General features: G+C 55.7%; 106 protein-coding genes and 1 pseudogene (2 of these 107 running past the window's edge). 65 read left to right on the top strand and 42 right to left on the bottom strand.

Going from position 1 to position 114,386, the window contains the following annotated elements:
• The 4 genes in view from ACR0DH_RS07975 to ACR0DH_RS07990 are tightly spaced (at most 49 nt apart) and all read right to left on the bottom strand, a layout consistent with a single transcriptional unit that may run on beyond the window.
• Positions 1-565: the 5' portion of an ABC transporter ATP-binding protein gene (locus ACR0DH_RS07975; protein WP_480548179.1), read on the bottom strand. It extends 146 nt beyond the left edge of the window; only the first 565 of its 711 coding nucleotides appear in the window; its start codon is at positions 563-565; the stop codon falls past the left edge of the window.
• Positions 565-1,284: an ABC transporter ATP-binding protein gene (locus ACR0DH_RS07980; protein WP_480548181.1), complete on the bottom strand. Its 720-nt coding sequence runs from the start codon at positions 1,282-1,284 to the stop codon at positions 565-567. The genes ACR0DH_RS07975 and ACR0DH_RS07980 overlap by 1 nt, the downstream gene beginning before the upstream one ends.
• 49 nt (positions 1,285-1,333) lie before the next feature.
• Positions 1,334-2,608 (bottom strand): ABC transporter substrate-binding protein, encoded by a 1,275-nt coding sequence (locus ACR0DH_RS07985; RefSeq protein ID WP_480543866.1) that lies wholly within the window; start codon positions 2,606-2,608, stop codon positions 1,334-1,336.
• Between the two features lie 25 nt (positions 2,609-2,633).
• Positions 2,634-3,695 carry a maleylacetate reductase gene (locus tag ACR0DH_RS07990; RefSeq protein ID WP_480548183.1) on the bottom strand — a complete coding sequence of 354 codons (1,062 nt, stop codon included), beginning with the start codon at positions 3,693-3,695 and terminating at the stop codon, positions 2,634-2,636.
• Positions 3,696-3,800: 105 nt separating this feature from the next.
• Between ACR0DH_RS07990 and ACR0DH_RS07995 the strand changes: the two genes are divergently transcribed.
• Positions 3,801-4,730 carry a LysR family transcriptional regulator gene (locus tag ACR0DH_RS07995; protein WP_480543864.1) on the top strand — a complete coding sequence of 310 codons (930 nt, stop codon included), beginning with the start codon at positions 3,801-3,803 and terminating at the stop codon, positions 4,728-4,730.
• Positions 4,731-5,372: 642 nt separating this feature from the next.
• Here the strand turns inward: ACR0DH_RS07995 and xylB are convergent.
• From xylB to ACR0DH_RS08010, 3 genes are read right to left on the bottom strand one after another with little or no spacing between them, the layout of a single operon-like run.
• On the bottom strand, positions 5,373-6,836 hold the full coding sequence (gene xylB, locus ACR0DH_RS08000; RefSeq protein WP_480548185.1) for a xylulokinase: 1,464 nt from the start codon (positions 6,834-6,836) through the stop codon (positions 5,373-5,375).
• A 50-nt stretch (positions 6,837-6,886) separates the two neighbouring features.
• Positions 6,887-7,612: an HAD family hydrolase gene (locus ACR0DH_RS08005; protein ID WP_480548187.1), complete on the bottom strand. Its 726-nt coding sequence runs from the start codon at positions 7,610-7,612 to the stop codon at positions 6,887-6,889.
• A gap of 11 nt (positions 7,613-7,623) precedes the next feature.
• Complete coding sequence (locus tag ACR0DH_RS08010; RefSeq protein ID WP_480548189.1) at positions 7,624-8,640, bottom strand: ABC transporter ATP-binding protein; 1,017 nt, start codon at positions 8,638-8,640, stop codon at positions 7,624-7,626.
• A 147-nt stretch (positions 8,641-8,787) separates the two neighbouring features.
• On the opposite strand from ACR0DH_RS08010, the gene ACR0DH_RS08015 reads away from it, so the two are divergent.
• The 9 genes from ACR0DH_RS08015 to ACR0DH_RS08055 all read left to right on the top strand — a co-directional run bounded on the left by ACR0DH_RS08015 (position 8,788) and on the right by ACR0DH_RS08055 (position 17,777).
• Positions 8,788-10,131, top strand: coding sequence for an ABC transporter substrate-binding protein (locus ACR0DH_RS08015; protein WP_480548191.1), 1,344 nt, complete (start codon positions 8,788-8,790; stop codon positions 10,129-10,131).
• Positions 10,132-10,200: 69 nt separating this feature from the next.
• Positions 10,201-11,067: a carbohydrate ABC transporter permease gene (locus ACR0DH_RS08020; RefSeq protein WP_480543859.1), complete on the top strand. Its 867-nt coding sequence runs from the start codon at positions 10,201-10,203 to the stop codon at positions 11,065-11,067.
• 3 nt (positions 11,068-11,070) lie between these two features.
• Positions 11,071-11,889: a carbohydrate ABC transporter permease gene (locus ACR0DH_RS08025; RefSeq protein WP_152460809.1), complete on the top strand. Its 819-nt coding sequence runs from the start codon at positions 11,071-11,073 to the stop codon at positions 11,887-11,889.
• A 64-nt stretch (positions 11,890-11,953) separates the two neighbouring features.
• Positions 11,954-12,925 carry a sugar-binding transcriptional regulator gene (locus tag ACR0DH_RS08030; protein ID WP_480548193.1) on the top strand — a complete coding sequence of 324 codons (972 nt, stop codon included), beginning with the start codon at positions 11,954-11,956 and terminating at the stop codon, positions 12,923-12,925.
• Between the two features lie 12 nt (positions 12,926-12,937).
• Positions 12,938-13,981: an NAD(P)-dependent alcohol dehydrogenase gene (locus tag ACR0DH_RS08035; protein ID WP_480543857.1), complete on the top strand. Its 1,044-nt coding sequence runs from the start codon at positions 12,938-12,940 to the stop codon at positions 13,979-13,981.
• Positions 13,978-14,544, top strand: a complete 567-nt coding sequence (locus ACR0DH_RS08040; protein ID WP_480548195.1) for an SIS domain-containing protein — start codon at positions 13,978-13,980, stop codon at positions 14,542-14,544. Before ACR0DH_RS08035 ends, ACR0DH_RS08040 begins: the two co-directional genes overlap by 4 nt.
• A 3-nt stretch (positions 14,545-14,547) precedes the next feature.
• Entirely contained in the window at positions 14,548-15,315 is a 768-nt protein-coding gene (locus ACR0DH_RS08045) for an SDR family NAD(P)-dependent oxidoreductase (RefSeq protein ID WP_480548197.1), read from the top strand.
• A 120-nt stretch (positions 15,316-15,435) separates the two neighbouring features.
• Positions 15,436-16,161, top strand: a complete 726-nt coding sequence (locus ACR0DH_RS08050) for an SDR family oxidoreductase (protein ID WP_480543854.1) — start codon at positions 15,436-15,438, stop codon at positions 16,159-16,161.
• The gene (locus ACR0DH_RS08055) at positions 16,158-17,777 is read left to right on the top strand and encodes an FGGY-family carbohydrate kinase (protein ID WP_480548199.1); all 1,620 of its coding nucleotides are present in this window, start codon (positions 16,158-16,160) and stop codon (positions 17,775-17,777) included. Before ACR0DH_RS08050 ends, ACR0DH_RS08055 begins: the two co-directional genes overlap by 4 nt.
• Before the next feature lie 86 nt (positions 17,778-17,863).
• Here the strand turns inward: ACR0DH_RS08055 and ACR0DH_RS08060 are convergent, their stop codons facing one another.
• Positions 17,864-18,922, bottom strand: a complete 1,059-nt coding sequence (locus ACR0DH_RS08060; protein WP_480543852.1) for a LacI family DNA-binding transcriptional regulator — start codon at positions 18,920-18,922, stop codon at positions 17,864-17,866.
• Between the two features lie 139 nt (positions 18,923-19,061).
• On the opposite strand from ACR0DH_RS08060, the gene ACR0DH_RS08065 reads away from it, so the two are divergent.
• The 7 genes from ACR0DH_RS08065 (at position 19,062) to ACR0DH_RS08095 (ending at position 26,619) form a co-directional block, all read left to right on the top strand.
• Positions 19,062-20,048, top strand: a complete 987-nt coding sequence (locus ACR0DH_RS08065) for a substrate-binding domain-containing protein (RefSeq protein ID WP_480548201.1) — start codon at positions 19,062-19,064, stop codon at positions 20,046-20,048.
• Positions 20,049-20,111: 63 nt separating this feature from the next.
• Positions 20,112-21,617 carry a sugar ABC transporter ATP-binding protein gene (locus ACR0DH_RS08070; protein ID WP_480548203.1) on the top strand — a complete coding sequence of 502 codons (1,506 nt, stop codon included), beginning with the start codon at positions 20,112-20,114 and terminating at the stop codon, positions 21,615-21,617.
• On the top strand, positions 21,610-22,617 hold the full coding sequence (locus ACR0DH_RS08075) for an ABC transporter permease (RefSeq protein ID WP_480548205.1): 1,008 nt from the start codon (positions 21,610-21,612) through the stop codon (positions 22,615-22,617). Before ACR0DH_RS08070 ends, ACR0DH_RS08075 begins: the two co-directional genes overlap by 8 nt.
• Positions 22,614-23,606, top strand: coding sequence for an ABC transporter permease (locus ACR0DH_RS08080; RefSeq protein WP_480548207.1), 993 nt, complete (start codon positions 22,614-22,616; stop codon positions 23,604-23,606). The genes ACR0DH_RS08075 and ACR0DH_RS08080 overlap by 4 nt, the downstream gene beginning before the upstream one ends.
• A 2-nt stretch (positions 23,607-23,608) precedes the next feature.
• Positions 23,609-24,457, top strand: a complete 849-nt coding sequence (locus tag ACR0DH_RS08085; RefSeq protein ID WP_480548209.1) for a sugar phosphate isomerase/epimerase family protein — start codon at positions 23,609-23,611, stop codon at positions 24,455-24,457.
• A gap of 61 nt (positions 24,458-24,518) precedes the next feature.
• Positions 24,519-25,946, top strand: coding sequence for an FGGY family carbohydrate kinase (locus ACR0DH_RS08090; protein WP_480548211.1), 1,428 nt, complete (start codon positions 24,519-24,521; stop codon positions 25,944-25,946).
• Positions 25,939-26,619, top strand: coding sequence for a class II aldolase/adducin family protein (locus tag ACR0DH_RS08095; RefSeq protein ID WP_480548213.1), 681 nt, complete (start codon positions 25,939-25,941; stop codon positions 26,617-26,619). Before ACR0DH_RS08090 ends, ACR0DH_RS08095 begins: the two co-directional genes overlap by 8 nt.
• Positions 26,620-27,108: 489 nt before the next feature.
• Here the strand turns inward: ACR0DH_RS08095 and ACR0DH_RS08100 are convergent, their stop codons facing one another.
• Entirely contained in the window at positions 27,109-27,318 is a 210-nt protein-coding gene (locus ACR0DH_RS08100; protein WP_480548373.1) for a TRAP transporter large permease subunit, read from the bottom strand.
• 194 nt (positions 27,319-27,512) lie between these two features.
• On the opposite strand from ACR0DH_RS08100, the gene ACR0DH_RS08105 reads away from it, so the two are divergent.
• The 7 genes from ACR0DH_RS08105 (at position 27,513) to ACR0DH_RS08135 (ending at position 31,669) form a co-directional block, all read left to right on the top strand.
• Entirely contained in the window at positions 27,513-27,884 is a 372-nt protein-coding gene (locus ACR0DH_RS08105) for a YciI family protein (protein ID WP_480543843.1), read from the top strand.
• A gap of 3 nt (positions 27,885-27,887) precedes the next feature.
• Positions 27,888-29,123 carry an RNA polymerase sigma factor gene (locus ACR0DH_RS08110; RefSeq protein WP_480548215.1) on the top strand — a complete coding sequence of 412 codons (1,236 nt, stop codon included), beginning with the start codon at positions 27,888-27,890 and terminating at the stop codon, positions 29,121-29,123.
• Between the two features lie 68 nt (positions 29,124-29,191).
• The gene (locus tag ACR0DH_RS08115; protein WP_480543841.1) at positions 29,192-29,578 is read left to right on the top strand and encodes a VOC family protein; all 387 of its coding nucleotides are present in this window, start codon (positions 29,192-29,194) and stop codon (positions 29,576-29,578) included.
• Between the two features lie 24 nt (positions 29,579-29,602).
• Positions 29,603-30,001, top strand: a complete 399-nt coding sequence (locus ACR0DH_RS08120; protein ID WP_480548217.1) for an MAPEG family protein — start codon at positions 29,603-29,605, stop codon at positions 29,999-30,001.
• Positions 30,001-30,345 carry a TfoX/Sxy family protein gene (locus ACR0DH_RS08125; protein WP_480548219.1) on the top strand — a complete coding sequence of 115 codons (345 nt, stop codon included), beginning with the start codon at positions 30,001-30,003 and terminating at the stop codon, positions 30,343-30,345. Before ACR0DH_RS08120 ends, ACR0DH_RS08125 begins: the two co-directional genes overlap by 1 nt.
• A 12-nt stretch (positions 30,346-30,357) precedes the next feature.
• Positions 30,358-31,017, top strand: coding sequence for a DUF2461 domain-containing protein (locus ACR0DH_RS08130; protein ID WP_480548221.1), 660 nt, complete (start codon positions 30,358-30,360; stop codon positions 31,015-31,017).
• 274 nt (positions 31,018-31,291) lie between these two features.
• Positions 31,292-31,669: an AAC(3) family N-acetyltransferase gene (locus ACR0DH_RS08135; protein WP_480548223.1), complete on the top strand. Its 378-nt coding sequence runs from the start codon at positions 31,292-31,294 to the stop codon at positions 31,667-31,669.
• An 81-nt stretch (positions 31,670-31,750) separates the two neighbouring features.
• On the opposite strand, the gene ACR0DH_RS08140 is transcribed toward ACR0DH_RS08135, so the two are convergent.
• The gene (locus ACR0DH_RS08140; protein WP_480548225.1) at positions 31,751-32,737 is read right to left on the bottom strand and encodes an aldo/keto reductase; all 987 of its coding nucleotides are present in this window, start codon (positions 32,735-32,737) and stop codon (positions 31,751-31,753) included.
• Positions 32,738-32,818: 81 nt separating this feature from the next.
• Here ACR0DH_RS08140 and ACR0DH_RS08145 point away from each other — a divergent pair, with 81 nt between their 5' ends.
• Positions 32,819-33,646: a LysR family transcriptional regulator gene (locus tag ACR0DH_RS08145; RefSeq protein WP_480548227.1), complete on the top strand. Its 828-nt coding sequence runs from the start codon at positions 32,819-32,821 to the stop codon at positions 33,644-33,646.
• Between the two features lie 20 nt (positions 33,647-33,666).
• On the opposite strand, the gene ACR0DH_RS08150 is transcribed toward ACR0DH_RS08145, so the two are convergent.
• Positions 33,667-35,034, bottom strand: a complete 1,368-nt coding sequence (locus ACR0DH_RS08150) for a dipeptidase (RefSeq protein WP_480548229.1) — start codon at positions 35,032-35,034, stop codon at positions 33,667-33,669.
• A 385-nt stretch (positions 35,035-35,419) separates the two neighbouring features.
• Here ACR0DH_RS08150 and ACR0DH_RS08155 point away from each other — a divergent pair, with 385 nt between their 5' ends.
• Positions 35,420-35,752 carry a hypothetical protein gene (locus ACR0DH_RS08155; RefSeq protein ID WP_480543833.1) on the top strand — a complete coding sequence of 111 codons (333 nt, stop codon included), beginning with the start codon at positions 35,420-35,422 and terminating at the stop codon, positions 35,750-35,752.
• Between the two features lie 127 nt (positions 35,753-35,879).
• On the opposite strand, the gene ACR0DH_RS08160 is transcribed toward ACR0DH_RS08155, so the two are convergent.
• The 5 genes from ACR0DH_RS08160 to ACR0DH_RS08180 form a co-directional block, all read right to left on the bottom strand.
• Positions 35,880-36,245, bottom strand: coding sequence for a sulfotransferase (locus ACR0DH_RS08160; protein WP_480548231.1), 366 nt, complete (start codon positions 36,243-36,245; stop codon positions 35,880-35,882).
• Positions 36,246-36,274: 29 nt separating this feature from the next.
• Positions 36,275-37,477, bottom strand: coding sequence for a glycosyltransferase (locus ACR0DH_RS08165; RefSeq protein WP_480548233.1), 1,203 nt, complete (start codon positions 37,475-37,477; stop codon positions 36,275-36,277).
• Positions 37,478-37,510: 33 nt separating this feature from the next.
• Entirely contained in the window at positions 37,511-38,599 is a 1,089-nt protein-coding gene (locus ACR0DH_RS08170; RefSeq protein WP_480548235.1) for a glycosyltransferase, read from the bottom strand.
• Positions 38,600-38,657: 58 nt separating this feature from the next.
• A complete protein-coding gene (locus ACR0DH_RS08175) occupies positions 38,658-39,365 on the bottom strand; it encodes a sulfotransferase family protein (protein WP_480548237.1) in 708 nt (235 codons plus the stop codon).
• Between the two features lie 67 nt (positions 39,366-39,432).
• Positions 39,433-40,953 (bottom strand): lipopolysaccharide biosynthesis protein, encoded by a 1,521-nt coding sequence (locus tag ACR0DH_RS08180; RefSeq protein WP_480548239.1) that lies wholly within the window; start codon positions 40,951-40,953, stop codon positions 39,433-39,435.
• 359 nt (positions 40,954-41,312) lie between these two features.
• On the opposite strand from ACR0DH_RS08180, the gene ACR0DH_RS08185 reads away from it, so the two are divergent.
• The 3 genes from ACR0DH_RS08185 to ACR0DH_RS08195 all read left to right on the top strand — a co-directional run bounded on the left by ACR0DH_RS08185 (position 41,313) and on the right by ACR0DH_RS08195 (position 46,143).
• Positions 41,313-44,498 (top strand): glycosyltransferase, encoded by a 3,186-nt coding sequence (locus tag ACR0DH_RS08185; protein WP_480548241.1) that lies wholly within the window; start codon positions 41,313-41,315, stop codon positions 44,496-44,498.
• A gap of 208 nt (positions 44,499-44,706) precedes the next feature.
• Positions 44,707-44,955, top strand: a complete 249-nt coding sequence (locus tag ACR0DH_RS08190) for a hypothetical protein (protein WP_480548243.1) — start codon at positions 44,707-44,709, stop codon at positions 44,953-44,955.
• A gap of 180 nt (positions 44,956-45,135) precedes the next feature.
• Positions 45,136-46,143 carry a glycosyltransferase family 2 protein gene (locus ACR0DH_RS08195; protein WP_480548245.1) on the top strand — a complete coding sequence of 336 codons (1,008 nt, stop codon included), beginning with the start codon at positions 45,136-45,138 and terminating at the stop codon, positions 46,141-46,143.
• On the opposite strand, the gene ACR0DH_RS08200 is transcribed toward ACR0DH_RS08195, so the two are convergent.
• Both ACR0DH_RS08200 and ACR0DH_RS08205 read right to left on the bottom strand, forming a co-directional pair.
• Entirely contained in the window at positions 46,102-47,445 is a 1,344-nt protein-coding gene (locus ACR0DH_RS08200) for a glycosyltransferase family 2 protein (protein ID WP_480548247.1), read from the bottom strand. The two genes, ACR0DH_RS08195 and ACR0DH_RS08200, sit on opposite strands and share 42 nt — an antisense overlap.
• 70 nt (positions 47,446-47,515) lie before the next feature.
• Positions 47,516-48,232 carry a sugar transferase gene (locus ACR0DH_RS08205; protein ID WP_480548249.1) on the bottom strand — a complete coding sequence of 239 codons (717 nt, stop codon included), beginning with the start codon at positions 48,230-48,232 and terminating at the stop codon, positions 47,516-47,518.
• Between the two features lie 629 nt (positions 48,233-48,861).
• Here ACR0DH_RS08205 and ACR0DH_RS08210 point away from each other — a divergent pair.
• Positions 48,862-49,983 carry a glycosyltransferase gene (locus tag ACR0DH_RS08210; RefSeq protein ID WP_480548251.1) on the top strand — a complete coding sequence of 374 codons (1,122 nt, stop codon included), beginning with the start codon at positions 48,862-48,864 and terminating at the stop codon, positions 49,981-49,983.
• On the opposite strand, the gene ACR0DH_RS08215 is transcribed toward ACR0DH_RS08210, so the two are convergent.
• The 4 genes from ACR0DH_RS08215 to ACR0DH_RS08230 form a co-directional block, all read right to left on the bottom strand.
• Positions 49,938-51,311, bottom strand: coding sequence for a polysaccharide biosynthesis/export family protein (locus tag ACR0DH_RS08215; RefSeq protein ID WP_480548253.1), 1,374 nt, complete (start codon positions 51,309-51,311; stop codon positions 49,938-49,940). The two genes, ACR0DH_RS08210 and ACR0DH_RS08215, sit on opposite strands and share 46 nt — an antisense overlap.
• Positions 51,304-53,520, bottom strand: a complete 2,217-nt coding sequence (locus ACR0DH_RS08220; RefSeq protein WP_480548255.1) for a Wzz/FepE/Etk N-terminal domain-containing protein — start codon at positions 53,518-53,520, stop codon at positions 51,304-51,306. Before ACR0DH_RS08220 ends, ACR0DH_RS08215 begins: the two co-directional genes overlap by 8 nt.
• Complete coding sequence (locus ACR0DH_RS08225) at positions 53,517-54,797, bottom strand: O-antigen ligase family protein (RefSeq protein ID WP_480543819.1); 1,281 nt, start codon at positions 54,795-54,797, stop codon at positions 53,517-53,519. The genes ACR0DH_RS08220 and ACR0DH_RS08225 overlap by 4 nt, the downstream gene beginning before the upstream one ends.
• A 219-nt stretch (positions 54,798-55,016) precedes the next feature.
• The gene (locus ACR0DH_RS08230; protein WP_480548257.1) at positions 55,017-55,790 is read right to left on the bottom strand and encodes a family 16 glycosylhydrolase; all 774 of its coding nucleotides are present in this window, start codon (positions 55,788-55,790) and stop codon (positions 55,017-55,019) included.
• A gap of 291 nt (positions 55,791-56,081) precedes the next feature.
• Here ACR0DH_RS08230 and ACR0DH_RS08235 point away from each other — a divergent pair.
• A pseudogene (locus ACR0DH_RS08235) lies at positions 56,082-56,764 on the top strand (IS6 family transposase).
• A gap of 153 nt (positions 56,765-56,917) precedes the next feature.
• Here ACR0DH_RS08235 and ACR0DH_RS08240 read toward each other — a convergent pair.
• Positions 56,918-57,559, bottom strand: a complete 642-nt coding sequence (locus ACR0DH_RS08240) for a TetR/AcrR family transcriptional regulator (RefSeq protein WP_480548258.1) — start codon at positions 57,557-57,559, stop codon at positions 56,918-56,920.
• A gap of 87 nt (positions 57,560-57,646) precedes the next feature.
• Here ACR0DH_RS08240 and ACR0DH_RS08245 point away from each other — a divergent pair, with 87 nt between their 5' ends.
• The 16 genes from ACR0DH_RS08245 to ACR0DH_RS08320 all read left to right on the top strand — a co-directional run bounded on the left by ACR0DH_RS08245 (position 57,647) and on the right by ACR0DH_RS08320 (position 75,394).
• Positions 57,647-58,807, top strand: coding sequence for an efflux RND transporter periplasmic adaptor subunit (locus ACR0DH_RS08245; protein ID WP_480548260.1), 1,161 nt, complete (start codon positions 57,647-57,649; stop codon positions 58,805-58,807).
• A 12-nt stretch (positions 58,808-58,819) separates the two neighbouring features.
• On the top strand, positions 58,820-61,963 hold the full coding sequence (locus ACR0DH_RS08250) for an efflux RND transporter permease subunit (RefSeq protein WP_480548262.1): 3,144 nt from the start codon (positions 58,820-58,822) through the stop codon (positions 61,961-61,963).
• A 358-nt stretch (positions 61,964-62,321) separates the two neighbouring features.
• The gene (locus ACR0DH_RS08255; RefSeq protein WP_480548264.1) at positions 62,322-64,616 is read left to right on the top strand and encodes a bifunctional salicylyl-CoA 5-hydroxylase/oxidoreductase; all 2,295 of its coding nucleotides are present in this window, start codon (positions 62,322-62,324) and stop codon (positions 64,614-64,616) included.
• Complete coding sequence (locus tag ACR0DH_RS08260; protein ID WP_480548266.1) at positions 64,613-65,332, top strand: SDR family NAD(P)-dependent oxidoreductase; 720 nt, start codon at positions 64,613-64,615, stop codon at positions 65,330-65,332. Before ACR0DH_RS08255 ends, ACR0DH_RS08260 begins: the two co-directional genes overlap by 4 nt.
• Positions 65,329-65,793, top strand: a complete 465-nt coding sequence (locus ACR0DH_RS08265; RefSeq protein ID WP_480548268.1) for a MarR family winged helix-turn-helix transcriptional regulator — start codon at positions 65,329-65,331, stop codon at positions 65,791-65,793. The genes ACR0DH_RS08260 and ACR0DH_RS08265 overlap by 4 nt, the downstream gene beginning before the upstream one ends.
• Entirely contained in the window at positions 65,793-66,596 is an 804-nt protein-coding gene (locus ACR0DH_RS08270; protein ID WP_480548270.1) for an enoyl-CoA hydratase family protein, read from the top strand. Before ACR0DH_RS08265 ends, ACR0DH_RS08270 begins: the two co-directional genes overlap by 1 nt.
• Entirely contained in the window at positions 66,596-67,747 is a 1,152-nt protein-coding gene (locus ACR0DH_RS08275; protein WP_480548272.1) for an acyl-CoA dehydrogenase family protein, read from the top strand. The genes ACR0DH_RS08270 and ACR0DH_RS08275 overlap by 1 nt, the downstream gene beginning before the upstream one ends.
• Positions 67,747-69,381 (top strand): AMP-binding protein, encoded by a 1,635-nt coding sequence (locus tag ACR0DH_RS08280; RefSeq protein WP_480548274.1) that lies wholly within the window; start codon positions 67,747-67,749, stop codon positions 69,379-69,381. The genes ACR0DH_RS08275 and ACR0DH_RS08280 overlap by 1 nt, the downstream gene beginning before the upstream one ends.
• 111 nt (positions 69,382-69,492) lie before the next feature.
• Positions 69,493-70,623, top strand: coding sequence for an ABC transporter substrate-binding protein (locus tag ACR0DH_RS08285; RefSeq protein ID WP_170537402.1), 1,131 nt, complete (start codon positions 69,493-69,495; stop codon positions 70,621-70,623).
• A 64-nt stretch (positions 70,624-70,687) separates the two neighbouring features.
• Positions 70,688-71,608, top strand: a complete 921-nt coding sequence (locus ACR0DH_RS08290) for a branched-chain amino acid ABC transporter permease (RefSeq protein ID WP_480548276.1) — start codon at positions 70,688-70,690, stop codon at positions 71,606-71,608.
• A complete protein-coding gene (locus tag ACR0DH_RS08295; RefSeq protein ID WP_480548278.1) occupies positions 71,605-72,588 on the top strand; it encodes a branched-chain amino acid ABC transporter permease in 984 nt (327 codons plus the stop codon). The genes ACR0DH_RS08290 and ACR0DH_RS08295 overlap by 4 nt, the downstream gene beginning before the upstream one ends.
• Positions 72,581-73,330: an ABC transporter ATP-binding protein gene (locus ACR0DH_RS08300; RefSeq protein WP_480548280.1), complete on the top strand. Its 750-nt coding sequence runs from the start codon at positions 72,581-72,583 to the stop codon at positions 73,328-73,330. The genes ACR0DH_RS08295 and ACR0DH_RS08300 overlap by 8 nt, the downstream gene beginning before the upstream one ends.
• Positions 73,327-74,013 (top strand): ABC transporter ATP-binding protein, encoded by a 687-nt coding sequence (locus ACR0DH_RS08305; RefSeq protein ID WP_480548282.1) that lies wholly within the window; start codon positions 73,327-73,329, stop codon positions 74,011-74,013. The genes ACR0DH_RS08300 and ACR0DH_RS08305 overlap by 4 nt, the downstream gene beginning before the upstream one ends.
• Complete coding sequence (locus tag ACR0DH_RS08310) at positions 74,013-74,426, top strand: acyl-CoA thioesterase (protein ID WP_480548284.1); 414 nt, start codon at positions 74,013-74,015, stop codon at positions 74,424-74,426. Before ACR0DH_RS08305 ends, ACR0DH_RS08310 begins: the two co-directional genes overlap by 1 nt.
• Positions 74,416-74,808 (top strand): RidA family protein, encoded by a 393-nt coding sequence (locus ACR0DH_RS08315; RefSeq protein ID WP_170537414.1) that lies wholly within the window; start codon positions 74,416-74,418, stop codon positions 74,806-74,808. The genes ACR0DH_RS08310 and ACR0DH_RS08315 overlap by 11 nt, the downstream gene beginning before the upstream one ends.
• 295 nt (positions 74,809-75,103) lie before the next feature.
• The gene (locus ACR0DH_RS08320) at positions 75,104-75,394 is read left to right on the top strand and encodes a TFIIB-type zinc ribbon-containing protein (protein WP_480548286.1); all 291 of its coding nucleotides are present in this window, start codon (positions 75,104-75,106) and stop codon (positions 75,392-75,394) included.
• A 357-nt stretch (positions 75,395-75,751) separates the two neighbouring features.
• Here ACR0DH_RS08320 and ACR0DH_RS08325 read toward each other — a convergent pair whose 3' ends face one another.
• Positions 75,752-76,015: an ATP-binding protein gene (locus ACR0DH_RS08325; protein ID WP_480548288.1), complete on the bottom strand. Its 264-nt coding sequence runs from the start codon at positions 76,013-76,015 to the stop codon at positions 75,752-75,754.
• Positions 76,016-76,263: 248 nt separating this feature from the next.
• Here ACR0DH_RS08325 and ACR0DH_RS08330 point away from each other — a divergent pair, with 248 nt between their 5' ends.
• The 7 genes from ACR0DH_RS08330 (at position 76,264) to ACR0DH_RS08360 (ending at position 84,792) form a co-directional block, all read left to right on the top strand.
• A complete protein-coding gene (locus tag ACR0DH_RS08330) occupies positions 76,264-77,424 on the top strand; it encodes a LacI family DNA-binding transcriptional regulator (RefSeq protein ID WP_480548290.1) in 1,161 nt (386 codons plus the stop codon).
• Positions 77,421-78,776 carry an ABC transporter substrate-binding protein gene (locus ACR0DH_RS08335; protein WP_480548292.1) on the top strand — a complete coding sequence of 452 codons (1,356 nt, stop codon included), beginning with the start codon at positions 77,421-77,423 and terminating at the stop codon, positions 78,774-78,776. Before ACR0DH_RS08330 ends, ACR0DH_RS08335 begins: the two co-directional genes overlap by 4 nt.
• Before the next feature lie 65 nt (positions 78,777-78,841).
• A complete protein-coding gene (locus tag ACR0DH_RS08340) occupies positions 78,842-80,074 on the top strand; it encodes a carbohydrate ABC transporter permease (RefSeq protein ID WP_480543800.1) in 1,233 nt (410 codons plus the stop codon).
• The gene (locus tag ACR0DH_RS08345; protein ID WP_480543799.1) at positions 80,074-81,282 is read left to right on the top strand and encodes a carbohydrate ABC transporter permease; all 1,209 of its coding nucleotides are present in this window, start codon (positions 80,074-80,076) and stop codon (positions 81,280-81,282) included. The genes ACR0DH_RS08340 and ACR0DH_RS08345 overlap by 1 nt, the downstream gene beginning before the upstream one ends.
• Positions 81,283-81,287: 5 nt before the next feature.
• Positions 81,288-82,535 carry an MGH1-like glycoside hydrolase domain-containing protein gene (locus ACR0DH_RS08350; RefSeq protein WP_480548294.1) on the top strand — a complete coding sequence of 416 codons (1,248 nt, stop codon included), beginning with the start codon at positions 81,288-81,290 and terminating at the stop codon, positions 82,533-82,535.
• Positions 82,535-83,587, top strand: a complete 1,053-nt coding sequence (locus tag ACR0DH_RS08355) for an ABC transporter ATP-binding protein (protein ID WP_480548296.1) — start codon at positions 82,535-82,537, stop codon at positions 83,585-83,587. Before ACR0DH_RS08350 ends, ACR0DH_RS08355 begins: the two co-directional genes overlap by 1 nt.
• A gap of 158 nt (positions 83,588-83,745) precedes the next feature.
• Positions 83,746-84,792: a GlxA family transcriptional regulator gene (locus ACR0DH_RS08360; protein ID WP_480548298.1), complete on the top strand. Its 1,047-nt coding sequence runs from the start codon at positions 83,746-83,748 to the stop codon at positions 84,790-84,792.
• Here the strand turns inward: ACR0DH_RS08360 and ACR0DH_RS08365 are convergent.
• Genes ACR0DH_RS08365 through ACR0DH_RS08395 form a run of 7 tightly spaced genes read right to left on the bottom strand, consistent with a single transcriptional unit; the run spans position 84,752 to position 92,226 of the window.
• The gene (locus ACR0DH_RS08365; protein WP_480548299.1) at positions 84,752-85,684 is read right to left on the bottom strand and encodes a 3-hydroxyacyl-CoA dehydrogenase NAD-binding domain-containing protein; all 933 of its coding nucleotides are present in this window, start codon (positions 85,682-85,684) and stop codon (positions 84,752-84,754) included. The two genes, ACR0DH_RS08360 and ACR0DH_RS08365, sit on opposite strands and share 41 nt — an antisense overlap.
• On the bottom strand, positions 85,684-86,424 hold the full coding sequence (locus ACR0DH_RS08370; protein WP_480548301.1) for an SDR family NAD(P)-dependent oxidoreductase: 741 nt from the start codon (positions 86,422-86,424) through the stop codon (positions 85,684-85,686). The genes ACR0DH_RS08365 and ACR0DH_RS08370 overlap by 1 nt, the downstream gene beginning before the upstream one ends.
• Positions 86,424-87,842: an aminobutyraldehyde dehydrogenase gene (locus tag ACR0DH_RS08375; protein ID WP_480548303.1), complete on the bottom strand. Its 1,419-nt coding sequence runs from the start codon at positions 87,840-87,842 to the stop codon at positions 86,424-86,426. Before ACR0DH_RS08375 ends, ACR0DH_RS08370 begins: the two co-directional genes overlap by 1 nt.
• A 10-nt stretch (positions 87,843-87,852) precedes the next feature.
• Entirely contained in the window at positions 87,853-88,785 is a 933-nt protein-coding gene (gene kce, locus ACR0DH_RS08380) for a 3,5-dioxohexanoate:acetyl-CoA acetone transferase (protein WP_480548305.1), read from the bottom strand.
• Complete coding sequence (locus ACR0DH_RS08385; protein ID WP_480548307.1) at positions 88,785-89,579, bottom strand: SDR family NAD(P)-dependent oxidoreductase; 795 nt, start codon at positions 89,577-89,579, stop codon at positions 88,785-88,787. The genes kce and ACR0DH_RS08385 overlap by 1 nt, the downstream gene beginning before the upstream one ends.
• Complete coding sequence (gene betC, locus ACR0DH_RS08390) at positions 89,576-91,111, bottom strand: choline-sulfatase (RefSeq protein WP_480548309.1); 1,536 nt, start codon at positions 91,109-91,111, stop codon at positions 89,576-89,578. The genes ACR0DH_RS08385 and betC overlap by 4 nt, the downstream gene beginning before the upstream one ends.
• Positions 91,108-92,226, bottom strand: a complete 1,119-nt coding sequence (locus ACR0DH_RS08395) for an aromatic ring-hydroxylating oxygenase subunit alpha (protein WP_480548311.1) — start codon at positions 92,224-92,226, stop codon at positions 91,108-91,110. The genes betC and ACR0DH_RS08395 overlap by 4 nt, the downstream gene beginning before the upstream one ends.
• A gap of 282 nt (positions 92,227-92,508) precedes the next feature.
• On the opposite strand from ACR0DH_RS08395, the gene ACR0DH_RS08400 reads away from it, so the two are divergent.
• The 9 genes from ACR0DH_RS08400 (at position 92,509) to nadC (ending at position 102,473) form a co-directional block, all read left to right on the top strand.
• A complete protein-coding gene (locus tag ACR0DH_RS08400; protein ID WP_480548313.1) occupies positions 92,509-93,555 on the top strand; it encodes a helix-turn-helix domain-containing protein in 1,047 nt (348 codons plus the stop codon).
• Between the two features lie 369 nt (positions 93,556-93,924).
• Entirely contained in the window at positions 93,925-94,743 is an 819-nt protein-coding gene (locus ACR0DH_RS08405; protein WP_480548315.1) for an efflux RND transporter periplasmic adaptor subunit, read from the top strand.
• A complete protein-coding gene (locus tag ACR0DH_RS08410) occupies positions 94,740-95,453 on the top strand; it encodes an ABC transporter ATP-binding protein (RefSeq protein WP_480548317.1) in 714 nt (237 codons plus the stop codon). Before ACR0DH_RS08405 ends, ACR0DH_RS08410 begins: the two co-directional genes overlap by 4 nt.
• Complete coding sequence (locus tag ACR0DH_RS08415; protein ID WP_480548319.1) at positions 95,450-96,592, top strand: ABC transporter permease; 1,143 nt, start codon at positions 95,450-95,452, stop codon at positions 96,590-96,592. The genes ACR0DH_RS08410 and ACR0DH_RS08415 overlap by 4 nt, the downstream gene beginning before the upstream one ends.
• A 35-nt stretch (positions 96,593-96,627) precedes the next feature.
• A complete protein-coding gene (locus ACR0DH_RS08420; protein ID WP_480548321.1) occupies positions 96,628-97,800 on the top strand; it encodes an ABC transporter permease in 1,173 nt (390 codons plus the stop codon).
• Between the two features lie 376 nt (positions 97,801-98,176).
• Positions 98,177-98,989 (top strand): NUDIX hydrolase, encoded by an 813-nt coding sequence (locus tag ACR0DH_RS08425; protein ID WP_480548323.1) that lies wholly within the window; start codon positions 98,177-98,179, stop codon positions 98,987-98,989.
• 77 nt (positions 98,990-99,066) lie between these two features.
• On the top strand, positions 99,067-100,038 hold the full coding sequence (nadA, locus tag ACR0DH_RS08430; RefSeq protein ID WP_480548325.1) for a quinolinate synthase NadA: 972 nt from the start codon (positions 99,067-99,069) through the stop codon (positions 100,036-100,038).
• Positions 100,035-101,573, top strand: coding sequence for an L-aspartate oxidase (locus ACR0DH_RS08435; RefSeq protein WP_480548327.1), 1,539 nt, complete (start codon positions 100,035-100,037; stop codon positions 101,571-101,573). The genes nadA and ACR0DH_RS08435 overlap by 4 nt, the downstream gene beginning before the upstream one ends.
• 3 nt (positions 101,574-101,576) lie before the next feature.
• On the top strand, positions 101,577-102,473 hold the full coding sequence (nadC, locus tag ACR0DH_RS08440; protein WP_480548329.1) for a carboxylating nicotinate-nucleotide diphosphorylase: 897 nt from the start codon (positions 101,577-101,579) through the stop codon (positions 102,471-102,473).
• Positions 102,474-102,487: 14 nt separating this feature from the next.
• On the opposite strand, the gene ACR0DH_RS08445 is transcribed toward nadC, so the two are convergent.
• The 11 genes from ACR0DH_RS08445 to ACR0DH_RS08495 all read right to left on the bottom strand — a co-directional run bounded on the left by ACR0DH_RS08445 (position 102,488) and on the right by ACR0DH_RS08495 (position 113,349).
• Positions 102,488-104,221 (bottom strand): SulP family inorganic anion transporter, encoded by a 1,734-nt coding sequence (locus ACR0DH_RS08445; protein WP_480548331.1) that lies wholly within the window; start codon positions 104,219-104,221, stop codon positions 102,488-102,490.
• 105 nt (positions 104,222-104,326) lie between these two features.
• Positions 104,327-106,006, bottom strand: coding sequence for a bifunctional protein tyrosine phosphatase family protein/NAD(P)/FAD-dependent oxidoreductase (locus ACR0DH_RS08450; protein ID WP_480548333.1), 1,680 nt, complete (start codon positions 106,004-106,006; stop codon positions 104,327-104,329).
• 10 nt (positions 106,007-106,016) lie between these two features.
• Positions 106,017-106,898 carry an MBL fold metallo-hydrolase gene (locus ACR0DH_RS08455; protein ID WP_480548335.1) on the bottom strand — a complete coding sequence of 294 codons (882 nt, stop codon included), beginning with the start codon at positions 106,896-106,898 and terminating at the stop codon, positions 106,017-106,019.
• Positions 106,899-106,921: 23 nt separating this feature from the next.
• Entirely contained in the window at positions 106,922-107,350 is a 429-nt protein-coding gene (locus ACR0DH_RS08460) for a DUF6691 family protein (protein ID WP_480543776.1), read from the bottom strand.
• A 1-nt stretch (position 107,351) separates the two neighbouring features.
• The gene (locus ACR0DH_RS08465) at positions 107,352-107,783 is read right to left on the bottom strand and encodes a YeeE/YedE family protein (RefSeq protein ID WP_480548337.1); all 432 of its coding nucleotides are present in this window, start codon (positions 107,781-107,783) and stop codon (positions 107,352-107,354) included.
• Positions 107,784-107,787: 4 nt separating this feature from the next.
• Positions 107,788-108,000: a YgaP family membrane protein gene (locus ACR0DH_RS08470; RefSeq protein WP_480548339.1), complete on the bottom strand. Its 213-nt coding sequence runs from the start codon at positions 107,998-108,000 to the stop codon at positions 107,788-107,790.
• 90 nt (positions 108,001-108,090) lie between these two features.
• Positions 108,091-108,753, bottom strand: coding sequence for a Crp/Fnr family transcriptional regulator (locus ACR0DH_RS08475; protein WP_480548341.1), 663 nt, complete (start codon positions 108,751-108,753; stop codon positions 108,091-108,093).
• A 371-nt stretch (positions 108,754-109,124) separates the two neighbouring features.
• Entirely contained in the window at positions 109,125-109,907 is a 783-nt protein-coding gene (locus ACR0DH_RS08480) for an arginine deiminase family protein (protein WP_480543772.1), read from the bottom strand.
• Positions 109,908-109,910: 3 nt separating this feature from the next.
• The gene (locus ACR0DH_RS08485) at positions 109,911-111,515 is read right to left on the bottom strand and encodes a 5-guanidino-2-oxopentanoate decarboxylase (RefSeq protein WP_480548343.1); all 1,605 of its coding nucleotides are present in this window, start codon (positions 111,513-111,515) and stop codon (positions 109,911-109,913) included.
• Entirely contained in the window at positions 111,512-112,696 is a 1,185-nt protein-coding gene (locus ACR0DH_RS08490; RefSeq protein WP_480548345.1) for a pyridoxal phosphate-dependent aminotransferase, read from the bottom strand. Before ACR0DH_RS08490 ends, ACR0DH_RS08485 begins: the two co-directional genes overlap by 4 nt.
• Positions 112,693-113,349, bottom strand: a complete 657-nt coding sequence (locus ACR0DH_RS08495) for a TetR family transcriptional regulator C-terminal domain-containing protein (RefSeq protein WP_480543769.1) — start codon at positions 113,347-113,349, stop codon at positions 112,693-112,695. Before ACR0DH_RS08495 ends, ACR0DH_RS08490 begins: the two co-directional genes overlap by 4 nt.
• A gap of 77 nt (positions 113,350-113,426) precedes the next feature.
• On the opposite strand from ACR0DH_RS08495, the gene ACR0DH_RS08500 reads away from it, so the two are divergent.
• Both ACR0DH_RS08500 and ACR0DH_RS08505 read left to right on the top strand, forming a co-directional pair.
• Positions 113,427-114,224, top strand: coding sequence for an ABC transporter ATP-binding protein (locus tag ACR0DH_RS08500; protein WP_480548347.1), 798 nt, complete (start codon positions 113,427-113,429; stop codon positions 114,222-114,224).
• 41 nt (positions 114,225-114,265) lie between these two features.
• Positions 114,266-114,386, top strand: partial view of a transporter substrate-binding domain-containing protein gene (locus tag ACR0DH_RS08505; protein ID WP_480548349.1) — the beginning only. 644 nt of this gene lie beyond the right edge of the window; 121 of the gene's 765 nt are visible here — the first part of the coding sequence; the start codon lies at positions 114,266-114,268; its stop codon lies beyond the right edge, outside the window.

Consider the following 114,386-nt stretch of genomic DNA (forward strand, 5'->3'; position numbering starts at 1 on the left):
CGATCAGGCTGGCTCCTGCCTCCTGAATGCGGGGGACGGCATCGTAGATGTCTTTGATGACCACTGGCGCGAGACCAAGGCTGATCTCGTCACAGAGCAGAACACGGGGGTTGCTCATCAGCGCACGACCGATTGCAACCATCTGCTGTTGTCCGCCAGACAGGGCCGTGCCCGGGTGGTTGCGGCGCTCTTTCAGGATCGGGAACAGGTCGTAGATTGTTTGCAATGACCAATGGCCAGATACCTTGCGGCCATAGGTTCCGATCAGCAAGTTTTCCTCGACGCTTAGGGAAGGAAACAGTCGACGCCCCTCGGGCACCATGGCCACTCCGCGCGCCATAATTTCGTCGGCGGCCAGGCTTCCTATAGGTTGCCCATCAAAGCGCACTTGGTCGGACCCGTTGGTCAGAACGCCCGAGATTGAGCGCATGAGGGTCGATTTCCCGGCTCCGTTTGCCCCGATGATGGCAACCGTTTCGCCTTCCTCTAGCCGAATATCCACGCCGAACAGGGCTTGGAAATCGCCATAGTGGGCGGTCAGTGAATGGGTCTCTAACAGGCTCATCAGACTTCGATCCCCAGGTAGATTTCTTTGACTTCCCGGCTGTTCATGATCTCATCCGGATCACCGAGGCCGATGACCTTGCCGAAATCCAGAACCAGCAGCCGTTCGACGACCGAGGTGAGCGCATGCAGGACGTGTTCGATCCAGATGATCGTGACGCCGCTGCTATGCAGCCCTTTGATCGTGTCAATCAGCGCGGTGCATTCCGCGTCGGTCAGGCCTCCGGCGATCTCGTCCAGCAGCAACAGCTTTGGATTGGTTGCCATAGCGCGGGCCAACTCCAACCGCTTGCGTTGCAACAGCCGCAATCCACCGGCCGTGTCATTGGCCACGTCCAGCAATTCCGTTTGCTCAAGAATGCGGGCGCAGTCCTGTTCGACCTCATGTTCCGATTTGCTCTGCCCATGGGTCGCGGCCACAAGCAGGTTTTCGAACACCGTCAGATGATCAAACGGCTGAGGGATCTGGAACGAGCGCCCAATACCCGACAAGCAGCGCTGCATGGGCGGCACGCGCGTCACGTCAGCCCCGTCGAAATGGATCGACCCCGCGTCAGAGGTCAGATTGCCTGTTATCAGATTGAACAGCGTCGACTTGCCCGCCCCATTCGGACCAATGATCCCAAGGGCCTGCCCTTGCGCGACATCAAAACTGACATCGTCAGTGACGGTGAGCGCGCCGAAGCTTTTCGAGACGTTTTTGAGAGAAAGAATGGTCATACCGGTGTTCCTGCCCCGGACCGGGTCCGGGACGCTGGTTTCATTGCGATCAGGAGATTTCTTCCATCACACCTGCGGTCGGGATTTCGGGTGCTGAAGAGTTGTCGACGATCACGAGGTCATAGCTGCCATTGTCGAGCAGCCGCCACTGCCCTCCGACCAAGGGTGTTTTCGCAACGTTCTGCGCGGCGAAGGGTGGCAGGCCTGCTCCATCAAAGGCGATCCGGCCAACGATCGAGTCCAGCTGCGTCGCTGCGATAGCCTCGGCTACGGCATCGCCATCACCTGCGTCATCAACACGTCCCATGACGTTGGCGGCCATTTCAAACAGCGCGTGCACAAAGCCGATGGGCTGGGTCCATTGGCGGCTGGTGGCGGCCATGTAACCCTGAGCCAGTTCCGCTGAGCTCGCACCGGTGAGCGACGATGAGAACGGATGCGTCGGTGACCACCACACTTCGGAACTCAGGTTGTTGCCTGCGTTGCCCAAAGCTTCGACGGCCTGCGGGAATAGGATGGCTTTGCCGATGCTCGCCGCCTTAGGGGTGAAGCCTTGCTGCTTGGCTTGGCTCCAGAAGGTGGTGAAGTCAGGCGGGATCGGAACGCCGGTTACAATTTCGACATTTGCCTGGCGGAACGCATTGATCTGGGCCGAGAAATCGTCGGTCAGGTTCTGGTACCGTCCGGGATCTGTCAGGCTATATCCCAACTTGGATAGAACCGGCGGGAAACCTACATTCGGATCGCCCCAGGCATTGCCATCACCGTCATTCGGGAACAGAGCACCGACCTGCTTGTTGGTCTCCAACTGGCCCCACATCGCCGTGAAGACCGAGATCACATCCTCAAGGCCCCAGAAGAAGTGATAGGCGTAGTAGAACGGTTCCCAACTTGCTGGATCGCCGGGGTTGCCCTGCTGGCCGATGAACCACGGCTGCCATGGCGCAACAGTGGAAATACACGGTATTTCCTCCGCCTCACAGGTGGAGGCAACGGGGTTGGTCGTTTCTGGCGTCGAAGCGACCAGCATCAGGTCGATCTCATCGTCCACAATCAGCTCGCCCGCCACGTCTGCTGCACGGTTCGGGTTAGACTGGCTGTCTTTGACGATGACTTCAAAATTCGCACCGGCGTCGGACGCGGCGAAATTGTCGAGAATAAACTTGTCGGCCTCAGAGAACGCGGCCAGAGGACCTGATTGCGGGCTGACATAGCCCAGCTTGATCTTGGCGCCCTGAGCGATAGCGGGCGCAGCGAGCGTGCCGGCGGCTAGGCCGAGGCCGGTTGCAGCGCTGGATTGCAGCAATTTGCGTCGTGTGATCATGTGTCCCTCCCTTGACACGGTGAAGTCAAACGCTTGGGGCGTTGCCCGCCCACGCGTTTTGAAGAAGCGCCCGCAGCCCATCAGCAGTGACCGGTTGCGGGTTCCAATACGGGTTTCTAAGTGCGATTTCGGTGGCACGATCCAGATCGGTCTCCGAGAGGCCAAAGTCTCTAAGAGCCATTGGGGCGCCCATGTTTTTGGCAAAATCCCAAAGGGCTTGCCCGGGTCCAGAACCGCCGAGAACATCTGACACCGGGGCCAGCAGCTCCGGTACACCCGCCGCGTTGTAGGCAATGGCATGGGGCAGAACGACTGCGTGGGTTTCCGCGTGCGGCAGATTGAAGGATCCACCCAGCGTATGGCAGAGCTTGTGGTGCAGGGCCATTCCGACCAGACCAAGTACCGTGCCGCAGGCCCAAGCACCGCGCTGTGTTTCTTCTCTGGCTTTCAGATCGTCGGGGTTTGCCACAACGGTCGGCAGGCCTTCTGCAAACGCCTTCAGGCCGTCGATCGCCAATTCCGTGGTCTGATCCGTGCGATCCTTGGCATAAAGCGCCTCAGTTGCATGAGCCATTGCGTTCAAGGCGCTTGTTACGGTCATTGCAGGCGGCAATGACGCCACAAGTTCGGGATCGTACAGAATGACCTGCGGCAGAACCTTCGGGTCTGTCAGGGTAGTTTTGATGCCATCCTCAGTCTGGCCCAGGATCGGAGTAGCCTCGCTGCCGGCATATGTTGTCGGGATGGCGATTTGTGGCAAACCGGTCCGAAGGGCAATCGCCTTGCCTAAGCCAATCGTCGAACCTCCACCGATAGAAACAATGCTATCGGCATGGACTGACAAAGCGTGTTCAACCGCTTCTTCGGTCACGCCGACCGGAGTGTGCATTGTTGCCCGAGTGAACACGCCTGCAGCACGATCCCCAACGGTTGTCGCAAGCTCCATTGCCATATCGACTTGCTGAGGCGTCGATAGGATCAGCGCCTTATTCGATCCCAGCTCCGCCAACTCCGCGCAGATGTCGTTGCGCAAACCTGCGCCGAACCGGACTTTCTGACCATTGATGCTGGTGGTTCTAAGAGCCATTGGGCGCGTTCCTGACAAGCGATGGATTGCGGGTCTGGATGAAACGCTAGCAGGCAAAGACAGCCCTCTTGATCGAATTATCGACCATCAATATAACTTTGGGTTATGAAGCTTGATCCTAGACATCTCGAGATCCTCGCGGCCATTGTTGAGGCCGGAGGATTGACCGAAGGCGCTGCTTTACTTGGGAAATCTCAACCCAGTGTCTCCAGAAGCGTCTCTCTCTTGGAAGACAGGGTGGGTGAGCCCCTATTCCTGCCGACCCGAAGACCTTTGCAGCCTACTGAGCTTGGTCTTGCGCTTGCTCAGGAAGGTCAAAGAATCCTAAGCGCAGGTCGCCATGCAAGTCGTGTTGTGGACGAGCACCGTCAAGGCATTGCTGGTGCTGTGCGGGTTGCGGGTACGCCGATCTTCATGGACGGTGTCATCTCAAACGTGATTGCGGAGTTTCAGGCCGAGTACCCCAATATTCGGATCGACCAATCCTATGGGTACCCCACTGAACTTTTGTCCCAGTTGTCCGCTGAAACTCTGGACTTGGCCATTCTTCCTATGCGCCCGGCAGACGTGTCTGATGAGTACGAATTTCGTCAAATCCTGCCTGGCCGAAACGTCATTGCGTGCCGCATTGGTCACCCATTGGCGCGCAAAAAAGAGGTTAAGCTGGAAGATATCACCGAGTTTTCCTGGATCGCGCCACCTGCAAACAGCCCGCTGTTTCGTGACTTGCGAAACACGCTGGACGGTATCGGTATGCGAGATCTCAAAATCAGTTTCACAGGCGGGTCTTTGAGTGCGGTTGTGAACGTTCTAACGGGTTCAGATTCCCTTACCGTTTTGCCTTTTTCTGTGGTCTTTATGATGCAACGGCAAAAAACTCTGACAGCACTGCCGATAAAAATCGGTGATCCCGACCGGCACTTGGGTTGCGTTACACTAAGCGCCCGAAGCATGCCGGCTTCGTCAAACCGCGTGCTTGAGTTTATAAAGCAGAAGTTCGAAATGCTTGATCGGTTGATTTGTAGCGCGGGATGACTTCTCTGACCGGTCTAGCCTGTAAAAACACAAGAGATTGAATTGCTTTGTGAAGCCCGTACGAAGTTTGGGGCGGACGTTGTTCAATGCGTGCTGCCTCAGGGGACCTTTCGGTTTGTTGGTCATCTGTATGTTTCAATTGTTCTGGGTCAGAATTGCTTGACGTTTGGGTCAGAAATGAATGACGTAGTTGACCGATTTATCGAGGTTTTGATCGTCGATTGAGTCAACGATGTGTAACGTTCCACAGGGTTTTTATGTGGCGACAAATAGTTTTGCCGTTTGCGACAGAACTTTTCCTTTGCGCCGCATAGCTTGGCCTTCTGCCAAACGGTTACGTTGTGCACTTTTCCCCCTAAAAGCTGGATTTGAGTGAAGCCCTTCAGGGTGCCCGCCTCCAAAACCTGCTCCCGAAGAGAGTAGGGGGATAGCAAGTGCAACACAATTCGACAGGGTGGTGCGGCCCACAGGCGTTCGCCGAGGACACGGCCCTGTCTAGTTGTATTTCGGGTGGGGGACGACTTCCCCTAGTTCCGCTGCCTTTTCCGAGTGGCGCGAAGTATATGCGGCACATAGGAACGCACTATTGGCGTAATTGGAACTGGTCTGAGTTTGTCTTACAGAACTATTTGCCAAGCACGTCTATCGCCGCCTAGACGATATTTCCTGAAGATGTTCGTATGCCGCGCGGAAACGGATTTTTGCCGCGTTGAAAGCCTCTGTCATATTACTGTCCTGAAGCACCCGCTCACCGATTCTGGGAGGTTTGAGGATGTCCTCTGGCGACGCTCCGGAGCCAGCGATCATTGCAAGTCGGGCTGCCCCAAGTGCGGCACCGAACTCACTATCCTGCGGCAACTCTATGGGCACATCCAGAACGGTTGCGATCAGTTTTACCCAGTACCGCGATTGCGTTCCACCGCCGATGCCGATCAGACGGTCTATGCGGGCTCCAGTCTGCGCCAGTGCATCATACGAGTCGCTCAATCCGTAGGCGACGCCTTCGAGCACCGCACAGGTAAGGTCGCTCTGGTCGGTATCCTTTCCCAGCCCGGTAAAGCTGCCGCGAATGCTGGCGTCGTTATGGGGTGTGCGTTCTCCGGACAGGTAGGGGTAGAACTGCACGCGACCGGGCGTACACAAAGTGTCGCCCAGATTGCGCGTCAGGTCGGATGGAGTCTTGCCAGTGATCTGACCCAGCCAGTTTAGGCTGTCTGTTGCCGACAACATGACTCCCATCTGGTACCAGCGATCAGGAACTGCGTGGCAGAACGTGTGCAGTGCGGAATCAGGGGCAGGGTAGTAACCATCCCGCGCAGCCAAAAGAACGCCTGAGGTTCCGAGAGACAGAAAGCCATCAGCCTCATTCAAAGCCCCTAGGCCACAGGCAGCTGCCGCATTATCTCCCGCACCACCCGCAACAACGACGCTGCCACTGACGCCCCAGTTTGCCGCTAAATCGGGCCGTAAGGTGCCTGCTGGCTGGCATCCTTCGACAAGCCGCGGCATCTGTGTTTCGCTCATCTGCCCGGCGGTCAACAAGGTGTCGGACCACGCGCGGCCCGACACGTCCAGCCAGGATGTTCCGGCACTGTCCGACATATCGGCGACATAGTCGCCGGTCAGGTAGTAGTTCAAATAAGCCGCAGGAAGCAGGACCTTGGCCACGCGGGCGAAACTTTCAGGCTCATGAGCCTTGACCCAGAGCAGTTTGGGCGCCGTGAAACCGGGAAACACGATGTTGCCTGAAATCTCACGAACGCCGGGCATGGCATCCAGATGCTGTGCCTCAATATCCGAGCGCGTATCATTCCACAGAATGCAAGGCCGGATCACGTCGCCTGCAGAATCCAGCAGAGTTGCGCCATGCATATGTCCTGCGACGCTGACAGCGCGGAGGTCGGTAAACTCGGAGTGACTACCGCGCAATTCGCCAACCGCCATTTCAAGCGCCGTGATCCAATCCGCCGGGTTCTGTTCGCTCCAACCGGGGTGTTTGTGTTCGGATGAGTAAGACTGCTCGGCCGATCCGATCACGCTGCCATCTTCTGCCAGTAGCAGGGCGCGAAGCCCGGATGTTCCCAGATCAATGCCAAGGTAGCTCATGCCACGTTGCCCCCCATTGGTGCCTGTAAATCGTTTACTTTTTTTGCCCGCTACCTGAATAGGGCGGGCGCAAGTGATTCATAGGATGATATGATCAGATCAGCTCCTTGCTGACTAAGAAACTCGCCATGCTGGTCTTCAATACCACGTAGATGCGCCCCACCCACAAATCCGGCACAATACATGTTAGCCGTCTTGGCAGCGCGCACGCCATAAGGTGAGTCTTCGATCACAAGGCAGTTTCTGGGGGGAACACCGACCTGAGCAGCGGCGTATAGAAACAAGTCTGGTGCTGGTTTGCCGTGCTCAACCTGCTCGGCGCTGAAGACGTTATCAAACAACGCGGTCATCTGCATCGCCGTCAGGGCAACACTGATCCGTTCGAACGTCCCGCTGGAGGCGATGCAATACGGAAGGTTCAACGTCGTCAACACCCCCAAAAAATCTTTGACTTCAGCAATAGGTGAGAGTTCCCGCTTGAAACGTCGGAACAACTTGGCCTGCCATGTATGCGCAAAGCCTTTGGCAGAGGTTGTGCTGTGCTCAGCAACAAAAGTTTCAATTGTCGAGAGAGATTTGCCCAGAAATAGGCTTCGGACCTCTTGTGCCTGCAGGTCGATACCATACTCTGTCAGAGTTTCTTTTAATGTGGACAGCGAGATGATCTCGCTATCGGCAATAACTCCATCAAAATCAAAAATAATCAGATCGAACGCCTCAAGCGATATAGGAGGCTGCGCATCCGGCTTGGAACCCTTGGCGTTGTCGCCTGCCATCGCGCGCACCGTTACAATGCGCGCCCGTCGGCACTAAATTGATGCAGTCGATTTTCGGGGACTCGAACACCTACGGTTTGACCAACAGGTGTATCGTCGTCACCGCCGACGCGCGCTACGATCTCGCTATTGTCAGGGAGTGTGAGGTATAGCAAGCTCTCGCCTCCCAGCTGTTCCTTGACCCTGACCATGGCGTCGGTATTGCCCGCGTCTTGTTGCACCAGCTCAAGATGTTCGGGGCGGCAGCCGACGAAAGCCGCCTCCGGCTTGATGGTCAATCCGCTCACTGTGTTACTGGGCGCAAACACATTCATGGCCGGGGAACCGATAAACTCGGCAACAAAGCGTGACCGGGGTGAATGATACAATTCCATCGGAGTTCCAACCTGCTCGACGCGTCCGCCATTCAAAACAACGATTTTGTCGGCCATTGTCATGGCTTCAACCTGGTCATGGGTCACATAGATCATCGTTGCGGCGAGTTGTTTGTGCAGGCCTTCCAGCTCGACCCGCATCTGCACCCGCAGTTTTGCGTCCAGATTGGACAGCGGCTCGTCAAACAGGAAGACCTTTGGATTTTTGACGATGGCCCGACCAATGGCCACACGCTGGCGCTGACCACCCGACAGCTGTGAGGGCTTGCGATCAAGATAATCTTCCAGCTGTAGGATACGGGCTGCTTCGGCGATCCGTTCCTGCCGCAGGGCAGGCGCAAATCCGTTGACTTTCATGCCGAAATCCATGTTTTCGCGCACGCTCATATGCGGGTAGAGGGCATAGGACTGGAACACCATTGCTAGCTCGCGGTCGGCAGGTTCAGCATGCGTCACGTCCCGCCCGTCAATCTCGATATGCCCCGAGTCAGCACCCTCCAATCCGGCCAGTGTTCGCAAAAGGGTTGATTTGCCACAACCCGATGGCCCAACGAACACAACAAACTCTCCGTCCTTGATGTCCAGACCGACATCGAAGAGCGCTTGTGTTTCACCATAAAATTTGTTGAGTCCTTCAATCCTGATGCCAGCCAAGGCAACCCCTCCCCAACGGCGAACGCTGCGGTCCGCAAATTTTCTTTTGTTTATCAGTAGAAACAAATGTATTGACTTTCAAGTCGGAAAAATACTTTTGTATTAACTAATATGCAAAAGAATTTTGAACTGGGAGGAGACCTGAGAATGAAAACTCTTAGAAACTTGCTGAGTACCGCAGCCGTCGCCAGCATCATCGCGACCGGTGCGGCCGTTGCAGATGATGACTGGAGCCTGAAAAAGGCTGCCGAACCCTATGCGGGCACAACCATTGACGTCGTATTCCTGCTGCGCCCGGGCTATGAGGCGATCGAAGCCATGCTGCCCGAGTTTGAAGCGGAAACGGGAATTAAGGTAAACGTCATAAAGCATCCCTATGAGAACGCTCTGGGTGAACAGGTGCGGGATTTTGTGGCTGGCGGTGATCTGGATATCGCACTGATTGACCTTGTTTGGATAGGCAACTTTGCAGAGAACGATTGGATCATTCCGCTGGCGGATGTGCAGGCAAAGTTCCCTGACGCAGTTGATCCAGATCTGGACATCGATGACTTTTTTCCGCTGGTGCTGAACGCCTTTGGTGGATGGAATGACACGCTGTATGGCCTGCCGTTCGACAACTATTCCGGCCTGATGTTCTATAATCGCTGCATGCTGGAAGAAGCCGGGTTCGACGGCCCACCGGAAACTTGGCAAGAGCTGAAGGACACATATGGCCCGGCGCTGACAAAAGACGGAAAATACGCCTTTGCGCTGCAGTCCAAGCGGAATGAAACCCAGTCTGCCGACAGCTTTGCAAGGATGCTTTGGCCCTTTGGCGGTTCGTTCCTAGACGATGAATTCAAGTCCAATCTGATGAGTGACGAAAGCCAGGCAGGACTAAAGTTCCGTCAGGAACTGATGGAATACATGCCTGACGGTATCGTGGCTTATGACCATGCCGAAACCGTGAATGGGTTCAGTCAAGGCGACATCGCAATGATCACCGAATGGTCGGCCTTCTATTCGTCGGTCGTCTCGCCCGAGACATCGAAAGTGGCGGATTGCGTTGAAATCGCACCCGAGCCCACAGGCCCTGCGGGCCGTAAGCCAGCACTTGGTGGGTTCTCTCTGGCAGTAGCTTCGCAAGCAGACGAAGCCGAACAAGCGGCAGCCTATTTGTTCATCCAGTGGGCAACCTCGAAAGCCAACGCACGGGAATACCTTGAGCGCGGTGGTGTTCCGGCCCGACAGTCTGTTTATCAGGAAGACGGTCTGGAAGACTTCAAGTTTGTGCCCGCGCTGGTCGAGAGCTGGCAAGACGGCGTGCCGGAATTCCGCCCCCGTTTCGCGGAATGGCCCGAGATCACCGAGATCGTTCAGGAATGGGGCACAAAAATGATGCTGGGTGAGGTCTCGACCGAGGAAGGTGCGCAAGAAATCGGCACCCGGATGGAGGCTGTACTGGACGCAGCCGGATACTATTCTGGCGACAAGCCGCTGGCTCAGTAAAACATAGATTCAGGGGCGCATATTTTGCGCCCCTGTACCCGGTTCGAGAGGGTCAGCTGGAGGACGGATATGCGCGGCCAAGTACCCCGCAGAACAATATTTGCATTCATCGGTCCAGCGGTCATTGGTCTTGCCGCGGTGGGCATCGCGCCATTGCTTTACGCGGCTTGGACTTCAGCGCATTTCTACAACCTTACAAAGCTGAAACGGGTCGAGTTCATAGGTTTCGAAAATTATTGGACCGTACTGACGGATGAAGTGTTCTGGCAGGCGATGGGCCGCACGTTTTTCCTGCTGGGTACGGCCCTGCCGCTGCAAATCGCACTCGGTCTGGGCATTGCGTTGGTGTTGCATCAACCTGGTCTGACACTGGTAAAAACATTGGCGCGCCTAAGCCTCGTTCTGCCGATGGCCACGACCTACGCGGTTGTGGGTCTGCTGGGTCAGGTGATGTTCAACCAGAAATTTGGCGTAGTGAACCAGCTTTTGGGCGGGGCCGACATAAACTGGATCGGTGATCCCCAGAACGCTTTTGCCATGATAGTCTTCTGGGACGTCTGGCAATGGACACCGTTTGTAGCGCTGGTTCTTCTAGCAGGTCTGACCATGGTGCCGGGCGAAGTGGAAGAGGCCGCGCGCCTGGAAACCAAGTCCAAATGGATTGTTCTGCGCCATGTGCAACTGCCCTTTCTGGTGCCGGGTCTGGTTGCGGTGTTGATCCTGCGGACAGCGGACACGTTGAAGCTGTTCGACATGGTGTTCACGCTGACACGTGGCGGTCCGGGATCGTCGACCGAGTTCATTTCGCTGATGATCCAACGGGTCGGGTTTCGCGGCTTCGATCAGGGGCTGGCCTCGGCGCAGGCAATCATCCTGCTGATCATCACCATTATACTGGCGCAAATCTATATCCGCGTCTTCTACAAAGAGGTCTGAGCCATGATGACGACCCGCTCATACTGGTCTCAGATTGCCTTGCTGGCTTTGATCATTCTGGTCTGTGTCTTCCCGTTTTACTGGATGGTCACGACTTCCTTAAAAACGCAGGTGGTAGCGCTTGAATCGCCCCCCGTGTGGCTATTCGAACCGACACTGGCCAACTATCGTGAGGCCCTGTTCGAAGACGGGGTACTACGGACACTGATCAATTCGCTGATCATTGCAATCTCTACGACGCTGCTGGCGCTAGTTCTGGGCGTTCCTGCCGCCTTTGCGCTGGCCAGGTTCGAGTTTCGCGGAAAAAAAGACCTTTGGTTCTGGTTCATCACCAATCGGATGGTTTCCCCCATTGTTCTGGCTCTTCCATTCTTTCTGATCGCCCGTAACCTGTCGCTGCTGGATAAACACATCACGCTGATCCTGATATACCTGACCTTCAACTTGCCGATCGTCATCTGGATCGTGACAGATCAATTCAGAGGCATACCCTATGATCTGGACGAGGCCGCACGGCTGGAAGGGGCCTCGCAGTTTACCATCATGCGTAAAATCTGCCTGCCATTGGCCATGCCTGGTGTAGCCGTATCGGCGATCTTTTCTTTCATCTTTTCGTGGAACGAACTGATGTTCGGTCTGATCCTGACCAGGACCGAAGCCAAAACGGCCCCCGCAATGGCCGTGTCTTTCATGGAAGGCTACAACTTGCCGTATGGTAAGATCATGGCCACATCGACGCTGATCGTGATACCGGTTCTGATCTTCGCGCTCATCGCCTCCAAGCAATTGGTGCGTGGCCTGACGATGGGAGCCGTGAAATGAAGTCTTCGACCACTCCCTTTCCCGTTTCGTTGCGGTAGAACGGAACCAAAAGGAAAGGACATCCATGTCACGCTATATCAAACTCGACCAGATCGACCCGGAAGAACAGCTATTGGTGCGGCTGTGCTGGGCCTGTGAGGTCGAGGGCATGACACAGGCCGACGCGGCCGAGCGGTTTGGAACAACGCGGCTGCGTGTCAACAAAGCGCTCAGCGAGGCGCGGCGGCGTGGCATTTTGCGTGTCAGTGTGGATTCCGTTTTTGCGGCAGCGGCGCAATTTGAATGGGAGCTTGAGCGGCAGTTCAAACTGACCCGCGCAGTTGTGGTGCCTTCGCCTGAGGACCGTGTGTCAGTCACCCCGCTGGTTGCTGCGGGGCTAGGTGCGCATTTGGGCGAAGTCTTGTGCGACCCGAAACTGACTCATTTTGGCATGTCCTGGGGCAACACTTTGAACCTTGCGACGCGCCACATGCAGCCGCTCGACCGTCCTGATCTTGAGATCGTGTCGATCATGGGCGGTGTCTCGCGCGGATCAGACGTGAACGGGTACGAGATCACCACGCGGCTGGCTGATTTATGCAACGCCGAGCACAGCTTTTTCACCGCGCCGCTTTATGCGGGTAGCCCGGAGAGTCAGGCACTGTTCATGGATCAGGACGTGATCCGGGATATGCTGGAAAAGATCCGCTCTTGCGGTGCAATTGCGCTGGCTACGGGGGATCTGGAGAGTTCGCTGCTGGTGCGTGATGCCTTGCCCAACGGGGTCGATCCGGCCGATCTGGTCGCCAAAGGCGGCGTAGGCGATATCACCGGGCACATCTTGAATGCGGATGGTGAGCTGATTGATCATCCGTTGAACCAGTGCGTCATTGGCCTGTCGCTGGATGAGATGGCCGAAATAGACAATGTCATTCTGGCCGCTGGTGGCCTTCATAAAACGCCGATTATTACTGCGGCCCTGAAGCGCGGTTTTGTCGACACACTTGTTACGGATGAGAACACGGCAGCCGCTTTGCTTGAAACCAACAGAACATAAGGGAGGTGTAGGATGGCCAAAGCTCTGGTTCTGGAAAAAGCCCGCAGCCTTGCGCTGCGCGAGATTGAGCTGGCCAAGACATTGGGCCCTGAGGATGTCCGCGTCGCGATAGATACGGTTGGGGTGTGCGGCAGCGATGTTCACTACTACACCCATGGCAAGATTGGGCCCTTTGTCGTGAACGCGCCTATGGTGCTAGGACACGAGGCTGCAGGTGTGATCACCGAGGTTGGGTCAGACGTAACGGACCTGGGTGTCGGTGATCGGGTCTGTATGGAGCCAGGCATACCCAACACCCGGTCCAAGGCCGCAAAGCTTGGTGCCTACAATGTGGACCCATCTGTGCAGTTTTGGGCCACGCCTCCGGTGCATGGCTGCCTGACCTCCTCGGTCGTACATCCTGCGGCGTTCACCTATCGCTTGCCCGACCACATCAGCTTTGCCGAAGGGGCAATGGTCGAACCCTTTGCAATTGGCATGCAGGCAGCAACCAAAGCGCAGATCAAACCGGGTGATGTGGCGCTTGTCACCGGTGCAGGGCCAATTGGCATAATGGTGGCTCTGGCCGCGCTGGCCGGTGGTTGCGCCAAGGTCTATATCTCTGACCTGGTTGAGGAAAAGCTGTCGGTTGCTGCGCAATATGACAATATCGAACCTGTTCTGATCGGACGCGATGACCCCTCAGCCGTTGTGCGCGACGCGACCGAAGGATGGGGCGCGGATGTGGTTTTCGAATGCGCCGGCGCGGCCACCTCAATTCAAACCGCTCTCGATGCCGTAGCCCCTGCGGGCTGTGTAGTCTGGGTAGGCATGCCGGTCGATCCAGTGCCGGTCGACATTGTTCTGGCTCAGTCCAAGGAAATCAGGATGGAGACGGTGTTTCGCTATGCCAATATGTATGACCGGGCCATAGCATTGCTTGGGTCGGGTAAAGTGGATGTGAAACCTCTAATCTCTAAAACATTTGACTTTGAGAACAGCATCGAAGCGTTCGAGCGTGCAGTTGAGGCGCGACCAACAGATGTCAAAATCCAGATTCGGTTGGACCGAACATGACCGACGTTTTGGACAATTTGGCCGAACAGGTCCTGTCTGAACTACGACCGGGCTTGTCCGGTCACGTTTTGAAACAGATCGCGCCTTTATCTGAGGCTCTTGCCAATTCGCGGCAGATCCTTTGCTACGGTGTCGGTCGCGAGGGCCTGATGATGAAAGCGCTGGCGATGCGGCTGTTTCACTTGGGGTGTGACGCCCATGTGGTCGGCGACATGACGGCGCCACCGGTCGGGGCATCGGACATCCTGCTTGTCAGCGCAGGACCAGGGCATTTTTCGACTGTGGCGGCGTTGGTGGGCGTTGCGCGGGAGGCCGGTGCCAAAGTTGTCTGCATCACTGCAGAACCCGAGGGTGCCGTGCCACAGGCTGTGGATCTGACCGTTCACCTTCCCGCGCAAACCATGGCCGCAGACCAAGGTCCCGATGCCACGTCTGTGCTGCCGATGGGGTCGCTCTATGAGGTGCTCATGTTCCTGTTCTTCGAGCTTCTTGTGCTGGACCTGCGCGACAGGATGGCCGTCACGCCCGAGGATATGCGCGCCAATCACACGAATTTGGAATAGCTCATGCCCTGGGAAACCCGTTTCAGTTTGAAGGGAAAGAAAGCGCTGATCACCGGTGCATCTTCAGGGATTGGAACCTCAATTGCACAGGTTTTTGCGGATGCAGGAGCGGACATCGCGGCGCATGGCCGCGACAAGGACCGGCTTGCGCAATTGGGAACTGAGGTTCAAGCTTTGGGGCGAGATTTTGCAGCAATAACCGGAGACTTGGCTGATGCCGAAGAAACGGCCTTGGTCGCAGCCAGGGCATTGGAGGTTTTTGGGCGGGTCGATATTCTCGTTAACTCTGCCGGAATTGCCCTGACCGGGCCGGTTGTTGACTATGATCTGGCGGATTGGCAGCGCACTTTGGCGGTAAATCTAACAGCGCCCTTTATCCTATCCCGCGCGGTACTGCCTGGCATGATGGAACGCCGACAGGGCAAGATCATCAACATTTCATCGCAGACGGGCGTTATTGCCCTAGCCGATCACGCGGCCTACGCCACCTCCAAGGGGGCGCTCAATTCTCTGACGAAATCGCTCATGACCGAAGCTGCGCCGTACAACGTACAGGTCAACGCGATCTGCCCAACCGTCGTGCTAACCGAAATGGGGAAAGAGCTATGGTCGGCGCCGGAAAAGAAAGATCCGTTTATCGAGCGAACGCCTTTGGGCCGCTTTGGCGAACCTGTCGAGATCGCAGATATGGCCCTGTATCTGGCTGCCCCCGCATCCGATCTAGTGAACGGTGCGATCATGATGATCGAAGGGGGGTATTCAAGCATATGACGCGTTTTGCAAACCAACCCTCTGGGTTTGGGATTGGCCCGTCGATCTGTTTTCGGCACTGCGGAGACTTCCCGGAAGGTGAGGAAAAACGGTACGGTTTGATGTAGAGGAGGCAACTGAATGGTTGATCTGGCGGGCAAGGTGATCGCGATAACGGGCGCTGCGTCGGGGATTGGGCTGGCTTGTGCCAAAGAGTGTATCGCGGCAGGGGCCACGGTTGCTTTGGTCGATCGGAACGAAGCGGCACTAAAGACAGTTTGCGATGACTTGGGGGACGACGCTTTTTCAATCGTTACAGACGTTGCGAGTCCTGACAGCGTGGACCAGATGCTGCCAGAAATCCTCGGAAAAGCGGGGCGTCTGGACGCGTTCCACGCCAATGCTGGCGCTTACATTGGTGGGGACGTTCTGGAAGGCGATCCGGATGCGTGGGATCGTGTTTTGAACCTCAACATAAATGCGGCGTTTCGCTCGGTGCAGGCGGTTTTGCCATATCTGGCCAAACAGGGGTCGGGTGATATCATCATGACCAGTTCCATCGCAGGTGTCATTCCCGTCGTGTGGGAGCCCATCTATACAGCCTCAAAACATGCGGTGCAGGCCTTCACCCACTCTGTCAGACGGCAGGTTGCCAAGCATGGTGTGCGGGTTGGCGCTGTTTTGCCGGGTCCTGTAGTGACCGCTTTGCTGGATGACTGGCCGAAGGAAAAAATGGAACAAGCATTGGCCGAGGGGAGTCTGATGCAACCCAAAGAAGTGGCCGATTGCGTGGTTTTCATGCTCAGCCGCCCCGCGAATGTCACGATCCGGGATCTTGTCATCCTGCCAAACGCGGTGGACCTATGAGCTGTTTCGTAGGCGTAGACGTTGGGACCGGCAGTGCCAGGGCGGGTGTTTTCGACAGCAACGGCACATTGTTTGCCAGCCGAAAGCAAGACATTCAAATGTGGCGCGACACCGGCGATATAGCCGAGCAGTCTTCGACAGACATCTGGCAGGCTGTGTGTGCCTGTGTTCGAGGCGCGGTTGAGGAGAGTGGAATCGAGGCCTCGCAGGTCAAAGGTGTTGGTTTCGATGCGGCGTGTTCAATGGTCGTCCTGGACCAAACCATGCAACCGCTGAGCATCAGTGCCTCGGGTAAGGCCGAGCGCAACGTAATCGTTTGGATGGACCACCGGGCCAAGGATCAGGCCGAGCGTATCAATGGACTGGGCCACCCCGTTTTGGACTATGTTGGCGGGCGGATTTCTCCTGAGATGCAGACGCCCAAGCTGCTGTGGATTAAAGAGAATATGCCGGACTCCTTCCGCAGCGCCGGCCAATTCTTTGACCTGCCGGATTATTTGACATGGGCCGCAACTGGGTCACTGGATCGCTCCGCTTGTACGGTGACATGTAAATGGACTTACCTGGCACATGAACGTCGGTGGGATGACAGTTATTTCAACCAGATTGGTCTGTCAGAATTGCCATCTGAGGAGTATGCCCGTATCGGGCAGAAGATCGTGGCCCCCGGGACACCTCTGGCACAGGGATTGACCGCTCAAGCCGCATCGAGCATGGGGTTGCTTGAAGGTACACCCGTTGGCGCAGGTTTGATTGATGCTCATGCCGGGGGTATCGGCACCGTAGGCGCTAATCCCGAAACAGGACCCGAGTCGACGATGGCCTATGTATTCGGAACGTCCGCCTGCACGATGTCGACTTCAAAGACTGCGCACAAGGTTCCGGGTGTGTGGGGGCCATACTATTCGGCCATGGTGCCGGGAATGTGGTTGTCAGAAGGGGGGCAATCCACGGCCGGGGAAGCGATCGCGCACCTAATCACGAGCCATCCATCAAGCAGCGACGCAACCTCCCTCGCGCAAGCAAAGGGCATGTCGCTGCAATCGTTTCTTTTGCGCGAGGTCGAACGGCGCGTGTCAGATGCAAGCGATGCAGTCCGACTGGCAGGGTCCCGGATAATTGTCCCGGATTTTCTGGGCAACCGGGCCCCTTATGCCGACCCGGACGCAACCGGAATCGTTTCTGGCCTAACGCTGGCAAATGATAGCGATGACCTCATTGCAACCTATGTCGCTGCAGTGCTTGGGGTAGGTTATGGGATGCGCCAGATTATGGAGGCGCAAGCCGCACATGGTGTTCATCCTTCGACCGTCGCGATTAGTGGTGGCGCAGGGGAAAGCGCCACGATCAAGCAACTTTTGGCAGACGCTAGCGGCGCTCCTGTTCTATCGACAACCTCACCTGAGCCGGTTCTGTTGGGTGCAGCCATGCTAGGTGCTGTGGCAAGCCAGCCAGAAACGTCTCTTGAGGAGGCAATGGCGAGGATGTCGTCAGAAAAGGATCGGTTCTCACCAAAATCTGGCGTGACCGCACAACTACATGATGCCCGTTACGAGGCCTTTAAGGGTCTGCAAGACGTTGAACGGCGTCTACGTCAGGCATTGGCAGCACCTTAAGGGCTACGTACATCGCGTTCCGGAAATAGTTTTTGAACTTCTTCGGCACAGCATTTGAGCCCAAACGGCGAACTGGGAACTATTCGCTAAATCTGTGACGAGGAGGCGGTGTCGCAGCCTGTTTTGTCAGATATGACAATTGGCGCAATCTGGATGATTTCAGGCTCATGGGGTGGTTCACCATCAATAATCCTGAACATCGTGTCCACCATCGCCGAGACATCCTGTCGAACGGAGAACAGATTCTGCGCCATATACTGAGCAAACGGATCCCAATCAAAGCTTCCAAACAGAATTGTGTCTAGTGCGGCCCTGTCATTCTGCGCCAACCAATCAAATACACCCTCCAACGATATCGTCGAGTTTACGAACATCGCAGTCGGCATTCGGCCCGTTTCTTTCAACTTTGCGGCAAATGCGGCCTTAGACTTGGCGGCTGCGTAGCCGCAGGCCAGTATGTTCTCGTCCAAAGGTCTAGCCCCTGCGTCCGAGACCGCATCACGGAAACCGCGTATTCTTTCGCTTGTGTTGTGATCGGTCGGGCGGCCGCCCAGGAACAGAAACTCGTTCTGCCAATCCCGACCTTTTGCTTGCGCATGTTTTATCAGGGCTGCAGTCAATCTATATGCGCCTGTGTAGTTGTCGGAAATGATAGAAGTCGCTACTGTACCGGGCAGATCAAGGTTGATCGTTGGAACGCCCTGCGCCTTGCAAATCCGGGCGATGGTATCGGGGTCAGAGGCACCGGCACAGACGATCCGGTCTACATTGTACGACAGCATCTGCTTGACCGTCGCAAGTTCCAGCTCTGGTTCACGATGTGTGCAAGAGGTCATGGGCAAAAGCCCTCTGGCACGGGCCGCCATTTCGAAACGTTCGGCGATCGCGCCGAAGTAACGGTTGTCGTACATCGGAATAATCATGCCAATCATGCTTGACCTGACGCTGCGAAGGGCGCGGGCCTGCATATTGGGTGCATAGCCCATTTCGTTTGCGATTTGCTGAATCGTCTTGGCGCGCTTTTCACTGATGCGTCGATTGCGCCACGAGCCGTTCAGAACAGCACCAACAGTACTGGCCGAGGTGCCAGCCCGGTCGGCGATGTCGTAAATCGTGACCTGTTTCTTAGTCTCGGTTGTCGACACCGAAGATTCCCCTTTGACAAGATTAGTGTGTTCCATATAGCCTTTGCACCATCGATTGCGCAACAAAGAACAACCGATGGTGCAGTTTGATTTCTGCTGTGCGCTGTCTTTTCGGCGCTGGCCAACCTGGGAGGAAACTATGAAACTTAGACCGATACTCGCAGCCTCAGTCTGCGCTTTTGCTCTTGGTGCAACCAATGTCGCTGCTGAGACTACTATGGGAATCGTCGTCAAAATTGGAGGGATCCCTTGGTTCAACGCTATGGAAGAAGGAATCAAGGAACGTGCCGGTGAGCTGGGTGTCAGCGCCGAGATGATCGGACCGACCTCAGCCGACCCGGCCCTTCAGGTTCGTGCGATTGAAGATCTCATTGCGAAGGGTGTGGATGTCATCGGCGTGGTGCCCAACGATGAGGCGGCGCTTGAACCCGTGTTGCAGAAGGCCATGGACGCCGGGATCAAAGTGATCGCGCACGAAGGGCCCGGTTTGAACAACGTGGATTGGAACTTCGAACTGGCTTCTGCAGATGGATTCGGTGAAGCGCATGCCAAGCTTCTTTGTGAGAAAACCGAAGAGCCGGGTACCTATGCCGTTTATGTGGGTTCACTGACTGTACCGCTTCACAACGCTTGGGCGGATGCTGGCATCGCCTGGCTGGCTGAGAACTGCTCCGACAAGTTGCAGCCGGTGGGTGATCGTTATGGCGTTGCAGAAAGTGTTGATGACAGCCGTTCGACCGCACTTGACCTGATCGCAGCCAATCCTGATTTGCGTGGCTTCCTTGCGTTTGGCAGCCAAGGTCCGATCGGGGCAGGGCGCGCGATCGAGGAACGTCGCTTGGGCGGCAAGGTCCATGTGCTTGGGCCATTCTCACCCGGTCAGGGCCAGAAGCTGCTGAAAGAAGATGTCATTTCTGGCGGGTTCATGTGGAACCCAGCTGAGGCGGGCCGCGTGTTTGTCACTTTAGGCGACATGCTGGTGAACGGCGAAGAAATCTCGGAAGGAACCGAGATCGAGGGATTGGGTGTTGTCAGTCCGGATGCCGCAACCCGCAACATCATCACCGATAACCTCTTGGAGATTAACAAGAGCACTGTTGACGAGCTGGCTGCCAAGGGGCTCTGATACGATTTAATGTTGATTTGGAGCTCCGCGCATCGCGGATCTCCATTCAGACTAAGAACACACATGAAAACTGATCCAGACAAAGCCCCGGCGCTGAGGCTTCGAAACGTCTCGAAAACCTTCGGTGGCGTAAAGGCGCTGCAATCCGTTGATTTCGAAGTGCGTTCGGGAGAGGTGCATTGCCTTGCCGGAGAAAACGGTTGTGGCAAGTCCACACTGATCAAGCTTGTTACTGGTGTGTATACAGCTGACCCTGGCGCGGAATTGCAACTGTTTGGTCAGCCAGTTGACACGATTTCCCCGACAAAAGCCCGAGCGTTGGGGATCGCGGTTATTTGGCAGGATCTTGCGCTATTTCCGCATATGACCGTCGCGGAAAACATCGCTTTTGATGAGATGGTTGGACTGGTGCCGCGCCTGACGTTCGGACGTCGCTATAAGACCCGCGTACAGGCAGTGCTTGATCGCCTGAAGGTGCCGTTGAACCTGGATACACGACTGGGTGATTTGCCAATTGCGCAACGTCAGATCGTTGCGATTGCGCGGGCGTTAATGGGCGACGCACGTCTGGTGTTTATGGATGAGCCGACGGCGTCGCTAACCCAAAGCGAAACGGATTCATTGCTAAAGGTCGTTCGCACGCTGTCCTCACAAGGTATTGCTGTCGTCTTCGTCAGCCACCGATTGGCAGAAGTGATCGACATTTCAGAGCGGGTCACAGTCCTGCGCGATGGCAAGCTTGTCGGCGTCTATCCGACCGAGGGTATGACGCAATCCCGTCTTGGCGAGCTTATGACCGGGGCGCTTTTGGAGAACACGGTCAGCGCTCAGGACCGTTCTCAGGCGGAACCGGTTCTGGAAACCGTTGGGTTAAGTCGGCACGAAGAGTTCTACGATGTTTCCCTTACCATCCGGCGTGGTGAAGTTCTGGGTTTGACGGGCTTGATCGGAGCCGGCCGCACGGAACTGGCCCTTGCACTAATTGGTATGAAACCACCCGATGCGGGTGAAATCCGGATGGAAGGGTCGTCTGTTCGATTTGCCTCGATCCGCGACTCTATCGCGCGCGGTGTCGCTTATGTGTCGGAAGACAGACTGTCCCTGGGGCTTATTCAGCCGCAATCAATCGCGGACAACACGTCTATTTCAGTGCTTGATCGCATTCTCAATGGGTTCGGATTGTTATCTGCCAAACGCCAAACCGATCTTGTTTGTCACTGGATCGATGAACTTGCAGTCAAGATTGGGCGGCCGAAGGATGCTGTCTCGACGCTGTCAGGCGGCAACCAGCAACGGGTCGTACTCGCAAAATGGCTGGCAACCGAGCCGCGGCTTTTGATCCTCGACAGCCCAACCGTTGGTGTAGATGTCGGGGCCCGGGCGGGCATCTTTCGCATCGTACGACATTTGGCTGAAGAAGGGCTGGCGATCCTCTTGATCTCGGACGAGGTGACCGAAGCGATGTTCAATGCGGATCGTGTGCTGCATATGGCGGATGGGCGTATTGTGGGCGAGTACGATCCACGGGCAACCAGCGTTCCCGAACTTGAGGCACGTATCTATGCGTGACTTGTTTCGTACTCATCCCGTCGAGGCGCGCCTCAGCGTTGTGCTGCTTTTGATGATCCTTGGTTTGTCGCTTGGTACGGACACGTTCCTGACATTGGGCAACATCACGTCGTTGTTGAACAATAACGCGGTGAACCTGATCTGGGCGGTGGGCCTGCTGGTCGTCCTGATTGCTGGTGGCATCGATATTTCTTTCGCGGTCGCGGCTTCGGTCGTTCAGTATGTGGCCGCGCAGGTTTTCATGGGCATAGGGGGCGGAAACTGGGCGGTGGGGTTTTTGGTCGCGGGTCTGCTTGGGATCGGTCTTGGAATGATCAATGCTCTTTTGATCCACGGGTTTCGGGTGATTTCTATTGTTATCACCATTGCCACCTTCAACGCATTCTTTGGGTTGCTTATGTTCTTCACGAAAGGTCGAAACATCTACAACCTGCCAGATTGGTGGACTGATCGTATTTTCATTTTTGAACGACAAGCCTCGGATGGAACCTGGTCGGAACTGAATCTTTCAGTTGCCGTCATGATCGTCTGCGTCGTCGCGACTTGGGGCCTCATCCGTCTGACCACTCTGGGCCGCCAGCTTTATGCCTTTGGCGACAACCCCGAGGGAGCAATGCGTGCGGGCGTGAATATCTGGCAGATGCAAATTGTCGCCTTTGGTTGGTGCGGGATGATGGCCGGCATAGGGGGGCTGATGCAGGTGAACATTGCCCAAGAGGTTGTTCCAAATGCGCTATACGGTCGGGAACTGGACGTGCTGGCTGCGGTGGTCCTCGGTGGGGCTCGACTTGGTGGTGGGCGAGGCACTGTTCTTGGATGCATCCTTGGGATGATGTTTGTTGCGATCACGCAGAACGGTTTGAACCTTCTTGGAATCTCGCCCTTTGCATTCCAAATGATCATCGGCGCGGCGATCCTGCTGGCCATCTCATCATCAAACCTGAGTTTTGGGCGGCTCCCACGCGGCGCTACAGCTGTCGCAAAGGTGGGCACAACATGAGCTTGCGTGACAAACTCAACACGGCAGTTGGTGCGGAAACCCTGCCATTACTTGTCTTTCTTGGCCTGGTCTTTCTGGCGTTTTCCTTTGCGACCCCTTTGTTCCTGACCGGTGCCAACCTGCGCTCGATGGCGTTTCAGATGCCGGTCTTGGGGTTGCTGACACTGGCAATGCTTGTTCCGATTCTTTCGGGTGGGCTGAACCTTGCCATCATCTTTCAAGCCAACATTTCGGGTCTCGCACTTGCTTGGGTTTTGATACAATTCGGGGGGCCTGATGCCGGACTGGGGGCTTTTGTGCTAGGTGTGGTGCTTGCATTACTGGCGGGTGCTGCTTCGGGCGCTGTCATGGGCGTCGTCGTGGCTTATGTCGGTGCACATCCCATTCTGGTATCGCTTGCCATGATGATCTTCCTGCGAGGGTTGGGTGAGTTCCTGACGCGTGGAGGGGACATATCGGGATTTCCAGAGTACATGAACGTACTGGGCCACGGCAGCGTTATGGGCGTTCCAGTTCCGATGATAGTCTTTCTGGTGGCCGCGCTCATTTGGCATATCATGCTAAGACGATCACGACACGGGTTCTCGGTCTACATGATCGGTTCGAATATCCAGGCGTCTGAATATTCCGGCCTGCATACGCGCCGGACACTTGTCTTGATCTACGCGATTTCGGGCGTGATATGCGCCGTTGCCGGGATTTTGATGGCGGCGCGTTTCAATTCTGTCCGAGTTGGCCATGGCGAGGCCCTACTGCTGGTGACAGTGCTGGCTTGTTTCCTGGGCGGTATCGATCCATTTGGCGGGTTTGGGCGTGTTCTACCGGTGGTTCTGGCCTTGACTATCCTGCAAGCACTTTCATCGGGTCTGAACCTGATCGGTGCCAACCAGCATTTGTCGACCGCTGTCTGGGGGTTGTTTCTGATTGGCGTGATGGCGCTGCGCTGGGTTGGTGAACGGTGGCGAGACAAACGACGAAGAGGGACATGATCATGGAAGGTTTCGGCGTACATACCAGCATGTGGACCATGCATTGGGATCGTGATGGGGCCGAGCGGACGATACCCGCTGCGGCGGCCTACCAGATGGATTTCATAGAAATTGCCTTGCTGGACACCGGCGTTGTGGATGCGACTCACACGCGCGACTTGCTCGAAAAACACGAAATGCGAGCAGTCTGCTCGCTCGGACTGCCTGAAAAAAACTGGGCGTCAGTCAATCCAGATGGCGCAATCGAGCACCTTGTCGACGCTATGAACATGGCCAGTAAGATGGGTGCCGAGGCCCTTTCCGGCGTCACATATGGCGGCATCGGTGAACGCACAGGCGTCCCACCCACGCAGGCGGAATACGATAATATTGCTCGGGCTTTGGAGGGGGCCGCGAAACATGCCAAGACCCTTGGGATCGCCTTTGGTATCGAGCCGGTAAATCGCTACGAGAACCATTTGATCAATACAGGTTGGCAGGCGGTCGACATGATCGAAAAGGTCGGAGCCGACAACATCTTCATCCATCTCGATACGTATCACATGAATATCGAAGAAAAGGGCGCGGGCAACGGTATCCTCGATGCACGAGATCACTTGCGTTACATTCATTTGTCGGAAAGCGACCGTGGCACACCAGGCGAGGGGACCTGTGACTGGGACGAAATCTACTCCACGCTGGCCGCGATCGGCTTCAAGGGGGGGCTTGCGATGGAAAGTTTCATCAACATGCCCCCTCAGATTGGGTACGGTCTTGCTGTGTGGCGGCCTGTTGCCCCTTCATTCGAAGACGTTATGGACAAGGGGTTGCCGTTCCTCAGGAACAAAGCGGCCCAGTACCGCCTCATATGAGTGCGGCAGCCGGTTCAATTGGGGATGATAGGGGCGGTGTAAAAGCTGACGTGCCAAGCGTTTGACTGGAAAAGGTGATATCGCTGTTATCGATGTTGGCAAAACCAACATCGAGCTTTGGGTTGCCAGCAAAGACGGCACTTTGCTTGAGAGTCGGTCGACCCCCAACACGGTTCTGGACGGTCAGACCTGGCGATACCATGACCTGGAAGGCACTTCGATCTGGCTGATCACAACGCTTGCAGAGCTTTGCAAGCGGCATCCAATCCGGACGATTGTTCCGGTCGGGCATGGGTCAGGCGGGGTACTTGTGGGCTCGGACCCAGACGGCGCCGGTGCGGGACAAGCCTTGCCGATGATCGATTATGAGCAGGCATGCCCTGCTGACATTGATGCAGAGTATCGCAAAAAAGCGGGAACGTTCGAGGATCGCGGTAGCCCGGTGATGATGGCATCCACGCATGCGGCGCGTCAGTTGCTTTGGATGGAACGCAAAAACCCGGTACAGTTTGGCAAGGCAAGGCACTTTTTGAACATCGCGCAATTCTGGGGTTGGTGGCTGACCGGAGTCGCGGCCTCTGAATACTCGGCAATGGGGGCGCAGTCGCATCTGTGGAATGTACCGCAGCGACGGTGGACGCCGATTGTTCTGGAGCAAGGTTGGGAAACACTTATGCCAGAATTCAAGGCGGCCTGGAACCCTCTCGGACCGGTACGCGAGGACCTTGTGCAGCGATTTGACTTACCTCAGGACATGGTGGTGTTGACAGGAGCACATGACTCAACGGCCAACTTTTTTCGCTATCTGGCCGCGCAGGTTAAGGATTTTACACTGGTTTCTACCGGAACCTGGGTTGTCGCTTTGTCGCGTGGCGTTGAAACCGGAAAACTTGATCAGTCACTTGGCACCACGATTAACGCAGATATGGATGGCACCCCGATCGGTGGGGCACTGACGATGGGTGGGCGAGAGTTTTCGGCCATTGCCGGAGCAGACACAAGCGATGAAGTTGCCGAACAAAAGGTCGTGGCGCGTCTGATCGCGCGGGGTACGATGGCCATGCCGAGTTTTGGTGACAATGACGGGCAGTTTCCCGGCTCAGCCAGACGAGGTCATATTGTCGGTGCTCCTCCAGAAAACCAAGCTGAGCGCGCGGCGCTTGCGGTTCTGCATTCGGCATTGCTGACAGTCACCTGCACCGATGTCTTGAACGGGGGCTCAAGGCTCATCTTGGATGGCACGTTTCTGAAGGACCCAATGTACGCGCAAATCGTCGCGGCCTTGCGTCCGGGCCTTCGCACAGAAGCGTCGCATGAAACTCATGGTGTTGTCGCAGGTGCGTTGCAACTCGCACGCAGGGCGTCGGGTAGCCTATCGACGCCTCTGACGCTTGAACCGGTCGTACCCATTGTACTGCCGGGCCTGACGGAATACGCGACGCAATGGCGCGAGGCCGCAAATCGACAAGGAGGCCAATCTTATGACTGAACAAGATCTACGCGAGCGTATGGTTGAGACATGTTTGAAAATGAACTCCACGGGGATTAATCAGGGCACGGCCGGAAATCTGTCGGTCCGTTTCGAGGATGGGTTCCTGATAACACCGTCGTCTTTGCCCTATGACAAGATGATTCCCGACGATTTGGTGGAAATGGATTTCGAAGGCACCTATGTCGGGCGCAGGCCATCATCTGAATGGCGTTTCCATCGCGATATTCTGAAAGCCCGTCCGGATATCGATGTCGTGTTGCATTGCCATTCGGTTTACGCAACGACGCTTGCCTGCCATCACCGCCAGATCCCGGCTTTCCACTATATGGTCGGAGTGGCTGGCGGAACGACCATCCCCTGTGCCGAATATGCTACATTTGGGACGCAGGAGCTATCTGAGGCGGTGCTGGCGGTGCTCAAAGGCAGAACAGCGTGTCTGTTGGCTCAACACGGGCAGATCGCGATCGGCAAGACACTGGACAAGACTCTTTGGTTGGCGACAGAGGTCGAGACTTTGTCGCGACTTTATGTGCAGGCGCTACCGCTTGGGGAACCGCCGGTTTTGTCGAATGAAGAAATGTCACGTGTGATCGATCAGATGCACCGAATGGACTATGGCCTTGGACCAGAGCCTGAAGGCAGCAACGACATCGCACTACCCCGCGGCTAGTGCTTGCGGAGCTCATTGTAGAGCTCTTGTCAGAAGGACTTTCTTTTTGACGTGCAGGAGGCTTTCTCAGCCTGCGTATGTAAGAAAACCATCGGCACCAAAGATATCGATACCAGGTCAGCCTGTCCGTGGCTTAAAAGCGGCGCGCCCATTGGGGTTCTGTTCGACCTGCTTGGGCGGCACTGAGTAGAACCCAACAACGCCACTGCCCGCGTGCCGATCAACAGGCCGCATACATATGAGCGACTTCCGAGAACATGCGAGAAAGCAATTGCCAACAGCAGCTGGCACATACAATTGGGCCGCGTGCGCAAAAGTCATCGGCTTGAAGAAGCAATGTTAGAATGTCCAGCATTGGCAATGTGAAAGCGTCACACATTCGTTTTGAGCACGCCCGATTCTTGGGGGCGATCGTCTTGTTTTCATTTAGCAGTTTATGTGGCATACGTACGCCAATTCGCGACTACCTTCGAGGTAAGCGACGAGTATTTAGCCTCCAATAAGGTTTGGCACAGCCAGCGCTACCGCCGGGATCATCAGGATCAGACCAACGCGAATGATCTCGGCTCCGAGGAAGGGTATCACACCACGAAAGACTGTCGACATAGGTGTGTCGCGCGTCAGGGATGAGATGATGAAAACATTGAGTCCAACGGGTGGCGTGATCAACCCTAGCTCCACAACGACCAGTGCTAGAATTTCAAATCATATCCTGAGGCCATCGTTGTCCATCCGGAATGCGGCTGTTTCTGCGGTCACGAAACCCGCCTAGCATTCGATTAGCGTCCCGGTGTTCTAAGTGGCCATCTTGCGATCTCGTATTGTGGATCAGTTGTCGGATTTGCATATCCTCCCGCGTCCTTGCACCATGCGAATGAAGCATGGAGGCGAAAATGATATACGCAATCACGATTTATGGGGAGCCGGGCGTGTTCGAAGCGCTGCCTAAAGATCGCCAGAACGAAGTGATGTCAGGCCACGGCGCGTTGCAAACGGCGCTATCTGAGCGCGGGGAGTTCGTATCGATGAAGTTGATGCCGCCGACCTCTGCCGTGATGGTCGAGCCCGCTCCAACCGAAGGCACAGCGCCATTGATCACCGACGGCCCATTTGCCGAGACCAAGGAGAACTTCCTCGGGTTTTATGCTGCCGAATTCAAAGACCTTGATGAGGCGTTGGAATACGCAAAAATGATCTCATCCCCTGTAGCAAGGCTTGAGGTGCGACCAGTGGCCTGGGCTGGCGGTGTGATCTCGTCGGAATAGGACATGTCGGACTGGCTCGAGGCCACTTTCACTCTGCACCGACCGCGTGCGCTTGCAGCCCTGACCCGTTTGTTTCGGGATATCGATATGGCGGAAGAAGCATTTGCCGACGCCTGCCTAAAAGCTCTGACGGTTTGGCCCAAAGACGGAGCACCTCGTGACCCGTTGGCGTGGTTGCTGACGACGGCGCGCAACGCGTGTCTTGATGATTTGCGCAAATCGCAGCGCCGCGCGGCAATCCTGTCGCGCCACCGTGAGGAGTTTCAGCCGATGCCTGCCGAAACCCCAGACCCGGACGAATTGCGCGACGATGTTTTGCGGCTTCTGTTCATCTGCTGCCATCCCGAACTGGAACATCGAGATCAGATAGCCATTGCCTTGCGGGTCGTCCTGGGGTTGAGCGTCGATGAAATCGCGAGCGGTTTTCTAATCAAGCCCAAGACCATGGAACAGCGGATTACCCGAGCCAAAAAAAAGATCGCGAGCAACCCGGTTGCTTTCGAAACACCCAGCCCAGCAGAACGGGGTGCGCGATTGGGTGAGGTCTCTCTGATGGTTTACTTGATGTTCAATGAAGGATGGTCAACCTCGGCTGGTCCAACGCAAATCAAGCTTACCTTGTGTGAAGAGGCGATCCGTTTGGCACGTCTGCTTGCGGCACTGTTTCCGGCGATGGGGGAACAGGCCGCCTTGCTGGCACTATTGCTGTTTCAACACGCGCGGCGACATGCGCGCATTGATCCAGAAGGCAAGCTTGTCGCATTGGATGAACAGGATCGCAATCTTTGGGATCGTGCGAACATCGCCGAGGCGACTGGTCTTTTGCAAAAGGCCCAGCGGATAGGACATCATGGTGTCTATATCATTCAGGCTGCTATCGCGGCGACCCATGCCCATTCGGCCTCGGTTGATGACACAGACTGGTCATTGATTGAAAGCCACTACGCTGCGCTTTACGCATTGCAACCAACGCCTGTCGTCCGACTTAACCAGATTGCAGCGCAGGCCAAGCTCCATGGCCCGCATTACGCGCTGAAAGCGATGGAGCCTCTGAAACAGGATTTGTCTGCGTATCGCTGGTTTCATGCAATGCGCGGTGGCTTGTTGCAGGAAACGGGTGATCACCGCGCGGCGATTTCTGCGTTTGAATCCGTTATTGCACTTGGCCCTACGGCTCTTGAACGTGATGCAATTGCAGAGAAAATTGCAATCAGCCAAGAAAGTTTGCGTAGCATGTAGGGATCGCGGTGCGTCGTGCGTCCTTGGATCAGACCCGAATGTGGCGGGCGCAACCAAGGGAGAAGCACATGAGTATTCTTGAGATGACCACTGTCGGGAACTCGGGTTGGATCGGACATTCCGGTCCCGACCAGGGCAAAGCCAAGGCCTTCTATCAAGAGGTGCTAGGCTGGACGATCAACGACATGCCCATGCAGGATGGGTCAAGCTATTCCGCCGCCGTCGTGGAAGAAACCGCGATTGGCGGATTTTCCCCGATGCCGGAAGATCACGGCAGTTGGACGATCTTTTTTACGGTTGCCGACGTGGAGGCCAGTGTCGCCAAGGCTGAGGCCAAAGGGGCCGTAGTTGTTCAGCCGGCGATGGATATGCCGGGGGTCGGCCGCATGGCCACTCTGACTGACCCGCAAGGGGCTCGGTTTGCGCTCATCACATATGAGAGCATGGCGTCTTAAGCGCGATCAAAGAGGAGGCATCACATGGAACAGTTTCCGCAGATCGCGCTGGCCGTTACGGCAGTGTTTGTTTTGATGAGCATTCCGATGGCGATTGCCGTTGGTGTACGTCGCACCAAGACGGGAATTTCTTTACTTCACGGTGAAGATGAAAGCCTCCTGCGGCTGATGCGGGCGCATGGAAACTTCATCGAATACGTGCCGCTTGCGCTGCTGGCTCTTGCAGGGGCTGAGATTGCGGGAACTGCACCCTGGCTGGTCGCTACCTGCGGTGGCGTGTTGCTGCTTGCCCGTCTTATCCACTATTTCAGCCTCAGCACTTCGGTGAATGGCAAGGGGCGCGCGATTGGCGCAGCGCTCACCACTATGGCAATGCTGGTGCTTGCGCTGGCAATCCTCTGGCAGCTTTGGACCGGCATCTGATGCCCGTGGATGAAACACTCAACGCCCGCATGCGAGACGCTCTGGCCGCGCATGTGGGCATTTCCGAAAAACGAATGATGGGTGGTACGTGCTTCTTCTTGAACGGCAACATGCTTTGTGGTGCGCGCAGACATCAGGATGGCGTGGGTCGGTTCATGTTCAGGGTGGGAAAGGTGAACGAGCCCACGGCATTGCAAGACCCCACGGCCCGCGCTGTGATTCATGGCATCCGCAAGCTGGGCGGTTTTGTTCGCGTTGACGCATCAGATTGCGATGACGCAGTCTTGCAACGGTGGCTGCACTTCTGCCTCGAACATGCCGCGGTGTTGCCCAAGAAAGACTGAACGGAGGATCTTATGGCCCAATTCGATTGTTTTGCTGCCGAGGCAGTAGGCTTCCTGCAAGAACTGAAGGCCAACAATACCAAGGACTGGTTTGCAGCGAACAAGGCGACGTATGAGACTCACATTAAAGCACCCAGCAAGCTGTTCGCCGAAGATATGGAGTTGGCGCTACGCGACTTGACCGGGCAGGATCATAGCAGCAAAATCTTTCGGATTCATCGCGATGTTCGGTTTTCCAAAGACAAGACACCCTATAACGCGCATCTGCACCTTGCGTTCCTACCGACAGGACAGGCGGTTCAGCCGCCAATGTGGTTCTTTGGCCTTTCCCCAGAAAGGCTATCGCTCGGTTGTGGGGTGTTCCAGTACGAAAAAGGGGCTTTGGGCGTTTTCCGCGATGCGATGGCGGGCCCTCTGGGCGCAGAGTTGACCCAGACCACCATAGAGATGCGAAAACAGGGTTTCCGGGTCGGTGACCCGGAGTTGAAGCGCATCCCGCCTGGTTTTGACAAAAATCATCCTTATGAGGAAGCGTTGCGGCGCAAAGGCTTTGCGGTTTGGATGGATGCCATGTCTTCTAACTTTGCCCACGAACCAAACCTAACGGAACGAACAGCAACCAAGCTGGCTGAACTAATGCCGGTGTTTCAACTGCTTTCCCGGATCAAGTGACCCCACTATCGCGAACGCAGCAAATGGCGGATTTGACGAGCACACCGCAACTTGGCTCTGGTTGGATGAACGGCAGGGAAGGGCCGATTACTGCAGCGCGCGACGGTCCCTTGCTGACAATGCTACACTGGCTCTGAGGTCGGCGGTGAGCCCAAAGTTACCGATTTCATTCCCAGAATTGGTTTTAGTCAACAGCATGGATGCAAAATTTCACACACTAGAGAGCCTCGTCGGTGATCTCTTTTCACTTGACGTTCAATAAGGTAACGGAATCTTGGTACACGGATCAATGAAAGCGGTTGGCCCAGTTGTTAGTGGACCAAGAACAGTCATTGAAGCGCTTGTCAGAGCTGTCGGTGAAACAGGTCTGGTAGGAATGCCTAGCTTTTCCGGAGACGCATACTTTCCGGTTGAAATAGACCAGTCTGCATTGGCGCCAGATGAGATCGCTCAATTCGAGGATTCAGTACTTGGGCCGACGTACGAAATCACCGACATCAGACATGGGTGTTATTGCGGAGACATTCAGAACGGCGGTGCATCCAAGCGCTGCTTTGAACCCAGAGTGCCAAATGCTGCGGTTGGCCTAAATACGTGCGAAGCGTGCGTCGCTGCGGTTGGTCGTGCAAGGACGGCCCATAGCAGACCTTGAACAGAAAACGGAGATGCAGCGTCAGCAGCCCGCGTTGTCGACATTCGCGGCAAGCACACAGTTTTGATACTGTTCTGAATACTACCTAGGGCGGTCTGGTTCTTTAGTTTTGCGTGCAATCAAGCTTTCAATTTCGTTCATTACTTCATCCGGCAAAGCACCGAAGGTCAGTGCGCCTGAAATGCCCTCAATTTGTTCTTCTGTCCGTGCGCCCGGAATCGGTACATATGTTTCAGATTGGCCCCATATCCACCCAAGAGCCCCCTGCACAAGCGTTCGGCCATTTGTGGTCAGTAAATCGCGAACCGCATCGAGTTGTCGCATGAAATCTGGATTTACCCTGCCATCCGTATAGTACTCCATCCAACTTTCGCCGGATGCGCGCACATCATCAGACGCCATAATGGTATTCCGATTGTATTTACCTGTAAGCAGCCCCATCGCAAGCGGTGAGCGGATAAGGGACAACAATCCTTCCTCTTGGACAACCTGTTGCATGCGAGGCGCATCGAAGAAGACGTTCATCACGTATTCAACCGCCTTGAAACCATCCCTCGACGAGGCTGCTCGAGCGTTTTGGGAATAGTCAGTGCTCCAACCGTAGGCACGTAGTTTCCCGGCCTCTTTTAGCCGATCCAGTTCGTCAAACACCGCCTCAGCCTCGTCAATTGGCATATCGTTCACATGCAACAGCAAGAGATCGATTCGATCCCGCTCCAGCCGCGACAGACACCCATCTACAGCAGGGCCAACCTGATCCGGGGTGAAGGAGTCAAATGAAATCTGCCTGCTCGCTTCATCGATCCCAACCCCGATCTTTGTGACAATCAGGGCGTCGGGTCGATGCTTTAGCGCTTTGCCCAACAAACGTTCCGAATGCCCAGCGCCATAGGCGGCTGCAGTGTCAAAAAGTGTGATCCCACCGTCCAGTGCCGCGTGGATCGTACGAATGGAGGCACCGTCGTCCGATCGGGTGTAACCCAACGACTGCTCACCACAGTACATTTTGCCACCAATCGGCCAGCAACCCATGCCAAGGGGTGAGATTTCGGTTTCGAGAAAGTTCATCTGTGAGTCTCCTGACTGATCCTTCAGAAAAAACGCCATCACAGCCTTTTCATCAACAACACAAAATGTAACCTTTATTTCATGGATGAAGGTAACTTTGACTGGGACAACCTGCGGCTTTTCCTTGCGGTTGCCAGAGCGGGCGGGCTTGGGCCAGCAGCTGAACAGACCGGCAAGAGCGCACCCACCTTGGGTCGGCGCATGATTGAGCTTGAGCGCAACCTCGGAAGCGAGCTGTTTCACCGTAATCCGCGAGGGTATGATCTGACTGAGGACGGACAAGCGCTGTTGAAAAAAGTCGAAAGCATCGAAGCGCGTGTCCTACCTGTCACGGAAAGCAGACTTGCTACTGCACCACCGTTGGTCAAAATTTCGGCCGGGACCTGGGTAACAAGAATTTTGATTGGCGCTCTCGCAAGACTTAAGGGATCAATGCCAGTCCGGCTGCGTTTCATCTCGTCAGAAGACCTATTGAACATCGGACACCGGGAAGCCGCGATCGGCATTCGAAACCACCGGCCAGAAGAGATCGGCTTGGCCGGTCGCAAGATCGGGCGGGTTCGGTTTGCGGTCTATGCTGCGGAAGAAGGCATTTCGACCTGGGTGCGCGTCATGTCCAAAACACCCTCGGCCAGATGGGTGAGAGAACATTCGCAAGAGGACGACGCCATCGAAGTTACGGCGCCACAGAATGCGCTTGAGCTTGCAAATGCAGGTCTTGCCAGAGCGGTTCTGCCAACTTTCATTGGAAACACACAGCCGGGCCTGATACCAGTGTCACCTTTGATCGACGATCTGGAACATGATCAATGGCTCGTCACGCATCATGAAGATCGGTTTCTTGCTGAGGTGCGGCATGTCATAGATCGCACCTATGCAGTGATGTCGGAAGCGTGTGAAAACGGTTGAACCGATGTTGGCTGTTAGCACTATTCGCCCAACCGTTCCATCAACCGGGCGTAAGCCGTTTGGCCACGTCTGAAGGTTGGCAGACGGAAGAACTCGTCCGGGGCGTGTTGGTTTTCATCCTCATGTCCAAAGGCAAACATGACCGCATGCAGACCCAACTCATCCAGCAAGGTCGACATGACAGGGATCGAGCCACCAACGCGGGTTTTGTACGCCGGTTTGCCGTAAACCTCTTCGAGAACCTGTCCCGCGATTGCGGTTGCGTTGTGTCCTGCCGGTACAAGGAACGGGTCCGCGCGCCCAGGGTTGCGCGATACCTCAGCAGTGACACCCGGCGGGCAATGAGCCTCAACATGGGCCGAGATCAGATCAAAGATCTTTTCGGGGTTCTGATTGGCGACCAAGCGACACGTGATCTTGGCCGAAGCGACCGCAGGCAAAACGGTCTTTGTGCCTTCCCCTTGCCAACCACTGGTCAACCCGTTGACCTCAAGCGTCGGACGCGCCCACAGATTTTCACGTGTTGAATATCCCGGCTCACCCAAGGTTGCTGGCGCTCCGGTCTGGACCAGATAGGCCGCCTCGTCCCAGGGAACCCGCGCAATTGCCGCGCGGTCTTCATCTGTCAGCTCGACGACATCGTCGTAGAAACCATCCACCGTGATGCGACCATCGGTCGATTTCATACTGGCAAGCAACTGGGCCAGCGCCATCGCCGGGTTTGCGACACCGCCGCCATGCATACCGGAATGCAAATCGGATTTCGCGCCCTGAACCGAGATCTCAAGCGAAGTGAGCCCTTTCAGACCAAGGACCAGTTGCGGCGTCTCGGTATCCCACTGACTACCATCGGCAGAAAAGATCATATCAGCCTGAAGCCGGTCGAGATTTGCCTCGATAAAGGGCGGAAGGTCGGGCGATCCGATCTCTTCCTGGCCCTCAAAGAAAAACCGCACATTGACTGGCAGTTTCCCGGTTTCCGCCAGCAAAGCCTCAGCCGCAAGGATCGGGATGAACATGGCACCTTTGTCGTCGGTCGCCCCACGCCCATAAATCCGATCTCCGCGGATCGTCGGCTCGAACGGAGGCGAAGACCAGAGCTCAAATGGTTCGGCTGGTTGCACGTCAAAATGGCCATAGATCAGAATCGTAGGCACATCAGGCCCGGCATGCAGCCAATCGGCACAGACCACCGGATGACCGGCAGTCTCCATCATCTGAACGTTTTCCATTCCCGCCGCAACCAACCGATCAACCACCCACTGCCCGGCCTTTCGAACATCGCCCGCGTTTTCGGGTTTGGCTGAAACCGATGGAATACGAATGAAGTCGCACAGCTCTTCAACAAAGCGCGATTGGTGTGTGTCGAGATATTCGGTCCAGCTCATTCCATGCCCTCTCTGATGCTGGCGCCTAACTTACGAAACTGGACGTGGCCCGCAAGCCTGCGGAAGACAACCTAATACTTTTAACAACCCTACATGCTTGAGCGATGTTAGTTCGGCCCAGAACTACTTTTGCAACTAGGTTCTGAGGTAGTTAGGTCACAGGCAATGAAGTTGGCCTGGCGCAATGAATTGAACGCTAACAGAGACCATGCGAGCGATAAAAACTTCGACATCGCAAACTGGCTGTTGAGCTGACCGGGTTTCGCGAGGCCGGCACTGGGGTTCTGACCAACGGCGCGATCGAACTTTATAATCACCTTGTCAGTGATATTGTCCGGCGTGTCCGTGACTGGTGATCCGAACTGCCGCGCGGCAGGTATCACCTTTGCAGGCACTGGTTACCGAGATTTATGGGTTGGTTCAGAACGAGGATCTAACGGGTGATGAGCTTCGTGCAAGTATTGTGGCTTTGATCAAGCCTTTCCGCTCGGAACGTTGGCCGTTCGCACGCGAAATGGCGACCCAGTGGGAGCTCTGCGTTGACATCAATGATCTGTCGCGGCTTCTCGCTGTTGCTGCTGATCTGGAACCTAATCTGCCAGCCAACCACCCATTGGCCGAGGTGTTCGCCGTTCTTGACGTTGCAACCAATAAAGAACTCACCTCTCGGTCAGAGGAACGTCTTAGGACGCGCGTGGCTGGGGTTCGCAGCAGATGAGGATTGGGTGGCGTCACACCGTTCCTGGACGGCGGCAACCGTGTTGCTGATCAAACGAAGCCTGTGCAACGGGTCGGCCAGTATCTCTCACAGTCGTGATCACCGTGATCTCGACAAGCATCTGATATCAAACGATGTATGGAAGAAGAACCCGGGCCGTTACCGCGGGGTCCGCCGCCCCGATACGAAAGGCAGCGACATCAGACATCAGATATGTGGTCGTGTCCTCGCCTATAAGACAGCCGTCAGGGGCTTCTGAGAACCGGCTGTGATACCAATCGCGCAAAGCCGGAGCCTTCGGATCACGCCAGACCAGATCCTCACCGTCCATCTGAAAGAAATCGCGATGCGCAATCGGATCATCGGCATCAAAAAAGTACAATTCGTTTTTGGCCATCCAGACACCAGGGTGCTGATCCAGCACCTGATGCAATGAGGTCGTTCCACATTTCGGTGCCCCTCCGATAATGAAATCCGGTGTTTTCAAAATCATCGACTCCAAAATGGCCAATCGTTCAGGCGTTAAGACAGCTTGATGGGCGCGTGGGTGCTTCTGGGTGCAATTGCCGATGCTTGTTTTACCAAGGCCTGGCAGCGATCCAGAAACTGGATGTTCTGATGGTCCTCGTTGAACTCGCTCTCCACCTTTTCCCGTGCTGTCTTGGCAAGGGCTTTGGCCAGATCGGGGTTTTGAGCGAGAAGGACGATGTTTTTGCAGAACCCTTCTGCATCGCGCTCATCCGCCAGCAAACCGGTTTCACCATGGGTCACAAGCTCTGGGATGCCGGAATGGTTGGTGGTGCAAACCGGTGTCCCCAACGCCATTGCTTCCATCAGTGTGACCGGGATGCCTTCCTGATCACCATCCCTGGCCGTCAGGCTTGGCACGAACAAAACATCCGCACCCGCTATCCGATGCAACGCATCCATGTGCGGCAACGAGCCTAGAAATTCTATGCGATCCCCGAGCTCTGCATCTTCCACCTGGTCGCGCAGTCGCTCCATTAGAGGGCCATCGCCGCCTATGTCATAACGCCAATCCAGTTCAGGGTGCCTCTGACGCAGCAGTTTCAGCGCCATGATTGCTGTTTCTAAGCCCTTTTTCTCAACCAGCCGACACACGCTAACAAAGCGTAGTGTTGTTCCGAACGATGGAGAGCAAAATTCGTATTCCGAGATCGGGATACCGAGATGCCGGGTTTCAACATGATCTGACGGTGCGCCGCATTCCACAAGTTGCCGGGCAAACTGCTCATTTACGGTGACGTGCAGATCTCCTTCGGCAAGAAGGTCACGATAGCCCGCCAAAGCATCACGCTGGTATTCAACGCTGACATCGCGACCATGGAAAACGGTCACAAGCGGGGGGCGATGTTTCCAGCCACGTTGTGCCCGAGCGACCGCCCTCCCCCGAAACCCGAAATGCGCAACAACAACATCGGCATCGATCTGACGTCGCCACGCAGCTCGGTCCAGCTGTGCGGCGATCCGGCGAGACCACGAACTCGGTAAAACCTTAAGGATACGTGGCTGTTCGCGTGGCCAGATGATCGTCTTCACATAGCCTAGCAAGCTTTCCTGTTCCTCTGAAAGAGCAACGTCCGTGCCGACCGTCTTGCACGCGACAATCACCTCGTGCCCTTGCCGCAAGGCGTGAAGCACCTGCGAGGTCACAAAGGTTTGCGACAGAACCGGAAAGCTGGTGACACAAAAGCAGATCTTCATAGCCCGCTTCCTTGGGTGATCGAAGTCCGCATATCAGGCTGGAACGCGGGCATCTTGCTCAGACACTGCGCGCTTGAGCACCGAAATAAAAGTGTCATGCTGGCGATGGAAGTTCAGCTCGGGCCGTTGAGCGTAGGCCAACGCTTTTTCGGACAGATCGGCATAAGCGATGTCATCGAACCAGAGTTTGCGCAGCGCGGCGACCCAGTCTTCGGTCGGTGCATCATGGGGCAGGACAATACCGCCAGGTCCAATAGCCTGACCCAGCCCACCACTGTCCGAGCCGACAACAGGGATACCACTACAATGGGCCTCGGACGCGACGCGGCCCCAGGCTTCTTCCCACTGGCTTGGGGCCAACAGGACCTTTGTGCGGCCGTAGACCCTCGACATATCCGAGGTTCGGCTCATGTAAGTTACATTCGGTAACTCGGCGATCTCAGCCATGATCTGTTTGAAAAGCCCGTCCCACAAGGTCCAGGCCTCGACAAACAAGAAAGGAATATCGGGACATGCGCGCGCCATGTCGCGAGCCACCTCATATCCTTTTTTGGGGTGGATGTTGATCAGTGTCGCAAACTCTTTTGTCGAATCGCAGCTGTATTCTTCAAAGTTTATGGTCGGGGTGATAACTGTGCAGTCGATACCATAAGCGTCGCGATATGCTCCGGCCGTAAAGTTAGAATTAGCGATGAAACTAGCACCCGGAATGGCGCTGACATCGCCATCATTCTCATTGAATTCTACATTTCGTAGATAAAGCACAACGGGCAGGCCCATCTTTGCGAACTCATGCCCCAGATGGGCCGAATGGCGTGTCTGGATCACAACGACATCGGGCCGGAAATGCCGGGCAGCTGCGGCGATCCGATGCGGATCGGTCGGCTCCCACGTACGCATCACCTCATAACCTTGCCTTTGGTCGATACTGAACGGTCGGCCTGTCATCTTGCGTTGCACGCGCATTCGAAAACCAAAAACCCCGCGCCCGGAAAAGCCGCAATAAACTGCACAATCGTGGCCCTGTGCTATACTCTGTCTGATCAGGTGATCGGTGCTGTTCTGGGTTCCGCCGCTGGCTTCGGGCAACCAGCTATTCCCGCCGGCAAACAGAATTCGCATTGTCAAAACCTTCCAGATTCGTATGAAAACAGCGGGCTCAGTGACGTCTGAGGAAAACTCATGTGCAGGATTCTTGGCATGATTCCGCCTTCCACATTTGGCAGGTTTGTGTGAACAGAGCGGCGTCCTGCGCATAAATACTGCGCAGATGATCGGCCGCTGATTGCGGCAGCTCCGAGCGCCGCCCGTTTGTTTTATTGGCATGTTTAAGGGCACTAGGGGCCACACCGGCAAATTTCTCCAGCCCCTGCGCTATCCTGTGAAACGGGATCAAATGATCTACCTTGACGACATCACCGTCAGAGATGAAGTCGCTTTGGGGGCGGAAGTGAAAATACCGCATGGAGGTAGCCCGAAACGACAGGTTATTGCAGAACCGGTTCAGGAACGCGTCAATTGAGCGATCCCCGATCATACGCGCACCGAATTGTCTGTCCTGCTCGTTCCGTCCGCCAGATTTGAGATAATCGAATGCCGATAGGAACCGATCCACCGGATCACGTAATATCGCGATCTTGGGAAGAGATTGCCAGGCGCGCGGACAAAGTGCCTGAACCTCGCGCCATGTTCGATGACGAACGTGATAGCCATAGATCGCATCCTCGACCGAGGTGCCCGCGTTCTTGGGAATATGAATCAGAATCAGCCCGCGTTTCATATAGACGTCATCAAGGTTTGGATCAGGTTTGGGATGAGACCGCGCAATCATCAGACCGGGCGCGACCTGCCAGCTGATCCGGATTCCGATCTGTTCTAGATAAGTCAACGCAGTTCCCCCGCCATCCAACGGTGAGTGGCACGCTGTTCGACGAGATATGGAGTTCCTATTCGCATCAGGCGTGCTTTCCCGATCTGGGCCGACGGAGGGTTCTTGCCGCCTGAATGAGCAGCTGCTTCACCTCGACCAGAATCTCGCGCCCGTAGGAGCTGAATGTCAAAACAACCACAAAAACCAAATAGCTCAGCGTAGTCCCCATCAGCAGTTTCAGCGACGCAGTATCGGGCAGCGCGTGGTGGCTGCCCCAAACGACTGCATAGGCGGCAAGCCCGGCGCAAAAAACCGGCAAGATATGCTTGCCTAAGCTGTCTCGACCAATTGGTCCTTTTCGGCTGACAAGAGCCCAAAGCGGAAACAGCTTCAGGACCGTGACGGCGGCATAAGCCACTGCAACTTCCCTCACACCGTATTGCACACCCCACAGAAAGGACCCGCAGGTCACCACGGCTGACGCGAGGCCCCAAAATGCCATCTCGGTCGTACGCCCCTGACTGACAAACAGCCAGCCCGTTGGATTAGCGAGCGGTTGAGCGAGAGCAGCGATTCCCAAAGCCGCAAAAATTGGCGCGCTGTCGGCCCATTGCGCGCCTAAAAGAAAGGGAACCGCCGTCTCTGCCATACCGGTCATCGCGGCGACGCCGGGCAGGATCGCGAGCTGCATCAACCCAAAGACACGAAAAAATGCACGGGCATAGCGCTCAGGCTCATCCTGCATACGCGAAAGGACAGGCACCATGACCTGCGACAGAGGCTGAGCCACCCGGTTCAGCGGAAACAGTATCAGCTTGTAGGCGCGGTCATAAAACCCAAGCGCCGCGCTGCCCCAGACCCGACCGATCAGAATACTATCCAGATTGCGCGACAGAAAATTCGCCAGCTTGAAGCCGGTGATCCCGGCGCCAAACCCCAACAGGTCGGCGGTCCCCGGCGCAAGGCCGGGTTTTGCGGGACGCCAGTCCACCCAGACCCAGACCATCATAGACCCGACAAACCCGCCCACTAAAGTACCAGCGACCAGAGCCCAGGGTGAGGGCGAACCAAGAGCCCACAGGATCGATGTTGCAAGGGTGGCCAGCGCAACCATTCCGCTGTTTATCGCGATCCGCCCAAACATCATTCGGCGGTTCAGCAGCGCAAAATGCTGCGCCCCAATGGCGGTCAGCATCATGCCAAGCGCCATCGCTCGGATCAGCCAGATCAGGTCTGGTTCATTGTAGAATTGTGCGATCAACGGTGCCATCAAGATCAGGAAAATCGTCAGGACAGCGCTCACGCCCATATTGATCCAGAACAGCGAATTGAGCTGACCGTATGTCAGCGACTTTTTCTGAATAACGGCTTGCAGCAGACCCATTTCCTTGAACATCGACAAGAAGGCGACAACCGGACCAATCATCGCGATACGGCCAAAGTCGGCAGGCATCAGCAGGCGCGACAGAATGAGGACCGAAGCGATCTGACAGCCGACTGTCACACCCTGGCTGAGCCCGGTGTAAAAGCTGCCCTGCAGAACGGTACCTTTGTAACTGTCATGAGCAACAGTTTCGACTGCCTCATGAAGTCCATGTTGAGCCATTGCGAGGTTCTTTCCGACAATCCGACATCGTGCGTTGGGGCGACCTAAGCACAGCCGGATGTGACTCGCCCATCCTTTGCAGTTGCAGCATCCTTTTTAGCAAATTCCCGCCATACGGGTGCCCGACAAAGTGGCAAACCCGCTTATTTCCAACGCGAAAGATTTAAAGCGGACATCTGCGTCCTAAGCCGGCACAGCATTCGACTATTGCCGTAAGATTCCGCACATCGACGGTTTCCTGCTCATTTCAACCCGGACATCGGCTCTGTTTCGCCTGCCGTTGACTCCGGCTTTGACAATCGCCAAAGCGCGCGCCTAGCTACAACCCATAGCTGCATCCGTGGTGGGATGATCGACCGATGATGACTCAGAGCCACCAGTATCATGATAATTTTTCTGCATGTTGCAGGAGCTCCGACGGACAGAGGCGTATCCTTTATCTGGCCCATGATCTGGATGACGCCGCGATCTGGCGTCGGGTTGACATGCTGCGTCTGGGCGGTGCGCAGGTCACGGTTGCCGGGTTTCGTCGCCGCACCGGTACTTTGCCGGAAAATGCTCTGATTCTGGGACAAACCTACAACGCCAGAATGCTGCAACGCGTGCTGTCTGTGCTGCAACAACGCATGCGCTTGAAGGCATCGTTTTCGGACATCCCGCATCCCGACACTATTTTGTGCCGCAACCTTGAGATGCTGGCATTGGCCGTCCCGTTGCGTCGTAACCTTTCGAAGGGTCGGCCCGTTTCGCTTGTCTATGAGGTTCTCGATATTCACCGGCTGATGGTTGGCCCGTCGAAACCTGCACGAGCGATGCGCTGGATCGAGCGACGCCTGTGCCGGGGAATCGATGGCCTGATCGTATCGTCTCCGGCCTTCCTACGCGCCCATTTCGAGGCCTATGAGCAGTGCCAAGCACCGGTCTTTCTAGTTGAAAACAAAGTGGTCAATGCTGCTTCCCCAATACCCGAGCCCAGCGAGCACCAATGTAAGGACGCGCCGTTGCGCATCGGCTGGTTCGGGATACTCAGGTGCCCTTTCTCGCTGCACAGTCTCGATGCGCTGACACGGGCGCGGCCGGGCCGCTATCAGGTCATTTTGCGCGGACGCCCGGCCCTTGACACTCTACCCGATTTTCACCGTATTGTGGAGGCCAACCCGGACCTGCAGTTCGAAGGATCCTATATGTATCCGGACGATCTGGCGCGCATCTATAGCGGAGTCGATCTTGCATGGTTGATCGACCGATATGATACCGGAAGCAACTCCGACTGGCTTCTGCCAAACCGTATGTATGAAAGCGGGATCAATCAAGTCCCACCGATTGCCTTGGCCGGGACCGAAACTGCGCGACGTCTGAACGAACTGGAACTGGGGCTGATCCTGGATCAAGCGGATAACGATGCCGTCATCAATATGATGGATAAACTGTCGTCTGAAACCCTCGAGCATCTACGCCATGCCCAACACACCGCACCCCTCAGCAGTTGGAGGACAACCGATCAAGAGGCCCGCGACCTTGTAGACGCAATAGCAGGCAAAAAAGCCGAGCAACATGTTGATACGTCGCAGGACGCGGTTCTGATCGTTGTGCCGACATTGAACGAAGCCGCGCATATCGCAGCTGTCATCGATGGATTGGCGGGTTTTCTGCAACGCAGGCTGCGTCGCGGTGCTCTGGTGCGTCTCGTGATTGCCGATGGTGGATCAACAGATGGCACACAAGAGATCGTCCGCGACCGGATCGCCGCTTTTTCGCAATTCGACATTCGGCTTTTGGTTAATCCTGCCCGCATCCAGAGTGCAGGGATCAACGCCGCCTGCGCCCGGTTTGGGGATGATATGGATTGGCTGCTGCGCCTGGATGCGCATTCCAGTTATCCTGACAATTTCATTGATATTCTGATGGATGAGGCCCAAAAAAACAGCGTGGCAAGCGTCGTAGTTTCCATGAACGCGGTTGGCACGACCCCAATGCAGCGCATCATCGCACTCACCCAGAACACTCGGCTGGGCAATGGTGGATCGGCCCATCGCCTCGCCGGAACGGGACGGTTTGTCGATCACGGGCATCACGCCCTGATGCGGCTGGATGCGTTCCGGTCAGTGGGTGGATATGATGAGAGCTTTTCGCATAATGAAGATGCGGAACTGGACTTGCAGCTGGCGCAGGCAGGATATCGCATCTGGCTGACATCCCGCACGAGGTTAACCTATTTTCCGCGCCCATCTCTTGTGTCACTTTTCCGACAATACCTAAATTTCGGTCGAGGGCGAGCGCGTACAGTTCTGAAGCACCAGCTGAGGCCGCGGCTTAGGCAATTTGCAATGATATCTGTCGCCCCTGCGGTTGCTTTGGCAGCTCTGACCCCGTTTGGGGTGCTCTTCGCCCTTCCCGCTGCTCTTTGGTTGCTTGCCTGTCTGATTGGTGGCACCTCGCTGGCGGTCGGGCGCAGCGATCCAAGTGCGCTTGGTACAGCGCCAATTGCTGCCATGATGCATCTGGGATGGTCTCTCGGGTTCTGGCGGCAGATTCTTCTGCGCCCAGCCAAATCACACTCTAGCCTCGCGCTGGCTCACCCCCCAGAGACTGCACCACTCTCAATCGACCATGTCGCCGTCGGGGTCTGCACTCATCGGCGACCGGAACTGCTCGGGACTTTGCGTTCATTGGAAGGCCAGGTACTGCCATGCGGAACCCGCCTATCAATCATTGTCGTCGACAATGACGATACTCCCACGGCGCGTGACATGGTCGAGAGCTTCGCCTCTGAGTCGCAGCACAACGTGATCTATCGCTTCGCCCCCTCCGGTAACATCTCGATTGCCCGAAACGCAGCCTTGGAAGAGGCCGAGCGTCGCGAATTAAGCGTCTTCGCATTCATTGATGATGACGAGATCGCACCACCCGAGTGGCTCAACACGCTTATAACCCGGCTAAAAAACGCGAATGCGGATGTTGTTGTCGGACCGGTAAGGGCTATCTATTCGACTGATGCGCCGCGTTGGATGCAGCATCTCAGTATCCATGACACGCAACCTGAAACAGACGCAGACGGACGACCCATCGCCGGACACAGTTGTAATGTGATCATGAATCTTGCGAGTGATGCGCTGACAGGACGCCGTTTCGATCTTGAGCGTGGAGTATCTGGCGGCGAGGATACGGCCTTTTTCAGGGCGGCGATGCAGGACGGCGCGCAAATCGCGTTTGCACCAACTGCGTGTTTGGACGAACCGGTACCCCCTGAGAGGGCAACGATTTCATGGCTGCTGAAGCGCCGGTTTCGGATGGGGCAAACCCATGGGAATCTCCTGCGTCAAGAAAACGGAAACCACGGGCGTTTTGTCATGCTGCCGCTCGCTTTTGCAAAAGTGGCATATTGTATGGGTCTGGCGCTTGTAACTATCCCGGTTGCTGCTCGGCGCAACGCCAACCTCTTGCGGGGTGCGTTGCACATGGGCACAATTGCGTCACTGATCGGCTTTCGCGAAATCGCGATATACGGATCATCCTCTAGCAAGGGTCGCGTAACTAGAATCTGACCTGGATTCCCGCCAGGAATCCCGTGGACAGGTATCTAGAAATTTCCTCGATTTTGCTCAATTGACGTCCAGAATAGAATGCAATGTCAGGCAACAAGCGACGATCCTGAGCAAAACACTGTAGCAGGGTCGCGGACTTTTGCTGTAGGCTTTGTCGAACAATGGGCGAATTGAACCTCAATCTGCGTCCGTTTTGCAGGTGAAAACGATGCGATTGCCGATCTTCATAGCGGGTTTCTTTTTCTCTGTTGCTGTGGCAGCAGCGATTGGTATGGCCGCTGGCTTCAGCACCGGAAAGCTCATCCTATTTGTCATTGCCGTAGCGGTTGTTTTGCAGCTGGCATATGTCGCGGTTGTTGCTTTGCTGGCGGCAAACCAGAAGCGCAAACGTCAGGACAAAGAAGGCAAAACGCCATCCGCCCCAACGGCACAAGTGCCTCAAGAGACTGACGCGTGATACCAAGATCGCTCTTTGTAGGTAAACGCTCAAAACTATAGCAATGCAAGCGGTCGACTGCCGAGACGCCAGCGCAGACTTAAATGGCGCTTGGACGCAAACGGCAGATCGCATACGATTTTTACATCAAAGTACCCGTCCTCGGTGCCTTTCGACTTTGCTCAAACCGGTCCAGTCTCGATGCGCCCCAGCGTTGCTGTCCTAATCGCCGCCTACAACGCGCAAGACACGCTGTCACGGGCGATCCAATCTGCACTTGCCGAACCGGAAACGGCGGAAGTGATCGTGGTGGATGATGCCTCGCAAGACGAAACCGTAGCCATTGCCGCTTTCGAAGCTCAACGAGACCCGCGTGTTCAGCTCATCTGTCAGGACAAAAACCAAGGACCTGCGGCCGCACGCAATCGAGCCTTAGAGGTCGCCATTTCCGATTTCGTGGCTGTTCTGGATTCGGACGACCAGTTCTTGCCAGGGCGGTTAAGGCGGTTGTCGTCAGAAACAAACTGCGAGGTGATCGCTGACAACATAGCGTTTGTCGCGCCGGCACAACTGGAAGCGGCAACAACTCAGGATTGGTCGGAAATCGCGTCCGAGTTTTCTTCACTTGGAACCGTCGATTTTGTGCTCGGCAACTTACGCAGGCCCGGTGTATCGCGCGGAGAGCTGGGGTTTTTGAAACCCATTCTTTCGCGCGCGTTTCTAGTCAAACATAACTTGCGCTATGATCCAGCGCTCAGGCTGGGCGAAGACTATGATCTTTACGTAAGAATGTTGCTCGCCGGCGCGCGAATGAAGCTAACGCACAGGCCGGGATATGCCGCAGTTGTGCGGTCAAATTCGTTGAGCGCACAGCATGGCGCTCAAGAGCTGGAGCAGTTCCAGAAAGCGTTGGAGGCGCATTTGCTTATGGGACCTCACGCACCCGACCTGACCAACGCGATGCGGGCGCATCTAAAAGATGTTCGTCAAAAACATGATCACAGGGTCTTTCTTAACCTGCGTCGCACACAGGGTTCGGCCGCTGCAATCCAATATCTTCTGGATGCGCGCGACAGGGCCTGGCCCGTCATACACCAAATCGCACGAGATAAACTTGGGCTCAGTAAAATGGCAGATGAGGCTGCCCCCGAGACCGGTGCGCGGTTGCTATTGAGCCCTGACAGAGCTGTTCCCATCCCGGGACTCTAAGATCTCCAGCATCGCGTTTGAGGGAATGCTAGCGGCCTTCGCTTCTTCTGCGGTAAGAATTATCCGCGCTGAGTTCCAGTCAGGCACGTAGCCCAACCCATCCAAACCTTCCAAACCTATTGCGATAATGTGGACCGGGCCTTTTGCGGCCAGTTCTGTCAGGCGGCACGCCATTGCATATCGGTTTGACTCGTTAGATGGAGACCAAGCTTCGACCGGAACGCTTACGGCATCCTCAGGTGCTTCAGCAGACGAAATCTGCTCGGACAAGGCAAGCACAACGGTTCTAGGTTCCGAGATGTGTCGGTGCGACGCGGCGTGTCGGCGGCGATTCCAACGGTCTGCCAGACTGGCCACCAGATCCATCACAAGCTTGGGGCGCTGCAGCAGTTGGCGGCACGCGCTTAGTGTATCGCGCGTTGTAATCGCAACCACCAGATGCTGATAGTATAAGGTGCGTATAAGACGTTGTCGCCGAGTTGCAAGCGCTGCGTACAAGCCTTCATCGCCCACCGATTTCGACAGCGTCGCTGCCGAGTCGTGAGCTGCAATCAAGTTCTCTAGCGCAGGCACGGACAGACGGTGTGACACAGACCCCGAATGCCGTCGATAGAGATAGGTTGGCTCGGGTGTTACCCAGAACGTGGCGCCGCCGATCAGCAGGCGGCAATATAGATCAAAGTCCTCTCCGATCCGAAGCGTTTCGTCGTAGCGCAGCGCACGCAAGGCATCGCGGTGGATCATTGGTTTAAGATAACCAAGCGATGCCAGCCCTAAACTGGCTGTGTCACTTTTGACCAAATCGACGGCGGTGATGCGTTTAGCGGCATCCGTCGCAGCTTTTCTAAGCAAGGTCTGACCTGCAACATTCGCCGATCCAAAGCTCAGCAGATCATCGGCGATCATATCTGCGTTTAGCTTCGAAGCGGCGCACAGCAGGCGAGCAATCCGCTTGGGATGGATCACATCATCCGCATCCATGATGGCAATCCAATCGCCATTTGCGGCCTCCAACGCACGGTTTCTGGCTCCTGCAGGCCCTAAATTGTTCGATAATGCAATGATTGTAAGCCGACTGTCTGAGGCTGCCAGTATTTGCAATACCGCCACACTGTCGTCGCTTGAGGCGTCATCAACAACAATCAACTCCAGAGTGGAATAAGATTGATTCAGAACCGAAAGCACCGCCGCAGCTAGATAGGCGGAACCGTTGTAATTCGACATGATTACCGAAACCAGTGGCCTGGCCACCCCGGCCTCCGCAGGGCCATCGGCAATCAGGGGTGAGGGTTCTGCTTTCATGTGCGCGTTGCCCAGGTGCATTCAAACCACGCACAGAACAGCTGCGCACCGGTACATTAACCCGCGAGGATTACGCCGTTTCATCCGACCGCAGCGCTGCTGGTAGAGTTTGCACAAGGATGGCGATGTCCGTCGCGGTGTTCACATTGGTGACATAAGCACGGTCATAGGCAACGCGGCGTTTGTAGGTCGTATTGTTGCGACCACTAACCTGCCACAAACCTGTAATGCCCGGGCGCGCTCGCAGATAGTGGCGGCTCGAAGGGCCATAGCGGCGCAGTTCATCAAACAAAACCGGGCGGGGACCAACAAGGCTCATCTCACCACGCAGCACGTTGATCAACTGCGGCAGCTCATCGAGACTGAGCTTACGCAAAACATGACCGACCGACGTGACACGCGGGTCATCACGCAACTTCTGGGTCTGCTCCCACTCCAGCCGCGCCTCCGGGTTGTTTTCTAGATGTTGTTGAAGGACCTCGTCGCTATTCACCACCATTGTCCGAAACTTTAGGCAGCCAAATGACCGTTTGCGATACCCCACGCGACGATGATGATACAGGATTGGACCTGGCGAGGTTGTCAATACCAGCAAAGCCAGTCCAACCATCAGCGGCGAGAACACGACCAGCATGACCAATGCAACCGTTACGTCGAGTGCGCGTTTTGCCAACCCGCCAACAGGGGCGTTATGAGGCTTCGGACGGATCCATATCGCCTGCGCTGGGCCTAGCGCTGACACCATAATGCTCTCAGCAGGAGCCGGTTCTGTCTCTAATGGTTTCATCACATCACATCCTCATTTCCCAGTTGCGTAACGCTGCAAATCAGCGCCGATGCCCCCTTAAATTGAAAAGACGATCGCCAACACGCATCACCCGATGCAGGCGAAAGTGATCTCTACCAGAGTGTCCTCATTACAAAGTTCCTTCTCGCATCTGTAGATAAGAAGGGTATGACAATTGCTGCGATTGCAACTCGATTATCCGTGCGAGCGAAGCATTGCCTACGGATAACGGGTCGTTAACGTGGAATCCGCACATATTGACGCGATTGCCGAGTATCTTTTGACTTCGGCTGTGCGAGCTGCCTGAATTCAAGGCAGCTACAGAACTTTATCGCGTTCCGGTACAATCGGGACGCTCGAATCTGACTCACGCTATGCGAGAGTGCTCAAAGCAAGCAAAGAGCAGTAAATTCATGAAATCTGGATCGAACCATGCTCAGAACGAATCGTTCCTGAGCCGAATACTGAAGAGGTGACTCAGGTGTCTTGTGATCCAGTCGTTTCGGCCATCCGAGATCACCGGGTCCGCTTCACCATCAGCGTGCCGGTGAAGCTCTTGTTAAGATATGCATCTGATCGACACGCAATAAGCCCCGCTGCTGAAGATTGAAAATGAGGTAGACCTGTCCATGCGCATTCTTTTTGGAAGTGCACATCCGTATCTGCCGCAGATGTATGGCGGAGCGCAGACAAGTACGCACGAGCTTGTCAAACGCCTGCGCGCACGCGGGCATACTGTTGGAGTTCTAGCAGGTCTGACAGGCGAAGGCTGGCTGGGTCTGCGCAGCAGAGCGCAGCTCAAGTTGCATCGGCGCGGTTATGTACGCGACACTGGGCTTGGTTATCCTGTGTTCCGCGCGTGGTTTGCTCAAGAGGTCGTGGACCGTGTTGTAACTGATTTTGGGGCCGATGTGGCGATCTTCCAATCTCGGTTGCCGGTACAACTCGCCCAGTCGATCAACCGGGACGCAACACGCACGTTTATCTATCTGCGCAATGTTGAAGATGAGGATCTGGGCGGATCGCCGAGCGACCTGACCAAAACGGGATACATCGCGAACTCTAACTTCACCGCGCGGCGATTTGCCGAAACAGAAGGCATTCATGCCGATGTGATCTATCCGATGATCGAAGCCGAGAAATACCGCGTGACCTCTTCCCGCAGCAACGTGACCTTTATCAACCCGCATCCGAACAAAGGCGTCGATATCGCGCTGCAAGTGGCCGAGGTCTGCCCTGAAATTCCGTTTGTCTTTGTACGTGGCTGGGGTTTGACACCCGAGCAAGAGACACACCTGCAAACCAGCCTTGCCCGCCTGCCCAACGTCACATTGCGACCATCAACAAACGACATGCGCACAATTTACAAAGATGCCCGCATTGTGCTTGCCCCCAGCCAATGGGAAGAGGCATTTGGCCGTATCGCCGCCGAGCCTCAGATCAGCGGCATCCCGGTCATAGCGTCCCGGATCGGAGGGCTACCCGAAGCTGTCGGGCCAGGTGGACTGTTACTGAACCGTAAAGCCCCGGTTGAGGAATGGGCGAAAGCTGTGCGTATGCTCTGGAACGACGAACAGGTCTACTCGGCAGCGTCACAGGCCGCGCTCGATCACGCCGCAAGGCCCGAGATGAGACCGGAGCGTCAAATTGATATATTGCTGGATGTTCTGTCCCGCCCCATCCCGGTCGATGGGGCGCACCGCTGTCAGGAAGGAGGTACCTCGCCAGCCGCTTCACCCGGAATGATCTGAGAGGCGTCAGACGGCAATGAGCTATTGAACGCATCGGGTGCCAGGCGGCGTACGGGTATCATATCGTTTGGCGCAGATGTTGAGACAACGACTTCCAGAACATCTCCACCTTCAATCTTGTCATCTCGATTTGCCGCGAAAGTGGTCGTCCCTTCGGGACCTGTCCTGGTGATCTGCAATCTGGGCGATACGAGGTCCGAAAGCTCGACCAGCCCGTTGCCCGTGCGTGCCGCTTCGGAAAACAACGCGGCTTCTGTCTCCATTTTCACACCCAATTCAGCAATGGCAGCGCGCTGATCCTGCAATCCTTGAACACGTTCGCGGTCACGCGCGTTGGTCAGGTCCAGCCTGTCGCGACGCGTCTCATTCAGCCGTTGTTCCGCGTTCAACCGCGCGGTTTCGACTTCAAGCAGCCGGACCTGTTGATCTGTAACCGCGCGTTGCAGATTGCTTCCTCGTACAACGGTGGACAAGCCGCGCTCGGCGAGGCTGTTTGCGTTTTCAAGCTCTTCATTCAGCAGCTGCAATTGCCGCTCACGCAGATCGGCCTGTTGTTTCAGACTATTAATCCGGTCGAGCAGCAAGGCCTCTAGCTCGTCGATCTGGGCCAAACTAGACGCAAAAGCCGAGTTCTGCGACACCATAATCCGGCGCTCTTGCTCAAGCAGTTCGATCCCCAGCGGTGAGGACTGGAGCTCGGGCGGGGTCTGGATTTCGGTGCCGCTTTCCTCAGCCTCCAGCCGGGCCAGCCGGGCCAGCCGCCGCATCTTTTCAAGCTCCATGACGCGGTAGGTGCCAAGGGCACTCAGCGCATTGCGTTCTCCGCGCACCAACGCGGAGTTCGGTGTGTTGATCCCGCCCGACAGGCTCAGTGCCTGCAGGACTGTCATGCCCGGCACATGTGGGTAAGCACCCGGTGTCCGCACATCACCCAAAACATAGATCGGCGCAAATTCGGTGATCGTAACAATCGTCTGTACATCGCTACGCAAGCCCATCCGATCCTGTATTCGCTGCGAAACATCGGCGCCCAAATCATCGGGCGTCATGCCTGCCGCCTGTACACTCCCGATCAGCGGCAGAGTCACCGCGCCGGTAGTGCTGACAGGATATGAGCCACCAACCGCGTCCCAGGATGCAAAAACCTCATTCACCGGGTCCCATCGCCCGATCCGTATTTCAAGCGTTTGCTGCGGACCAATGGTTTCTGTGCCCACCCGAGGCTCGGGTTGTGATTGCGCGACAGCCACACTCTGGTGCGTCGCATTCAGCGCCATAGCATATGAAACGAGCCAAACAATGATGCGGAAATGCCGGTTTCTAAGCATTGATCTGAAGCTCCTCATAGCTGCCGGGGCCGATATAGCGCCGGGCCTGCGCCAGGTTGGCCTCTTCCAGAACCGTTGTGATCAAGGCCTCCCTGAAGCGGGGATGATCCATTAACGCGTCAGAGATAAAGCTGGGCAACGCCTTACCCCACTGGATGCGAAGCATCGTGGCATCGCACGCTTCCGCTAGAGTATCGGAAGCAGTGGCCTGGCTCAGAGGCCTGAGCGCGAACAGAACAAAGCTGAATTTGCTGCGCAAATCACTGGCCAACATCATTAGGTCAGCACCTTGCGGTAGTGTCTGGTCGCTCCCTAAAACAGTCTCCAGCACTTGCTGCAAGCTGGCGATTTCAACAGCTGCTGATTTACTTACGCGTAGCGTTTGCGCAAGCGCATCCTGATAAATCACCAATACCTTCCGCGACCCATCGCAGGACAGCCGTTCAGCAAGGTCCAGCGGCAAATCGGCCTCGGCCTTCAGACCAGATGAAAGCGGTGCGATTGCGATCAAAGCGCCTGTTGATTTCTGCAGAATGGTTTCGCAAGTCCCGGCCAGACGCTCCATTGTAAGGGTCTGAGCCCGCTCAGTGCCCGCGTCGTTGCGGCTTTTGAGACCGGGCAACAAGCCTGCGCAGTTTACTCCGACCTCCTCTCGCAGGGTCGAGACGGTGCGCACGGGTTTCGGCATCAATTCGCGAGTGGCCCCTATCAACGCCCCCAGCAGACCACCCAGAAATAGCCCCGCAAACAGCATTGCCTTCTTCTGCGGGCTAGACGGTGCCTGCGGAATTTCTGCCGGAGAGATGATTTTAACCGACGCGATCGGAAAGTCCTGCTGCTGCATGGTGACTTCTAGCCGCGCCAGATAGTCGCGATAGACCTGAGCATAGGTTTCCGAGATCGCCTCGAGCTGTTGCAACCGGCCCCTCAGGGCCACGTTCCAATCCGTTGTTCCTGTTATCGCGGCCAGATCGGTCCGCAACGACTGCTCTCGGCCACGTGCAATATTGTAGGCAACGCGCGCGGCCTCAGTCGCCTGCTGCAACTCGATCTTCAGGGCATTCTCAAATACTTGAATACTGCCATTGAGTTGCTGTACCTGCGGATGATCCGCCCCAAATTGGCTGATAATTTCTTGCCGCCTCTGGCGAGCATTCAGATAGTCACGCCGCAGTTCCTCGCTGATCCCGGCTGCGATTCCTTCGACCAAAGGAACTGCGATGATCTGATCACCATCAACCGCCTGGGCGCTCAGCGACTCCATGCTTTCAAGGTAAGCTTCTGCCTCTGCCGCCGCTGCTGCGGCTGTCATCAACTCGCTGGCAAGTTCAGATTGCTGCTGCTCGGTCAGCAGATCGCCGCGCACTTGCACCAAGTCGTTTTCGGTCCGGAACTCCTGCAAAGCCGATGCGGCATCGATGCTCTTTTGCTCGAGCTCTTCCAATCGTTCGCGCAACCATTCTTCTGCCTTGGCCGCCACCTCGTTTGTCGTCAAAAGCTGAAAGCTCTCATAGGCTGAGCCATAGCCGCGCGCGATCTGCGCAGCCCGCGTAGGATCAAAATCCGCAAACGCAATTTCAATCACCAGGCTGCGCCCCGATCGTGAAACCGACAGCCGATCACGTAGAATCCGAACCGCACGATCCCGATCCGTCAATTCCAGATCAAAGTCGGGTATTGCGTTGTCATCCGGGCCAGCTTCGCCCGCTACCGAAGTATTCTCGTTCGCGCGGGCGGGCGGTTCCGGTGTCAGCAGTCGAGCCAACGGGCGTGTTACGGAAGAAATCGTCCTGCTGATTTTTTCGGTCAATCCAACCGGCGGCGACAGAAAATCGGTATCTTTGTCCAGTTGCAGCAAATCGACCACCTGATAGGCTAGAGCTCCGGATCTGATGATTTCCATCTCGCTTTGTACTGCCGTATCCGACCGGACGGCATTGGGCAGGGGCGATACCTCGTTTAGCAACTCGGCACGTTCTTCATCCAGCAGCACTGTTTCTACGGCTGTGTATTTTGGCACCGATCCAAGGATCATCATCACGGCAATGGCGATACCAGTCATCGCAAAAGCCGCAACCAACAGCATTTGTCGCCGAACTGCACGTATCATCGCTCCGAAATCGACACGCGGTTCGTCCCGATAACCGGCAAGAAGATGGGCGTTGTCCTTGGTCCAATGGATGCGCCGTTCCTGTACCGGGCCGGTCATATCAGGATCTCCGTTGCGTGTCGGGGGCGTCGCGTTGGCATGGCAAGGCGCGTTGCGTGGCGGACGTTGCGATTGTGATCGAACAGCCGCAGAAGCGCGAAGGCGACCAGAAAGGTTCCGACCGTGTGGGGCGTAACAAAATCGACCTCGGCGACCGACCGGACAACAAACAGCACTGACAGTCCCGAGATCAGCATCAGAGATCCTACGCCACCCCGGCCGAGAGCGGCGCGAAGCGGCATCAGGATCAGCAAAAGACAAAGCCCAACCACAAGGCCCAGCCCAACCACCCCGGTGCCCACATAGGTTTCAATCAACAGGTTGTGGAAATGGAACCCGGTTCGACCAGTGATGTAGAACTCTTGCCAGAGCACCTCGGCCTCGGGGCGTCCACGCGTCCAGAAGGCATTATAACCAAGGCCCAGAACCGGCTGATTAGCGCCAAATTCAAATGCTTTGCTCCAAAGATATGTGCGACCCGTCAGGCTGGAATCCTTGCCAAAGGCCGCAAGCACGGCGTCGAATGCCCCCAAACGATAAGATGCCACCGCCATCGCAGCACCTCCGGTCACAGCCAGAAAAACCGCGGCTCGCCGCAGCCAGGGCGCAAGCAACAGGACAAAGCCAACAAACAGGATCGCGGAAAAAGCAGCAAAGGCGGATAGCAGCGATGTTGCTGAATCCGACATCCACAGCATGACGATCCCCATTAAGCCGGTGACGGCAGAGACAGGTTTCAGTGCGCCACGCGTCCGAAAAACCCAGATCAACGAAAGCGAGAAAATTATGGCGAGCGTGGCGAAATACCCCAGCTGGTTTTTCGATGAAAAGGCGCCGTTAAAAGCATAACTCCCATCAATATAGTCATAAGAGTAGCCGCCATTCATCGCCGAATATGTCAGGATCAGCAGGCTACCGATGGTCCCCCCAAGCGCCAGATTGGCGACAGAGGTGATCCGCGCAGCGACAAGGCCTGCAAAGAAGGTAATACCATATTGGATTGAAGCACGCAGAGTGGTCGACGGCGCATCGCTCCACAATACGGACAAGGCAAAGAAAAACGGAACCAAAAGCAGTAGGACCACCGGCCCCGGACGCGCCAGCAAAATGCGCGGGGCAAGTGCAAAGGGCAGAATCCAGCACCCGTAGAAGGCGAGAATCACCAAAGGGCCGAAACTCACCGAATAGGCAAAGGTGACCATCGACGCCACGATGGCCGGCACGACATAAGCTGTGTTCCGTTCAGGGTCGATGATTGAGGCCAGTCTGACGTTCATACGGTCTTAGCCAATTCCAGTTGATCCCAGGAGGTGAAAATGCGCTGTGCAATGTGCAACCCAAGGGTATGGTGTAGGCTCAGGTGCCGCATTGAGGCGCACAAAACAACAAAAGCCCGTAAAGCCAGCGCCAACATCGCCGTAACTTGCCCAAAAAATGAACAAGCTACCTCAGCTGAGTGCACCATGGGCTCACATCTAAAACGAACATAGGCGGGCTCAGGGCACATTGATCCCATCCCGGCACAACAGCGACTGCTCAAAAGCGCAGCCCTGCCCAAGCTTGGTAAAAGCGGCCCATTCGACCTCCAGTTCCTGCGGCGCAGAAGCGGCGTCGAACTTTCCCATCCAACTCACAAGTGTATCGGTCGACCACAGGCTGAGATACATCTTTTGCGGCTCATTCGGTAAAGCATCACCGCGAAGGTCCCGGATACGTTCTCCGTCAATGAACCAGCGAACGCGCCCAGGCTCCCAAACAAAAGCATAGTCATGGAATGCGTTATCATCCGGTCGTGCGATCAGTTCTGTGTTTTCGCTGTCGCCCCGAAAGTGGACATTCGTCTGGAGCACCGGATTATTCGGCGCAATAAACTCAAAGTCGATTTCATTGTGTGGCCGGTCCTGCGGCGGGCCAATGAAGGTGAACATATTTGCGTTCATACCGCGTGCATATGGCACTTTCATGCGCGCCTCAAAGGTTCCGTATCCGAGGCGCGCATGTGTCTGGATTTCACCGCAACTAAACTGACGGTCTTTCTTTGCATGATCAGTTAAGGACAACAGCAGTTTCCCACCCTCAACGTTCACTCGGTCCTTGTGCCAAAGACAGCTCTGATGATCGCCATTGGCCCAACCGCTTGAGACAAACCAGCGGCTTTTCATCAGCTCATCAAACGGATCAAAAAACGATTCATCTTCCTCTGCCGCTACACCAGAGGTTACCAGTAGCGAAATGCCAACGAGACCGGATCGTGCGAGATGTAACGTCATGCCCTGTACCAGATATTGTTCACGGATATGAATCGTCTCGCCCACAAATATCCGGCGCGAGTAGACAGGCAAACCACAACCAGAAGGACACGCGGCCTTCCGCCGAATACTTGGTTCACGTCTCGTCAGATACGCGGCAAACCGCTCATGCGCAGCAAATCTGCGCTTCTGATAACGACGATGAACCAGCCCGCTGTTTTGGGATGTGTCGCAAACTCTAGGGTCTAGTTGACGATTCTGCGTGATCTAAGGTTTTTGCTGGTCGAAAAATTTCGAACAGGTTAATTGAGCATGATCTCATTAAAGGGTTGTCATTTACCCACGGATGAAGTTTTCTAAGCTGTTTACTGCTATCTGCGGTACACAGTGTCTTATCGTGACTTGGAAGAGATTATGGCTTTGCGTGGTGTGCGAGTTGACTATGCAACACTGAATAGGTGGGTTGTTAAATACTCGCTGATCGTCGCAGTTCGTGCGCAATCAAAGAAGCGTCCAACGCTGAATTCATAGCGTATGGATGAGACCTGTATTCGTGTTCGCGGCAAATGGATGTACCTCGATCGGGCCGTCGATAAAGCAGGGAATACTCTTGATTTCATGCTGTCTGAGAGTAGGAACCGTCCAGCAGCCACACGGTTCTTTGCGAATGCGCTGGCTTCAAATGGAATCCCGAGCAAGATTGTCATCGGCAAAAGTGGCGCCAAAGCGGCGGGCATTCGAGAGGTGAACAAAATCCGCAATCGGCTTGGCTGCCTAGCCAAAATCCAAACGGTTAGGTCCAAGTATATGAATAACCTGATCGAACAGGATTATCGATTTATCAAGCGCCGCTTACGGCACATTTGTGGGTTCAAATCATTCAGATCCGCTTCGGCTACACTGGGCGTCATCGAGCTCGCCAAGATGATCCGGAAGCGGCAATTCCCGGCAATAAGACATCTGGCTTCCAGCTATTCGCCGAGATTGCAGGGTAGGTGTATCCATTAAGTCGCTGACTTTGACCGTTCCAAATATTTGCGACACATCCGCGTTACCAGAACTGCTTTCGATCTAACGGGTGGGGCAAAGATTGCAACAGAACCTGCGATCCCGATAACCCTTATAAAAGTCACAGCTATGTTGAGAGATCAACGCAGCATTCTTTCAGAGATATCTTCGAGTAGGGCATACAGCTCGAAATCTCCGCCTTTCTCAGCAAGCCCTTTGTCATGCAGAATGAAGGATAGCCCGTGCACAAAACTCCACAATAAGAACCCCCGTCTACGTACCTCGTCAGTGATTCCCGGTTCTCCGAGACATTTTGCAACCTCAGTCAAAAGAATCCCAAAGCTTTGTTGACCGCTTTCTTCAAGTCGGGGATCTGCGATGCGATCCGTAAAGCCACCAAATTTCAGCCTGAAAATTCCCGGCTCGTTGAGGGCGAAAGCAACATACTCCATCCCAATTGCGGTGATGCGCTCGGTCGATCCTTCAGGAACGCCCTCCAGTGCGGCAAGCATTTTACTTCGGTGACGCTCCATGCCTTCAAGAACAGTCGCAACCAGCATTTCTGTCTTGTCTTTGAAGTGCTTGTAGGGGGCCGCGGTCGAAACGCCCGCCCGTCTGCACGCCTCAGACACGGAAAATCTATCCGGACCTTTTTCTTCAACCAGCTGTCGGGTTGCCTCGATCAATGCAGCGCGTAGATCGCCGTGATGATAGGCTTTCTTGCTAACAGCATGACCGGTCGCCTGGCGAGTTGAAGGGTGAATTTTTTCTGTGCTGCTCATGATCCAACATGTGCCAGATCACGTATCTCTTGTCAAAGTGAGAACTTCTAACATATGTTAGAGATACTAACTTGATGAGGTCCCCAAATGCCGAATCCTGCGAATTCTTCTACTGAAGCGACCAAACCGAGCCTATTTGCACGTGTGTTCCGCGGCACAGTGCGTCTGGGAGTGACCGTCAGTTTTATAGCCGCTGCGGCGGCCGCAGTTTACTTCGGTGCGTCCGAGCTCACACGCCGGGCAGATGCTGTTCCTTCACCGGACGCTGCGGCAGTAACGCCGGTCTCGGCAACGCCAATCACGTCGGAGAGCGCCTATACAGTCGACCGTGTGTTCATCGGTCAGGTCGAACCACAGCGTTCGGCAGATATTTCATTCGAGCTGAACGGAACGCTAGATCAGATTCTGGTGGACGAGGGTGACGAGGTTGCCAAGGGCCAACTTCTGGCGACGCTGGACACTGCTCTGTTGGAGGTCGAACGTGAGCGTCTGACCGCATCACGCGATGCCATCTCAGCCCAGCTCGCATTCGCCAAGAAAACAGTTGAGCGAAACGCCAAACTCATCGAACAGGGATTCACCAGCCAAGCCCGTTTGGACGAGGCCATTTCTCAGCAAGATGAATTGTTGTCGAGAATTGGCGAACTGGATGCGGCCATGCGTGATGTGACCGTTCGGATCGAGAAATCCAGTATCGAGGCCCCATTTGCCGGTCAAATAACCGCGCGACACGTGGATGGCGGTGAAACTCTGCGCTCGGGCGAGCTGGTTCTGGGAATGGTCGAGGTCGTGTCCCCGCAGGTTCGGATCGGTATCCCTCTTGATGTTGATCCGGCGCTGCTGACTGATGTTGAGATCGAAATAGCAGGTCAAAGCTATCGCGCCGAGCTTGCAACTTTGCGGCCCGACATTGATCCGGTGACCCGAACCCGCACCGCGCTGTTCGATCTGAAGAACGCACCGGACGTTGCTTTCGGACAAACCGCACGTGTTCATGTACTGGATCCCGTCCAGAGTGCGGGGACCTGGGTGCCCACGACATCGTTGAAGGAAGGTACGCGCGGGCAATGGACACTTCTGGTTGCTGACGCACAGAAGATTGTACGCCTGGCAACGGTCGAAGTTCTGCACGCTGAAGATGACCGCGTTTTCGTACGTGGCGCGTTTCCAGAAGGCACTGTTCTGATCGACCAAGGGCCACAGCGCGTTACCGTTGGCCAGCGCGTCGCCTTCAACACGGGCGAGTAACGGAGCGATTTGATGGAAACCCTTACTTTTCGCCACCCCCGACTGGTTGCTCTTATCATTTTGGTGCTTGTGTCTGCAGGCCTGTCTTCGTTCTTATCGTTGGGCCGGCAGGAAGACCCAACGATTACCAATCTCTTCGCAACCGTGACGACGCAGTTCCCGGGCGCAGACCCGGAGCGGGTCGAAGCTTTAGTCACCGCAGAAATCGAAGAAGAACTGCGGAAAATCTCCGAAGTCGATGAGATCAGTTCTGTCTCACGCTCGGGCGTGTCGGTTGTTTCGGTCGAGTTATTGGAAACGCTGGATGAAGCCACTATTGAGCAGGTTTGGGCCGAAGCGCGCGATGCCGTTGAAGATGCGCGCCAGAACTTCCCGGCAGGAGTTTTGCCGCCAGAGTTTGATGCCGAGGGTATTGCTGCCTATTCCGCTGTCATTGCTGTTGCGGCCGAGGACCCCGACTTCCCGCTCACTTTGTTGTCACGTCATGCCGAAGCATTGGGTGACAGATTGCGTGCGATACCTGCGACACGAGCAGTGGACTATTTCGGTCAGCCGGATGAAGAGGTGCTTGTAAGCGTCGATATGGACAAGGCTGCTGCGCTTGGGCTTAGCGCGGCCGAGATATCCCAGCGGATCGCCGAAGCAGATGGCAAGGTTCAGTCTGGGCGGTTGCAGTCCGATGTCGACCTGACCATCGGTATCAGCGGGGAGATTGAGACTTTGGACCGCATCCGAAGCATCGTCCTGCGTGAAAACGCAGATGGTGCCGTGGTTCAGCTCGGAGATATTTCCAACGTAGACCGGGGTGGGCGCGAACCGCAGTCCTCGATCGCGTTTGCCAACGGAAAACCTTCGGTTCTGGTCGGGGTTCTGGCGCAGGACGGCGTGCAGATCGACCGCTGGACTGGTTTTCTTCGGGATGAGCTTGCGGCAGGCGCCGCATCGGTACCTCTGGGCATACAGGAAATACTACTGTTTGATCAAAGCCAGTATACGACGGATCGTTTGTCAGAGGTCGGGATTAACATGGCCATTGGCGTCGCGCTGGTGGTGTCGGTTTTGTTCATCACCTTGGGGGTTCGGGCTGCCGCGATTGTGGCTTTGGTGCTGCCTGTCGTCTCATTGGCCACTTTGGCGACGATGAACATGATTGGATTGCCCATTCATCAGATGTCCGTGACGGGCCTGATTGTTGCCCTCGGTCTGCTCGTTGACGCAGCCATCGTGATGACCGATGAAATTCGACGCCGTCTGCAGGATGGGATGGAGCGACTTGCAGCCGTGCGAGACGCTGTTCGCCGGTTGGCCGCGCCGTTACTGGCATCGACTGTCACAACGGCGCTCGCCTTCACGCCGATGATCTTGCTGCCGGGGCCCGCAGGCGACTTTGTCGGTGCCATCGCAATCGCTGTGGTGCTTATGCTTGTCTGGTCCCTGGTCGTGGCCTTGACGGTGACTCCGGCGATTGCTGGCTGGTTGCTGTCCGATCGCCCGGATGCAGGAATGTTGAGCCGCGGTGTCAGCATACCGCCGCTTGCCCGTATGTTCGAGGCCTCAATCCGATTGTCCGTTGCCAACCCAGTGCGATCCATCGCGTTGGCGTTGGTCTTGCCCGTGCTTGGCTTTGCGGCCTTTCCAACGCTGACTGCGCAATTCTTCCCGGGCGTCGACCGCAACCAATTCTATATCGAGGTCGACATGCCGGGTGGAACATCAATTGCCACCACCGAAGCAACTGCGCGCCAGATCGATGAAATGTTACTGGCTGATGAAGGCGTCAAAAGTGTCTACTGGACGGTCGGAGAATCCGGCCCCGCATTCTACTACAACATCGTTGGCAACCGTTCACGCGAGCCCGGATTTGCACAAGCCATGATCACAACTGACGCGGCCGATGACGCGGCCCGCCTTGTTGGAGCACTGCAGGGTCGTCTGGATACCGACTTTCCTGACGCGCAGATCATCGTTCGCAATCTTGTGCAGGGCCCTCCGGTTGCGGCACCGGTTGAGGTTAAAATTCAGGGGCAGGACATCACGGTTCTGCGTAATCTGGGCGACGAGGTGAGGTCCGTTATGGCCAATCTCGATTTGGTGACGCAGGCGCGCGCCAGCGTGAACGGCGGCAACCCTCAAATCCGGTTCGAGATTGATGAGGTCAAAGCCCGTCTGCTGGGATTGGACGTGGCGGATATAGCGGGTCAGCTGGACACGGCGCTTGTTGGCATCACTGGTGGATCACTGATCGAAGGGACCGAGCAGTTGCCAGTGCGTGTTCGTTTGGGTGACGAGGTGCGATCAGACCTAAGCGCCATTGTCAGTATGCCCATTCTGTTGCCGAACGCTGCCGCCATATCCGCGACCGGAGTGTTCCCCGCTGTACCTTTGTCGGAACTCGCCAGACCGGTGATCGAACCTGCAGAGAGCGTCATAACCCGAACGGATGGCGTACGCGAGAACACCATACAGGCGTTTATCGTGCCCGGTGTTTTGCCCGAAGAGGCTTTGCAGGACGTTCTAGAAGCGCTTGATGCGTCGGGGTTTGTGTTGCCGCAAGGCTATTCGATGTCCTTGGGCGGCGACAGTGATGCCCGATCGAACACCGTGGGCAATTTGCTCGCCTCTGTCGGGTTGATTGTCACGCTCTCCATCGCGACCATTGTGCTGACCTTCAACTCGTTCCGGCTGACCCTTGTGACTTTGTTCGTGTGCGTGTTGTCTGCGGGCCTTTCAATGCTGTCACTGGCCGTCATGCAATTCCCGTTTGGCATAACTGCAATTATCGGAGTCATCGGTTCAATTGGGGTTTCGATCAACGCGGCGATCATAATTCTAACCGGGTTGCAACAGGACGATCAGGCCAGCCAGGGTGATCGGGCGGCGATGGCGCGCGTTGTTACTGGTTCCAGCCGACACATCATCTCGACAACAATCACGACTTTCGGTGGCTTCCTGCCCCTTATCTTAGGAGGAGGGGCTTTTTGGCCTCCGTTTGCAGTGGCGATCGCCGGTGGTGTTCTGTTGTCGACCGTAGTGTCGTTCTACTTCACCCCACCGGTGTTCGCGTTGGTGTATCGTGGCAAATTCAAAAATCGGCGGGTAGCCAACCACCAACCATCTGACCGAAACAATCCAGTTGTTGCGCTCGCGGCGGAATGAGGGTCGGAACAATGCCTTCTGACAAATCATTTTTGGCTCAAGGCGATCGTTGTCCGAAGTAAGGGAGTATTTCGTTGAAAAACTCACGCTTGCGCAAGCGGTTTGTCGAACTGCGTGTTATCTAGAGTATATTGCCAGGCGGCAGGCCAGTCCGGCTTGGTGGCCGCAATCAAGACGGGCAGGCTTCACGCTTGCTCGCGTCGTAGCGCAAACGCCGTCTGGCATGAGGGTCCTCTTTTCCCTCGCAACCGAGCCATTCTTTCGGAGTCAAACTGTTCTTATTTAAAATTTCAAGCTTGAAATAAAAATGAGTTGCCCGCAGACTTAGTTCAAGAATCGGGGCAAGGAGAGGGATTGTATGCGTATCGCCTGTCTTGGTGGCGGCCCGGCAGGGCTTTATTGCGCGATCTCGATGAAGCTGCGCGACCCTACCCATGAGGTTGTCGTTGTGGAGCGAAACAAGAGGGACGACACCTTTGGTTGGGGCGTCGTGCTTTCTGATGAAACGCTCGACAACCTCGCGTCAAATGACAGCATAAGCGCTGCGGCAATCCGTGCAAACTTTGCCTATTGGGATGACGTGGCTTTGCACTTCAAAGGTGAACGACTGGTATCGTCGGGCCATGGGTTCTGCGGTATCGGACGCAAGACGCTGCTTCTTTTACTTCAGGACCGCGCGCGAGAACTGGGCGTCGAATTGCGTTTTGAAACCGAGATCGAAAGCGTCGAAACTTACGCGGCCGAGTTCGATCTTGTTGTGGCCAGCGATGGGCTGAATTCCAAAACGCGTGCACATTATGCAGATGTATTCAAACCCGAGATCGACGAACGGCTTTGTCAGTTCGTTTGGCTGGGCACGCATCAGCGTTTTGATGACGCTTTTACCTTCATTTTCGAGGAAACCGACAAAGGTTGGGTCTGGGCCCATGCCTATCAATTCGATGATGAGACTGCGACCTTCATTGTCGAATGTTCGCAATCCACTTTCGACGCGTATCGCTTTGGCGAGATGAGCCAAGACGAAAGCATCGCCGTCTGTGAGCACATCTTCAAAGATCACCTGGGAGGGCATGCTTTGATGACGAATGCCAATCATATCCGTGGTTCTGCCTGGCTACGGTTTCCGCGCGTGCTTTGCGAACAATGGCATCATGAGAATATCGTGTTGATGGGCGATGCCGCAGCCTCGGCGCATTTTTCGATCGGCTCTGGCACGAAGCTGGCGTTGGAGTCGGCGATCGCCTTGGCCGACTTGCTGCATAGCGAGGTGGATACGGACGCTGCCCTTGCGCGCTATCAAGAGGATCGGAGGCTTGAAGTGCTGCGTTTGCAATCAGCGGCGCGCAACTCTCTGGAGTGGTTTGAAACTGTGGAGCGCTACTTCGATCTGGATCCCGTGCAGCTCAACTATTCCATGTTGACCCGGAGCCAGCGGATCAGCCATGAAAACCTGCGCGAACGCGACAAGGATTGGTTGGAAAGCGCCGAGCGTTGGTTCATGACGCGTTCAGGTATGCCAGAGGACGCACCCCTGCGCTCTCCGATGTTCACGCCGTTTAAGCTGAGAGAGATGACACTCAAGAACCGGATCGTTGTGTCGCCCATGGCGCAGTATAAGGCTGTGGACGGCGCACCGACGGATTGGCATTTGGCGCATTATGGAGAGCGGGCCAAAGGCGGGGCCGGGCTGGTCTATACTGAAATGACTTGCGTCAGCGCAGAGGGTCGGATCACACCCGGCTGTCCGGGACTTTACGCACCGGAACACGAGGCCGCCTGGCGGCGGCTGACTGGATTTGTGCACGAACACACCGACGCAAGGATTTGCTGTCAGATCGGGCATTCAGGGTGCAAGGGTTCGACCCAGTTGGGTTGGGAAGTCATGGACGCGCCGCTTGCGGAAGGGAATTGGGACCTGGTCAGTGCTTCGGCCCTTCCTTGGTCGCCAAACAACGCAACTCCCCGCGAAATCACCCGAGCGGAGATGAACGAGATCAAGGACCAGTTTGTTGAAAGCGTACGCATGGCTGATCGGGCCGAATTCGACATGATCGAGCTGCACGCGGCGCACGGGTATCTTGTTTCGTCCTTTATATCTCCCATGTCGAACGCCCGCACCGATGAATACGGTGGCGCACTAGAAAACCGCCTGCGATGGCCGTTGGAGGTATTTGCCGCCATGCGTGCAGCCTGGCCAGAGGCCAAGCCGATATCTGTTCGGATCTCGGCGAATGACTGGGTTGGAGACGCGGGTGTAACACCTGAGGAAGCCGTATTGATCGCAAAAGCCTTCCATTCGGCGGGGGCGGATTTGATTGACGTGTCGGCGGGGCAGACCACAATTGGGGCTCAGCCGGTCTATGGCCGCATGTTCCAGACGCCATTTAGTGACCGTATTCGCAACGACGCGGGTATACCCACGATGGCAGTCGGCAACATCTATGAAGCTGATCACGCGAATTCGATCCTCATGGCTGGGCGCGCTGATCTTGTTGCGGTCGGACGTCCACATCTGGCGGACCCATACTGGACCTTGCACGAGGCTGCACGCATCGGCGACAGGGCGGCTCCTGATTGGCCACTTCCCTATCTGGCAGGGCGGGATCAGGCGTGGCGTTTGGCAGATCGCGAAGCGGAGATGCTTAAAGTATGAGACGGGTCTTGGTCACGGGCGGAGGTACAGGTATCGGGCGTGCGATTGCCCATGCCTTTGCTGACGCGGGCGATGCCGTCACGATTACAGGCCGAAGAAGCGATATGCTTGAAGACGCCAGCGCTGGGCGTTCAATCACTTGGCAGACCGCTGACATCACAAAAGAATCAGAGGTCGAAGCGCTTTTTGACGCGGCCTACGACGTGGTGATTGCAAATGCCGGGGGCGGTTCCTCTGGTAAGGTTTCAAAGACGTCGCTTGCGTCCTGGGAAAAGACTCTGTCGGTCAATTTGACAGGCACATTTCTGACCTTTCGCGCGGCCTTGAACACGATGGGCGCTGGCGGGCGCCTGATTGCAATTGCGTCGACTGCCGCCCTGAAAGGGAATGCATCGGTTCCCGCTTATTCTGCCGCCAAACATGGTGTGGTCGGGCTGGTTCGATCCATCGCTTTGGATGTTGCGAAGTCGGGGATCACGTGCAACGCGATCTGTCCCGGCTTTACGGATACTGCGCTGACAGATGAGGCCATATCCGGGCTGATGAAACGGTTTGATATGAACCGAGGTGAAGCGACGACACTGGTTGCGTCGGGCAACCCCCAGGCACGACTCATTGACCCGAGCGAAGTGGCCGCAACCGCGTTGTTTTTGGCGTCTAAGCAAGCCGCCGCGATCAACGGTCACGCATTGTCAATGTCGGGAGGTGAGATATGAATCCACAACCGCAACCCGACCAGGAACCGCTGTCAAAGGAACGGCTGCGCCTTTGGCTCAGGATTTTGAAGCTTTCGTCTTCGGTCCAGGCAGATCTGCGCCGTAGGCTCCGAGATAATCATGATACGACGCTTCCGCGATTTGATGTGATGGCAGCCCTATCGCGCTATCCTGACGGGTTAAAAATGAGCGAGCTTTCCGACTATCTGAAAGTCTCCAACGGTAACATTACTGGAATTATCGACCGCCTGGCGGAAGAAGGCCTTGCGCTTCGTGTTGCGGTGCCCGGAGACCGGCGTGCCATGATCGCGCGCTTAACACCCAAAGGCACCAAAGCATTCGCGGATTTGGCGGAGCACCATGAAGAATGGATAGACGATATGTTGGGCAACCTGACGCGTGAGGACGCAAAAACCCTGACCCGTCTTTTGAACAAAGCCCTGGATGATCGGAACACGTGATGAACCTGCCCCAGCCAAAGCACTTTCGCTGCAAAATTGTCGACGGCATTGCCCGTATTGCCCATGATCGACCAGATCGAAAAAATCCTTTTACATTCGACAGCTATGCTGAAATGCGCGATTGGTTCCGTGCCCTTGCCTATTCGGACGAGGTCCACGCGGTTGTGATCTTGCCAAACGGTGGCAATTTCAGTTCGGGCGGAGACGTGCATGACATCATCGGGCCGCTCACCCGGATGACCATGAAAGAGCTTCTGGCCTTCACGCGCATGACCGGAGATTTGGTCAAGGCGATGATCCATTGCGGCAAGCCGATCATTGCGGCCGTTGATGGGGTCTGCGCGGGTGCAGGCGCGATTATGGCCATGGCGTCTGATCTGCGCATTTCCGGACCGGACACAAAAGTTGCGTTTCTGTTCAACAAGGTCGGGCTTGCAGGCTGCGATATGGGGGCTTGCGCGATGCTGCCTCGGATTATCGGGCAGGGGCGCGCTGCGGAATTGCTTTATACCGGGCGTACCATGCGCGCAGAAGAGGGCGAACGCTGGGGGTTTTTCAACTCTGTAACCTCCGCTGAAGAGCTTGAGGCGGCGGCGATTTGCCTAGCCGAACGGATTGCCACCGGGCCGACCTTTGCCAATGCCATGACCAAGACGATGCTAGCGCAGGAATGGAATATGAGCCTGGATCAGGCGATCGAGGCCGAGGCGCAGGCACAGGCCATCTGTATGCAGGGCCAGGATTTTACGCGTGCCTATAAAGCCTTTGTCGCCAAAGAAAAACCAGTGTTCGGGGGCGATTGATGGCTGATCAAACCTTTCTCCACTGGCCTTTCTTTGATGCCGAACACCGCGACTGGGCGGTCTATGTGGAAGGGATTGCGCAAGGGCTGGATATAGATCACGGCGATACGGACGCGGCCTGCCGGGCGCTGGTTGCAGAGCTGGGAAAGGCAGGCGTTCTTGTGCCGACGTCCAATGACGACGGCGTGTTCGACGTCCGGAAGCTGTGCCTGTCGCGTGAAATTTTGGCACGCCATGACGGGTTGGCCGATTTCGCCTTTGCTATGCAGGGGCTGGGGACTGGAGCAATCACGCTGTTTGGAACGCCCGAACAGAAGGCCGCCTGGCTTCCAAAGACGCGCGCCGGGCAGGCGATTTCCGCCTTCGCCCTTACCGAGCCCGGCTCGGGTTCAGATGTTGCGGCCAACACCATGACTGCGACGCGCGATGGTGATCATTTCATCCTTACTGGCGAGAAAACCTGGATTTCGAATGGCGGGATTGCTGATGTCTACACGGTCTTTGCGAACACGCGTGAAGCGCCGGGTGCCAAGGGCATGTCGGCCTTTATCGTCACGCCGGACTTGCCGGGTTTTGATGTTACAGAGCGTCTTGATACCATCGCGCCACATCCTTTGGCGACCTTGCGGTTTACGGAATGTCGTGTTCCCGCAAGCGGTATGATTGGGAATCCGGGGCAAGGCTTCAAAATCGCAATGTCTGTCTTGGATGTGTTTCGTGCCAGCGTGGCAGCGGCGGCTTTGGGCTTTGCGCGCCGCGCGCTGGATGAAGCACTTGGGCGCGTCTCCTCGCGGCACGTGCAAGGGTCTCCGTTGTTTGATTTACAACTGGTTCAGGGGCATATCGCTGACATGGCTTTGGATGTCGATGCGGCGGCTTTGTTGATTTACCGCGCTGCATGGATGCGCGACAGGGGTGCCCCGCGCATCACCCGCGAGGCGGCGATGGCAAAGCTGTTTGCCACGGATCAGGCGCAACATGTGATAGACAAGGCGGTTCAGCTTTTTGGTGGAGACGGCGTAAGATCAGGGTCTTCAGTGGAAACGCTCTACCGCGAAATCCGGGCGCTGCGCATCTATGAAGGTGCGAGCGATGTTCAGAAAATCATCATAGCGCGCCAGACCATGACCGTGTTCGAGGGGGGTGCCTGATGCTCGGACCGACGGCGCATAGTGATGGTTTCGCGCGGGACAACCTGCCTAGGCAGGACAGTTGGCCTGATTTCTTGACGGCTGGATTTGATTACCCAGAATATCTGAATGCCGGTGTGGAACTGACTGATGCGATGGTGGCCAAAGGGTTCGGAGATCACACGGCGCTGATCGGAAATGGTCGGCAGCGGACCTACAAAGAACTGACGGATTGGACAAACAGACTGGCACATGCACTGGTCAACGATCTGGGTGTAAAACCAGGAAATCGTGTGTTGATCCGTTCGGCCAACAATCCGGCCATGGTGGCCTGCTGGCTCGCTGCTACGAAAGCAGGCGCTGTGGTGGTCAACACAATGCCGATGTTGCGTGCGGTCGAATTGCAAAAATACATCGAACTGGCCGAGATCACGCATGCGCTATGCGACACCCGACTGATGGATGAACTGGACCTTTGCGCAAAGGACTGTCCTTCTCTGCGCGTTGTGGCATTTGACGGGACAATGAACCATGATGCCGAGCTCGATGGACTGGCGCTGGAAAAACCGGTGACGTTCGATGCAGTTCAGACGGGTCGTGACGATGTCGCCTTACTGGGCTTTACCTCCGGCTCCACCGGTGCGCCCAAGGCAACCATGCATTTCCACCGCGACCTTCTGATGATTGCCGATGGATATGCGCGTGAGGTTCTTAAGGTGGTGCCCGAAGATGTCTTTGTCGGTTCACCGCCATTGGCGTTTACATTCGGCTTGGGCGGTCTGGCGATCTTCCCCCTCAGATTCGGTGCAACCGCGACGCTGCTAGAAGACGCAACACCGCCGAATATGATCGACATTATCCAGAAATATAAGGCGACGGTATCCTTCACAGCACCAACCGCCTATCGCGTGATGCTCTGCGCTATGGAAGAGGGGGCTGACCTTTCCAGTCTTCGGGCTGCAGTGTCCGCAGGAGAGACCTTGCCTGCCCCGGTTTATGAGGAGTGGATCGCAAAAACCGGCAAACCGATGCTGGACGGGATTGGGGCGACTGAGATGCTGCACATCTTTATCTCGAACCGTTTTGACGATCACCGTGCGGGTTGTACTGGCAAGCCTGTAACGGGGTACGAAGTCAAAATTCTGGCACCTGACGGCAGCGAAGCGCCAATTGGCGAGGTTGGGCGACTGGCCGTGCGCGGCCCGACAGGGTGCCGATATCTGCGCGGTGACCGTCAGGGCACCTATGTTCAGGATGGATGGAACGTCACGGGTGACAGCTTTCGCCGTGATGAGGATGGCTATTTCTATTTCGTAGCCCGCAATGACGACATGATAGTCTCCTCTGGTTACAATATCGCTGGGCCCGAGGTTGAAGCGGCCCTTTTGGGGCACGAAGCCGTTGCTGAATGTGGCGTCATTGGTGCGCCAGACGAGGCGCGCGGGTCAATTGTTCAAGCCCATATTGTTCTTGCTGAGAATGTCGAACCATCCGACGAGCTGATCCAAGCTCTTCAGGACCATGTGAAAGCGACCGTTGCGCCCTTCAAATATCCACGTTCTATCATTTTCCGGGATGACCTGCCAAAAACCCCAACAGGAAAGATTCAACGCTTCAGACTGAAAGAGGTGATTCCGGAACAAGGGTCGACATGAGCGTTATCGGACAATTGTCCCCTCGATTTGGGCGGGATCGAGAGGACAAAGCCACGCTTAAAGTGGGAACAAGTTAACCGTGCCGAAACGAAACAGGGAAAGGAAAAACCAATGAAAAAAATACTTGCGATGACGACAGCGCTTGCGCTTGCCGCTACCGGAGCGGTGGCAGAGACCAAGATCGGCATGATCACGACACTTTCAGGCGGAGGTGCCGGGTTGGGGATTGATGTGCGCGATGGCTTCATGCTGGCAATCAAACAATCCGGCCGCGATGATGTAGAGGTTGTGATCGAAGACGATCAGCGCAAGCCGGACATCGCGGTTCAACTGTCAGACAAGATGATCCAGTCCGAGAAAGTAGACATTATGACTGGAATCATTTGGTCAAACTTGGCCATGGCTGTCGTCCCATCTGCTGTAAACCAGGACGTTTTCTATCTGTCGCCCAATGCGGGACCTTCGGCATTGGCGGGTAAAGGCTGCCACAAAAACTACTTCAACGTTGCCTGGCAGAACGACAATCTGCACGAGGCTGCTGGCGCGTATGCAAATGGTGCGGGCTACGCCAACAGCTTTATCCTTGCCCCCAATTACCCGGCCGGGAAAGATGCTTTGACCGGATATAAGCGTTTCTTTGAAGGTGAGCTGGCCGGCGAGCTTTATACCGAACTTGGCCAAACAGACTATGCGGCAGAGATCGCGCAGATCCGTGCCTCGGGTGCAGATAGCGTGTTTTTCTTCTTGCCTGGCGGAATGGGAATTTCCTTCTTGAAGCAATATGCAGATAGCGGTGTTGATCTGCCTGTGATCGGTCCGGCGTTCAGTTTTGACCAAGGTATCCTGCAAGCGGTGGGGGGCGCCGCGTTGGGCGTGGTGAACACATCGCAGTGGAACAAGGATATCGACAATCCGACAAATGCCGCCTTTGTCGAGAGCTTTCAGGCTGAATACGGCCGTCTTCCTTCGCTTTATGCAAGCCAGGGGTTCGATACGGCCAACCTGATCCTATCGGCCCTGAACACCACGAGTGTTGACGATGCCGACGCGTTCCGTGCGGCTCTGAAAGCAGCCGAGTTTGACAGCACGCGCGGCGACTTTGCCTTTGGCGATAACCATCACCCGGTGCAAACGATCTATGCCCGTGAGGTGATCCAGGAAGGTGACGTTTTCACCAACAAAATTCTTGGTGCTGCCCTCGAAAACCACGCCGACGCCTACGCGGGTGATTGCAAAATGTAGTGACGATGGCAGGCCTGCCGCGCGTGGTGTGCACGGCAGGCCTGTTTGTTTCCGAGGCGATTGAATGTCAGCTATTCTCATTATTGAGCAGGTTCTGAACGGGCTTCAGTTTGGTGTTATGCTATTTCTGATGGCAGCAGGCCTGACCCTGATCTTCGGTGTTATGGGGTTGATTAATCTGGCCCATGGTTCGCTGTACATGGTTGGGGCCTTCGCGGCCGCAGCCGTTGCCGGATACACAGGCTCTTTCGTTCTGGCGCTTGTGGCGGCGCTGGCTGCCGCGGCCTGTGCTGGCGCGATTGTCGAAATGACCGTTATCCGACGGCTTTATCATGCTCCGCATTTGGATCAGGTGTTGGCGACATTTGCCCTGATTTTGATTTTTTCCGAAGGTACGAGGTGGGTCTTTGGGTCTTTCCCTCTGTTTCTTGACATCCCCGATTACCTGTCAGGCCCGATCACATTACCGGGTGGTATTGAATATCCCTTATATCGTTTGACCCTTATTGGCGTGGGTATTGTGGTGGCCCTGGGGCTGTGGTGGCTTACCGCCCGTACCCGGATCGGTATCCAGATCCGCGCAGGAGAAAATGACCGCGAGATGATCGCAGCGCTTGGCGTCGATATCTCGAAACTCTACACGATCGTCTTTGCCCTTGGCGCGGCCCTAGCCGGGTTTGCAGGTGCCTTGGTGGGCGCCATCCAATCGGTGCAGGTGGGGATGGGAGAACCTGTATTGATACTTGCCTTTGTGGTGATCGTGATCGGTGGAATCGGCTCGATCAAAGGGGCGTTCATCGGGGCTGTCCTGGTCGGATTGACCGATACGCTGGGTGGAATATTCCTGCCGGAAGTTTTCAAACTGTTCATGGAAGCAGGCGCTGCGACGCAAACCGGTTCTGCGTTGGCGTCGATGGCTGTCTATATCCTTATGAGCATCGTTTTGATCTGGCGCCCGACCGGTTTGTTTGGGGTGCGGGCATGATCAGGGAACATTATGTCAATTGGGTCGTGCTGGCCGGGCTTTCGGTCGTGCCGCTTTGGGCTCTTGCGGTTGATGAACCATTCACGATCACATTGGCCACACGGACCGTTATTCTGGCGCTGGCCGCGGTGGGGTTGAACATCGCGCTTGGGATTGGCGGCTTGGTGAGCCTTGGGCATGCGGTGTTTTTTGGCCTAGGCGGCTATGCGATGGGCATTCTCGCCCATCATGCCCAGACATATACCGCGCTAGAGCTTGGACCATTCAGCATCGAAGGCACAAAATCCATGCCGGTGATATGGTTGACGGCGATTGTCATCTCCGCCCTGGTGGCATTGTTGATCGGGCTACTGTCTCTGCGCACAACGGGTGTCTATTTCATCATGATCACGCTCGCGTTTGGTCAGATGTTCTTTTTCTTTTCCATTTCCTGGAGCGCCTATGGCGGCGAAGATGGTCTGTCGATTTACGTGCGCAACGGATTTCCAGGCATGAACACGCTAGTCCCGATCCAGTTCTTCGGTCTGTGTTTCGCGGCGCTTTGTGCCGCGCTACTGCTCCACTGGCGGCTTCGTGCATCTCCTTTTGGCTTGGCTTTGAACGCAGCACGACAGGTGCCGCAACGTGTGGAAACGGTCGGGCTGAATCCGATGCGTCTGAAGCTTTTGGCCTTTGTCATCTCTGGAGCGGTGACCGGACTAGCGGGTGCTCTTTTTGCTGATCTAAATCGTTTCGTGAGTCCGACGATGTTCAGTTGGCAACTGTCGGGCGAGTTGATTGTTCTGATTATCATTGGTGGTGTTGGGCGTCTGATGGGTCCTGTCATTGGGGCCGCACTATTTGTTATGCTCGAGCATTTTTTGGGGGGTTTGACCGATTTCTGGCATGTTTGGCTTGGGGTGATCCTGCTTCTGATTGTGCTGTTCGCCCGCGGTGGCCTGTTGGGCATTTTGACCGGCAAAGAGGGGCCCCATGTCTAACGTTGTATTATCTACGCGGAACCTCAAAAAGAGCTTTGGCGCGCTCAAGGCCACGCAGGATGTTTCGATTGATTTGAGGGCTGGGGAAATCCACGCCATCATCGGTCCGAACGGCGCTGGCAAGTCAACGCTGATTGGCCAAATATGTGGAGGATTGAGGCCCGATTCCGGCCGCGTCTACTTGGACAATCAGGACATCTCGTCCCTATCGACACAGGAGCGTGCCAGGGCCGGTCTAGGGCGAACCTTCCAAATCTCTGCACTTGCGATGGAAGACACCGTGCTTGAAAATGCGCTGCTGGGCGCGCTTGGACATTCCGGAAACCCTTGGCGTTTCTGGGGCGCAGCAAGCCGGGACACCGACTTGCGCGACAGGGCTATGGAGGCGCTTATCCGCGTTGGCTTGGACGGTGCCGCAGGCCAAACCACTGCCAATCTCAGCCATGGGCAACGTAGGCAATTGGAAGTCGCCGTTGCCTTAACCCTGTCCCCTAAGGCCTTTGTCATGGATGAACCGATGGCGGGATTGGGTGCGGAGGGGTCGAAGGAAATGACCGGCTTTCTGGACAAACTGCGCCACGAGGCACCGATCCTGCTGGTTGAACATGACATGGATGCGGTTTTTTCGCTGGCCGACCGGATCAGCGTTCTCGTCTATGGCCAGGTGATTGCGTCCGGAACGGTCGACGACATTCGATCATCGCCCGAGGTCCGAGAGGCCTATTTGGGGGAGGAGGCATGAGTTTGCTCGAGGTTGAAAACCTGACAGCATCCTACGGTCGTACGCCTGCTTTGTTCGGCGTTGATCTGACCCTGAACGCAGGCGAGGTTTGCGCATTGATGGGGCGGAACGGTATGGGAAAATCCACCACTGTCAAAGCGATCTGCCGAATGATCGACTCGTTCGGCAGCCTGATGTTTAATGGCAAAAACCTGCATAAGATGGCGAGCCATAACGTGGCTCGGCTGGGTGTTGGATTGGTGCCAGAAGGGCGTCGTTGTTTTCGGGACCTAACGGTCGAAGAGAACCTCATTGCTGCGGCACGCTCTGGCGCTTGGGACTTAAATGCCGTCGCCCGGCTTTTTCCCCGACTTGAAGAACGCAGGGGCCAACGCGCGGCCTCGCTTTCCGGCGGAGAGCAACAGATGCTCGCAATTGGACGGGCATTGATGACCAATCCTCAGCTTTTGGTGTTGGACGAAGCCACTGAGGGCCTGGCCCCGATTGTCCGTCAAGAAATCTGGGCAGCGATCACGCAGATTAAGCGTGAAACCGGCATGTCGATCCTGTTGATAGACAAATCCCTGCGCGAGCTGTCCTCGGTTGCCGACAACGCCGTCATTTTGGCGCGGGGCAAGACGGTCTGGGCTGGCAAAATGGACGCTTTGACGCCCGAATTGACCGCGCAATATGTAGGTGTGTGATGAGCTTTGAACTTACACAGAAGGTCATGTTCAAACACTGCGACCCTGCCGGGATTGTCTTCTACCCACGCTATTTCGAGATGATTAACGACTGCGTCGAGTGTTTTTTCGCGGACGTGCTGGATTGGCCGTTCGAAGACATTCATGGTCAGAGCGGCGTGCCGACGGCACAGATCAACACGCGGTTTGTCGCCCCAAGTCGACACGGGGACAAGCTGATATTGCGATTGAAGATTTCTGCCGTCAGCCGCCGATCAATGACGTTTCGCCTGACTGCGTATTGTGAAGAAGAGCTTAGATTCGCAACCGAGGCAACCTTGGTTCACATCAACGCGACAGGACGTGCAGCGCCCTGGCCGGAACGGATCGCACAACGACTGCAAGACTTGAAGGAGCCCACTGATGCCGCATGACGTAATTCACCCCGAAGGTTGGCTGCCGGCGCTGGGCTATGCAAATGGAATACTGGCTAAAGATGGCACGCTTCATATTGGTGGCCAGATTGGATGGGACGCGAACAAAGAGTTTGTGAGTGACGATTTCATCGGTCAAATGCGTCAGGCGCTGCTCAACATCCGCACAATTGTCGAAACGGCCGGTGGCAAAGTCGAGGATGTGATGCGCCTGACCTGGTTTGTCACCGACAAGGCTGAATATTTGGCCGCTCAACGCGAAGTTGGTCAGGCCTATCGGGAGATTTTTGGCAGACATTTCCCGGCCATGTCGATGGTGGTTGTTGCTGGTCTTGTTGAAGACGCGGCAAAGGTCGAAATCGAAGCAACGGCGCAATTGTGATTTTGGTGCAAGCCTATTTCATCTGCGATATGTAACGAACGCCAATCTGTCGGTATGGCGGCGCACTGCCTTCGATCCGTGCTGACTATCTTGCGCGTTCGCCGACTAGGCCGTGATGGAACATTGGTCCATCAATTGGAGCACATCGGGCCACATTATCCAGGGCGCAGTGAACCAATCCTTTGAAGATATCCGCTGATCCAATGGAGTTCTCAGCCTTGTAAAGGCATCGCTCAACTACAATTTAGGTAAGGTCTGCCCACTGGTAAATCACGCTTAGCAAAGGATATCGCACATGCCCCTGATGACATCTCCAATCGACGGTTCGCCCATGCGTGAGGTGGAACGCTATGGTGTAAAGATGGATATCTGTCCCTCTTCGGGTGGCATATGGTTGGATCGTGGAGAGCTGGAAAAGATCATCATGGCCATCCGCGAAGAAGCGCTCATCGATAGCGGCGTCTCCGCTGACGATGCATATTCCGACGTGCATTATCACGAAAGCCCTCAGCGCACGCCGCAGGATTACCCAAAACGCCGCAAGCGGGGCGGCATGTTCGACAATCTGCTAGAGATTTTCGACTAGGCATGTCACGCTATTCGTGGCCACTACTGCCGTGCTCGTATGTATGACCGATTGCCGGGCCTACCGTGTGACTGCCGGGCAAGTCCGGATTGAGGATTTGGCTTAGGCCTTCAAGCGCTGCCACGCAGCTTTGCAAGACCGGACTTTCGCCACAACTGCAGCGTCTAGGTAGTCGGCCAGGTGCCCCGTTTGGGCCGGCACTCTGCCCTGATCGCCTGAAACTGACGGATCGCTTAAGCTCATAGGAACACGTGTTTTGGTGCGCGTCAAAGCCTGGTTTGGCGTTAATACAGACGATGATTGCAGATAGGGAGAGGCTGCGCCGTGACCGCTGGCGCAATAAGCAAAGCGCTTTGTTCACGTACGAAGCGTTACCTCACAAGCCAAGCGACCTAGGCGTTCCGATGTATTAAGTTCCAGCTTCCCACCATAGGCAGCCAGTAAATCAACGGAAATAGACAGGCCTAAACCAGTTCCTCTTACTGAGGTGTCCAGCTGACTGCCGGACCGAAGGGCTTCGTCTCGGGCGCCTTCCGGAAAGCCGGGCCCGTCATCTTCAATACAAAGTTCGATACCGCTTTCAGTACGCATTGCGGTGATTTGGAATGTTGTCTGGCTCAAGAATTGGACACAAGTGGCGTTACGTTGTGATCGCTATCCAAGGTCTTCCTCTCCTCAGTCGCCCTCGTAACGACCATTATCTACTGGTTGTGAATCCTGACCCGAGATCGTCGCGACAGTGTCTCTTCGGATATTAGAGTTTTAGGCGTCTTCCAGGAACCAAGTTGGCTCTGCCAGCAGAGGTTCAAGCTACAGAAGTTCTACAAAATCTGTTGCCGAAACCGGTTTCGGAACCGAAAGTTGGAAAGATGGGAGCGAATCTTACAAATCGGTTGGATGTATCTGTTGCTGAAAATCAGCAGATTTCTGGCCGTGTTAAGATCCATGATCTTGCAGCCCGGCTTGGTCTTTCGAAAAGCACGGTTTCGCGCGCGCTGAACGGATATCCCGATATCTCCGAAACCACGCGCAAGCGCGTCGAAACCATGGCACGTAAGTTGGGGTACCGTCCCCTTAGCCATGCACAAGCTATTCGAACCGGACGTGTTCGCGCCATTGCGATGGTGCTCAACGCTGACGAGCCGGATGGCCACAACCCATTTTTGCAGGAATTCCTAGCCGGAGCTTGCGAGGCCGCAAGCGGATTTGACTGGACCATGACGATATCAACCGCAAGATCCGAGCAGGACACGCTCAAGGTTCTTGCCCGTCTTGTGGAAGAGCACAAGGCTGATGGGTTTATCCTGCCTCGAACTGCGGTCAATGACGCGCGTATTCGATTTTTACGGCATCTGGACGTGCCGTTCATCCTATATGGTCGCACTGGATATGGATGCGCCACTCCGCCTGCAAATACGTCGTGGTTCGATATCTCGGGCGAGACAGCCATCCGCAAGGCGGTGCTTCGGCTTGCAGGTCACAACCATACCCGCATCGGGTATGTCGGCAGTGATCTAAAATTCAACTACAGCCATCTCCGCCGCGATGGTTATGTTGAAGGGCTGGGTATCGCTGGGCTGCCCTTCGATCCAGAGCTTGTGCGGAACGGCGCCCGAACGCGTGAAGAGGGAGCCGCCGAAAGCCGGTCCCTTTTGCGTTTGGATCGGCCACCCACCGCGATCGTTTTTGCCACCGACCTGGCGGCCTTGGGATGTTACGGGGTCGCAACCGATCTGGGGCTGAAGATCGGACAGGATATTTCGATCATTGGCTACGACGGTATCCCTGAATGCCACTATGCCCGTCCAGGCCTGACGACTTTTAACGTCGATAGCCACGCTGCGGGGGCTCGCCTTGCAACACTGCTAATCCGCCAAATCCGGGGAGAAGCCCCTGACACTTTGCGCGAGCTTGGCGAAGCATCTTTGACCGAAAGGGCCTCTGACGGCCCGCCATCGCTGACCTCGGAGGAGTTGGCGGAAAAGATCACGAAATCGAATGAACACATCTTGGGAGGAACCTATCAATGAAACTTACACCCAAAGCGGCCAAGCTTATGCTGGGCTCGTCGCTTGCACTCGCGCTGACTGCCTTATCCGTACAGGCGGACACGATCCGTTTCTGGACAACCGAAGAACAACCGGAGCGTCTGGCCAGACAGCAGGAGATGGCTGATCAGTTCAAGGCCCAGACCGGTACGACAGTTGAGGTGATCCCGGTTACCGAAAGCGATCTTGGCACCCGCGCCACCGCCGCCTTTGCTGCTGGCGATCTGCCGGACGTAGTTTACCACCCGCTGCAATATGCCCTTCCCTGGGCTGAAGCTGGTATTCTGGACACCGGGGCTGCAAGTGAAGTGATCGAGGATCTGGGCGCTGATACCTTTGCACCTGGCCCTCTGTCCATGGCTGCCTTTGATGATGAAACTGCCTCGGTTCCGGTCGACGGCTGGACGCAGATGGTGGTCTATCGCAAGGATCTGTTTGATGAGGCGGGTCTGCAAGCACCGAACAGCTTTGCTGACATTCAGGCAGCGCTGGATGCGCTGCATAACCCACCTGAAATGTACGGGTTTGTTTCAGCCACCAAGGTTGATGAAAACTTCATGAGCCAGGTGTTGGAGCATGTCTTCCTCGCCAATGGCGTCAGCCCTGTAGGTTCCGACGGCTTCCAGCCATTGGACGAATCCAAGACCACCGAGGTTCTGGACTTCTACAAAGCGATCTCTCAGGCCTCGCCTCCGGGTGAATTGTATTGGAAGCAATCGCGTGAACTGTATTTCGACGGCAAAGCCGCGATGATCATCTGGTCCCCATTTATTCTGGACGAGCTGGCTGGTCTGCGCGACAGTGCGCCGCCAACCATCAACGATGATCCGACCTCGCGCGATTTGGCCAGCAAAACCGGTATCGTGACCAAGCTGTCCGGCCCGTCAAATCCGGATGGAGCTGCTTGGGGTGATGTGCGTTACTTCGGTATTACCAGCGATGCGGATACCGATGCGGCGATCGACTTTGTGAAGTTTGCTATGGATGACGGATACACCCAAACTCTGGCTATCGCACCAGAGGGCAAGTTCCCTGTCCGTCGTGGCAATGCCGATAACCCGACTGCCTTTGCGGAAGCCTGGGCTGAACTGCCCGTTGGTGTCGATCGCAAAGCGCCGCTCGGAGATCTCTATGAACAGGCCATGATCGATGAAATCGTTGGCGGTTTGGACGTTGCCCAGCGCTGGGGCGTGGCTGAAGGTCAGCTGGCACTAGCGTCGAAGATGATCAACAGCCAAGCGATCAATCGGGTCGTTCGTCAGTACATTGATGGTGAAATTGACGCTGCAGCTGCGGTTGCCGCCATGAATGACGAACTCGCCAAGGTCGAATAACGCGACCTCTCTTTGGCATCTGCAGCGGCGTTCGCGCCGTTGCACCCAACCCCTCGAGGTACCTCATGACTTCGGCCACCCCACCGACCGGAACCGGGGCCTTAGCCAAACGCGAGGCGCGTCTGGCCTGGGCGCTGCTGGCTCCAACCATCATAAGCGTGTCGCTGGTTGTGATCTTGCCATTGCTGGCAATCATCTGGATCAGCTTCAAACCCTTCTCGCTGTCAGACCTGCGTCCACCTGCGCCCGTTGTACGCGAGAGCCTGCGAGGATCGGGTGACGATCTGCGTATCGAATATCGACTGCGCAACTCTAGTCAGGAAATCGCTGTCGAAGGTGTAACGCTCAGCGATGTTTTGCCTGATGGTGTCACCGCGGGTGAGGTCGCCACTCCCTGCATTCTGAATGGACAAGACCTATTCTGCGATTTCGGTACGTTGGAGGGTGGTCAACGGGAACGCATTCGCATTCCGGTCACCCTGGATGGCGATAAGGACACATTTGAAGATCTAGTGGAAGGATCCGAACCGGGCATTACCGGCAAAGGACCAAACGTTCTGACCAGTCTGGACTTCAGTCTGGAAAACTTCGCTCGTGTCTTTGACGGATCAGAATTCTGGGGCGTTCTCTGGGTCACCTTGTTTTACACCGTCTTCGGTACAATTGGTGCCCTGGTCATGGGCCTGTTTGCCGCGTTGTTGCTGAACAAAAGCTTCAGAGGTCAGGGCTTCATCCGGGGTCTTTATCTATTCCCCTATGTCGCCCCCGTGATTGCCGTGGCCTTCACATGGGTCACACTGTTTGACCCCTTTTCTGGCTCGGCCAATGCGTTGCTGGTGCAAATGGGGCTTAGTAACGATCCGATCAACTTTTTCGGTGAACGACCACTGGCACTGATCATGGTCACGGTGTTCGAAATCTGGCGCTATTTTCCACTGTCCTTCCTGTTCATTCTGGCGCGGATGCAATCCATCGATTCCAGCATGTATGAGGCTGCGGATATGGATGGCGCTTCTCCCTTCCAGAAGTTCTGGCTGCTGAGCATTCCGCAATTGCTGGGCATCCTGTCGGTGCTGTTCCTGCTGCGCTTTATTTGGACGTTCAATAAATTCGACGACATCTTCCTGCTGACCGGCGGCAATGCGGGGACCCGCACATTGACCGTGAACGTCTATGAGCAAGCCTTTGCGATCTCGAATATCGGTGCAGGCGCTGCCGTTGCTGTTGTGATCCTGATGTGCCTGATCACCTTCAGCTTCGTCTTCTTCCGCTTCATCAGCCGTGAGGAGGGTTTGTGATGCGCAATGGATTTATCACTGGACCTGTTCTGGGTGCACTTTGGCTGGTGGTCATTTCCACAACCGTCGCGGTGACCATGTCTTTCGCGACGGGCGCAGCCTTTCGTCCGCAGGTTCTGATGAGCCTGATCTGGGGGGCGGTGGTTGGTCTGACCTACGTTCGCTTTCCGGCGCGTCTTGCCCCGGCACGCCTGGGTGTGACGGCCCTGCTGGGCCTGTCCTGTGTGACAGGTTTTGGTCCGGTTCTGGTCGGGTCAGACACCACGCTGCAGGCCACGATGATTACCGTCATCGCCATGGCTTTGGTGATGCATCTTTCAATGGCAGAAATCTTGAAGGAACTGCCTTTCGGAGAGCTAACCCGCCATGAGTTCGAGGATGCGGTGATCCGCTTCTGCACCGGATTCGGCTATATCTTCTTTACCGCCATTGTCGTCATTCCCTTCTATGTGATGGTAATGACCAGCCTGAAATCGCAACAGGCGCTGTTACAAAATCCGCTGGATTTCTCGGTGGACCTTTCGCAGGGCTGGGCGCTTTTTCGCAGCTATACGGAACTCTTCCGCGATTTTAACTTCGGCACCTATCTTTGGACCTCTCTCTATGTCTCGGTCCTGACAGTTTTCATCACACTGGCGTTTAGCGTTCCAGGTGCCTATGCGGTCGCGCGTTTCCGGTTTCAGGGGCAAAAGGCGTTCTCTCGCTCAATCCTGCTGATCTACATGGTGCCGATGATCGTTCTGGCGCTGCCGATCTATATTGCGTTCTCGCTGACTGGTCTGCGCAACTCTATCCTGGGCATCGTTATGATCTATCCGGTCACGACGATCCCGGTCGCGCTTTACATGCTGCAGGGGTATTTCCGTGGACTCCCGACCGAGGTGGAGGAGGCTGGTCTGATGGATGGCCTCTCGCGCTTGGCGGTGATCTGGAAGATCACGTTGCCGCTCAGCCTGCCAGCCCTAGCCTCGGTCTCACTCTATGTCTTCATGATTGCCTGGAACGAGTTCCTGCTGGCCTTCATGTTGCTGGACGATCCGTCGAAATTCACTCTGACCCGAGGGGTCACCATGCTGAACTCCTCGGAAATTCCCCGACAGCACCTTATGGCCGGCGCGGTGATCGCCACTGTTCCGATCATGGCGCTGTTCCTGGGGCTTGAACGTTTCATGACCAAAGGCCTGACGGCAGGGTCTGTCAAAGGATGACCGAGATGAACCAACATACAAACCCCGACCGCGAGGCACGCAACATTCTGATTGCCAACGATCGCGGCGGTTACACCATCCCAACCGAGGGGCTGTACCCCTATCAATGGAACTGGGACAGTGCCATCGCTGCGCTGGGCTTTGCCGAGTTCGACATCGACCGCGCATGGGTCGAAATCGAAACATTGTTTTCAGGCCAATGGGATGACGGTATGGTGCCACATATCCTGTTTCATAAGCAGGATGAGGGTTATTTCCCGGGCCCTGACGTCTGGGGCTGCAACGGGCCAATTCCCTCCTCAGGTATAATCCAGCCGCCGATCGCCGCAACGATGGCCCGCAAGATCTGGGAAAAAGACCCCGAAGCCGGTGAAGCGCGGATGCGTTCATTGTTCCCGGCGCTGCTGGCCTGGCACCGGTGGATCATGACGTGGCGCCTTGATGACCACGGCGCAGTTTGCACCACCCATCCATGGGAGGCTGGCCGGGACAATGCGCCGGATTGGGACAACACGATGGCGCGGATGGATGCCTCGGACGTGGGCGAATATCAGCGTCGTGACACAAAGCACGTGAACCGCGATGACCGCCCGACCAAATACGACTACGACCGTTATATAAAGCTGGTCCAGATCGGGCGGAACGTGCATTGGGATCAGCGTAAGCTGCTCGATGATAATCCATTCCGGGTTGCCGACCCGACCATGTCGTTCACCACTTTGCGCGCTGCACGGGATCTATTGATCGTCAGCGAAGCTTTGGATTTACCCGCCGACGGTTTGACCGATGACATCGCAAAACTGGAAGCCGGGGCGCAATCGCTTTGGAATGATGAACTGGGGTCCTTTGATTCTCGCGATGCGCATACCGGCGAGTGGTCTGGTAGCGTTTCAAACGCATCTTACCTGTGCTGGTATGCAGGTGTGGACTCTAAGGGAATGCTGCAGCGCGCACGGTCGATATTGGAAACCGTGCCATACCCTTTCCCAAGCTATGACCCGTCAATGCCGGGTTTCGATCCCCGCCGATATTGGAGAGGGCCAAGCTGGGCGATCATGAACATGCTGGCCGGGTTCGGTCTGGACGAAATGGGCCACAAGGTAGAGGCAGAGTTGTTACGCAGTAAAACAGCAGATCTGATCTCAACCTTTGGCTTTGCAGAATATTTTGACCCAATGACGGGCAGCCCCGCAGGCGGCAAGGCATTTACCTGGACAGCCGCTGTTTGGCTGCATTGGGCTGGGAGGAACTGATGGGCAGTATTGAACTCAAAGGCGTCGAAAAATGGTTCGGCAGCGCACAGGTCATCAAGGGCGTCGATCTTAAGATCGAAGAAGGTGAATTTGTTGTTTTCGTCGGCCCGTCGGGTTGTGGGAAATCCACACTTCTTCGCATGATTGGCGGGTTAGAAGATATCTCGCGCGGTGCGCTTCTGATCAATGACGGCGATGTCACCGACCACCCGCCATCCAAGCGTGGGCTCACCATGGTTTTCCAGTCCTATGCGCTCTATCCGCATTTGACCGTGGGCGAAAACATGGGCTTTTCACTCAAGGTAGCGGGCGTGCCCAAGGCTGAGATTCAGGAACAGGTTACAAAAGCCGCCGAAGTGCTGAAGCTAGAGCCGTTTCTGGAACGCCGACCAAAGGATCTATCGGGGGGACAACGTCAGCGTGTTGCCATCGGACGCTCGATCGTCCGCGATCCCACCGCTTTCCTGTTCGACGAACCGCTTTCGAATCTCGATGCCGCCCTGCGGGTCGAAATGCGGTACGAGATCGCGAAACTGCACCAGAACCTAAAGCGTACGATGATCTATGTGACCCATGATCAGGTCGAGGCCATGACGCTTGCGGATCGGATTGTCGTACTGGAATACGGCAAGATCGCGCAGGTGGGGACACCACGCGAGTTGTATGAGCGCCCGGCCAATCTGTTTGTTGCTCAGTTCATCGGAAGCCCAAAGATGAACATCCTGCCATGTTCGACGCGGGATGGCGCATATCATCTGGACAATGGCGGTTCAGGCGGGTTTCCCCTGACCAGCGAAGCGACCAAAGTCGGAATACGCCCCGAGCATATCGAGATCGCAGACCCCGGTGCCGGTCAATCGGACGGGACAATCGAGGTGGTCGAGTATCTGGGGGCAGACTCGTTTCTGATTGTTGATTGCGGCAACGATGAACGTGTCACGGTGCGTCTGAACGGGGATACTGATCTAAGAAGCGGCGCAAGAATTGGCATGGTCTTTCCACCTGACAAAACACACTTCTTTGATGCCGACGGACAATCGATGACCGAGTAAGCTGCAAAGACATGATCGGTCTTTCGCGTGCTTTTCTGGCTAGATGAAATGGAACGGTCGGTGCACTTAAGCCGATTTTGGGCCGTCAAAGCCAGATCCGATGATCCAGTTCATTCCATGGAAGTTCGTTTGACGAATTCGGACGATGCTTTACAAAAATGGCCATGTCAGGTGCCCAGCTTGAGATCATCGTTTATGTAACGCCGCATTTTAATGTCTCGGCGACTTCTGCATTTATCGATCCGTTCCGCATCGCGAATTATCTGAGCGGAGCGTCGAAGTTCAATTGGGTTTTCGTTTCCAAAGACGGTGGCGAAGTTGAAGCCAGCAATGGGATGGTCGTTTGCACCAAACCGTTGAAAGAGGTCGAACGATCCGAGCCCTGGATGATGCTGGTCAGTTCCAGTTGGACACCCGAACGGCACGCGTCGCGCCAACTTCGCACACTGCTTCAACGATGGGCTGGATCGGGTGTCATCATTGGTGGGTTGGACACCGGCGCGATCATTTTGGCAATGGCGGGATTGCTTAAGGGTAAGACCGCAACAGTTCACTATGAGCACATTGATGCCTTCATCGAAATTGCGACCAACACCACGGTTTCTGAGAACATGTTTGTACTGGATGGTCGCATATTCACCTGTTGCGGCGGAACAGCTTCGACGGATTTGGGGCTGAAACTCGTGCACAACGTTGCGGGTGAAAGCGCCGCCAACGCGACAGCACGCTACCTTTTTCATCACAATGTCAGGGGTGAAGATCAGTCACAAAACCCGAAGGTTGTTGAACCCATGGGCTATGTAACATCTGGCGTCGTCCGCGCTGCCATTGATTTGATGGAAGCCCATCTGGAAAACACCCTGTCGATCCCCGAGATTGCGGAGCGTTTACAAACCTCACAGCGGCAACTCAGCCGCCTGTTTCAGCAATATGTACATAGATCACCCGTGGCTTACTATCGTGATATCCGGCTGGATCGGGCACGTGGTTTGGTCACACAGACTGAGTTGAAGCTAAGTGAGATTGCTGCGGCCTCTGGCTTCAACAGCCAAGTGCACTTTAGCCGGGCCTATCATCAACGTTTCGGCTTGGCACCAAGCGCGGATCGGGTGGCTGGGCGGGTGCCGTTCGAGTTCCGTGCTTGGCCCATGTACCAGCCTGACATCAAGAGCGAAGGTGCCGGGTCGCTGTCTGCAATGCTGTGAGCATTCGATCTCGTTGAGCAGATAGGTCTGCCGGGCTTTGGCCCTTGGATTGTGCTGACATTCCATCGACCAAAAGTTCGATAACATCGTCATTGAGTCTGGGCTCCCCAAGATCATCCCACCAGCCGTTGAACGTGTCCTTGAAATGCGCGCAAAAGGCCCTGAGCCCACCTTCGCCCGCGCCGAGGTGAAAGAGCGTTGTCGGGCCCATTGCGGCCCAACGCAGGCCGGGTCCGGCCCACATGGCTTTGTCAATGTCTTCGACGCTGGCGACGCCTTCAATGGCCATATGTACTACCTCGCGCCATACAGCGGCCTGCAAGCGGTTCGCAACGTGGCCCGGAAGACCCTTGCGAATTCGGATCGTGACTTTGCCGATATCCTCATAGAACGCTTCGGTTCGGTCCAAGACATCCGCTTTCGTCGCGGTGTTAGAAGTGAGTTCGACCAGTGGGATCAGATGGGGTGGGTTGAATGGGTGGCCAAGGATCAGAGGGCTCGGGTCTTGCCAGCCTTCCTGCAATGCTTCGAGCGTCAAACCCGAGGTGGAACTGGAAACGATCACATCTGGTGCGAGCGCGGCTTCGATTTCTTTGTAGGTCGCGTGTTTGATGGGCAGTCGTTCCGGGACGTTTTCCTGAACGAATTGCGCGTCGCGCACAACCTCTTTTACGTTCGCAACAAAGCGAATGGCATCGGGTGTTGCGCGCGCCGTCAATCCAAGCTCTTCAAGGGCGGGCCATGCTTTTTCGATATAGTCGCGCACGTCAGCTTCAACAGTTGGGCTGGGGTCAAAGACAGTGACACTGCGACCCGCAGCGAGGAAGAGTGCGGCCCAACTTGCACCGATGACGCCAGCCCCAAGGACGGCGGTGTGATTGATCTCTATCATCAGAATAATCCCGGATTAAGAGGCGAGGCTGCGGTCATGCCGCCATCAACAGTGAACAGCTGCCCGGTTGCGAAGCCCGCCTCATCAGAGGCGAGCCAAACAGCCATAGCAGCGATATCCGCCGGTCTGCCAAAGCGTCTAACCGCATGCCGGGCGAGCGCGTCTTGTTTGGCTCGTGCTGGATCATTTGCCAAATCAAAACCGGCATCCAGCATGCCCGTTTCGATCCAGCCGGGGCAGATGGCGTTGCAGCGAATCCCGGGTCCATGATCGACAGCGATTGAGCGGGTCAGCCCATGCACAAAGGCTTTGGACGCATTGTAAAGTGCCATTGATGGGTCCGCGACATTGCCAGAAATCGAACCGATATTAATAATTGAAGACCCCGAAGGCATGTGTGGGATGAAGGCCCGACAACAGTTGAACACGCCGCGCGCATTGACGCCCATCACCCGGTTCCAATCTTCGTCTGTGCTATCGACTACAGTCTTTTCGACCTGCACGCCCGCGTTGTTGACCAGGATATCAGTGCCCCCGATTGTCCAGACGATTTGTGCAATTGCGTCAGGGTCGGACACATCTAGCGTGTGCCAAATTGCATTCTCCGGCAGATCATCAGGTTGTGGGCCGCGCCCGCAGGTCGTAACAGCAGCCCCTTCAGCCAGAAATGCCTCCACAATTTCGCGACCAATCCCTTGCTTGCCGCCCGTAACAAAAGCGCGTTTGCCAGCCAGCCGCATTAGTGCGCCACCATCACATGGCGGATCGCGGTATAGGCGTCCAGCGCATAAACGGACATATCGCTTCCAGTGCCGGACCCTTTCATCGCGGCCCAAGGCATTTCCGGTGTGGCAACCCCATGCGTATTCACCCAAGTGAAGCCATAGCGCAGTTTCGCCGTCATCTGCATGGCCCGGCCGACATCACGCGTCCAGACCGAGGATGCGAGACCGTAGGAACCGCTGTTTGCAATCCTCAGAGCATCGTCCGCATCTGAGAACCGCGAAACTGTCACAACTGGACCAAATACCTCCTTGCAGGCGACCTCGGCATTGTTGTCGACATTGGCGATGACGGTTGGTTGGTAGAAAAAACCTTGTCCGCCGCCCTCGGCACCACCGGTCACGATTTCAGCAGCCCCGCGCGCACGTTCGACGAAGCCTGCAACGCGATCCCTTTGCGCCAAAGAGACCAATGGCCCCATTTCGGTGCCTTCCGCCTTTGGAGCGCCGATCTGAATTTGGCTGACCTGGCCTTCAATGGCTGAGACGAGCTTGTCATAAGCTTTGGCAGCGACCATCACCCGACAGGGTTGGGCACAGTCCTGACCGGCGTTGAAATAGCTCCCAAAGCGAATGGTCTCGGCTACGGCCTCAAGATCAGCGTCATCAAAGACAATCACAGGTGCCTTCCCGCCCAGTTCAAGGTGGACATGCCGGATTTGCTGCGAAGCTGCCCGCATCGCCGCCATGCCCGTTGCGGGGGAACCTGTGACGCTGATGGCTTCCATTTGCGGGCTGTTGATGAGGGCGTCGCCAACAGTTGGGCCGCGCCCGTGGATCACATTCAACACCCCTTTGGGAAGGACGTCTTGCAGCAGATCCGCCATGCGAAGGGTAGACAGAGGGGTTATCTCGGACGGTTTCAGGACGACCGGGCAACCGGCGGCGATAGGGGCCGCCAACTTCCAGGAGGCCATCATCAAAGGATAGTTCCATGGTGCGATGGCGGCGACCGGACCCACGGGATCACGACGGATCATCGATGTATGCCCGGCCACGTACTCTCCGGCGGCCGAGCCCGTCATTGTGCGTGCGGCACCGGCAAAGAAACGAAAGACATCGATGGTTAGCGGCATTTCGTCATCAAGGGCCGAGGGCCATGGTTTGCCGACATCAAGGCTTTCCAGTTCTGCTAGTTCCTGACTGTGTTCTTCGAGGATATCAGCGATCTGCAGCAAAATGGCGGCGCGATCAGCAGGAGGCATGCCTGCGAAGCTGTCGAAGGCTTCGGCAGAGCTGCGAACAGCCGCTTCGACCTGTTCTGACCCGGCTTCATTCACGGCCCCGATGACCTCACCCGTTGCGGGGTTCACGACATCAAGCGCCTCGCCCGTACCGTCCACCATTTCGCCATTGATCAGCATTTTCGTTTGCATGTTGTCCTCCCTAGAACCCGACCTGATCGCCACCTTTGAGGGCAAGCCGTGCGCGCGCTTCTGCAGGGGATGCAACCGTGAGGCCAAGGCTTTCGACTATCGTGCGGATCCGTGTCACCTGTTCGGCATTCGATTTGGCCAGTTCGCCTCTACCAATAAATAGGCTGTCCTCAAGCCCGACGCGCAGGTTGCCGCCACGCATGGCGCTTTGCGTGGCGAATGGCATCTGGTGGCGGCCAGCGGCCAGCACGGACCATTCGTAGTTTTCTGATCCGAACAGCTTGTCGGCTGTGTTGTGCATGTGGACCAAATGGTCGGGGTCAGCCCCGACGCCACCCAGAATTCCAAACACCATCTGAATGAAGAATGGCGGTTTGATGATCCCCTGATCGACAAACCATTTAACGTTGTAAAGGTGGCCAAGATCGTAGCATTCAAACTCGAACTTCGTGCCATGATCTCCGCCGAGTTTTTCGATAGCGTAGCGGATCGTCTTGAACGTATTGGGAAAGATGAAGTCTTCGGTCATCTCAAGGAATGGACGTTCCCAATCATGCTGGAATTCGGTGTATTTCTGAAGCATCGGGAAGATCCCGAAATTCATTGAGCCCATGTTCAGGCTGGCCATCTCTGGGCTCGCAGACGTGGCCGCCAACAGCCGTTCGTCGATAGACATTCCCAAACCGCCGCCGGTTGAGACGTTGATGATCGCACCAGTCGCTTGCTTGATGACAGGTAGGAACTGGCAGAACAGCTCCGGCCGTGGGTCGGGCTTACCCGTCTCAGGGTGACGGGCGTGCAGGTGGATGATCGACGCACCGGCCTCTGACGCTTCGATGCTTGCTGTTGCGATCTGAGCTGGCGTGATGGGCAGGTGAGGCGACATCGACGGTGTGTGAATGCCACCGGTCGGTGCGCAGGTGATGATAACAGGCCTGGGCATCAGAGCTTCATCTGTTGGACTTGCGCCGACAGACCCCCGTCCAGCACCCATAGTTGGCCTGACGCATAGCGCGCCTCGTCCGAGGCAAGCCAATTTACTAGATTGGCGATATCCGTCGGTGTGCCGTAGGTGCGTATCGGGTGCACGTCGCGCACTGCTTTTTGCAGGGTTTCGATATTGCCACCGCCACCGCCCGAACCATCCCCATTGAAGAAACTTTGCAACATGGGTGTATCGATGTAACCAGGGCAAACCGCATTGACCCGAATGCCTTCAGGGCCGTGATCGCAGGCCATGGCGCGGGTAAGCGCATGGACGGCCCCTTTGGTCGCGCAATAGGCAGCCAAACCAGGGTCAGCTATGAACCCGTCATATGAACCAAAGTTGATAAGGCTGGCACTGCTGCCAGACTTTGCTGCTGCTCGCATCAAAGGCAGCGCGTATTTTGAGGTAAGGAATGTACCTGTGCAGTTCACCGCGAAGCTTTGGTTCCATTCCTCAAGCGTGGTTTCCTCGACTGTCTTTTCGATTTCGATCCCCGCCGCGTTTACGAGGATGTCCAATTTGCCATGGGCCGCGCCGACAATGTCCATTGCGGCGATCGCGTCCGCTTCCAGGGTGACATTGAGTTTCACAAAATGACTGCCGTCGTCGTCGTGCTTGTCCAGTGAACCTTGGGGCGTCAGGTCGGCCGCGTAGACCGTCGCACCCTCTTTCAAGAACCGCGCTACAATCGCGCGGCCAATTCCACCGCGCGCACCCGTCACCAGTGCGATTTTTCCTTTTAACATCATTGATCTTGGTCCTTCCGGGGTGGGAAGCGATACCTGCTGGCCGCAAGCGTCCAATCCTTGTGGTTGCGCACATATTGCTGGCTGGCGTCAGAGGGCGGGTTGTAATCCCAAGCCTCGCAAGCTCCGGCTTCCATAGCAGCGTGCAGAGCCCGACGTGACCTTTGTGTCGCTATGATCTGCTTTCGAAGCGTTTCGCCATTCCATCGATCAGCGACCTCTTTGGCAAAGCGAGCTGCGGCATCTGTGTAACCCGGGTCTGCCGCGACATTTTGCGTTTCCTTGGGATCGCGGCCAAGGTCGTAAAGCTGAGGGGGGTCACTGTCGCAGTGGATGTATTTGAGCAGCCCCCGCCGGATCATAATCACGGGATAGCCGGTCATTTCGGCACAGTACTCGCCAATCGCCTCGTCCACAGGATCGTCTTCTCCCCTCATCAAAGGGATCAAGCTGCGCCCGTCTATCGGTTCGCCCAGCATTGAAAGATCGCCACCTGCGATGTCGATGAAGGTGGGGAGGAGGTCTACAAGCGAGACCGCGTTCTGAGCCGTCCCAATCACTACGCCAGGGCCTGCCATGACAAGCGGCACGCGCGCGGAATGCTCAAAGAAGTTCATCTTGTACCAAAGACCACGTTCACCCAACATGTCGCCGTGATCTGCGGTCACAATCACGATCGTATTTTCAAGTTCCTCCGTTTCTTCGAGGGTCTGAACAAGTTCACCGATCTTGCTGTCAAAATAGCTGACATTGGCCAAGTAAGCGCGTCTCGCGCGGATCACTTCCTCATCCGTCAGTGGTACGTAAGACGCCTCGATCCCATCCAACAGCCTGCGTGAGAACGGGTCTTGATCTTCAAGCGCGGGCACAAAGTCCGGCATCTCGATATCGTCGTCGGAATAGAGGTTCCACCACTCGGGCCGGGAAACATAAGGGTCATGCGGGTGAATGAAACTGGCCACCATCGCAAAGGGTGCCGCGTTGCCCGACGCCTTGTCGCGCGCTGCATCAAAGAGCCACCGTTTGGCGGCAAAGGCGACCTCATCGTCGTAGTCGATCTGAAATGTTGCATGTGCCAGGCCGCTTTCCTTGACGGTCTGCATATTGTGATACCATTTGTCGATCCTCTCATCGGGTGCTTCCCAGTCCGGGGTCCAGGCAAAATCCGACGGATAGATATCAGTGGTTACGCGATCTTCGAACCCGTGCATCTGGTCAGGGCCAATAAAATGCATCTTGCCTGACAGGCATGTCCGATATCCCAACATTTTCAGATAGTGGGCGAAAGTCGGGATGGATGCCTTGAACTCTGACGCGTTGTCATAGGCCGCAATACGGCTGATATGCTGACCTGACATGAAGGCGAAGCGCGAGGGCGCACAAAGAGGTGAATTACAATAGGCCGCATCAAACCGCATACCACGCGCGGCGAGCGCATCGAGATGCGGCGTTTTCGCGGTTTTGTGTCCGTAAGCTCCGGTGAAGTGTGGCGCCAGTTGGTCTGCCATGATCACGAGTATGTTGGGCTGCGTCACGCGGCACCTTTGGTGTAGGCATCCAGAAGCAGCCCGTGAAAGTGATGCACCGCATGTTCGGATTTTCCCGATCGATCAGGGTCATGCACGATGCGCCCTTGGGTAAAGGCAGGCGTGCTCATACCGCGCTGCACACTTTCGACCAGACCGATGTCTTCAACCTGAAGAACCTCATCCAGATATCGGATGGCATCAAGCTCCATTGCGTCAGGCTCGGGCGTTTCCAGAAAGAAATCGTAGGTTTCCAAAGTCCGATCCGGCCCAACTGGAATGATATTAAGGACGATCATGCTGGACCGCCCCGGATATCGCATCAGGCAGGTCGTTGGATAGAGCCACCACACCGCGTGGGTTTTGACCGTGGCATTGGCAACGTCATACGCTGAATTTGCGTGTTGACCTGCATCAGCCATGTGGCTCGAGTAGATGGAATGCGTTGTTACCTTATAGGTATCCATGTCTACCAGATCGCAGAAATCCTTATGCGCGGTGGGGCAATGGTAACATTCCAGGAAGTTATCGACGACATTCTTCCAGTTCGATTTGATGTCGTATGTCAGTCGGTGGCCAAAGGTCAGCTGATCTACATCAGGGGCCCAATGGCGCACTTCGATCTCAAGATTGCCAGACTGCTCTGCCAACGGGATGGCTTTTGGGTCTAGGTTGACGAAAACGAAGCCACAGAACTCTTCAACCTGCACTTCATCCAAGCAAATTTCGTTCACGTCGAAATCGACGAGATTTTCGGTATGTGGCGCGCGTACCAACTGCCCATCCAGTTTGTAGACCCACGCATGATAAGGGCACATAATCCGTGTTGTGGTGCCTTCGCCTGAAAGGAGTTCATGAGCACGGTGTTTACAGACGTTATAAAACCCACGCAGTACGCCAGTTTTGTCGCGGACAACCGCAATTGGCTGGCCTGCGATTTCAACTGTGACATAGGCCCCCGGATCACGTGTTTTTTCAACGTGGCAGACCCATTGCCAAGTCTTGCCGATCACGGACTTTAGGTCAGTGTCGAACCATCTTGGCTCGGTATAGGCTTCTGCCCTCAAAGATTTCGAACGTGCTGGATTGTCGTCATAGCCATCTGAAATTGCCGCGATGTCCATCAATTCATCCTCCCGGATTTGAAAAAACGATATTGAAGCGGTGGAACGAAACTTAGCATTTTTCGCCAAAATAATTACAAAAATAGCCACCCAACAAAGGAAGAGTCTGTGAATTTGGATCAATCCCAATGGGCTTTGTTTACGAGAAGTCTGAAAAATACAGTTGCCAAGATCTGAAGCATCGTCATGAAACATTGTGTTGAGGTCTAGACCATTGGCGCTGGGTGCCTCATCTTTTGTCAGCAATCATTCTATTCAAGCATGACGAGTTATCTCTGCGCTATGATCTTTGTACCGCTGCCTTTTGTTGTCACAATCTTACTGGTACTGCTTTTTGTCAGCATCGCCCGGCGGGAGAATGATCAACCCAAGAACTCAGCATTTATGCTGTTGATCATATGTGCGGCTTTGCAGTCCATGTTGATCGGATTGCGTTTCGGGTATGGTGTTGAATGGGTCCGCTTCCTTTCGCCACTGCTGGCGACCGTAATGGCCCCATTGGTTTACTTCGGCTCGTTGCAACTGGTCGGCCCACGGCGGGTTGGGAAACTCTATCCGATTGCGCCGCACAGTCTTCCACTTTTGATGGTCCTGTTTTCGATGGCTTTCTGGCCCGCTGCGCTGGACGTGATTATTATCGTAACGTTCCTTGTCTATGCAGCTCTTATACTTTTTCTGCTGAGATCCGGGGCAGATGCACTTCGGGTGACGGCGCTGGAATCTGCGGGACTGGTTCACCGTGCTTTGGTTTTTGCGGCACTTGTCTTGATATTCTCTGCAGTGGTTGACACGCTTATCACTGTTGACATCGCGATCATGAATGCCCGTCATTTGCCGCAGCTCGTCTCGGTTGGTAATGTCGCAACTCTGCTCTTTCTTTCAATGGCCACCGCAGTGGCCAGTCGTGGTCGAGCCACGGGTGAAAGCTCAACACACGCCCCAACAACTGCGCCATCGTCACTCTCTGGTTCTGCTGATGATCAAGAGATCATGGCAAACATCGAGAGTTTGATGAGCGAAACACATATCTATCGGGACGCCGATCTAAACCTTGCGCGCCTCGCCCGCCGGGCGGTTGTCCCGTCGAGGCAAATCTCGGGGGCAATCAACCGGATGACGGGAAACAATGTCTCACAATACGTCAACGGCTACCGTATCGCTGAGGCTTGCGAACTGCTGGAGAACAGCACACGTTCGGTAACGGAGATCATGTTCGAAGTTGGTTTTGAGACAAAATCTAATTTCAACAGAGAGTTTCGACGTGTGACAGGCGTAACGCCGCTTGAATGGCGCAAATCAAAAGGGCCCACATCAAAAGAGACGCGCTGACCTCGCTTGGAATTGACTGAATCGCGATTTCGAACGTCCTAGATCGCGTTAGAGGTCGCGGGTTCGCGGGATGCGACAAATTCTGGTGACATGAAAACAGTCACCGACCAAAACAGTAAAATGTCCGAGACGCTGAGAGAGCTTTCAGCGTACCCGGCGCCAATTACAGCGGGCAGGTCATCTCGGCGCTTTTCCAAGCTGTCTCTGGCAAGTTTAACATCTTTATTGTTGTTTGCGGCCGGTCTGGGATTTGCTCTTCTGCCTGATGGCGCGCAGCGCACTTTGTTGCAGCCTGATGTGCCGAATACGTCAGTTGGAGCTGCGCCGCAGCGTTTCGTCTTGGACTCACCTGCGCCTTCTCCAGCACCCATGATCCGAGAAATCACTGGTTCCGGCTACGTCGCCGCAAAATCCTCAGCCGTTGTTTATGCGGAACATAGTGGGCTTATCGCGGATATTCTTGTTGAACCCGGAGACATGGTTCGCTTGGGCCAACCGGTACTTGTTATTGAGGACAAAGACGCCAGATTTGCGTTGGAAAGCGCGCAGCTTTCACTTTATGTCGCCAGACTGGCGCTTTCTGCTGCACGTATTTCCTGGGCGCAGATTGATGCGACACTGCAGAGACAGGCCGAGCTCAGCCGAAGGGGGGCGGTTCCAAGTAGTCGGTTGGAAGATGCACAAACGGCTGCGCGCATGGCGGCCAACCGGGTCGAACACGCCAAAGCCGAGTTTAACAGGGCCGAGTTCGCTGTACGCGTCGCGGAAGAACGCGTTGCCGATCTGACCGTGCGTGCGCCGATCGCGGGAACTGTGACACATCTTTCCGCTCATGTAGGCGATGCCGTTCTGGACCGTATCGATGCGATACATGACGGAATCGGTCTGATGAAAATTGCTGATCTGGGCCAGTTGGTCATCGATGCTGATGTGATAGAAAAAGCGATTACTGACCTAAGCGATGATCTCATCGGTGAGGCGGTTCTGGACGCCTTTCCCAATCAACCCTTCACTTTTTCGGTTCAACGCATAGCGCCATTGGTGAATGCCGCCAAAGGAACGGTTGAGCTGCGCCTTAAACCGATCGATCCGCCAGCCGGGCTGCGGCCAGGCATGGCAGCACGCGTCAACATCACGTTGCCTTCATCATCGATGCACACCCAAATAGAACCGGGAGCTAACCCATGAGTACCAATTCAGAAACCAACAAATCTTTCATCACACTGCACGGTATCGGCAAGACCTTTCAAACCAGTGGCACGAGCGTTCCAATATTCGAAAACCTCGATCTCACCATCCGAAAAGGTGAATTTGTTGCTGTGATGGGGCCATCGGGTTCCGGGAAATCAACGCTCCTCAACCTGTTGGCCGGCCTTGACGGGCCAGATACTGGTGAGATCTGGATCGCAGGCCAAAGGCTGGACCATATGGGCGAGGCCGCCCGTTCAGCGTGGCGTGCGCACCATCTTGGGATCGTGTTCCAATTCTACAACCTTCTGCCGATGCTAACGGCCGAAGAAAACGTGGAACTTCCGCTGCTGCTGAAACCGATCCCTGCTTCTATGCGGCGCGAGCGGGTTGAGAAAATACTCGATCTCGTGGGTCTGGCTGGGCGCGGACGTCAAAATCCTGCACGCATGTCCGGTGGGCAGCAACAACGCGTCGGAATCGCACGCGCAATTGTGTCTGATCCAACTCTTTTACTTTGCGACGAGCCTACCGGGGATTTGGATCGTGCATCCGCCGATGAAGTACTGACAATGCTAGAATACCTGAACCGCGAGCTTGGCAAGACCATCGTGATGGTCACCCATGACCCTGAAGCTGCCGAGGTCGCGGGCCGTATACTGCATCTTGATAAAGGCGTGTTTATCGAGCGTGAACGGGTGACGGCATGACATTCTTTGGTCTCACTCGCAAAAGCGCGCTACGCAAACCACTGCGTTCCATATTGCTGATCATTTCCGTCGTAGTGGCTTTTTTCATCTACGGTCTGACCGCCAGTTTTATTGCCGGATCACAGGGCACCGCCGCCGCCAGCGACGATTTGCTTGGTGTAATGCACTCAGCCGGCCGCAGTCCGCCCTTGCCCGTGGCCTATCTACCGCGCATCGCTGCGGTGCCTGGTGTTGCAGAAGTCAGCCCCATTACACGGTTGCGCGGCAGCGTTCGCGATGAGCGCAATGTGGTCGCGGTCAGCGCAGGTCGGCCTGACAAGTTGCTGGCCGTCAGCGGTAGGGATCTCGGACTAAGCCAGTCTATGATTGATGCGCTGGGTGCCGGGCGGGATAGGGTCCTTGTCGGGCGCGCCCTTGCCGAGGCTCAGGGCTGGAAGGTCGGAGACCGACTGACGGTTTCGGCCTTCCGCACCAAAAGACGTGATGGAAGCCGTGACTGGCCGTTTGAGATTGCCGCAATCTTTGATGGCAAAAGTGCCAGCACAGATACGTATTTTATCCTTGCCCAGTATCGTTACATCAACGAAGGCCGCGCACGGGGCAAAGATACCGTGTCCACCTTCGCGCTTCGTCCAGAACCAGGAGTTGCACCGCAGGAATTGGCACCGCGTATAGACGCGTTGTTCGCCAACTCTGCGGCACCCACGCGCACCTTGTCAGAAAAGCAATTCCTCAGTGCGTTCCTCAGCCAATATGCAGACATCAAACATGTTGTAACGCTGGTTGTGAGCGCCTCTTTCGTGACGCTTTTGATGATCGTGATCAACACAATGGTCTTCGCCTTGCGCGAGCGTCGTTTTGAGGTCGGTGTGCTGAAAACCCTGGGGTTTTCGCCATCGCGTATCCTGCTGATGGTTTTGGCTGAGGCCCTTTTCATATTCCTGCTCGGCGGTACCATCGGATTGGGACTTGCGAAGCTTGCCAGCCTGGCCTTGCCGCCCGCTCTGGGGCTGGTTTTTGATCCGGGTGTCCTGTTGCGCGCAGCCGCACTGGTTTTCCTGCTTGGTCTCGTCGCCGGGGCACTGCCCGCGCTGACCGCCATGCGAACGCCAATCCTTTCCGCTTTCAGAACGAGGTAAGCCCGATGCCTTCATCCTTTCGACAAATCATTGCAATGAGCCGTGCAACCTTTCTCAGTATTCCGCGCAGGCAGGCCATTTCCTTGTCTATGGTCGGGTCAATCACGCTTGTGGTCTGCGTTCTAAGCGGCTTTCTTGCCATGGCGCGGGGGTTCGAAATCACGTTGCAAAGCGCGGGATCATCAGACGTGGCTGTTATCCTTGGCGGCGGTACACGACAGGAAGGCAACTCTGATATCCCAAATGAAGTTGTGCGAGCACTTCTGGCAACGCGCGGCGATTTGGGCGTCTTGCGCGACGATCGAAATGTACCCGTCCTGTCGCGCGAACTGGTGGTTCCCGTCGAGTTTCGAGAAAGTCCCGACGCGGTACCTGAAACACTGGCACTACGCGGGATGGATGAAACTGGCCCGGGCATTCGCGCGGTTGTTACTCTCGTTTCCGGCCGCTCGATGAAAGCCGGTACGCGTGAGATCATGGTAGGTGAGCAACTGGCCGCCCGCTATCCTGGCTTGAACGTCGGTGATCGGGTTCGGCTCGGTCCGGTTGATTGGACGGTTGTCGGACACTTCTCTAACCAAGGAAGTGCTTTGGAATCAGAGATTTGGGGCGACATTGATGCTGTGGCAGCGGCGTTCGACCGTTTGGGCGAGGTCCAAAGTCTTCGGCTTTCTCTCACGGATGCCAACAAGCTTGAAGGGCTAATCCGCGCCACCTCTGAATTCAATACAGCTCAACTTTCGGTTCTGACCGAGGCTCAGCTCTACGCAGGTCAGGCCGAGGGAACGGCGCGACTCGTCCGGTATTTTGGATGGCCAATGGCGATCTTGATGGCGATTGGCGCAACCGCCGGGGCGCTGAATACCATGATGAGCTCGGTATCGGATCGAACCGTCGAAATCGCCACCGTCCGGGCATTGGGGTTTAGCCGCTTATCGGCTTGTGTAGCGACCTGGTTGGAGGCTGTATTGCTTTCAACCTTGGGCATTGGTTTGGGCATTGCCGCATCATGGCTGGCAATAAACGGCTGGCAGGCAAGTACGATCGGCGCAAATGGCACAAAGCTGGCCTTCCATCTTGTGGTTGGTCGAGATGTTATGGTTGAGGCCGCATTGGTTGGTCTTGCCATCGGAGTCATAGGTGGTGTCGTGCCCGCGATTGCTGCAGCTCGGCTGCCGATTGCAGTAGCATTGAGAGGGCGTCGTTAGGTGGTTTCTTCTGTTCTGTGATCATCAAATGTACCGCTGCTTGATGTCGATGACATAACCTCTCGCTGGTTTGCTGATCTCGTGCATCCTGATACGAGAATTGCCCGTGAAGCCGTGTTTCGAAACCGCCTTAAGTGAAAGTTGTTGGGTGCTTCTAACTGTGCTCGGCGAGCACTTGGGTCAGAGCTGAATTCTCTGAATGAGCACGTTTCGCAGGGTATTTTCCACAAGCAAAGGTATTGAATTTGCGTTAGAACACACATTGAAGCCAATGTGGTCAGACATTCAATACACAGGAATTTCGTTGCCAAGTGGACTAGCCCCTGCCGAACTGATCGCCATCTTAACGGCGGTAACGGATGATCAGCCGCGGGTCATGACCCTACGGGGAGGCGAGGCCTTGCCTTCCGGGCCTTTCGAATCCTCTCATCGCAGTTTGCAAAGCGGATTGCGCGCTTGGATCGAAGCACAGACCGGCCATCCAGTAGGTTATCTCGAGCAACTCTATACTTTCGCAGATAAGGATCGTGATCCACGATCTGAGGAGGTCACCAGCTCGCAGCGTATTTCGATCAGCTATCTCGGGCTGGTGCGTGAGCAGGATGCAGCCGGGGCCAGACGCCCGACATGGCGCAGCTGGTATCGGTACTTTCCCTGGGAGGATCATCGCGGTGACCACAGCCCCAAGGAACTTCCGCTTATCACTGACCGCCTCACAGCCTGGGCAGCGGCGGATGCGCTAAAGGTCCAGCGTGTCGATTATCTGTTCGGTCTACATGGAAAACCGTGGAACGAAGAGCTTGTTCTGCAACGCTATGAATTGATGTACGAGGCCGGGCTGGTCGATACGCCAGAATTCGGTGTACCCATGGCAGCCGACAACCGTCGCATCCTCGCGACAGGCATTTCGCGCCTGCGGGCCAAGATCAAATACTCTCCGGTGGTATTTGAACTTTTGCCCGAAAGCTTCACTCTGCTTCAATTGCAGCGCACGGTCGAAGCGTTGTCTGGTCTGCACCTGCACAAACCCAATTTCCGCCGCCAGATTGACCAGCAAGAACTGGTTGAAGAAACCGGTGAAATGTCCAGCGGCACCAGCGGCCGTCCGGCGCGGCTGTTCCGATATCGCCCCGCCATTCTTGAGGCCCGAATGCTGTCGGGTGTCAGATTGCCGCTCTCCAGACCCTAACAATCCATTGACATAATCTCGAAACGAGAATAAGTAGATGCAGAATGTACTCGATTCGAGTATAAATGGAGAGTCCAATGAAAGATTTTCGCCTTCCCGATCTTTATGATCGGGTTAAGCAGGTCATCCCGCCCCCAGAGTGGATGCTGTTCGAAGAGGATTTGGAAGCCATCCTCGAACTGAAGCGCAAAAAGAACGCGGTCATTCTGGCACATAACTATCAGACGCCAGAAATCTTCCACGGAGTTGCCGACATTGTGGGTGACAGTCTGGCTTTGGCGCGCGAAGCCGTTGAGGTCGATGCTGACGTCATCGTTTTGGCGGGGGTGCATTTCATGGCCGAAACCGCCAAACTGCTGAACCCTGAGAAAACCGTATTGATTCCGGATTTGGGGGCAGGGTGTTCGCTGGCTGATTCCATCACCCCCGAGGACATCGCCTTGCTGCGCCAAGCCCACCCAGGGGTTCCGGTGATCACCTATGTCAACACGTCGGCAGCGGTGAAGGCGGCATCGGATATCTGCTGCACATCGGGCAACGCAGTGAAGGTCGTAGAGTCCCTCGGGGTGCCGCGCGTTCTGATGATACCCGATGAGTATCTGGCAAAGAATGTTGCCAAAGAAACAGATGTCGAACTGATCGCATGGCGCGGGCACTGTGAGGTGCACGAGCTGTTCACACCTGACGACGTGCGCGCCATGCGCGAAGCGTGGCCGGGCGTGACGGTACTGGCCCACCCGGAATGCCCACCAGAGGTGGTTGTTGAGGCGGATTTTTCGGGCTCTACCGCCGTGATGTCGGATTTCGTAAACGCCAACAAACCGGCGCGGGTTTGCCTGCTCACGGAATGTTCAATGAGCGATAATCTTGCGCTTAACCATCCGGACGTCGAATTCGTACGTCCTTGCAACCTGTGCCCGCACATGAAGCGCATTAGTCTGCGCAATATCCGCGAAGCGCTGGAACTTGGTCGCTATGAGGTCACGATCGACCCGGCCATCGCCGAAGATGCGCGTCGTTCTGTGGAATGGATGTTGGCAGTAAAATGATCCAGCTCGAGGGTCTTCATGGCCAGGTTGCAATAATCGGAAGCGGCATTGCCGGGTTGATCGCTGCGCTGGAATTGGCCCCGCAACCGGTGGTGCTGATCACCCGTGCAGGGCTGGGGCAGGAAAGTTCCAGCGCTTGGGCGCAAGGCGGTATTGCCGCCGCGTTGGGCGCGGATGACGATCCGGCGCAACATTTGACCGATACATTGCAAGCTGGCGATGGGTTATGCGACGAGTCTGTCGCGTCGGACATTCTGGCCGACGCGCAAGAGGCGATCACCATGCTGGAAGGCTATGGTGTTTGTTTCGACCGGAGTGTTGATGGCGCATATGCCTATGGTCGCGAGGCTGCACATTCCCATCGTCGGATACTGCACGTGGGTGGCGATCGCACTGGCGCCGAGGTCATATCTGCCTTGACACCTGCAGCCCTGAAATGCCCGTCGATCACCTGCCTGACAGATGTCGAGGCTCGGCGGCTGACAACGACTGACGGGCGTGTCACCGGCATTCACGTTCAACAAGGCTGTCAGGCAGAGGTGTTGCGTACCTCTCAGGTTGTCATGGCGACTGGTGGCTGCGGCGGTTTATTCGACGCCAGCACCAATCCATCGGGCAACTATGGGCAGGGTGTCATGATGGCTGCGCGCGCTGGGGCAGCACTGCGTGACATGGAATTCGTGCAGTTTCATCCCACCGCCTTGGATAGTCTGCAGACGCCCTTGTATCTGGTCAGCGAAGCCGTGCGGGGTGAAGGCGCCATCCTTGTCGATCAAAACGGCAAGCGCTTCATGGCGCATATGCCGGGTGCTGAACTGGCCCCGCGCGATGTGGTTGCTCGCGCTGTGCATCAAGTCATCGCTGATGGTGGCCGCGTATTTCTGGATGCCCGCACAACACTTGGGTTCAGTTTTGCACAGCATTTTCCCAGTATTTATGGGTTATGTAATGCCCATGGTATTGATCCGGTTTGCGAACCGATACCAGTACGCCCGGCGGCGCATTACCACATGGGTGGTATCGCGGTTGATCGGAACGCCCGAAGTACCCTGACTGGCCTTTGGGCCATTGGTGAATGCGCAGCCACTGGACTGCATGGCGCAAACCGGCTTGCAAGTAACTCGTTGCTAGAGGCTGTGGTGATGGGTCGTCGCGCTGCCCACAGCATTGCCGGGTGTAAGAACCAAATTCCTCGGATCGCGCTTGAGCCTGAATGGCTACCTGATCCCGATCTTGGTTTGGTCAGGCAGTTGGTTTCAAGACATCTAGGTGTGATCCGCGATGAGGCCGGGCTGCGCTCTGCCATTTCAAACCTGTTGCCCATGGTTGGATCCGCTGGGTGTGCCTCTGATCCGGCGCTTGTGGCGCTATCTGTCGCGATCTTCGCGCATCTTCGTTGTGAATCGCGCGGCGGACACTATCGCAGCGATTTCCCAAATTCGGAATCCATGGCGCATGCCAATCAGATGACACTGACCGAAATTCTCACCCATGCAGGTTCGATCTGCCAGGAACCCCTTCTAAGGATTGCTTGACCTATGACCGACACACCCCTAGCCCCGTTGCCCCGGATGATGCTGGAGCCTGTAGTCCGTCGCGCCCTTGAGGAAGACTTGGGTCTTGCCGGCGATGTAACCTCAACGGCTATCATTTCAGGGGATCACAGTTCTGAAGTTGTGGCTCGTGCGCGTCAGTCTGGATGTATTGCCGGACTGGATTGTGCAGAACTGGCCTGTGCATTGGTCGATCCCGCAATCAAAGTGACGCGTCATGTAAACGACGGCGATCTCGTCGTGCCCGGCGCGATCATCGCAACGTTCCAAGGCCCCTCTCGTAGCCTTTTGATAGCTGAACGCACCGCGCTCAACTTTATGGGGCATCTTTCTGGCATCGCCAGCGTGACGGCAGATCTGGTGCGCCGGGTGAAAGACACGGGTGCAGCAATCACATGTACCCGCAAGACCACACCCGGCCTACGTGTGCTCGAAAAATATGCAGTGCGTGCAGGTGGTGGCATGAACCATCGCTATTCCTTAAGTGATGCGGTGCTGATCAAGGATAACCACATCGCGATAGCAGGCGGTGTTGGCAAGGCTCTGACCAAAGCAAAACAGAGTGTCGGCCATATGGTTAAAGTTGAGATTGAGGTCGACACCCTCGAACAGCTTGCGCAAGTCCTAGACATCGGCGTCGATGCCGTACTGCTTGACAATATGGATCCACAGACCCTTCGCAAAGCGGTTGCGATGATCGATGGACAGGCGATCGCCGAAGCCTCGGGCGGGATCACCCCGGCTCGTGTGCGAGAAGTAGCGGAAACCGGTGTCGATCTGATTTCGATGGGCTGGATCACCCACAGTACGCCTTGTTTAGACATCGGGCTGGATTTTGTCGCTACAGTCAACTCTTCACCCGCGCCCGCTCCGAAAAACTGATCTTAGCCCTTTTGCTATTCTGCAGCGGCGCGCGGGCGTTCCGTCAGGGTTATCCAGGCCTCGTTTTGTGATAGAAAGACATGCCCGTTTAAGTCCTCAATCAGGCGCGAGCGACTTAACCGATCCATTACAGGTCCTTTCACTTCAGAGAAATGCAGCCCAACACTCATGTCTTTTAGGCGTGCGTTCACCGCTTCAAGACTTTCGAGCGCGGAGTAATCCACCTCGTTCACCGCAGAGAACATCAGGACAACATGGGCAATGTTGCAGCCTTCGGTAACGCGAGACTGTATCAAATCCTCTAGGAAGCGAGCGTTGACGAAGTAGAGGCTCTCATCAATGCGCAGGCTTAACACGCGCGGATCGGTTTCGACTTTGTGGCGCAGGATGTTGCGAAAGTGTTCGCTGCCGGAAACGCGGCCCACCTCGGCCACATGCGGCTTGGAAGTTTTGTAGAGGTGCAGCAGCACAGAGATGATCACACCCGAGGCAACCCCGACCTCGACCCCCAGCGACAAGGTCAAAACAATCGTCGCTGTAACAGCGACGAAATCGGCACGGCTGTAGCTCCAGGTTTTTTTCAGGATCGACAGATCAACCAAAGACAGCACTGCAACAATAATTGTCGCTGCAAGCGTTGCTTTCGGTAGGTAGTAAACCAGCGGCGTTAGGGCAGTTGCCGCGATGGCGAGACCGATGGCGGTGAATGCCCCCGCCGCAGGGGTTTCCGCGCCTGCGTCAAAGTTTACAACGGAGCGCGAGAAGCCACCTGTAACGGGATAGCCGCCGGTGAATGCAGCACCAAGGTTGGCCGCGCCCAGCCCGATCAATTCCTGATCCGGGTCAATCCGCTGCCGTTTCTTGGCCGCAAGAGTTTGAGCCACGGAGACGGATTCAACAAATCCGATGATCGAAATCAAAATCGCTGGCACTAGAAGGGCTTGGATGAGGTCCGGGGAAAAACTGGGCATGGTCAGCGGTGGCAGGCTTTGCGGGACAGCCCCTACGACCTTTACGCCTTGGTCTGTAAGACTGAGCGCCCAAACCGCAACAGTGGTGCCTATAACGGCGACAACGGGACCGGCCTTGGTGGCAAGCTCTGCAACAAACGCCGAGGCCCCAAGACGGTTCAACATTAGCTTCAAGCCTTTGCGTACCCAAAACAGGAACGCCGTTGCAGTTGTTCCGATGACAAGCGTGATCCAATTCAATTCATTCAGATGAGATACTGTCGCCACAACCATCTCGGGCAGAGTATGTCCTTGGGCGGGAACGCCAAGAATGTGTTTGATCTGGCTGGTCGCAATCAGAATGCCTGACGCAGTGATGAACCCGGCGATCACCGGGTGGCTGAGGAAATTGGCCAGAAATCCCAGCCGGAACACCCCCAAAAGAAACAAGAATCCACCTGACAAGAAGGCGAGCGTTAGTGCCGCGACCGCATAGCCTGCTGTACCCTGTTCTGCGACCTGTCCAATTGCCGAAGCAGTCAGGAGTGAGACCACCGCAACCGGCCCTACGGCCAGAGCACGGCTTGTCCCAAACAAAGCATAAAGCAAGATTGGCACGATCGACGCATAAATACCCGCCTCTGGTGGGAGGCCCGCCAGCAGCGCGTAGGCAAGGCTTTGTGGGATCAGCATAATCGTGACGATCAGAGCCGCGATCATATCGTTCGAAAGAGCGTTGCGATCGTAGCTGCGTCCCCAGTCCAGTACTGGCAGGTAACGGCGTAGAAGTTGGGTCATGGCCCCGTCCAGAATAAAGAAGATGGGCTCAGCGGTTCACGCATGAGCCAACCCTTTTATGATGCGCATATGGGAAAAGGTTCCACCGCGCTGGTTATCAGCCGCTTATTCAGAAGCTACCTTGAGTTTTTCGGGCTTGGCCATCCATTCCTTGCCCTTCAGCATGGCTTTCCAATAGATCGGCGGCAGCATCTTTTCCTTGAGAAACCATGCCAAGCGTGTGGGCTTGGTGCCGTCCAGCAGTGCGGGTGGGAAGCTAGGCTTTAACACCCCACCATAACCGAACTCGGCCAGAACGATTTTTCCGCGTTCAACTGTCAAAGGGCATGACCCATAGCCATCATAAGCTGCAGTCGGTGAGCGACCCGCGATATCGGCGACGATATTTTCCGCTACTGTTGGAGCCTGCTTACGCGCTGCCGCTGCGGTTTTCGCATTGGGGGCGTTCATGACATCGCCAAGGCTCCAGATGTTTTCGTAGCTCTTGTGGCGGAGGGTACTCTGATCGACGTCAACCCAACCCGCCGCATCAGCCAAAGGAGAGACACGGACAAAGTCAGGGGCCACCTGAGGGGGGCAGACATGCATCATGTCAAAGTCCACTGTGACTGTTTCCGGCTCAGTCTCGGGTTTGGCGACCTTGAATGTTGCCGTCTTTGCTGGGCCATCGACAGACACCAGATTATGGAAGTAGTTCAGCGTCGCACCGTACTTAGCCACATAGTGTTCCAAAGCAGGTACATAGTCTTTCACCCCGAACAGGACCCCACCCGCGTTCATGAACTGAATGTCGATATCCTTCAGGCGACCGTTTCGGAACCAGGCGTCGCCTGACAGATACATTGCCTTTTGAGGCGCACCTGCACATTTGATAGGCATCGGTGGCTGCGTAAAAAGGGCGCGTCCCTCTTTCATATCCCGCACCAACTGCCAGGTGTAGGGTGCCAAGTCATAGCGGTAGTTTGAGGTTACGCCATTGCGGCCGAGCGTTTCTTCGAGCCCCTCAACTGCTTCCCAATCCAGTTTCAGACCGGGGCAAACAACCAATCGATCGTATTTAACAACACGACATCCATCCAGGATCACCGCATTGTTTTCGGGTTCAAACGCGGCAACCGCTGCCTTGATCCATTTGACTCCATTCGGGATGAGCGAGCCCATAGTTTTTGCGGTTTCGCTGGCCTCGAAGATACCACCACCGACCATGGTCCATCCTGGCTGGTAGTAGTGAATATCCGCCGGATCGATGATCGCAATTGAAAGGTTCGATTGGCGGGATTGCAGGCTGGCAGCGACAGAAACACCACCGGCACCCGCACCGACAATCACAACATCAAATTTTGCATCGCCCGTATCCGTTGGGGTCTTACCCCCGTTTGCTATACGTCTCGCGACACCGTTCATATCGTATCCCGCGGCTTTCGTCGCTGCGAGTATTTCGGGCATTGGACGTTTCTTGCTTTCGTGGAACGACCAAAGGGTGGCTGACCGCGTTCCGGTTCGGCAATAGGCAAGGACAGGGCGTGGCAGCTGGGCCAAAGCGTCACCAAATGCCTCGACATCTGCATCGTTTACGATCCCGGATCGAACGGGAACGTAGACGGCGTCGAGCCCAGCCAGCGTTGCTGCTCCCTCGATTTCATCGAAACTGGGCTGGTCTGCTCCTTCACCGTCGGGACGGTTACAGATTATCGCTCGGAAGCCGGCATCCTTGATTGCGGTTATATCGTCGACCGTGATTTGCGGGCTTACCGAGGTTTTGTCAGTGATTTTCCTGATATCCATTTCAACCTCCTCAGAGTGCATTCACGGGCACTTTGAGCATCGGATTGCCGTCAACGTCTTTTGGCACTTCTCCGGCGCGCATGTTCACTTGCAGTGAAGGAATGATGAGTTTTGGCATGGCAAGCTGTGCATCGCGTTCGGTGCGGAACTTGACGAACTCTTCCTTCGTTTTGCCCCCGCCAACGTGAATATTGTGGGCTTTTTCGTCACCAACTGTGGTTTCCCACTGTATTTCACGGCCGTTTGGACCGTAGTCGTGACACATGAAAAGCCTCATCTCGTTTGGCAGTGACAGCACCTTCTGAATGCTGTCGTAAAGAATGCCGGAATCGCCGCCTGGAAAGTCCGCTCGGGCCGAACCTCCGTCGGGCATGAACAGGGTGTCGCCTACAAACGCGGCATTCCCCATTACATGCACCATACAGGCAGGTGTATGACCCGGCGTATACATGGCAAAGGCTTGCATATTGCCGATCATGTAGGTGTCGCCATCCTCGAACAGCGCATCGAACTGAGATCCGTCGCGCTGGAATTCGGTGCCTTCGTTGAAGACTTTTCCGAAAGTGTCCTGCACCACCATGATTTTCGATCCGATACCGATCTTGCCGCCCAGCTTCGACTGAATGTAAGGGGCCGCGCTGAGGTGATCGGCATGAACATGTGTCTCTATGATCCACTCAAGTTTTAGTGCTTGTTCTTCAATTCGGTGGATCAGTTGGTCTGCGTGTTCATAGGTGATGCGCCCTGCAGCATAGTCGATATCCATGACGCTATCGACAATCGCGCAGGCATTCGATGACGGGTCCTTTACGATGTAGCTGATTGTATTTGTGGCTTCGTCAAAAAACGCCTGAACATCCGGTTTGATGCCCATACAAACGGGGTAAGTCATATCGTGTCCTCCGAAGGGAATTGTCAGGTGGTCGATTTGGCCGGCATAGGGCTGATCAGGCGGCGCAAATAGAATCCGCCAATGACCGACGCGAGAAACAGCGCGACTTCCCAGCGGCCTGTTCCCAATGCAGGGATGGCAGCGCCCGGACAGAAGCCGGCAATTCCCCAGCCAATGCCAAATAGGGCGGCGCCCCCGATGAGTTTGTTATCGATCTGCTTGGAAACAGGCAGCTGGAAACGGTGTTCAAACAGCGGGGCAGGGCGATGCCAAACAAGCCGATACCCAATAAACGTTACGACCAAAGCACCGCCCATGACGAAAATCAAACTTGGATCCCATGTTCCAGCAATGTCAAAGAAGTTCAGAACCTTTGCAGGGTCCATCATCCCCGAGATTGCAATTCCTGTTCCAAAGACAAGTCCGGTCACTAGGGCAAAAAGATGTTTCATTTCAGCCTCCGGCCACATGGCGGATTAGGAATACGGTTAGTGCCGCTGTCGCCATGAAAACCGGCACCGCCACGAACGAACGGATTGATAAGCGCGACAAGCCACAAATTCCGTGACCAGATGTGCAACCAGACCCTAGGCTTGCGCCGAGCCCGACAATCACACCACCAATGACAATCATGGCTGGGCTGACGGGGACGGTGAGCACGGGCAAGGAGCCCGTCACGACATAGATGAACCCCGGAGCAAGTATCATTCCCGCAATCAAAGCGAGCCGCCACATCAGTTCTTCCCGGTTTTGGACGAAGACTGTGCCAGACAGAACCCCGGTCGCACCAAGTACCCGACCCAGGCCAAGCATTAGCAGCACCGCGCTAAGGCCGATCAGCAAGCCACCACCAAAAGAGGTGAAAGGAGTAAACGAAGTTTCCATTGCTTCAGGACCGGCAGGTCTTAAGACCGAAGATAGAGTAGATCGGACAAACACGTGTTGCCGAGACAATCAGCATAACCATACCGACGGCTGCCGCGCCTAATTTCAGAACGTTCCCGTCAAACAAGGGCAAGCCGCTGAAAAGGGCAAGATAAAGCAATCCAAGGCCAAGCGCAGCGCGAAGGACGCGGTCAATGGTTCCAACGTTCGTGTTCATGGTGTTCTCCATCATCATAACTTGGAGAACGGATATAGTTTTGACTTTAGGGGTTCAGTGACATTGTCACTTAACATGCAAAAATTTGAATTAGTTGGATGCAGCGCGTTCTCGTAGCGCTTGTTTGTCCAGCAATAAAATGTGGCCACGTGATTGAGCAATCATTTCACGCTTCTGAAAATCCTGAAGAATTCGGCTGACGACCTCTCTTGCTGTGCCCAGTTCACTCGCCAATTGTTGATGAGTGGTCGAGATCTCTTTAAACTCGCCTGCCAATGTCAGAAGCCGCTCAGCCAAACGCACATCCATATGCCCAAAGGCGACGTCATCCACGACACGCAGGAGGTCGATCAGCCGCCTTGAATAGGCCGCGAAGACGAATTTCCGAAACGCTTCTTCTTCGGCGACCAACCTGTCAAAGGCAAGCTTTGGAAGAACGATGGCGGTTATGTCAGTCTCTGCGATGCCTTCGGCGTTGTAAGCCTCTTCCGCCAGCATACAGGCCGTCGTCAGAACACAGCTTTCTCCAGCATCTACGCGATAGAGGACGATATCGCGACCGGTGTCCGAGCTTTGCGAGACACGGATGCATCCATCATAAAGAAAGAAGAGGCTATCTGGCACATTCGCAGGTCCAAATACCTGCGCGCCTTTAGGCATTTCGACGATCCGCGCTTCCTTAAGCAGGCGGTCGCGCACCGAGCGCGGCAAGGCCGCAGTCCCCTGAAAGCGCTCTGTCCAATCAGCGATCATCGTGCTTTGCGCATCGGTGCTACGATACCCTCTTCAATAGTAGCAATGCGAGAGGACAAAAGGTTTGCCCAATTGAACACCACCATTGTGCCTTCGTCGGGTGACCACATACCCCACGAAGCCCAGTTCATGCACGATCTTTTTGATATGCGGTCGTGCAGATCCATTGACCTGCATGACGTCATCGACCCGGATCAATTCAATCGCTTTGAGAGCCGCGCACTGCGTATTGGCCAGGCTAAATTGATGCAGGTGTCAGCTTCATCCTATGACCTCGCCTTGAACGATGATCCATGTCATCTGACATGACTCCATTGGCGCGAATGCCAGCAACACCTGTTCCGATGATCAAAAGCTAATAGTAGAAACCTTTAGAATCTTAGCGAAAGACAGGACATCCCCCCATCCAGCTTTGCGCAGTCGGTGTTGTCGATCTGAACGACCTGGTAGCCTTCGCGATCCAGCATCTCTGCAGTGCGTGGGAAGCCCGCTGCCATCAGGACCAGATTGTTAAAGCGGATTGCGTTGGCAGCGGCTTCTTCGCCGTCAGCGACATGCAATACACGGTAGCCTTCAAAGCAACCCAATGCATCCAATCGACGGGTCGACAGGATTGTCTCGGCATCCATCAATGAACAATCTGTCTTGAAATGCAAAACGCCTTCTGGCGTGAATACTTCGCGCAGTTTGTAACCCCAGTTAGATGTAATTTTTGCGAGCTCGGCGACACCTTCAGCATCCGTTCGCTCGGACCGGCCCACCAGTATTTCGCGACCGGTCACTAGTATATCCCCACCCTCGATATGACCGGGGCCTTTGATTTCGAAGACCATTTCGTAGCATGCGCGAAGTGTCGGAGCCATTTGGCCGACTTCGCCCATCCGCGACGGTGCACCTGGTCGCATCAGTATGGCTCCTTGTTGTAGGCACAGGGCCGTATCCTCGACAAATTGCGCGTCAGGGAATGCGTCGAGGGAACCAAGCTCGATCACCTCCGCTCCGGTACTTTTTAGTGCTGAAACGTAAGCCTTATGCGCCGCTATCATCCCGTCAAAATCCGGGTTTCCGATATCTTCTGCACGTAGCCCTCCGGCTATGGTCGGAGCCGGGCGACGGGTAATGGCACGGGAAAACTCAAAGGTGGGGTCTGACATGTTTCAATCTTTCTGAGGTTCGAATTTCAGAGCGGTGACTTCGATCATGACCGGCCCATCCGTGGCGACTGTGTTGCGCAAGGCCTGCGCGACAGCGTTGGGTTCAGCGGGAATCGAAGTGAATGGAATGCCAAATGACTTGGCGGTGGCGGCGAAATCTGGGGGGGCGGGATCACACCCTATGACGGTCACGCCTACATCTTGCATTGACGTGGCGATTTCCCGATACCCGTGGTTGTTCCAGATCACGAATGTGATGGGTAGGTTTTCATCGACTGCTGCCATAACTTCGGGCAATGAAAACTGCGCGCCGCCATCGCCGGCAATGCAGATTACTCGGGCTGTTGGATCGGCGATTGATGCGCCGATGGCTGCGGGTATCCCATAGCCGAGCGCACCATACCCCGTCGCTGCATTGAACCAGCCACCAGCCCGGTCGTGATCGTAGAAAAGATTACCGGCATAAATTGGTTGGGTAGAGTCCCCAACCATCAACGCGTTCGGGACAGCCGCGCGCATCGCATTCAGGATTTCCACCTGATGGCGATAATCGGGTCCAATTTCTTTCCAGGCGGCGTCGCGTGTATTGCTGGAACGTTCTGCACCATCGCATTGCTTTGCGTCCAGAGGCAGAGCCTCAAGCAGCTTCGGCACAACCACGTCAACGTCACCTTGAATGGTAAGCACTGCCGCATGTCTGGCCAGTTGATCGCTACACCGATCAATCCGGATCAGGTTTGGCAGTTTCGCAAACTCACCCGTGTCGTACATATCGTAGTCCGTTGGCCCCAGCTCAGTTCCCAAAGCAAGCACGCAATCGGCGCTTTCTATCAGTGCGCGTACCGCGTTCAGGCTCGGGCTTGCTGGAACAGTCAGAGCATGCCCATGCATCAGGCCGCGCGCGTTGACAGTTTGCACTACGGGGGCACCCAGCGCTTCGGCCAAAGCTTGCAGTCCGGCCCCAACACGTTTCGCGCCGCCACCTGCCAAAATGACAGTTTGCTTCGCTTCGACCAGTTGCTTTAAGGCTTGTGTGATCAAAACCGGGTTAACCGGCGGTTCTGGATCGAGCGTCTCGGGAGGCATTTCCTGATAGTCAGCCGCGGCGATATCCAACGGAACCTCGATATGCACCGGTCCGGGGCGGCCGTTTGCGAGGTTGCGAAAAACCCGGCTCAAGGTCGGGTCCAGAGCCGTGGTTTCGGAGACTTGTTCCGACATTAGTGCAACTGTTTTGGATAGCTCCAGTTGATCGGGCAATTCATGCAGATGCCCCAAGCCCTTGCCGAGCGATGCGGTTTTGTTCACGCCAGACACCACCAACATTGGTACTGAATCGCCGCGTGCCTGCGCCATCGGCGTTAGCGTATTTGTCAATCCAGGGCCGGTAATCACGAAGGCGACACCCGGTTTGCCAGACACGCGGGCATAGCCATCAGCCATGAAACCTGCACCCTGTTCGTGCCGAGGCGTAACATGGCGAATGCCCGAGGCCGCAAGCCCGCGGTACAGGTCAACCGTGTGAACGCCTGGAATTCCGAAAACGCAGGTCACATTCCTTTGGCGAAGTTTCGAAACCAGAGCTTCGCCGATTGTCATTTTGCTCATGCAACCTCGCGTGATTTGCTGTTGGCGTGATCGATGATGCGAGAGATTGCGGTGGTAAAATCTGTGTCGTTGATCGTCAGCGCGACACGCACCCAGTTCTTCAAGCTGTCCCCAAAGGCGGAACCCGGCATCACAGCGACCCCGGCTTGCAACAGATCCCAGGCATAAGTTTCACCATCTAGCCCGGTGGCTGAGACGTTGATGAGGGCGAACATTCCTGCCTCGGGGCGGTGAACCGTCAGATCCGTTTCCGCTTCAAGACGATCGGCCAAAAGGGTTGCGCGCTTGAAGAAGCGGGTGGTCATTCCGTGGGCAACATCAGACCCGTCGCGGATTGCCTTTTCGGTCATATCCGCAATGAAAGGTTGATTGCCAAAGAGCATGGTCTCGGAATACGGCAGCAGCGCTTCGCAAAATGCTGCGGGTCCAACACACCAACCACTGCGGAACCCCGGTGCGGCATGTGATTTCGAGATGGAGGACACGCCTATGACCCGATCCGCCAGTTCCGGATTCGCTAATGGTGAAACAAACCGGGCACCATCAAAGACTAGTTCTTCATAAACCTCGTCCGAGATGATCCATAAATCATGGGCAATTGCGAGTTTCCCGATCTCGGCAATTTCCGTCGCGGTCAGGATTGCACCCGTCGGGTTGTGCGGCGTGGTTAGAAGAATGGCACGGCTGCGCGGAGAAATCCGCGCTGCGATATCTTTGGCCTGCATGCGAAACCCGTGCTCAGGATGCAGCGGAACGGGCACCATTTCCGCCCCTGAGGCGCGTATGACCCCTTCGTAGGTCGCATACATCGGGTCGCCAATCAGAACTTCATCACCTGCCTCAGCAACCCCAGCCATCGCTGTGAATAGGGCGGTTTGTGTCCCGGGGAAGCACAGAAAGTTCTCGGGCCCAAAAGCTCGCCCGCGCGAGGCTGTATAGCGCGCAGAAAGCGCGTCAAGCAGCCCAGCTTCACCGCGTCCGTTGGAATATCCTGTCCGCTGCGCACGTAGCGAGGTCACTGTGGCTTCGACCAAAGCTTCGGACACGGGAACATCCGGTTCGCCGATCGTCATCTCAACGATATCCGCTCCGGCTTTGATAAGTTCGCGCGCTTTTAGATGGACGCCCCATTTGGCACCCCCCAAACCCGCCAATCGTTCGGTCACTGACGTGGTCTTCATGGCTGTTTTACCTCTTTGGTCAAAGGAATACCGACGATGGCGCTGACAGAATCCAGCCCGATCTGCGCCAACTGGCCTTCAAAAAATGCATCCGGAAGCGCTCCTCCTTCCAACCAGAGGCCGTCGATCACCGCGTTACAGGCAATGGCCAGTTGCGTTGCTTCTGATGCTGCGACTGTGCGCCCGGTTTCTTGCAATGCGGCGACGATCAACTTCTCGAGGTGATCCCGGAAATAGTTATAGGTTTGCTGGTGGATGCGCTGCATTTTCGGATCATGCTGCACCTTGTTCAGGAAGCCGGCCCATAAGGCCACAGCGCTTGTGTTAACGATTGGTGGCCGCAACGATGCGTCAACGAAGTTGGTTAACCGAGAGACTGCGCTGCCCTGACCCGACGAAGCAGCCGTCTGATCGGTCAGCGTGTTCATGTGGTGCTCATATGCCGCCTGAACCAGCTCTTCCTTCGTCGAAAAATAGTGACGGATTAAACCTTGGGTCACGTTCGCGCGGGCTGCAATCTCACGCACAGTAGCACCCCGAACACCCATCTCGGCGATCAGGTCCAATGTCGCCAGGATCAGCGCCTCGCGCCGAACTTCAGCAGACTCACGTGTAAATTTTCGGCTGTCGTCCTGCACGTCCCGGTCATCCATGGCATCGAGTTATTATACACTTGCATAATTGCGAGATTCGGGGCTTACTGCAAGTCGAAATCAGAAGATTCTTGGATATGGACACAGCCAAAGCAACATCATCCACACTCGAAGCAACCGCGACGAACGAGGCAATAAAGGTTGAAGACCTTCATAAATCCTTCGGTACGCTGGAGGTTTTGAAAGGTGTGTCGCTAACAGCCAACAAGGGGGATGTCGTTGCGATCATCGGGGGATCGGGCTCTGGTAAATCCACCATGCTGCGCTGCATCAATTTCTTAGAAACGCCGAGTTCGGGAAATATCACCATAGGTGGCGAACTGGTTGAGATGCATACCGATGGCAGCCCGTCCAACCGCCGCCAGATCGAACGTATCCGAACGCGGTTGGCGATGGTGTTTCAGCAGTTCAATCTGTGGACACATCGCACGCTATTAGAGAACGTAATCGAAGTGCCGGTGCATGTGCTAAAGATACCAAAGTCAGAGGCCATTGCGCGGGCGCATGAACTGCTGGAAAGGGTAGGGCTCGGCGACAAGGCCGATACTTATCCAGCCTATCTGTCAGGTGGCCAGCAACAGCGCGCTGCCATTGCACGCGCGCTTGCGGTCGATCCGTCTGTCATGCTGTTTGACGAGCCCACCTCGGCGCTTGATCCCGAACTGGTCGGCGAGGTTTTGACCGTGATCCGTGATCTGGCCGCCGAAGGGCGCACCATGCTGCTTGTCACCCATGAAATGAAGTTTGCGCGCGAAGTCGCAAACCACGTTGTCTATCTTTTCGAAGGCCGCATTGAAGAGCAGGGGCCACCTGCCGAGGTCTTTGGGAACCCAAAATCAGAACGGTTGAAGCAATTCCTCAGCTCGGTCGCCTGATCCAGTCAAAACTAACGAATGAATCAACAGGGAGTAACAAAATGAACGTCAAGAAACTGCTCGCATCCGGGCTTGCCGCCGCCATTCTTTCGGCTGGTGTCGCCAGTGCCGAAGAGGTCAAGATCGGCATCGCAGCTGAGCCTTACCCGCCATTCGCGTCGC

The organism is Ruegeria sp. I1 (assembly GCF_056532675.1).

What these genes read in the sequence shown, in the direction of transcription:
- ACR0DH_RS07980 (WP_480548181.1), bottom strand. Translation starts at nt 1,284, where the DNA reads ATGACCATTCTTTCTCTCAAAAACGTCTCGAAAAGCTTCGGCGCGCTC.
- ACR0DH_RS07985 (WP_480543866.1), bottom strand. Translation starts at nt 2,608, where the DNA reads ATGATCACACGACGCAAATTGCTGCAATCCAGCGCTGCAACCGGCCTC.
- ACR0DH_RS07990 (WP_480548183.1), bottom strand. Translation starts at nt 3,695, where the DNA reads ATGGCTCTTAGAACCACCAGCATCAATGGTCAGAAAGTCCGGTTCGGC.
- ACR0DH_RS07995 (WP_480543864.1), top strand. Translation starts at nt 3,801, where the DNA reads ATGAAGCTTGATCCTAGACATCTCGAGATCCTCGCGGCCATTGTTGAG.
- xylB (WP_480548185.1), bottom strand. Translation starts at nt 6,836, where the DNA reads ATGAGCTACCTTGGCATTGATCTGGGAACATCCGGGCTTCGCGCCCTG.
- ACR0DH_RS08005 (WP_480548187.1), bottom strand. Translation starts at nt 7,612, where the DNA reads ATGGCAGGCGACAACGCCAAGGGTTCCAAGCCGGATGCGCAGCCTCCT.
- ACR0DH_RS08015 (WP_480548191.1), top strand. Translation starts at nt 8,788, where the DNA reads ATGAAAACTCTTAGAAACTTGCTGAGTACCGCAGCCGTCGCCAGCATC.
- ACR0DH_RS08020 (WP_480543859.1), top strand. Translation starts at nt 10,201, where the DNA reads ATGCGCGGCCAAGTACCCCGCAGAACAATATTTGCATTCATCGGTCCA.
- ACR0DH_RS08025 (WP_152460809.1), top strand. Translation starts at nt 11,071, where the DNA reads ATGATGACGACCCGCTCATACTGGTCTCAGATTGCCTTGCTGGCTTTG.
- ACR0DH_RS08030 (WP_480548193.1), top strand. Translation starts at nt 11,954, where the DNA reads ATGTCACGCTATATCAAACTCGACCAGATCGACCCGGAAGAACAGCTA.
- ACR0DH_RS08035 (WP_480543857.1), top strand. Translation starts at nt 12,938, where the DNA reads ATGGCCAAAGCTCTGGTTCTGGAAAAAGCCCGCAGCCTTGCGCTGCGC.
- ACR0DH_RS08040 (WP_480548195.1), top strand. Translation starts at nt 13,978, where the DNA reads ATGACCGACGTTTTGGACAATTTGGCCGAACAGGTCCTGTCTGAACTA.
- ACR0DH_RS08045 (WP_480548197.1), top strand. Translation starts at nt 14,548, where the DNA reads ATGCCCTGGGAAACCCGTTTCAGTTTGAAGGGAAAGAAAGCGCTGATC.
- ACR0DH_RS08050 (WP_480543854.1), top strand. Translation starts at nt 15,436, where the DNA reads ATGGTTGATCTGGCGGGCAAGGTGATCGCGATAACGGGCGCTGCGTCG.
- ACR0DH_RS08055 (WP_480548199.1), top strand. Translation starts at nt 16,158, where the DNA reads ATGAGCTGTTTCGTAGGCGTAGACGTTGGGACCGGCAGTGCCAGGGCG.
- ACR0DH_RS08065 (WP_480548201.1), top strand. Translation starts at nt 19,062, where the DNA reads ATGAAACTTAGACCGATACTCGCAGCCTCAGTCTGCGCTTTTGCTCTT.
- ACR0DH_RS08070 (WP_480548203.1), top strand. Translation starts at nt 20,112, where the DNA reads ATGAAAACTGATCCAGACAAAGCCCCGGCGCTGAGGCTTCGAAACGTC.
- ACR0DH_RS08075 (WP_480548205.1), top strand. Translation starts at nt 21,610, where the DNA reads ATGCGTGACTTGTTTCGTACTCATCCCGTCGAGGCGCGCCTCAGCGTT.
- ACR0DH_RS08080 (WP_480548207.1), top strand. Translation starts at nt 22,614, where the DNA reads ATGAGCTTGCGTGACAAACTCAACACGGCAGTTGGTGCGGAAACCCTG.
- ACR0DH_RS08085 (WP_480548209.1), top strand. Translation starts at nt 23,609, where the DNA reads ATGGAAGGTTTCGGCGTACATACCAGCATGTGGACCATGCATTGGGAT.
- ACR0DH_RS08095 (WP_480548213.1), top strand. Translation starts at nt 25,939, where the DNA reads ATGACTGAACAAGATCTACGCGAGCGTATGGTTGAGACATGTTTGAAA.
- ACR0DH_RS08105 (WP_480543843.1), top strand. Translation starts at nt 27,513, where the DNA reads ATGATATACGCAATCACGATTTATGGGGAGCCGGGCGTGTTCGAAGCG.
- ACR0DH_RS08110 (WP_480548215.1), top strand. Translation starts at nt 27,888, where the DNA reads ATGTCGGACTGGCTCGAGGCCACTTTCACTCTGCACCGACCGCGTGCG.
- ACR0DH_RS08115 (WP_480543841.1), top strand. Translation starts at nt 29,192, where the DNA reads ATGAGTATTCTTGAGATGACCACTGTCGGGAACTCGGGTTGGATCGGA.
- ACR0DH_RS08120 (WP_480548217.1), top strand. Translation starts at nt 29,603, where the DNA reads ATGGAACAGTTTCCGCAGATCGCGCTGGCCGTTACGGCAGTGTTTGTT.
- ACR0DH_RS08125 (WP_480548219.1), top strand. Translation starts at nt 30,001, where the DNA reads ATGCCCGTGGATGAAACACTCAACGCCCGCATGCGAGACGCTCTGGCC.
- ACR0DH_RS08130 (WP_480548221.1), top strand. Translation starts at nt 30,358, where the DNA reads ATGGCCCAATTCGATTGTTTTGCTGCCGAGGCAGTAGGCTTCCTGCAA.
- ACR0DH_RS08140 (WP_480548225.1), bottom strand. Translation starts at nt 32,737, where the DNA reads ATGAACTTTCTCGAAACCGAAATCTCACCCCTTGGCATGGGTTGCTGG.
- ACR0DH_RS08145 (WP_480548227.1), top strand. Translation starts at nt 32,819, where the DNA reads ATGGATGAAGGTAACTTTGACTGGGACAACCTGCGGCTTTTCCTTGCG.
- ACR0DH_RS08150 (WP_480548229.1), bottom strand. Translation starts at nt 35,034, where the DNA reads ATGAGCTGGACCGAATATCTCGACACACACCAATCGCGCTTTGTTGAA.
- ACR0DH_RS08160 (WP_480548231.1), bottom strand. Translation starts at nt 36,245, where the DNA reads ATGATTTTGAAAACACCGGATTTCATTATCGGAGGGGCACCGAAATGT.
- ACR0DH_RS08165 (WP_480548233.1), bottom strand. Translation starts at nt 37,477, where the DNA reads ATGAAGATCTGCTTTTGTGTCACCAGCTTTCCGGTTCTGTCGCAAACC.
- ACR0DH_RS08170 (WP_480548235.1), bottom strand. Translation starts at nt 38,599, where the DNA reads ATGCGAATTCTGTTTGCCGGCGGGAATAGCTGGTTGCCCGAAGCCAGC.
- ACR0DH_RS08180 (WP_480548239.1), bottom strand. Translation starts at nt 40,953, where the DNA reads ATGGCTCAACATGGACTTCATGAGGCAGTCGAAACTGTTGCTCATGAC.
- ACR0DH_RS08185 (WP_480548241.1), top strand. Translation starts at nt 41,313, where the DNA reads ATGATGACTCAGAGCCACCAGTATCATGATAATTTTTCTGCATGTTGC.
- ACR0DH_RS08190 (WP_480548243.1), top strand. Translation starts at nt 44,707, where the DNA reads ATGCGATTGCCGATCTTCATAGCGGGTTTCTTTTTCTCTGTTGCTGTG.
- ACR0DH_RS08195 (WP_480548245.1), top strand. Translation starts at nt 45,136, where the DNA reads ATGCGCCCCAGCGTTGCTGTCCTAATCGCCGCCTACAACGCGCAAGAC.
- ACR0DH_RS08200 (WP_480548247.1), bottom strand. Translation starts at nt 47,445, where the DNA reads ATGAAAGCAGAACCCTCACCCCTGATTGCCGATGGCCCTGCGGAGGCC.
- ACR0DH_RS08205 (WP_480548249.1), bottom strand. Translation starts at nt 48,232, where the DNA reads ATGAAACCATTAGAGACAGAACCGGCTCCTGCTGAGAGCATTATGGTG.
- ACR0DH_RS08210 (WP_480548251.1), top strand. Translation starts at nt 48,862, where the DNA reads ATGCGCATTCTTTTTGGAAGTGCACATCCGTATCTGCCGCAGATGTAT.
- ACR0DH_RS08215 (WP_480548253.1), bottom strand. Translation starts at nt 51,311, where the DNA reads ATGCTTAGAAACCGGCATTTCCGCATCATTGTTTGGCTCGTTTCATAT.
- ACR0DH_RS08220 (WP_480548255.1), bottom strand. Translation starts at nt 53,520, where the DNA reads ATGACCGGCCCGGTACAGGAACGGCGCATCCATTGGACCAAGGACAAC.
- ACR0DH_RS08225 (WP_480543819.1), bottom strand. Translation starts at nt 54,797, where the DNA reads ATGAACGTCAGACTGGCCTCAATCATCGACCCTGAACGGAACACAGCT.
- ACR0DH_RS08230 (WP_480548257.1), bottom strand. Translation starts at nt 55,790, where the DNA reads ATGACGTTACATCTCGCACGATCCGGTCTCGTTGGCATTTCGCTACTG.
- ACR0DH_RS08240 (WP_480548258.1), bottom strand. Translation starts at nt 57,559, where the DNA reads ATGAGCAGCACAGAAAAAATTCACCCTTCAACTCGCCAGGCGACCGGT.
- ACR0DH_RS08245 (WP_480548260.1), top strand. Translation starts at nt 57,647, where the DNA reads ATGCCGAATCCTGCGAATTCTTCTACTGAAGCGACCAAACCGAGCCTA.
- ACR0DH_RS08250 (WP_480548262.1), top strand. Translation starts at nt 58,820, where the DNA reads ATGGAAACCCTTACTTTTCGCCACCCCCGACTGGTTGCTCTTATCATT.
- ACR0DH_RS08255 (WP_480548264.1), top strand. Translation starts at nt 62,322, where the DNA reads ATGCGTATCGCCTGTCTTGGTGGCGGCCCGGCAGGGCTTTATTGCGCG.
- ACR0DH_RS08260 (WP_480548266.1), top strand. Translation starts at nt 64,613, where the DNA reads ATGAGACGGGTCTTGGTCACGGGCGGAGGTACAGGTATCGGGCGTGCG.
- ACR0DH_RS08265 (WP_480548268.1), top strand. Translation starts at nt 65,329, where the DNA reads ATGAATCCACAACCGCAACCCGACCAGGAACCGCTGTCAAAGGAACGG.
- ACR0DH_RS08270 (WP_480548270.1), top strand. Translation starts at nt 65,793, where the DNA reads ATGAACCTGCCCCAGCCAAAGCACTTTCGCTGCAAAATTGTCGACGGC.
- ACR0DH_RS08275 (WP_480548272.1), top strand. Translation starts at nt 66,596, where the DNA reads ATGGCTGATCAAACCTTTCTCCACTGGCCTTTCTTTGATGCCGAACAC.
- ACR0DH_RS08280 (WP_480548274.1), top strand. Translation starts at nt 67,747, where the DNA reads ATGCTCGGACCGACGGCGCATAGTGATGGTTTCGCGCGGGACAACCTG.
- ACR0DH_RS08285 (WP_170537402.1), top strand. Translation starts at nt 69,493, where the DNA reads ATGAAAAAAATACTTGCGATGACGACAGCGCTTGCGCTTGCCGCTACC.
- ACR0DH_RS08290 (WP_480548276.1), top strand. Translation starts at nt 70,688, where the DNA reads ATGTCAGCTATTCTCATTATTGAGCAGGTTCTGAACGGGCTTCAGTTT.
- ACR0DH_RS08295 (WP_480548278.1), top strand. Translation starts at nt 71,605, where the DNA reads ATGATCAGGGAACATTATGTCAATTGGGTCGTGCTGGCCGGGCTTTCG.
- ACR0DH_RS08300 (WP_480548280.1), top strand. Translation starts at nt 72,581, where the DNA reads ATGTCTAACGTTGTATTATCTACGCGGAACCTCAAAAAGAGCTTTGGC.
- ACR0DH_RS08305 (WP_480548282.1), top strand. Translation starts at nt 73,327, where the DNA reads ATGAGTTTGCTCGAGGTTGAAAACCTGACAGCATCCTACGGTCGTACG.
- ACR0DH_RS08310 (WP_480548284.1), top strand. Translation starts at nt 74,013, where the DNA reads ATGAGCTTTGAACTTACACAGAAGGTCATGTTCAAACACTGCGACCCT.
- ACR0DH_RS08315 (WP_170537414.1), top strand. Translation starts at nt 74,416, where the DNA reads ATGCCGCATGACGTAATTCACCCCGAAGGTTGGCTGCCGGCGCTGGGC.
- ACR0DH_RS08320 (WP_480548286.1), top strand. Translation starts at nt 75,104, where the DNA reads ATGCCCCTGATGACATCTCCAATCGACGGTTCGCCCATGCGTGAGGTG.
- ACR0DH_RS08330 (WP_480548290.1), top strand. Translation starts at nt 76,264, where the DNA reads ATGGGAGCGAATCTTACAAATCGGTTGGATGTATCTGTTGCTGAAAAT.
- ACR0DH_RS08335 (WP_480548292.1), top strand. Translation starts at nt 77,421, where the DNA reads ATGAAACTTACACCCAAAGCGGCCAAGCTTATGCTGGGCTCGTCGCTT.
- ACR0DH_RS08340 (WP_480543800.1), top strand. Translation starts at nt 78,842, where the DNA reads ATGACTTCGGCCACCCCACCGACCGGAACCGGGGCCTTAGCCAAACGC.
- ACR0DH_RS08345 (WP_480543799.1), top strand. Translation starts at nt 80,074, where the DNA reads ATGCGCAATGGATTTATCACTGGACCTGTTCTGGGTGCACTTTGGCTG.
- ACR0DH_RS08350 (WP_480548294.1), top strand. Translation starts at nt 81,288, where the DNA reads ATGAACCAACATACAAACCCCGACCGCGAGGCACGCAACATTCTGATT.
- ACR0DH_RS08355 (WP_480548296.1), top strand. Translation starts at nt 82,535, where the DNA reads ATGGGCAGTATTGAACTCAAAGGCGTCGAAAAATGGTTCGGCAGCGCA.
- ACR0DH_RS08360 (WP_480548298.1), top strand. Translation starts at nt 83,746, where the DNA reads ATGGCCATGTCAGGTGCCCAGCTTGAGATCATCGTTTATGTAACGCCG.
- ACR0DH_RS08365 (WP_480548299.1), bottom strand. Translation starts at nt 85,684, where the DNA reads ATGATAGAGATCAATCACACCGCCGTCCTTGGGGCTGGCGTCATCGGT.
- ACR0DH_RS08370 (WP_480548301.1), bottom strand. Translation starts at nt 86,424, where the DNA reads ATGCGGCTGGCTGGCAAACGCGCTTTTGTTACGGGCGGCAAGCAAGGG.
- ACR0DH_RS08375 (WP_480548303.1), bottom strand. Translation starts at nt 87,842, where the DNA reads ATGCAAACGAAAATGCTGATCAATGGCGAAATGGTGGACGGTACGGGC.
- kce (WP_480548305.1), bottom strand. Translation starts at nt 88,785, where the DNA reads ATGCCCAGGCCTGTTATCATCACCTGCGCACCGACCGGTGGCATTCAC.
- ACR0DH_RS08385 (WP_480548307.1), bottom strand. Translation starts at nt 89,579, where the DNA reads ATGATGTTAAAAGGAAAAATCGCACTGGTGACGGGTGCGCGCGGTGGA.
- ACR0DH_RS08395 (WP_480548311.1), bottom strand. Translation starts at nt 92,226, where the DNA reads ATGGACATCGCGGCAATTTCAGATGGCTATGACGACAATCCAGCACGT.
- ACR0DH_RS08400 (WP_480548313.1), top strand. Translation starts at nt 92,509, where the DNA reads ATGATCTTTGTACCGCTGCCTTTTGTTGTCACAATCTTACTGGTACTG.
- ACR0DH_RS08405 (WP_480548315.1), top strand. Translation starts at nt 93,925, where the DNA reads ATGATCCGAGAAATCACTGGTTCCGGCTACGTCGCCGCAAAATCCTCA.
- ACR0DH_RS08410 (WP_480548317.1), top strand. Translation starts at nt 94,740, where the DNA reads ATGAGTACCAATTCAGAAACCAACAAATCTTTCATCACACTGCACGGT.
- ACR0DH_RS08415 (WP_480548319.1), top strand. Translation starts at nt 95,450, where the DNA reads ATGACATTCTTTGGTCTCACTCGCAAAAGCGCGCTACGCAAACCACTG.
- ACR0DH_RS08420 (WP_480548321.1), top strand. Translation starts at nt 96,628, where the DNA reads ATGAGCCGTGCAACCTTTCTCAGTATTCCGCGCAGGCAGGCCATTTCC.
- ACR0DH_RS08425 (WP_480548323.1), top strand. Translation starts at nt 98,177, where the DNA reads ATGACCCTACGGGGAGGCGAGGCCTTGCCTTCCGGGCCTTTCGAATCC.
- nadA (WP_480548325.1), top strand. Translation starts at nt 99,067, where the DNA reads ATGAAAGATTTTCGCCTTCCCGATCTTTATGATCGGGTTAAGCAGGTC.
- ACR0DH_RS08435 (WP_480548327.1), top strand. Translation starts at nt 100,035, where the DNA reads ATGATCCAGCTCGAGGGTCTTCATGGCCAGGTTGCAATAATCGGAAGC.
- nadC (WP_480548329.1), top strand. Translation starts at nt 101,577, where the DNA reads ATGACCGACACACCCCTAGCCCCGTTGCCCCGGATGATGCTGGAGCCT.
- ACR0DH_RS08445 (WP_480548331.1), bottom strand. Translation starts at nt 104,221, where the DNA reads ATGACCCAACTTCTACGCCGTTACCTGCCAGTACTGGACTGGGGACGC.
- ACR0DH_RS08450 (WP_480548333.1), bottom strand. Translation starts at nt 106,006, where the DNA reads ATGGATATCAGGAAAATCACTGACAAAACCTCGGTAAGCCCGCAAATC.
- ACR0DH_RS08455 (WP_480548335.1), bottom strand. Translation starts at nt 106,898, where the DNA reads ATGACTTACCCCGTTTGTATGGGCATCAAACCGGATGTTCAGGCGTTT.
- ACR0DH_RS08460 (WP_480543776.1), bottom strand. Translation starts at nt 107,350, where the DNA reads ATGAAACATCTTTTTGCCCTAGTGACCGGACTTGTCTTTGGAACAGGA.
- ACR0DH_RS08465 (WP_480548337.1), bottom strand. Translation starts at nt 107,783, where the DNA reads ATGGAAACTTCGTTTACTCCTTTCACCTCTTTTGGTGGTGGCTTGCTG.
- ACR0DH_RS08470 (WP_480548339.1), bottom strand. Translation starts at nt 108,000, where the DNA reads ATGAACACGAACGTTGGAACCATTGACCGCGTCCTTCGCGCTGCGCTT.
- ACR0DH_RS08475 (WP_480548341.1), bottom strand. Translation starts at nt 108,753, where the DNA reads ATGATCGCTGATTGGACAGAGCGCTTTCAGGGGACTGCGGCCTTGCCG.
- ACR0DH_RS08480 (WP_480543772.1), bottom strand. Translation starts at nt 109,907, where the DNA reads ATGTCAGACCCCACCTTTGAGTTTTCCCGTGCCATTACCCGTCGCCCG.
- ACR0DH_RS08485 (WP_480548343.1), bottom strand. Translation starts at nt 111,515, where the DNA reads ATGAGCAAAATGACAATCGGCGAAGCTCTGGTTTCGAAACTTCGCCAA.
- ACR0DH_RS08490 (WP_480548345.1), bottom strand. Translation starts at nt 112,696, where the DNA reads ATGAAGACCACGTCAGTGACCGAACGATTGGCGGGTTTGGGGGGTGCC.
- ACR0DH_RS08495 (WP_480543769.1), bottom strand. Translation starts at nt 113,349, where the DNA reads ATGGATGACCGGGACGTGCAGGACGACAGCCGAAAATTTACACGTGAG.
- ACR0DH_RS08500 (WP_480548347.1), top strand. Translation starts at nt 113,427, where the DNA reads ATGGACACAGCCAAAGCAACATCATCCACACTCGAAGCAACCGCGACG.